Origin of the sequence: Streptomyces sp. CAU 1734 (genome assembly GCF_039888735.1) — a bacterium.
GTDB lineage: Bacteria > Actinomycetota > Actinomycetes > Streptomycetales > Streptomycetaceae > Streptomyces.
Genome location: NZ_JBDQQP010000001.1, coordinates 571,905 through 687,247, shown reverse-complemented (window position 1 = coordinate 687,247; position 115,343 = coordinate 571,905). Strand labels below are relative to the sequence as shown.

At 70.7% G+C, this 115,343-nt stretch carries 97 protein-coding genes, 3 tRNA genes and 1 pseudogene (2 of these 101 cut by a window edge); 59 read left to right on the top strand and 42 right to left on the bottom strand.

Going from position 1 to position 115,343, the window contains the following annotated elements:
• Positions 1 to 2,316: the 5' portion of a transglycosylase domain-containing protein gene (locus AAFN69_RS02850; RefSeq protein ID WP_347726599.1), read on the bottom strand. Its footprint begins 453 nt before the window's first position; 2,316 of the gene's 2,769 nt are visible here — the first part of the coding sequence; the start codon lies at positions 2,314 to 2,316; its stop codon lies beyond the left edge, outside the window.
• 359 nt (positions 2,317 to 2,675) lie between these two features.
• On the opposite strand from AAFN69_RS02850, the gene AAFN69_RS02845 reads away from it, so the two are divergent.
• The 3 genes from AAFN69_RS02845 to AAFN69_RS02835 all read left to right on the top strand — a co-directional run bounded on the left by AAFN69_RS02845 (position 2,676) and on the right by AAFN69_RS02835 (position 5,923).
• Entirely contained in the window at positions 2,676 to 3,392 is a 717-nt protein-coding gene (locus AAFN69_RS02845) for a helix-turn-helix transcriptional regulator (protein ID WP_347726598.1), read from the top strand.
• Positions 3,393 to 3,451: 59 nt separating this feature from the next.
• Positions 3,452 to 4,534 carry an inositol-3-phosphate synthase gene (locus AAFN69_RS02840; protein WP_347726597.1) on the top strand — a complete coding sequence of 361 codons (1,083 nt, stop codon included), beginning with the start codon at positions 3,452 to 3,454 and terminating at the stop codon, positions 4,532 to 4,534.
• A gap of 120 nt (positions 4,535 to 4,654) precedes the next feature.
• Positions 4,655 to 5,923, top strand: coding sequence for an MFS transporter (locus AAFN69_RS02835; protein WP_347726596.1), 1,269 nt, complete (start codon positions 4,655 to 4,657; stop codon positions 5,921 to 5,923).
• Positions 5,924 to 6,075: 152 nt separating this feature from the next.
• Here the strand turns inward: AAFN69_RS02835 and AAFN69_RS02830 are convergent, their stop codons facing one another.
• The gene (locus AAFN69_RS02830) at positions 6,076 to 7,518 is read right to left on the bottom strand and encodes a CCA tRNA nucleotidyltransferase (RefSeq protein WP_347726595.1); all 1,443 of its coding nucleotides are present in this window, start codon (positions 7,516 to 7,518) and stop codon (positions 6,076 to 6,078) included.
• 226 nt (positions 7,519 to 7,744) lie between these two features.
• Here AAFN69_RS02830 and AAFN69_RS02825 point away from each other — a divergent pair, with 226 nt between their 5' ends.
• The 7 genes from AAFN69_RS02825 to trxA all read left to right on the top strand — a co-directional run bounded on the left by AAFN69_RS02825 (position 7,745) and on the right by trxA (position 17,571).
• A complete protein-coding gene (locus tag AAFN69_RS02825; RefSeq protein ID WP_347726594.1) occupies positions 7,745 to 10,153 on the top strand; it encodes a DUF6049 family protein in 2,409 nt (802 codons plus the stop codon).
• 45 nt (positions 10,154 to 10,198) lie between these two features.
• Complete coding sequence (gene murJ / locus AAFN69_RS02820; RefSeq protein ID WP_347726593.1) at positions 10,199 to 12,445, top strand: murein biosynthesis integral membrane protein MurJ; 2,247 nt, start codon at positions 10,199 to 10,201, stop codon at positions 12,443 to 12,445.
• Between the two features lie 268 nt (positions 12,446 to 12,713).
• Positions 12,714 to 14,429, top strand: coding sequence for a protein kinase family protein (locus tag AAFN69_RS02815; RefSeq protein WP_347726592.1), 1,716 nt, complete (start codon positions 12,714 to 12,716; stop codon positions 14,427 to 14,429).
• A 27-nt stretch (positions 14,430 to 14,456) separates the two neighbouring features.
• Positions 14,457 to 15,161 carry an RNA polymerase sigma factor SigM gene (sigM, locus tag AAFN69_RS02810; RefSeq protein ID WP_347726591.1) on the top strand — a complete coding sequence of 235 codons (705 nt, stop codon included), beginning with the start codon at positions 14,457 to 14,459 and terminating at the stop codon, positions 15,159 to 15,161.
• On the top strand, positions 15,158 to 16,069 hold the full coding sequence (locus AAFN69_RS02805; protein ID WP_347726590.1) for a hypothetical protein: 912 nt from the start codon (positions 15,158 to 15,160) through the stop codon (positions 16,067 to 16,069). The genes sigM and AAFN69_RS02805 overlap by 4 nt, the downstream gene beginning before the upstream one ends.
• Positions 16,070 to 16,217: 148 nt before the next feature.
• Positions 16,218 to 17,192, top strand: a complete 975-nt coding sequence (gene trxB, locus AAFN69_RS02800) for a thioredoxin-disulfide reductase (RefSeq protein WP_347726589.1) — start codon at positions 16,218 to 16,220, stop codon at positions 17,190 to 17,192.
• A 46-nt stretch (positions 17,193 to 17,238) separates the two neighbouring features.
• Complete coding sequence (trxA, locus tag AAFN69_RS02795) at positions 17,239 to 17,571, top strand: thioredoxin (protein WP_347726588.1); 333 nt, start codon at positions 17,239 to 17,241, stop codon at positions 17,569 to 17,571.
• 75 nt (positions 17,572 to 17,646) lie between these two features.
• On the opposite strand, the gene AAFN69_RS02790 is transcribed toward trxA, so the two are convergent.
• The 9 genes from AAFN69_RS02790 to rpmH form a co-directional block, all read right to left on the bottom strand.
• Complete coding sequence (locus AAFN69_RS02790; protein ID WP_347726587.1) at positions 17,647 to 18,264, bottom strand: GNAT family N-acetyltransferase; 618 nt, start codon at positions 18,262 to 18,264, stop codon at positions 17,647 to 17,649.
• Between the two features lie 297 nt (positions 18,265 to 18,561).
• The gene (locus AAFN69_RS02785) at positions 18,562 to 19,653 is read right to left on the bottom strand and encodes a ParB/RepB/Spo0J family partition protein (RefSeq protein WP_347726586.1); all 1,092 of its coding nucleotides are present in this window, start codon (positions 19,651 to 19,653) and stop codon (positions 18,562 to 18,564) included.
• On the bottom strand, positions 19,650 to 20,726 hold the full coding sequence (locus AAFN69_RS02780) for an AAA family ATPase (RefSeq protein WP_347726585.1): 1,077 nt from the start codon (positions 20,724 to 20,726) through the stop codon (positions 19,650 to 19,652). Before AAFN69_RS02780 ends, AAFN69_RS02785 begins: the two co-directional genes overlap by 4 nt.
• Before the next feature lie 475 nt (positions 20,727 to 21,201).
• The gene (gene rsmG / locus AAFN69_RS02775; protein WP_347726584.1) at positions 21,202 to 21,918 is read right to left on the bottom strand and encodes a 16S rRNA (guanine(527)-N(7))-methyltransferase RsmG; all 717 of its coding nucleotides are present in this window, start codon (positions 21,916 to 21,918) and stop codon (positions 21,202 to 21,204) included.
• Between the two features lie 115 nt (positions 21,919 to 22,033).
• Positions 22,034 to 22,546, bottom strand: a complete 513-nt coding sequence (locus AAFN69_RS02770) for a R3H domain-containing nucleic acid-binding protein (protein WP_347726583.1) — start codon at positions 22,544 to 22,546, stop codon at positions 22,034 to 22,036.
• An 18-nt stretch (positions 22,547 to 22,564) separates the two neighbouring features.
• Positions 22,565 to 23,812: a membrane protein insertase YidC gene (gene yidC, locus AAFN69_RS02765; RefSeq protein ID WP_347726582.1), complete on the bottom strand. Its 1,248-nt coding sequence runs from the start codon at positions 23,810 to 23,812 to the stop codon at positions 22,565 to 22,567.
• 3 nt (positions 23,813 to 23,815) lie between these two features.
• Positions 23,816 to 24,175 (bottom strand): membrane protein insertion efficiency factor YidD, encoded by a 360-nt coding sequence (gene yidD / locus AAFN69_RS02760; RefSeq protein ID WP_347726581.1) that lies wholly within the window; start codon positions 24,173 to 24,175, stop codon positions 23,816 to 23,818.
• Complete coding sequence (gene rnpA / locus AAFN69_RS02755; RefSeq protein WP_347726580.1) at positions 24,172 to 24,543, bottom strand: ribonuclease P protein component; 372 nt, start codon at positions 24,541 to 24,543, stop codon at positions 24,172 to 24,174. Before rnpA ends, yidD begins: the two co-directional genes overlap by 4 nt.
• 18 nt (positions 24,544 to 24,561) lie before the next feature.
• Positions 24,562 to 24,699, bottom strand: coding sequence for a 50S ribosomal protein L34 (rpmH, locus tag AAFN69_RS02750; protein ID WP_010985740.1), 138 nt, complete (start codon positions 24,697 to 24,699; stop codon positions 24,562 to 24,564).
• A 408-nt stretch (positions 24,700 to 25,107) separates the two neighbouring features.
• Here rpmH and dnaA point away from each other — a divergent pair, with 408 nt between their 5' ends.
• The 10 genes from dnaA (at position 25,108) to AAFN69_RS02700 (ending at position 38,500) form a co-directional block, all read left to right on the top strand.
• Positions 25,108 to 26,910 carry a chromosomal replication initiator protein DnaA gene (gene dnaA, locus AAFN69_RS02745; protein ID WP_347726579.1) on the top strand — a complete coding sequence of 601 codons (1,803 nt, stop codon included), beginning with the start codon at positions 25,108 to 25,110 and terminating at the stop codon, positions 26,908 to 26,910.
• Positions 26,911 to 28,136: 1,226 nt separating this feature from the next.
• Entirely contained in the window at positions 28,137 to 29,267 is a 1,131-nt protein-coding gene (dnaN, locus tag AAFN69_RS02740; RefSeq protein ID WP_347726578.1) for a DNA polymerase III subunit beta, read from the top strand.
• Positions 29,268 to 29,402: 135 nt separating this feature from the next.
• On the top strand, positions 29,403 to 30,281 hold the full coding sequence (gene gnd, locus AAFN69_RS02735) for a phosphogluconate dehydrogenase (NAD(+)-dependent, decarboxylating) (protein WP_347726577.1): 879 nt from the start codon (positions 29,403 to 29,405) through the stop codon (positions 30,279 to 30,281).
• Positions 30,282 to 30,312: 31 nt separating this feature from the next.
• Complete coding sequence (gene recF / locus AAFN69_RS02730; RefSeq protein ID WP_347726576.1) at positions 30,313 to 31,494, top strand: DNA replication/repair protein RecF; 1,182 nt, start codon at positions 30,313 to 30,315, stop codon at positions 31,492 to 31,494.
• Positions 31,491 to 32,036, top strand: coding sequence for a DciA family protein (locus AAFN69_RS02725; protein ID WP_347726575.1), 546 nt, complete (start codon positions 31,491 to 31,493; stop codon positions 32,034 to 32,036). Before recF ends, AAFN69_RS02725 begins: the two co-directional genes overlap by 4 nt.
• 468 nt (positions 32,037 to 32,504) lie before the next feature.
• Complete coding sequence (gene gyrB, locus AAFN69_RS02720) at positions 32,505 to 34,568, top strand: DNA topoisomerase (ATP-hydrolyzing) subunit B (protein WP_347726574.1); 2,064 nt, start codon at positions 32,505 to 32,507, stop codon at positions 34,566 to 34,568.
• Positions 34,569 to 34,663: 95 nt separating this feature from the next.
• Positions 34,664 to 37,291, top strand: a complete 2,628-nt coding sequence (gene gyrA, locus AAFN69_RS02715) for a DNA gyrase subunit A (RefSeq protein ID WP_347726780.1) — start codon at positions 34,664 to 34,666, stop codon at positions 37,289 to 37,291.
• A 99-nt stretch (positions 37,292 to 37,390) separates the two neighbouring features.
• Positions 37,391 to 37,939 (top strand): DUF3566 domain-containing protein, encoded by a 549-nt coding sequence (locus AAFN69_RS02710; protein ID WP_347726573.1) that lies wholly within the window; start codon positions 37,391 to 37,393, stop codon positions 37,937 to 37,939.
• Between the two features lie 82 nt (positions 37,940 to 38,021).
• Positions 38,022 to 38,095: transfer RNA gene (locus AAFN69_RS02705), tRNA-Ile, on the top strand.
• Positions 38,096 to 38,365: 270 nt separating this feature from the next.
• Positions 38,366 to 38,500 carry a DLW-39 family protein gene (locus tag AAFN69_RS02700; protein ID WP_003958712.1) on the top strand — a complete coding sequence of 45 codons (135 nt, stop codon included), beginning with the start codon at positions 38,366 to 38,368 and terminating at the stop codon, positions 38,498 to 38,500.
• 150 nt (positions 38,501 to 38,650) lie between these two features.
• On the opposite strand, the gene AAFN69_RS02695 is transcribed toward AAFN69_RS02700, so the two are convergent.
• Together AAFN69_RS02695 and AAFN69_RS02690 are read right to left on the bottom strand one after the other, a co-directional pair.
• Complete coding sequence (locus AAFN69_RS02695; RefSeq protein WP_347726572.1) at positions 38,651 to 40,147, bottom strand: serine/threonine-protein kinase; 1,497 nt, start codon at positions 40,145 to 40,147, stop codon at positions 38,651 to 38,653.
• Positions 40,148 to 40,276: 129 nt separating this feature from the next.
• On the bottom strand, positions 40,277 to 40,825 hold the full coding sequence (locus AAFN69_RS02690; RefSeq protein WP_347726571.1) for a DNA-binding protein: 549 nt from the start codon (positions 40,823 to 40,825) through the stop codon (positions 40,277 to 40,279).
• Positions 40,826 to 41,006: 181 nt separating this feature from the next.
• Here AAFN69_RS02690 and AAFN69_RS02685 point away from each other — a divergent pair.
• The 6 genes from AAFN69_RS02685 to AAFN69_RS02660 all read left to right on the top strand — a co-directional run bounded on the left by AAFN69_RS02685 (position 41,007) and on the right by AAFN69_RS02660 (position 46,045).
• Positions 41,007 to 41,079 (top strand) — tRNA-Ala (locus tag AAFN69_RS02685).
• 299 nt (positions 41,080 to 41,378) lie between these two features.
• Positions 41,379 to 41,999: a sigma-70 family RNA polymerase sigma factor gene (locus AAFN69_RS02680; RefSeq protein WP_347726570.1), complete on the top strand. Its 621-nt coding sequence runs from the start codon at positions 41,379 to 41,381 to the stop codon at positions 41,997 to 41,999.
• Positions 41,999 to 42,835 (top strand): zf-HC2 domain-containing protein, encoded by an 837-nt coding sequence (locus AAFN69_RS02675; protein WP_347726569.1) that lies wholly within the window; start codon positions 41,999 to 42,001, stop codon positions 42,833 to 42,835. The genes AAFN69_RS02680 and AAFN69_RS02675 overlap by 1 nt, the downstream gene beginning before the upstream one ends.
• Positions 42,832 to 43,734 (top strand): ABC transporter ATP-binding protein, encoded by a 903-nt coding sequence (locus AAFN69_RS02670; protein ID WP_347726568.1) that lies wholly within the window; start codon positions 42,832 to 42,834, stop codon positions 43,732 to 43,734. Before AAFN69_RS02675 ends, AAFN69_RS02670 begins: the two co-directional genes overlap by 4 nt.
• Entirely contained in the window at positions 43,731 to 45,350 is a 1,620-nt protein-coding gene (locus tag AAFN69_RS02665; protein ID WP_347726567.1) for an ABC transporter permease, read from the top strand. Before AAFN69_RS02670 ends, AAFN69_RS02665 begins: the two co-directional genes overlap by 4 nt.
• Positions 45,338 to 46,045: a hypothetical protein gene (locus AAFN69_RS02660; RefSeq protein ID WP_347726566.1), complete on the top strand. Its 708-nt coding sequence runs from the start codon at positions 45,338 to 45,340 to the stop codon at positions 46,043 to 46,045. The genes AAFN69_RS02665 and AAFN69_RS02660 overlap by 13 nt, the downstream gene beginning before the upstream one ends.
• Positions 46,046 to 46,082: 37 nt before the next feature.
• Here the strand turns inward: AAFN69_RS02660 and aztA are convergent, their stop codons facing one another.
• Positions 46,083 to 46,790 (bottom strand): zinc ABC transporter ATP-binding protein AztA, encoded by a 708-nt coding sequence (gene aztA / locus AAFN69_RS02655; RefSeq protein WP_347726565.1) that lies wholly within the window; start codon positions 46,788 to 46,790, stop codon positions 46,083 to 46,085.
• Between the two features lie 50 nt (positions 46,791 to 46,840).
• On the opposite strand from aztA, the gene aztB reads away from it, so the two are divergent.
• Genes aztB through aztD form a run of 4 tightly spaced genes read left to right on the top strand, consistent with a single transcriptional unit; the run spans position 46,841 to position 51,085 of the window.
• Positions 46,841 to 47,707: a zinc ABC transporter permease AztB gene (gene aztB, locus AAFN69_RS02650; RefSeq protein WP_347726564.1), complete on the top strand. Its 867-nt coding sequence runs from the start codon at positions 46,841 to 46,843 to the stop codon at positions 47,705 to 47,707.
• Complete coding sequence (locus tag AAFN69_RS02645) at positions 47,704 to 48,924, top strand: hypothetical protein (protein WP_347726563.1); 1,221 nt, start codon at positions 47,704 to 47,706, stop codon at positions 48,922 to 48,924. Before aztB ends, AAFN69_RS02645 begins: the two co-directional genes overlap by 4 nt.
• Positions 48,921 to 49,853 (top strand): zinc ABC transporter substrate-binding protein AztC, encoded by a 933-nt coding sequence (gene aztC / locus AAFN69_RS02640; RefSeq protein WP_347726562.1) that lies wholly within the window; start codon positions 48,921 to 48,923, stop codon positions 49,851 to 49,853. Before AAFN69_RS02645 ends, aztC begins: the two co-directional genes overlap by 4 nt.
• A 38-nt stretch (positions 49,854 to 49,891) precedes the next feature.
• The gene (gene aztD / locus AAFN69_RS02635) at positions 49,892 to 51,085 is read left to right on the top strand and encodes a zinc metallochaperone AztD (protein WP_347726561.1); all 1,194 of its coding nucleotides are present in this window, start codon (positions 49,892 to 49,894) and stop codon (positions 51,083 to 51,085) included.
• A 257-nt stretch (positions 51,086 to 51,342) separates the two neighbouring features.
• Here the strand turns inward: aztD and AAFN69_RS02630 are convergent, their stop codons facing one another.
• A complete protein-coding gene (locus AAFN69_RS02630; protein WP_347726560.1) occupies positions 51,343 to 51,537 on the bottom strand; it encodes a hypothetical protein in 195 nt (64 codons plus the stop codon).
• 102 nt (positions 51,538 to 51,639) lie between these two features.
• Entirely contained in the window at positions 51,640 to 52,821 is a 1,182-nt protein-coding gene (locus tag AAFN69_RS02625) for a helix-turn-helix transcriptional regulator (protein WP_347726559.1), read from the bottom strand.
• Positions 52,822 to 52,942: 121 nt separating this feature from the next.
• Between AAFN69_RS02625 and AAFN69_RS02620 the strand changes: the two genes are divergently transcribed.
• The gene (locus AAFN69_RS02620) at positions 52,943 to 53,470 is read left to right on the top strand and encodes a flavoprotein (protein ID WP_347726558.1); all 528 of its coding nucleotides are present in this window, start codon (positions 52,943 to 52,945) and stop codon (positions 53,468 to 53,470) included.
• A gap of 257 nt (positions 53,471 to 53,727) precedes the next feature.
• Here the strand turns inward: AAFN69_RS02620 and AAFN69_RS02615 are convergent, their stop codons facing one another.
• Positions 53,728 to 55,674, bottom strand: a complete 1,947-nt coding sequence (locus tag AAFN69_RS02615; RefSeq protein WP_347726557.1) for a protein-arginine deiminase domain-containing protein — start codon at positions 55,672 to 55,674, stop codon at positions 53,728 to 53,730.
• 317 nt (positions 55,675 to 55,991) lie between these two features.
• Here AAFN69_RS02615 and AAFN69_RS02610 point away from each other — a divergent pair, with 317 nt between their 5' ends.
• Positions 55,992 to 57,011: a DUF6344 domain-containing protein gene (locus AAFN69_RS02610; RefSeq protein WP_347726556.1), complete on the top strand. Its 1,020-nt coding sequence runs from the start codon at positions 55,992 to 55,994 to the stop codon at positions 57,009 to 57,011.
• Positions 57,012 to 57,057: 46 nt separating this feature from the next.
• On the opposite strand, the gene AAFN69_RS02605 is transcribed toward AAFN69_RS02610, so the two are convergent.
• A complete protein-coding gene (locus AAFN69_RS02605) occupies positions 57,058 to 57,768 on the bottom strand; it encodes a DUF5324 family protein (RefSeq protein WP_347726555.1) in 711 nt (236 codons plus the stop codon).
• Between the two features lie 356 nt (positions 57,769 to 58,124).
• Here AAFN69_RS02605 and AAFN69_RS02600 point away from each other — a divergent pair, with 356 nt between their 5' ends.
• A complete protein-coding gene (locus tag AAFN69_RS02600) occupies positions 58,125 to 58,658 on the top strand; it encodes a peptidylprolyl isomerase (protein WP_347726554.1) in 534 nt (177 codons plus the stop codon).
• 156 nt (positions 58,659 to 58,814) lie between these two features.
• A complete protein-coding gene (locus AAFN69_RS02595) occupies positions 58,815 to 59,720 on the top strand; it encodes a rhomboid family intramembrane serine protease (protein ID WP_347726553.1) in 906 nt (301 codons plus the stop codon).
• A 377-nt stretch (positions 59,721 to 60,097) separates the two neighbouring features.
• Here the strand turns inward: AAFN69_RS02595 and crgA are convergent, their stop codons facing one another.
• A complete protein-coding gene (gene crgA / locus AAFN69_RS02590; RefSeq protein WP_347726552.1) occupies positions 60,098 to 60,355 on the bottom strand; it encodes a cell division protein CrgA in 258 nt (85 codons plus the stop codon).
• 142 nt (positions 60,356 to 60,497) lie between these two features.
• Between crgA and AAFN69_RS02585 the strand changes: the two genes are divergently transcribed.
• From AAFN69_RS02585 to AAFN69_RS02565, 5 genes are all read left to right on the top strand, one after another.
• Positions 60,498 to 61,265, top strand: a complete 768-nt coding sequence (locus AAFN69_RS02585; RefSeq protein WP_347726551.1) for a DUF881 domain-containing protein — start codon at positions 60,498 to 60,500, stop codon at positions 61,263 to 61,265.
• A gap of 263 nt (positions 61,266 to 61,528) precedes the next feature.
• The gene (locus AAFN69_RS02580; protein WP_347726550.1) at positions 61,529 to 61,741 is read left to right on the top strand and encodes a hypothetical protein; all 213 of its coding nucleotides are present in this window, start codon (positions 61,529 to 61,531) and stop codon (positions 61,739 to 61,741) included.
• Positions 61,738 to 62,388, top strand: coding sequence for an aminodeoxychorismate/anthranilate synthase component II (locus AAFN69_RS02575; protein WP_347726549.1), 651 nt, complete (start codon positions 61,738 to 61,740; stop codon positions 62,386 to 62,388). Before AAFN69_RS02580 ends, AAFN69_RS02575 begins: the two co-directional genes overlap by 4 nt.
• Positions 62,385 to 63,560 carry a class E sortase gene (locus AAFN69_RS02570; RefSeq protein WP_347726548.1) on the top strand — a complete coding sequence of 392 codons (1,176 nt, stop codon included), beginning with the start codon at positions 62,385 to 62,387 and terminating at the stop codon, positions 63,558 to 63,560. The genes AAFN69_RS02575 and AAFN69_RS02570 overlap by 4 nt, the downstream gene beginning before the upstream one ends.
• A gap of 69 nt (positions 63,561 to 63,629) precedes the next feature.
• Positions 63,630 to 64,316 carry a class E sortase gene (locus AAFN69_RS02565; RefSeq protein ID WP_347726547.1) on the top strand — a complete coding sequence of 229 codons (687 nt, stop codon included), beginning with the start codon at positions 63,630 to 63,632 and terminating at the stop codon, positions 64,314 to 64,316.
• A 189-nt stretch (positions 64,317 to 64,505) separates the two neighbouring features.
• On the opposite strand, the gene pknB is transcribed toward AAFN69_RS02565, so the two are convergent.
• The 6 genes from pknB to AAFN69_RS02535 all read right to left on the bottom strand — a co-directional run bounded on the left by pknB (position 64,506) and on the right by AAFN69_RS02535 (position 72,634).
• The gene (gene pknB / locus AAFN69_RS02560) at positions 64,506 to 66,509 is read right to left on the bottom strand and encodes a Stk1 family PASTA domain-containing Ser/Thr kinase (RefSeq protein WP_347726546.1); all 2,004 of its coding nucleotides are present in this window, start codon (positions 66,507 to 66,509) and stop codon (positions 64,506 to 64,508) included.
• Between the two features lie 168 nt (positions 66,510 to 66,677).
• The gene (locus tag AAFN69_RS02555) at positions 66,678 to 68,141 is read right to left on the bottom strand and encodes a penicillin-binding transpeptidase domain-containing protein (protein ID WP_347726545.1); all 1,464 of its coding nucleotides are present in this window, start codon (positions 68,139 to 68,141) and stop codon (positions 66,678 to 66,680) included.
• Entirely contained in the window at positions 68,138 to 69,547 is a 1,410-nt protein-coding gene (locus tag AAFN69_RS02550) for an FtsW/RodA/SpoVE family cell cycle protein (protein WP_347726544.1), read from the bottom strand. The genes AAFN69_RS02555 and AAFN69_RS02550 overlap by 4 nt, the downstream gene beginning before the upstream one ends.
• A gap of 25 nt (positions 69,548 to 69,572) precedes the next feature.
• Positions 69,573 to 71,117 carry a PP2C family serine/threonine-protein phosphatase gene (locus tag AAFN69_RS02545; RefSeq protein WP_347726543.1) on the bottom strand — a complete coding sequence of 515 codons (1,545 nt, stop codon included), beginning with the start codon at positions 71,115 to 71,117 and terminating at the stop codon, positions 69,573 to 69,575.
• A 136-nt stretch (positions 71,118 to 71,253) separates the two neighbouring features.
• A complete protein-coding gene (locus AAFN69_RS02540; RefSeq protein WP_347726542.1) occupies positions 71,254 to 71,769 on the bottom strand; it encodes an FHA domain-containing protein in 516 nt (171 codons plus the stop codon).
• Between the two features lie 10 nt (positions 71,770 to 71,779).
• Entirely contained in the window at positions 71,780 to 72,634 is an 855-nt protein-coding gene (locus AAFN69_RS02535; protein WP_347726541.1) for a DUF3662 and FHA domain-containing protein, read from the bottom strand.
• A gap of 422 nt (positions 72,635 to 73,056) precedes the next feature.
• Between AAFN69_RS02535 and AAFN69_RS02530 the strand changes: the two genes are divergently transcribed.
• The 6 genes from AAFN69_RS02530 (at position 73,057) to AAFN69_RS02505 (ending at position 79,460) form a co-directional block, all read left to right on the top strand.
• Positions 73,057 to 73,140, top strand: a tRNA-Leu gene (locus AAFN69_RS02530).
• Between the two features lie 336 nt (positions 73,141 to 73,476).
• Positions 73,477 to 75,249, top strand: coding sequence for a histidine kinase (locus AAFN69_RS02525; protein WP_347726540.1), 1,773 nt, complete (start codon positions 73,477 to 73,479; stop codon positions 75,247 to 75,249).
• 333 nt (positions 75,250 to 75,582) lie between these two features.
• Entirely contained in the window at positions 75,583 to 76,248 is a 666-nt protein-coding gene (locus tag AAFN69_RS02520) for a response regulator transcription factor (RefSeq protein ID WP_347726779.1), read from the top strand.
• 200 nt (positions 76,249 to 76,448) lie between these two features.
• Positions 76,449 to 77,951 (top strand): DUF2252 domain-containing protein, encoded by a 1,503-nt coding sequence (locus tag AAFN69_RS02515; protein ID WP_347726539.1) that lies wholly within the window; start codon positions 76,449 to 76,451, stop codon positions 77,949 to 77,951.
• Between the two features lie 33 nt (positions 77,952 to 77,984).
• The gene (locus AAFN69_RS02510) at positions 77,985 to 78,923 is read left to right on the top strand and encodes a J domain-containing protein (protein ID WP_347726538.1); all 939 of its coding nucleotides are present in this window, start codon (positions 77,985 to 77,987) and stop codon (positions 78,921 to 78,923) included.
• A gap of 192 nt (positions 78,924 to 79,115) precedes the next feature.
• Positions 79,116 to 79,460: a rhodanese-like domain-containing protein gene (locus tag AAFN69_RS02505; RefSeq protein WP_347726537.1), complete on the top strand. Its 345-nt coding sequence runs from the start codon at positions 79,116 to 79,118 to the stop codon at positions 79,458 to 79,460.
• Positions 79,461 to 79,788: 328 nt separating this feature from the next.
• Here AAFN69_RS02505 and AAFN69_RS02500 read toward each other — a convergent pair whose 3' ends face one another.
• Genes AAFN69_RS02500 through paaA form a run of 5 tightly spaced genes read right to left on the bottom strand, consistent with a single transcriptional unit; the run spans position 79,789 to position 83,550 of the window.
• Positions 79,789 to 80,850, bottom strand: a complete 1,062-nt coding sequence (locus AAFN69_RS02500) for a 2Fe-2S iron-sulfur cluster-binding protein (RefSeq protein WP_347726536.1) — start codon at positions 80,848 to 80,850, stop codon at positions 79,789 to 79,791.
• Positions 80,851 to 81,405, bottom strand: a complete 555-nt coding sequence (gene paaD, locus AAFN69_RS02495; RefSeq protein ID WP_347726535.1) for a 1,2-phenylacetyl-CoA epoxidase subunit PaaD — start codon at positions 81,403 to 81,405, stop codon at positions 80,851 to 80,853.
• Positions 81,399 to 82,118, bottom strand: a complete 720-nt coding sequence (gene paaC / locus AAFN69_RS02490) for a 1,2-phenylacetyl-CoA epoxidase subunit PaaC (protein WP_347726778.1) — start codon at positions 82,116 to 82,118, stop codon at positions 81,399 to 81,401. The genes paaD and paaC overlap by 7 nt, the downstream gene beginning before the upstream one ends.
• 38 nt (positions 82,119 to 82,156) lie before the next feature.
• On the bottom strand, positions 82,157 to 82,456 hold the full coding sequence (gene paaB, locus AAFN69_RS02485) for a 1,2-phenylacetyl-CoA epoxidase subunit PaaB (protein WP_347726534.1): 300 nt from the start codon (positions 82,454 to 82,456) through the stop codon (positions 82,157 to 82,159).
• Positions 82,453 to 83,550 (bottom strand): 1,2-phenylacetyl-CoA epoxidase subunit PaaA, encoded by a 1,098-nt coding sequence (gene paaA / locus AAFN69_RS02480; RefSeq protein WP_347726533.1) that lies wholly within the window; start codon positions 83,548 to 83,550, stop codon positions 82,453 to 82,455. Before paaA ends, paaB begins: the two co-directional genes overlap by 4 nt.
• A 114-nt stretch (positions 83,551 to 83,664) precedes the next feature.
• Here paaA and AAFN69_RS02475 point away from each other — a divergent pair, with 114 nt between their 5' ends.
• The 3 genes from AAFN69_RS02475 (at position 83,665) to AAFN69_RS02465 (ending at position 86,818) form a co-directional block, all read left to right on the top strand.
• Entirely contained in the window at positions 83,665 to 84,723 is a 1,059-nt protein-coding gene (locus AAFN69_RS02475) for a DUF5819 family protein (RefSeq protein WP_347726532.1), read from the top strand.
• Positions 84,720 to 85,967: an HTTM domain-containing protein gene (locus tag AAFN69_RS02470; RefSeq protein WP_347726531.1), complete on the top strand. Its 1,248-nt coding sequence runs from the start codon at positions 84,720 to 84,722 to the stop codon at positions 85,965 to 85,967. The genes AAFN69_RS02475 and AAFN69_RS02470 overlap by 4 nt, the downstream gene beginning before the upstream one ends.
• 77 nt (positions 85,968 to 86,044) lie before the next feature.
• Positions 86,045 to 86,818, top strand: coding sequence for a TrmH family RNA methyltransferase (locus AAFN69_RS02465; RefSeq protein WP_347726530.1), 774 nt, complete (start codon positions 86,045 to 86,047; stop codon positions 86,816 to 86,818).
• A gap of 184 nt (positions 86,819 to 87,002) precedes the next feature.
• On the opposite strand, the gene paaN is transcribed toward AAFN69_RS02465, so the two are convergent.
• Complete coding sequence (gene paaN, locus AAFN69_RS02460) at positions 87,003 to 88,682, bottom strand: phenylacetic acid degradation protein PaaN (protein WP_347726529.1); 1,680 nt, start codon at positions 88,680 to 88,682, stop codon at positions 87,003 to 87,005.
• 123 nt (positions 88,683 to 88,805) lie between these two features.
• Here paaN and AAFN69_RS02455 point away from each other — a divergent pair, with 123 nt between their 5' ends.
• Positions 88,806 to 90,515: a 3-hydroxyacyl-CoA dehydrogenase gene (locus tag AAFN69_RS02455; protein ID WP_347726528.1), complete on the top strand. Its 1,710-nt coding sequence runs from the start codon at positions 88,806 to 88,808 to the stop codon at positions 90,513 to 90,515.
• Complete coding sequence (locus AAFN69_RS02450) at positions 90,512 to 91,123, top strand: TetR/AcrR family transcriptional regulator (protein WP_347726527.1); 612 nt, start codon at positions 90,512 to 90,514, stop codon at positions 91,121 to 91,123. The genes AAFN69_RS02455 and AAFN69_RS02450 overlap by 4 nt, the downstream gene beginning before the upstream one ends.
• Positions 91,124 to 91,162: 39 nt before the next feature.
• Here AAFN69_RS02450 and AAFN69_RS02445 read toward each other — a convergent pair whose 3' ends face one another.
• On the bottom strand, positions 91,163 to 91,753 hold the full coding sequence (locus AAFN69_RS02445; RefSeq protein WP_347726526.1) for an Lrp/AsnC family transcriptional regulator: 591 nt from the start codon (positions 91,751 to 91,753) through the stop codon (positions 91,163 to 91,165).
• A 431-nt stretch (positions 91,754 to 92,184) separates the two neighbouring features.
• Here AAFN69_RS02445 and pdhA (AAFN69_RS02440) point away from each other — a divergent pair, with 431 nt between their 5' ends.
• The 5 genes from pdhA (AAFN69_RS02440) to AAFN69_RS02420 all read left to right on the top strand — a co-directional run bounded on the left by pdhA (AAFN69_RS02440) (position 92,185) and on the right by AAFN69_RS02420 (position 98,571).
• Positions 92,185 to 93,321, top strand: coding sequence for a pyruvate dehydrogenase (acetyl-transferring) E1 component subunit alpha (gene pdhA / locus AAFN69_RS02440; RefSeq protein WP_347726777.1), 1,137 nt, complete (start codon positions 92,185 to 92,187; stop codon positions 93,319 to 93,321).
• Positions 93,318 to 94,346: an alpha-ketoacid dehydrogenase subunit beta gene (locus AAFN69_RS02435; protein ID WP_347726525.1), complete on the top strand. Its 1,029-nt coding sequence runs from the start codon at positions 93,318 to 93,320 to the stop codon at positions 94,344 to 94,346. Before pdhA (AAFN69_RS02440) ends, AAFN69_RS02435 begins: the two co-directional genes overlap by 4 nt.
• Positions 94,346 to 95,914: a dihydrolipoamide acetyltransferase family protein gene (locus tag AAFN69_RS02430; protein ID WP_347726524.1), complete on the top strand. Its 1,569-nt coding sequence runs from the start codon at positions 94,346 to 94,348 to the stop codon at positions 95,912 to 95,914. The genes AAFN69_RS02435 and AAFN69_RS02430 overlap by 1 nt, the downstream gene beginning before the upstream one ends.
• Positions 95,915 to 96,133: 219 nt before the next feature.
• Positions 96,134 to 97,042, top strand: coding sequence for a DUF6457 domain-containing protein (locus tag AAFN69_RS02425; protein ID WP_347726523.1), 909 nt, complete (start codon positions 96,134 to 96,136; stop codon positions 97,040 to 97,042).
• Entirely contained in the window at positions 97,039 to 98,571 is a 1,533-nt protein-coding gene (locus AAFN69_RS02420; protein ID WP_347726522.1) for a molybdopterin molybdotransferase MoeA, read from the top strand. Before AAFN69_RS02425 ends, AAFN69_RS02420 begins: the two co-directional genes overlap by 4 nt.
• Positions 98,572 to 98,705: 134 nt before the next feature.
• On the opposite strand, the gene AAFN69_RS02415 is transcribed toward AAFN69_RS02420, so the two are convergent.
• Positions 98,706 to 99,815: a potassium channel family protein gene (locus tag AAFN69_RS02415; protein WP_347726521.1), complete on the bottom strand. Its 1,110-nt coding sequence runs from the start codon at positions 99,813 to 99,815 to the stop codon at positions 98,706 to 98,708.
• Between the two features lie 140 nt (positions 99,816 to 99,955).
• On the opposite strand from AAFN69_RS02415, the pseudogene AAFN69_RS02410 reads away from it, so the two are divergent.
• Together AAFN69_RS02410 and AAFN69_RS02405 are read left to right on the top strand one after the other, a co-directional pair.
• Positions 99,956 to 100,609 (top strand): annotated as a pseudogene (locus AAFN69_RS02410) (NAD(P)-binding protein); the annotation flags it as partial.
• 118 nt (positions 100,610 to 100,727) lie between these two features.
• The gene (locus tag AAFN69_RS02405) at positions 100,728 to 101,708 is read left to right on the top strand and encodes an NAD(P)H-quinone oxidoreductase (RefSeq protein ID WP_347726520.1); all 981 of its coding nucleotides are present in this window, start codon (positions 100,728 to 100,730) and stop codon (positions 101,706 to 101,708) included.
• Between the two features lie 248 nt (positions 101,709 to 101,956).
• On the opposite strand, the gene AAFN69_RS02400 is transcribed toward AAFN69_RS02405, so the two are convergent.
• The 6 genes from AAFN69_RS02400 to AAFN69_RS02375 all read right to left on the bottom strand — a co-directional run bounded on the left by AAFN69_RS02400 (position 101,957) and on the right by AAFN69_RS02375 (position 110,375).
• Entirely contained in the window at positions 101,957 to 102,499 is a 543-nt protein-coding gene (locus AAFN69_RS02400; protein WP_347726519.1) for a bacterial proteasome activator family protein, read from the bottom strand.
• Between the two features lie 103 nt (positions 102,500 to 102,602).
• The gene (locus tag AAFN69_RS02395; protein ID WP_347726518.1) at positions 102,603 to 105,458 is read right to left on the bottom strand and encodes an ABC transporter permease; all 2,856 of its coding nucleotides are present in this window, start codon (positions 105,456 to 105,458) and stop codon (positions 102,603 to 102,605) included.
• On the bottom strand, positions 105,455 to 106,246 hold the full coding sequence (locus tag AAFN69_RS02390; protein WP_347726517.1) for an ABC transporter ATP-binding protein: 792 nt from the start codon (positions 106,244 to 106,246) through the stop codon (positions 105,455 to 105,457). Before AAFN69_RS02390 ends, AAFN69_RS02395 begins: the two co-directional genes overlap by 4 nt.
• A 628-nt stretch (positions 106,247 to 106,874) precedes the next feature.
• Positions 106,875 to 107,558: a PadR family transcriptional regulator gene (locus AAFN69_RS02385; protein WP_347726516.1), complete on the bottom strand. Its 684-nt coding sequence runs from the start codon at positions 107,556 to 107,558 to the stop codon at positions 106,875 to 106,877.
• 167 nt (positions 107,559 to 107,725) lie between these two features.
• Positions 107,726 to 108,031 (bottom strand): hypothetical protein, encoded by a 306-nt coding sequence (locus tag AAFN69_RS02380; RefSeq protein WP_347726515.1) that lies wholly within the window; start codon positions 108,029 to 108,031, stop codon positions 107,726 to 107,728.
• A 613-nt stretch (positions 108,032 to 108,644) separates the two neighbouring features.
• Complete coding sequence (locus AAFN69_RS02375) at positions 108,645 to 110,375, bottom strand: protein kinase (protein WP_347726514.1); 1,731 nt, start codon at positions 110,373 to 110,375, stop codon at positions 108,645 to 108,647.
• Between the two features lie 405 nt (positions 110,376 to 110,780).
• On the opposite strand from AAFN69_RS02375, the gene AAFN69_RS02370 reads away from it, so the two are divergent.
• Positions 110,781 to 112,370, top strand: coding sequence for a protein kinase (locus AAFN69_RS02370; protein ID WP_347726513.1), 1,590 nt, complete (start codon positions 110,781 to 110,783; stop codon positions 112,368 to 112,370).
• Positions 112,371 to 112,465: 95 nt separating this feature from the next.
• Here AAFN69_RS02370 and AAFN69_RS02365 read toward each other — a convergent pair whose 3' ends face one another.
• The 3 genes from AAFN69_RS02365 to AAFN69_RS02355 form a co-directional block, all read right to left on the bottom strand.
• A complete protein-coding gene (locus AAFN69_RS02365; RefSeq protein ID WP_347726512.1) occupies positions 112,466 to 113,494 on the bottom strand; it encodes a phosphotransferase in 1,029 nt (342 codons plus the stop codon).
• Between the two features lie 15 nt (positions 113,495 to 113,509).
• Entirely contained in the window at positions 113,510 to 113,926 is a 417-nt protein-coding gene (locus AAFN69_RS02360) for a pyridoxamine 5'-phosphate oxidase family protein (RefSeq protein ID WP_347726776.1), read from the bottom strand.
• 211 nt (positions 113,927 to 114,137) lie between these two features.
• Entirely contained in the window at positions 114,138 to 114,803 is a 666-nt protein-coding gene (locus AAFN69_RS02355) for a response regulator transcription factor (protein WP_347726511.1), read from the bottom strand.
• A gap of 354 nt (positions 114,804 to 115,157) precedes the next feature.
• On the opposite strand from AAFN69_RS02355, the gene pdhA (AAFN69_RS02350) reads away from it, so the two are divergent.
• On the top strand, positions 115,158 to 115,343 hold the beginning of the coding sequence (gene pdhA / locus AAFN69_RS02350; protein WP_347726510.1) for a pyruvate dehydrogenase (acetyl-transferring) E1 component subunit alpha. 984 nt of this gene lie beyond the right edge of the window; 186 of the gene's 1,170 nt are visible here — the first part of the coding sequence; the start codon lies at positions 115,158 to 115,160; its stop codon lies off the right edge, out of view.

The window sequence follows — 115,343 nt, the reverse complement described above, 5'->3', positions numbered from 1 at the left end:
CATGTACTTCTGCCAGATCTCGGACGGGAACGACGAACCGTGGATCTTGGCCTTGCCGCCGGTGCCGAACATCTTCAGGAAGGAGCGGTTCTTGTTGCTCTCGTCGTCGTCCAACCGGAACATGTCGATGGCGGTCGACAGCTGCGGGGTGTAGCCGACGAACCAGGCCGACTTGTTTCCGTCGGTGGTGCCGGTCTTGCCGGCGACCTGGCGGTTGGGGATGCGGGCGTTCTTGCCGGTGCCCTGGGGGTCGTCGACGACATCCCGCAGCACATCGGTCACATTGTCGGCGATCTGTGCGGAGAAGGCCCGGGACGAAGTGGCCTCGTGCCGGTAGATCTGCTTGCCGCCCCGCTTCACCTCGCTGACCGAGAACGGCTCGCGCTGCTCACCACTGGACGCGAAGGTGGCGTACGCGCCGGCCATCCGGATGGCACTGGGGTGGGAGATGCCGATGGAGAACGACGGCACATCGGACTTGTCGAGCGAGCCCTCCAGCAGACCGGAGTCGATGGCCGCCTTGCGGACCTCGGGGATGCCGATGTCCATGCCCAGCTGCACGAAGGGGGAGTTCGCGGAGACGATCATGGCCTCCCGCAGGGTCATGTCGTCGTACGAGTTCTTGTTGTCATTGCGCTGCAGCCACTCCTTCCCCTCCTCGTTCCGCCAGATCTCGCCGTTGTACCGCTTGATCTTGAGGTCGTTCTCGCCGTTGTACATGGCTTTGTCGGGGTCGAGGAGGGTGCGCTCTTCCAGCGACTGGACGGGGCCGAGCTTGGGGTCGCGGACCCCGTCCCGCATCGCCGCGGCCAGGACGAAGGGCTTGAAGGTCGACCCGACCTGGGCACCGGTCTCATTGGCGTTGTTGATGAAGTGCTTGGTGGCGTCCTCGCCTCCGTACACCGCGACGATCGCCCCGGTCCCGGGATCCACCGAGGCGCCGCCGAACTGCACGTGCTTGTCGGTTTCCGGGCGCTTCTTCTCGTCGATGTTGCGCTTGTAGACGTCCTGGACAGCGTCCTCGAGCTTGTTGACCTTGTCCCTGTTGAAGGTCGTCTTGATCACATAGCCGCCCTGGGCGAGCTGCTTGGTGTCGATGCCCTCTTTGTTCTTGGCGAGGAAGTTGGCCTTGGCAAGGTCGACCAGATAGCCGATCTGGCCGCCGAGCTGGGCGTTCTTCCTCAGCGGCTGGGGCTCGGGGAAGCCTTTCGCGAGGAAGCCGTCCCGCTTGGCGGCGGGCAGATATCCGTCGTCGACCATCTCGTTGAGGATCCAGCGCCAGCGCTCCTCCGCGTTCGCCCGGTTGGCCTTGGGGGTCGCGGCAGGGTCGGCGTCCGTGCCGCCGGCCGGGTCGAAGTAGGTCGGCCCCTTGAGCAGCGCGGTGAGGAAGGCGGCCTCGCTGGCGTCGAGGTCCTTGGCGTCCTTGTTGTAGTACGTACGGGACGCGGCCTGGAGTCCATAGGAGCTCCGGCCGAAGAAAGAGGAGTTCAGATAGCCGGACAGGATCTCGCGCTTGTCGATGTTTCCATCGATTTTGATGGAGATGAACAGCTCTTTGAACTTACGGCTCACTGTCTGTGACTGATCGTTGATCAGCGCGTTCTTCACATACTGCTGGGTGATGGTGGAACCGCCCTGGGTCTCCTGCCCCTTGGCCATGTTCACGAAGGCCCTGGTGATGCCCCTCGGGTCGATGCCCGAGTCGTCCCAGAAGGTCTTGTTCTCGGCGGAGATCACGGCGTTGCGCATCACAGCCGGGATGTTCGCGTAGTCGATGTTCTGGCGGTTGACCTCGCCACCGGTCGCGGCCATCTGGGTGCCGTCGTCCCAGAGGTAGACATTGTTCTGCGCGGTGGCGAACTTGTCCTCGTCGGGGACCTCCACCCAGGCGTACGCGACGGTCGCCGCCGCCATCAGACTGCCGACGAAGGCCAGGCCGAGCCCGGTCGTGAGCTTCCACGACGGGGTCCACCGGCGAAAGCCGCGCTTGCCCCGGCGCGGATAGTCGATCAGCCGCTTCTTGCCGGGCCCGTCCTCGTGCTCCCCGAAATCCCCGCCGCCACCGCGGCGGCCACCACCGCGGCCGCCATGGCCTCCGCCGCCGCTGTCCATGCGGCGGCGGCCGGCACCGCGCTGCGCGGCTCGGCGGGCTTCGGCACGGCCCCCGTAGGACCGCCCCTCTTCGGGTGCGGCGGCGGATTCGTGCCCGCCCCGCGGCGGGACCGCACGGCGGCCGGATGGCTGCGGTGCGGCGCGCCGGGCGGCCGCACGTCCACCACTCTGGGGCTGTGGCGGTTTGCGACGGTGCTCGCTCATCGAACGACTACTCCTCGGGCAGGCGAGACGCCTGGAAGCGGCAGTTGTGTTCCGGTCCCCCCGAAATGGATACGGACGAGCCCCGCAAAGGTCTCATCCGCTCTGCATCCACGGCGATGACGTATGAAGGCGTCACATGGTTCCCGGCGGTCTGCATCCGCACAGACTACGCACGGTCAAAACTCACCTAGCTCCGAAGTTCATCCCAAAACAGGCAAGTTGCTCACCATGAATTGATGATGTGACGCCGTTCACCTTGACCCCCCTTGTCGCAGGACCCCCACAGCCCTATCGTGCTGATGTATCGACTCGATACATCAGCACGACATAACCGGTCGGGACGGCGGAGGAGGGCAGCGGTGAGCAGGCGCTCCGGCATCCTTGAGTTCGCCGTGCTCGGCCTGCTCCGTGAAGCCCCGATGCATGGGTATGAGCTGCGGAAACGGCTCAATACCTCGCTCGGAATCTTCCGGGCCTTCAGTTACGGGACCCTCTACCCCTGCCTCAAGACGCTGGTCGCCAACGGCTGGTTGATCGAGGAGCCGGGAAGCGCTCCCGAGGACGCCATCGCCGCATCGCTCGCGGGGCGCCGGGCCAAGATCGTCTATCGGTTGACGGCAGAAGGAAAAGAACACTTCGAGGAGTTGCTCTCCCATACCGGTCCGGACAGCTGGGAGGACGAGCACTTCGCCGCCCGGTTCGCCTTCTTCGGACAGACGGAGCGAGAGGTGCGGATGCGGGTGCTCGAAGGCCGGCGCAGCCGGCTGGAGGAGCGCCTGGAGAAGATGCGGGCCTCACTGGCCCGCACCCGCGAGCGCCTCGACGACTACACCCTTGAGCTTCAGCGCCACGGCATGGAGTCCGTGGAGCGCGAGGTGCGCTGGCTGAACGAGCTCATCGAGAGCGAGCGGGCGGGACGGGACCGGCGAAGGCCCTCCACCGACGGCTCCGCTCAGCAGGACAACACATCTGGATCGACGGGCGGCCTGCCCCGGTACGGGAATGGCGAGTCCACCGGGGGCACCTCCCCCGGCACCGCCACCCCGCCGGATCCGTCCGGCGACACCACCAACTGAAGCCCCGCGTTCGGCAGGGTTTCATCCGGAATACTGAGAACACACAGGGAGCAACCGGAATGGGTTCGGTTCGCGTAGCCATTGTCGGCGTGGGCAACTGCGCCGCCTCACTGGTGCAGGGCGTCGAGTACTACAAGGACGCCGACCCGGCCGGCAAGGTGCCGGGTCTCATGCACGTCCAGTTCGGCGAGTACCACGTCAAGGACGTCGAGTTCGTGGCCGCCTTCGATGTGGACGCCAAGAAGGTCGGCCTCGACCTGGCGGACGCCATCGGCGCCAGCGAGAACAACACCATCAAGATCTGCGATGTGCCGAACAGCGGCGTCACCGTGCAGCGCGGCCACACCCTGGACGGTCTGGGCAAGTACTACCGCCAGACCATCGAGGAGTCCGACGCGGCCCCGGTCGACATCGTCCAGGTCCTCAAGGACAAGCAGGTCGACGTTCTGGTCTGCTACCTGCCCGTGGGTTCCGAGGACGCGGCGAAGTTCTACGCCCAGTGCGCCATCGACGCCAAGGTCGGCTTCGTCAACGCGCTCCCGGTCTTCATCGCCGGCACCAAGGAGTGGGCGGACAAGTTCACCGAGGCGGGCGTCCCGATCGTCGGTGACGACATCAAGTCCCAGGTCGGCGCCACCATCACGCACCGGGTCATGGCGAAGCTCTTCGAGGACCGGGGCGTCATCCTGGACCGCACGATGCAGCTGAACGTCGGCGGCAACATGGACTTCAAGAACATGCTGGAGCGGGAGCGTCTGGAGTCGAAGAAGATCTCCAAGACGCAGGCCGTCACCTCGCAGATCCGTGACCGCGAGCTGGGCGAGGACAATGTCCACATCGGCCCGTCGGACTACGTGGCCTGGCTGGACGACCGCAAGTGGGCGTATGTGCGCCTCGAGGGCCGTGCCTTCGGCGATGTCCCGCTGAACCTGGAGTACAAGCTGGAGGTCTGGGACTCCCCGAACTCCGCGGGTGTCATCATCGACGCGGTGCGCGCCGCGAAGATCGCCAAGGACCGCGGCATCGGCGGCCCGATCCTCTCCGCGTCCTCGTACTTCATGAAGTCCCCGCCGGTGCAGTACTTCGACGACGAGGCCCGCGAGAACGTCGAGAAGTTCATCGCCGGCGAGGTCGAGCGCTAGTACTCGGACGACACCTGGGCTCCCGGACACCATTCGGGACCGCGGGTGCGGCCGTCCGACCGTCGGAGGGTCCCCGGGCAATGTGCCCGGGGACCCTCCGCGTATGTGAGGGTTGATCACATGTCCGTCGTACGTGATCTGCGCGTACTCCTGCGCCTGACCGACTTCCGCCGACTGCTGACCGTGCGTCTGCTCTCGCAGGCCGCCGATGGCGTCTATCAGGTCGCGCTCGCCACGTATGTGGTCTTCTCCCCGGAGAAACAAACCTCGCCGGCGGCCATCGCCTCGGCCATGGCCGTACTTCTGCTGCCGTACTCCCTCGTCGGCCCCTTCGCGGGCGTTCTGCTCGACCGCTGGCAGCGGCGCCAGGTGTTTCTCTTCGGCAACCTGCTGCGGGCGGTGCTGGCGGTCGGCACCGCTCTGCTGATTCTCGCCTCCGTGCCCGACTGGCTCTTCTATGTCTCGGCTCTCTCCGTCACCGCGGTCAACCGTTTCGTACTCGCCGGTCTCTCCGCCGCGCTGCCCCGGGTCGTCGACGAGGAACGGCTGGTCCTGGCGAACTCGATCTCCCCGACGGCCGGCACCCTGGCCGCGACCGCGGGCGGAGGGCTGGCCTTCGCCGTACGCCTCGTGTCGGAGGACTCCGACGCCGCGGTCGTCCTGCTCGGTGCGGCGCTCTATCTCTGCTCGGCGCTGGCCTCCCTCCGGATGGGCCGCCGGCTGCTGGGGCCCGACATCGAGGGGGAGCGGCCCCGGCTGGCAGCCGCTGTCGCCTCCACCGCACACGGCCTCGCCGACGGTCTGCGGCATCTTCGGGACCGTCCGTCGGCGGCGCGGGTACTGGCCGCGATGACCCTGATGCGGTTCAACTACGGCGCGCTGACGGTGATGGTCCTGATGCTCTGCCGCTACGCCTGGTACGAGAACGAGCAGGATGGCCTCGCCGTGCTGGGCGTCGCCGTCGCCGTCTCCGGAGCCGGATTCTTCGCGGCGGCTGTGGTGACTCCCTGGGCCATCGGACGGTTCGGCCGGTACGGCTGGCTGGTGGTCTGCGCCGGCGCGGCGGCGGTACTGGAGCCGGCACTCGGGCTGCCGTTCACTCAGGTGCCCATACTCATCGCCGCCTTCGTACTGGGCTTCATCACCCAGGGATCGAAGATCACCACGGACACCGTGGTGCAGACATCGGTGGACGACGCCTATCGGGGGCGGATCTTCTCGCTCTACGACGTGCTCTTCAATGTCGCGTTCGTCGGAGCGGCGGCGGTCGCGGCGCTGATACTGCCGCCCGACGGCCGGTCGGTGCAGCTGGTCGTCCTGGTCGCACTGATCTATGCGGGAATCGCCCTGACGATGGCGCGGTGGAGCCGGATGAGCGCGGTGCGCTGAGCGCGGGACCGGCACTCAGCGCTCTCGTAGTGCGGTCCAACGACGAAGGGGGCGATGTTTCACGTGAAACAGCGCCCCCTTCTCCTCCTACAGGGACCGGGTCAGCGCCCCCGCGCGGTCATGTTTCACGTGAAACATGACCGCTTCCCCGCTCAGTCCTGCGCGGCCCACCAATCCTTGAGCGCGGCGACGGCCGCCTCGCGCTCCATGGGGCCGTTCTCCAGACGCAGCTCCAGCAGGAAGGCGTACGCCCGACCGATCACAGGTCCGGGGCCGACTTCCAGGATCTGCTGGATCTCATTGCCATTGAGGTCGGGCCGGATGGCGTCCAGCTCCTCCTGCTCCTGGAGCTGAGCGATCCGCACCTCCAGACCGTCATAGGCCCGGGAGAGCGCATTCGCCTTCCGCTTGTTCCGGGTGGTGCAGTCCGAGCGGGTGAGCTTGTGGAGCCGGGTCAGCAGCGGTCCGGCGTCCCGCACATAGCGGCGCACCGCCGAGTCGGTCCATTCCCCAGTGCCGTAACCGTGGAACCGCAGGTGGAGCTCCACCAGCCGGGAGACATCCCTGACCAGCTCATTGGAGTACTTGAGGGCGGTCATCCGCTTCTTGGTCATCTTCGCGCCCACCACTTCGTGGTGGTGGAAGGAGACCCCGCCGTCCTTCTCGAACCGCCGCGTCCTCGGCTTGCCGATGTCGTGGAGCAGCGCGGCAAGCCGCAGTACCAGGTCCGGCCCGTCCTCCTCCAGATCGATCGCCTGTTCCAGCACGGTCAGGGAGTGCTCATAGACATCCTTGTGCCGGTGGTGCTCATCGCTCTCCAGGCGCAGAGCGGGCAGCTCCGGCAGCACATGCTCGGCAAGACCGGTGTCGACCAGCAGGGCCAGTCCCGTGCGGGGGCCGGCCGAGAGGATCAGCTTGTTCAGCTCATCGCGCACCCGCTCGGCGGAGACGATCTCGATCCGCCCCGCCATGTCCTTCATGGCGGCGACCACCTCGGGTGCCACCGCGAAGTCCAGCTGTGCCGCGAACCGCGCGGCCCGCATCATCCGCAGAGGGTCGTCGGAGAAGGAGTCCTCCGGGGTGCCGGGGGTCCGCAGCACACGGGCGGCCAGATCCTCCAGGCCGTGGTGCGGATCGATGAACTCCTTCTCGGGGAGCGCGACCGCCATGGCGTTCACCGTGAAGTCGCGGCGGACGAGATCTTCCTCGATCGAGTCGCCGTAGGACACCTCGGGCTTGCGGGAGGTCCGGTCGTAGGCTTCCGAGCGGTAGGTCGTGATCTCGATCTGGTAGCCGTCCTTCTGGGCGCCGACCGTGCCGAAGGCGATGCCCACATCCCAGACCGAGTCCGCCCAGGGGCGGACGATCTTGAGCACCTGTTCCGGGAGGGCGTCCGTGGTGAAGTCCAGATCATTGCCGAGCCGGCCGAGCAGGGCATCGCGGACCGAGCCGCCGACCAGGGCGAGGCTGAACCCGCCCGCCCGGAAGCGGAGGGCGAGATCGTCGGCGACGGGTGCTACACGGAGTAGTTCCGTCACTGCGCGGCGTTGCACCTGGCTCAGTGCGGTGGGGGTGTCTTCATTGGCGTTCGGCACAACAGAAAAGGGTACGTGCACACGGCGGCCCTGATGTCGTTCTTTTTTCCGTCCCGCCCGGGGCGACGGGGCGCGGAATCCTCCCAGGTCCCCTTCCGGACCGAAGCCGCTTCGTGATCTTGCGGGCCGGTCCGCGGCACTTCGGCACAGCGCACCTCGTTACCATGCGTGGACGCAATGAGCGACAGCGACCAGCGGCATCAGACGACGAGGGACGGACGTGCGCGTGGCCAAGGCGGCATTTTTCCAGGGGACGCCTTCCTCTCCCGCACGCCGGTGGCTGCGCCGTACCGCCTCGGCCGCCGTAGGCGTGCCGCTTCTGGCGGGATTGCTGGGTATTCCCGCGGCCTCGGCGGCACCGGGCGCGGAGAAGGAGCGCTCGGGCTCCCGCACGGTGGATGTGGCGCTCGACACGGTCTCCCCCGCCGCGCCCGGTGAGGGCGACACACTCACCGTCTCGGGCACGGTGACCAACCGGGGCAAGCGCGCGATCGGCTCGGCGGAGATCGATCTGTATGTGAGCCCCCGGCTGGTCGGCAGAACCGCCATCGACAGCGCCGGCGAGCGCACCGGGTACAACCCGGCCGCCGACGGATCGCCCATCGGCGACAAGCACACGGAGAAGCTGCCGAAGCTGCTCCCCGGCATCAGCCGGGACTTCTCCTTCACCGTCCCCGTCGATGATCTCGAACTCGGCGAGAACGGCGTTTACCAGCTCGGTGTGGGACTGACCGGACAGCCCTCGGGTTCGCAGTTCGATCAGGTGCTCGGCATGGGGCGGACCTTCCTTCCCTGGCAGCCCGAGGAGCTGGAGAAGAAGACCCGGATCACCTATCTGTGGCCGCTGATCTCCTCGACCCATGTCACCTCGGAGACCGGATCGGACGAGGAGCAGACCCCGGTCCTGGAGGACGAGACCCTGGCCGCGGAGCTGGCCCCCGAGGGCAGACTGGGGCAGCTGGTCTCCCTGGGCCGCGATCTTCCGGTCACCTGGGTCATGGACCCGGACCTGCTGGCGACCGTCGATGCGATGACGGAGAAGTACCAGGTCAAGGACGGTGACAGAACCGTCCCGGGCAGAAACCAGGATGTGGCCAAGGAGTGGCTCAGCGCGCTGGAGACCGCGGTCCGGGGTGACACGGTGGTCGCACTGCCGTTTGCGGATCCGGATCTGGCCTCGCTGGCGCACCGCGGCAAGGATGTCTCCGGCTCGCTCAGCCGTCTTCAGCAGGCCACCGAGGCGGCCGAGTCGACCGTGGAAACGGTCCTCCACGAGAAGCCGTACACCGACTTCGCCTGGCCCGTGGACGGGGCGATCGACTCCTCGATCGTGGATGTCGCCACCTCGGCCGGCGCGGACAAGGTGATCACCCGCGGCGACAGCCTGCGGGACAACCTGGGCTACACGGCGAGCGCGGCCCGGCCGATCGGCGGCGGGACGACCGCGGTGGTCTCCGATTCCCGGCTCTCCAAGGCGTTCCAGGGCAACATGGTCGACAGCAGCTCCTCGACCCGCGCGGTTCAGGAGTTCATCGCCCAGACCCTGGCACTGACACTTCAGGACACGGATCAGCTCCGGAGCATCGTCGTCGCCCCGCAGCGGATGCCGACCGTGTCGCAGGCGCAGTCCATGGCCCGCGCACTGGAGGCGCTGGAGCCGCAGAGCTGGACTCAGCCCATGGATCTGGTCACGGCCGCGGCGGTCAAGCCCGACCCCAACGCGACCACGAAGGTGCCGCCGGCCTCCCGCTACCCCGAGCGGCTGCGCAAGCAGGAGCTGCCGGTCCGGGCCTTCGAGGACAGCCAGAAGACACAGAACGACCTGGACAGGTTCACGGAGATCCTGACGCAGATGGACCGGGTGGAGACACCCTTCGGCCGGGCGATCGACCGGGAGATGTCCACCTCCTGGCGGGGAAACCCGTCCGGTGCCCAGCTGTACCGGGTGGGCGTGCGGAACAACCTCCAGACGCTCACCGAGGAAGTCCAGCTGATCCAGAAGTCGCAGATCACCCTCTCGGGGCGGAGCGCGACGATCCCGGTCACGGTGCAGAACCGGCTGGTCCAGGGAGTCGACCGGCTGGTCCTGCGGCTCAGCTCCGACAACGGGGCCCGGCTCAGCGTCGGCGGCGACGGCGAGGGCACCGCGGAGCAGCCGATCAGCGTCAAGGGCGGACACAGCCAGTCGGTGAAGTTCAACGCCCTGGCCCATGTGAACGGCCAGGTGCAGATGACGGCCCAGCTGTACACCGAGGACAACGAGCCGTACGGCGAGAAGATGCAGTTCACGGTGAAGGTCTCGGAGATCACCCCGACCGTGATGCTCGTCCTGGCGGGCGGTGTCCTGCTGCTGGTTCTCGCGGGTATCCGCATGTACACCCAGCGCAAGCGGGCCGCTGCCCGGGAGGCGGCGGCGCGGGCCGGGGGGCAGGACGGGGCAGTGGCGGACGCCGGGAACCCCGGCGCGGGCCCGGAGGCCGGCGGCGGGGACGGCGAGAACACCTCACCGGACGGCGCCGAGCGGCCCGAGGGTGACATCGAGAGCCCCGATCACGGGCAGCCGAGTGACCCGACACCGGACACCGGACCGGAAAGCGGCAAGCCTTCGGGCCCGGGTGAGAAAGTGGACCGTTGAGCGATGTCGTGGCCGGCCGGCCGGGGACGATGAGGTGGGGTAGCAATGAACGCGCCGTACGACGGTGACCGCGGTCAGGGCGCGGGCGTGGACCCTGAGCAGGTTCCACCGCATCCCGACCCCGCCGCGCCCGACCCGTATGCCCAGCACGCATACGAACAGGACCCTCGCGTTCAGCACCCGTACGGCCAGGACCCCCGGGTTCCCGATCCGTACGCGCACGATCCCTATGTCCAGGACGCCTACGCGCCCGATCCCTACCAGGCTCAGGACCTCTCGGCCCAGGATCCGGTGGGCGAGGCGCTCTACGACCGGGCCGCGCACCCGCCGCCCCCGCCCGGCACCTACCAGGAGCCGCAGGCGCTCTACCAGCAGCCGCCCGCGGCGCAGTACGCCCCGGACCCTCGGGTCTGGGCGCAGACACCGCCCCCCGAGCCTTCGGGTCCCTCGCGCCATCTGCCGTACGGCGACGACGCCCGCACCACGCAGTACACCGGAGTGGACGACCTGGTCACCCGGGCGAGCGAGCCGGAGCAGGAACCGGACGCCTTCGCCCATCTCTTCCGCGACCAGCAGCAGAGCACCGGCCAGACGGTGCCCCCGCCGGCCCCGGCGCCCGAGCCGCTGCCCGCCCCGCCGCCTCCCAAGAGCTCCGGCGGACGGGCCTCCGGCCTGCTGAAGTCCAGCGCCGTGATGGCGGCGGGCACGATCGTCTCGCGGGTGACCGGCTTCCTGCGGACACTGGTGATGGCCTCGGCCATCGGTGTCGCCACCCTCAATGACATCTACCAGGTCGCCAATGTCCTGCCGACGATGATCTACGTACTGGTCGGCGGCGGCGCGCTCAACGCGGTCTTCATTCCCCAGCTCGTCCGGGCGATGAAGAACGACGACGACGGCGGCGAGGCCTACGCCAACCGGCTGCTGACCCTGGTCGTGGTCATGCTCGCGGGCGTCACCACGGTCTGTGTGCTGGCCGCCCCGCTGCTGATCCGGATGCTCTCCGACCCGATCGCGTCCGATCCGCAGAAGCTGGAGGTGGCGGTCACCTTCGCGCGCTACTGCCTGCCCACCCTCTTCTTCATGGGTGTGCATGTGGTGCTCGGGCAGATCCTCAACGCCCGCGGCCACTTCGGCGCGATGATGTGGACCCCCGTCCTCAACAACGTCGTGGTCATCGTGACGTTCGCCGCCTTCATCTGGGCGTTCGGCGGATTCACCGAGACCGGGGTGAACGCCTCCACCATCACCCCCGAGGGCGTCCGGCTGCTCGGCATCGGCACCCTGCTCGGACTCGCGGTCCAGGCGCTGGCCATGCTCCCGTATCTGCGGGAGGCCGGCTTCAAGATGCGGCTGCGCTTCGACTGGAAGGGCCAGGGGCTGGGCAAGGCGCTGGGCCTGGCCAAGTGGACGTTCTTCTTCGTCCTCGCCAACCAGCTCGGCATGATCGTCGTCACCCAGCTGGCCACCTGGGCCGGCTCCCGGGCCGCCGCGGACGGCTACGACGGCACCGGTATCACGGCGTACAACTACGCCCTGCTGCTGTGGCAGATGCCGCAGGCCATCATCACGATCTCCGTCATGACCGCGGTGCTGCCGAGGATCTCGCGCTCGGCCCACGACGGCGACGCCGCCGCGGTCCGCGACGACATCTCCTACGGGCTGCGCACCTCGGCGGTCGCGATCGTGCCGTGCGCCTTCGCCTTCCTCGCCCTCGGCTTCCCCATGGCCACCCTGCTCTACGCGGGATCGGGCGAGGGCGCCAGGGGAATCGGATTCACTCTGATGGCCTTCGGCCTCGGACTCATCCCGTACTCCGTGCAGTACGTCGTCCTGCGCGGCTTCTACGCCTATGAGGACACCCGGACCCCGTTCTACAACACGGTCATCGTCGCCCTGGTCAACGCCGCCGCCGCCACGGTGAGCTTCCTGGTGCTGCCGGCCCGCTGGGCCGTGGTGGGCATGGCGGCCTCCTACGGCCTCGCGTACATGGTCGGAGTGGGTGTCGCCTGGAAGCGGCTGAAGAAGCGCCTGGACGGCAATCTCGACGGCCCGCACGTCATGCGCACCTATGCCCGGCTCTGCATGGCCTCCCTGCCCGCCGCGGCGCTCGGCGGCGCGGCGGCCTACGCCGTCCTCAAGGCGCTCGGCACCGGAGCCCTCGGCTCCCTCGCCGCCCTGGCCGGCGGCGGAATCGTGCTGCTCGCCGTCTTCTTCGTGGCCGCCAAGCGGATGCGCATCGACGAGCTCAACTCGATGGTCGGCATGGTCCGCGGCCGACTGGGCCGCTGAGGCTGCCCCGGACACGGCGCGGATCGGCTGCCGGGTTCCGGGCAGAAGGAAGTTCGGGGGCGTTTTCCCGGTGCCCGGGGAGGCGCCTGCCGGCGGATGAGGCGGGCGGGAACAGCAGCGACGCCGTTCCACGGGCAGGGGGGACCCCGGACGGGCGGTCTCCCGCACAACCATCGTCCACCGCTGTGTGTCGTGCATAGCGGCGGACTGTGGGCACAATTGGCATGGCTGTTGGTTATGCGCAACGGATGGGGAGGCAGGAACGACGGTGGCGGAACGTAGCACGGCCGCCGTCGACGTGGCCGACAACAGCGGAGACGAACCGCTGACCGCGCAGGCGGGCAAGGCCACGGCCGACGGAGCGGCTCAATCAGAGGACAGTGCGGCGAGGACGGCGCCGGAGGCGGATGACGAGCGGAAGAGCGACGAGCCCGCCCCCTCGGCGTCCACACCCGATCTGCACAGCGGCCACAAGCTCGCCAAGCGCTACCGTCTCGAGGAGTGCATCACCCGTCTGGACGGTTTCAGCAGCTGGCGCGCGGTGGACGAGAAGCTGCGCCGTGCCGTGGGAGTGCACATCCTGCCGGCCGACCATCCGCGCGCCCGCTCCGTGCTCGCGGCCGCCCGTTCCTCCGCCCTGCTCGGCGATCCCCGTTTCGTCCAGGTCCTCGACGCCGTCGAGGAGAACGACCTGGTCTATGTCGTTCACGAGTGGCTGCCGGACGCGACCGAGCTGACCACCCTGCTCGCCATGGGCCCGCTGGAGCCGCACGACGCCTACCAGCTCGTCGATCAGCTCTCCCAGGCCATGGCGGCGGCGCACCGGGAGGGGCTGGCCCATCTGCGGCTCACCCCCGGTGCCGTGCTGCGGACCTCCACCGGCCAGTACCGCGTCCGCGGGCTCGCGGTGAACGCCGCCCTCCGCGGCATCACCGCCGACCGTCCCCAGCGCACCGACACCGAGGCGATCGGTGCCCTGCTCTATGCCGCCCTCACTCAGCGGTGGCCGTACGACAGCGATGCCTATGGCCTCTCCGGGCTGCCGAAGGGTGTCGGGCTCCTGCCCCCCGACCAGGTTCGCGCGGGGGTTCACCGCGGGCTCTCCGAGCTCGCCATGCGCGCCCTCGTCAACGACGGCGCCACGGCCTCACGCCAGGAACTGCCCTGCACCACTCCGGACGAACTGGCCAAGGCCGTCGCGACGATGCCGCGCATCCGGCCGCCGGAGCAGTCGTTCACCTCTCCGCCCGAATATCAGCGCACCGGCTACCAGCAGGGCGCCTATGGGCGCCCGCCCCATCTGGCCGGTCCGGCGGTCACCCAGCCGATCCCGCCCGCACCGCTGGAGACCCGTACCGGCCGCGTGCTGAAGTGGGGTGTGGCCGCCCTGCTGATCGCCGCACTGGGCCTGGGCAGCTGGCAGATCGCGGACCGGCTGATCGAGCGCAGGAACAACGGGGGCACCGATCCGGGCGTCTCCCAAACCGAGAAGAACGAGAAGCAGAACGACGACAAGCCCAAGGCCGGTGCCGCGGGCGAGCCGGTCTCCATCGCCGGCGCCGTCGACTTCGATCCCGGTGGCGACACCTCGGAGAAGCCCGACGGGATAAGGAACAGCTACGACGACGATCCGGGCACGGCCTGGATCACCAACTGGTACAAGAGTTCGGACTTCGGACGGCTCAAGGCCGGCGTCGGGATCATTCTGGATCTCGGTGAGGTCAAGCAGGTCGGTACCGTCGATGTCTCCTTCCACGGCGGCACCACGGGCGTCGAGCTGCGGGCGGCACCGGAGAACACCCACAGCCGGCCGACCACCCTCACGGGTTTCACCAAGGTCGCAGAGGGCTCCGGCACCAAAGTGGCGCTCAAGCCCGGAGACACGCTGCGGGCACGGTACCTTCTGGTCTGGCTGACCGATCTTCCTCCGATGGGTGACGGAACCTTCCGGGGCAAGGTCTCGGAAATCAAGATCACCAGCTGACGCGCCGGCCGGGGGAGGGGCTCATCGTTGGACGACGCGACACTCCGCGACACAAGTGACCAGGATCTGCTGGACCGCCATGTCACGGGGGACCCGAACGCCTTCGGCGAGCTCGTGCGCCGCCACCGGGACAGACTCTGGGCAGTCGCCCTGCGAACCCTCGGGGACCGCGAGGAGGCCGCCGACGCGGTCCAGGACGCCCTCGTGTCCGCCTTCCGGGCCGCCCACACCTTCCGCGGGCAGTCGGCGGTCACGACCTGGCTGCACCGCATCACGGTGAACGCCTGTCTCGACCGGGTCCGCAAGGCGGCCTCGCGGAAGACCTCGCCCGTCAATGACACCGAGCGTCTGGAACAGCTCCTCGATCCGCACGAGTCGGCCGAGGCGCCGGCCGAGCGCCAGGATCTGCACCGCGAGCTCTTGGCCGCGCTGGCCAAACTCCCCGCCGATCAGAAAGCCGCGCTTGTGCTGGTGGACATGCAGGGCTATCCGGTGGCGGAAGCCGCCCGGATCCTCGATGTGCCGACCGGAACGGTCAAGAGCCGCTGCGCCCGGGGCCGTGCGCGATTGCTCCCCATGCTCACCCATCTGCGCGGTGACGCCGGGGATAACAGCAGGCTCAGCGGGGGAAGGAACCGGTCGCCGGGGGATTCCGTCCCACCGGAGCCGGAACAAGGGAACGCGGGACCGAACGGTTCCGCAGCCGTGAAGGGCGGAGGTGGACGCACGTGACATCCACGGCCGACACGACTCAGCATCCGGATGTCTCCGAGATCTCCGATCTCACCGAAGGACTGCTCCCGCCCTCACAGAGTGCGGATCTCCGGCAGCACCTGGAACAGTGCGAACTCTGTGCCGATGTCCAGGCGTCCCTGGAGGAGATCCGGGGGCTTCTGGGCACCCTGCCCGGCACTCCGCGGATGCCGGCGGACATCGCCGAGCGCATTGACGCCGCCCTGGCGGCCGAAGCACTGCTGGACGCCACGGCGCCCGTCGAACAAGCTGATGTTTCACGTGAAACATCACCCACCGTTCCGCGCCAGGGGCCGGGACGGGAGCCGGGGCATCCCGCCGGGGCCGACCGGCCCGCCGGACGTTCCCGGGGCACGACCGGGCCGGGACGCACCCGCTCCGCACGCCGCCGCTCGGCCGTCATCACGGGAATCATCGGGGTGGCCGCCGCCGGACTCGGTGTGGTGTTCTTCCAGGGCCTGCCGGGATTCGGGGGCGATGGCGGTGCCACCAAGTCGCTGGACGTCTCGGCGGAGGCCCAGTCGAGCGTCCCGCAGTACGACGCCCCCGATCTCAAGCACCGGGTGAAGGAGTTGCTGGCCGACACGGCATCACCGCGGGCGGCGGAGCTGGAGAAGAAGAGGGTCCTCGGCGGCGACAGCGCCACACCACAGCTGAAGAGCGCCACGGATGTACCGCCGTGTGTCCAGCGGGCCACAGGGCGGACCGACGCCCCTCTCGCCTCCGAGGACGGGCAGTACGAAGGCGAGCACTCCTATCTGGTCGTGCTCCCCCACAGCAGCGACAGGCACCGGGTACAGGCATATGTGGTCGCCGCCGAGTGCGCGAGTGCCGCTCCCTCGTCCACCGGGAAGCTTCTGCTGTCACGGAGCTACGCCCGTCCCTGACGTCTTCCGGCGTGCCTTCTGACGCCTTCCGCTGTGCCAGGTACCCCGCCCGGGAATGCGAGCCCCTTAGGATCCGTTGGGTGGGGTGAGAGCCATTGACCCGGCCCCGCAGGCAGCAGCGCAGTCAGCAGAGACGAGGAAGAAACCCGTGAGCGACGTCCGTAACGTGATCATTATCGGCTCCGGGCCCGCAGGCTACACGGCAGCGCTCTACACCGCGCGCGCATCGTTGCAGCCGCTGGTCTTCGAGGGTGCCGTGACCGCAGGCGGCGCACTGATGAACACAACCGATGTGGAGAACTTCCCCGGATTCCGCGACGGCATCATGGGCCCGGACCTGATGGACAACATGCGCGCCCAGGCGGAGCGCTTCGGTGCCGAGCTGGTTCCCGACGATGTTGTCTCCGTTGACCTCACGGGCACCATCAAGACCGTCACCGACACCTCCGGGACCGTCCACCGGGCGAAGGCCGTGATCGTCACCACCGGGTCCCAGCACCGCAAGCTCGGTCTGCCCAACGAGGACGCGCTCTCCGGCCGGGGAGTCTCCTGGTGCGCCACCTGCGACGGGTTCTTCTTCAAGGACCAGGACATCGCCGTCATCGGCGGCGGCGACACGGCGATGGAGGAGGCGACCTTCCTCTCCCGCTTTGCCAAGTCCGTCACCATCGTTCACCGCCGGGACACCCTGCGCGCCTCCAAGGCCATGCAGGACCGCGCATTCGCCGATCCCAAGATCAGCTTCGCCTGGGACAGCGAGGTCGCGGAGATCCACGGTGAGCAGAAGCTCTCCGGGCTGACTCTCCGCAACACCAAGTCCGGCGAGACCTCCGAGCTCGCGGTCACCGGCCTGTTCATCGCCGTGGGCCACGACCCGCGCACGGAGCTGTTCAAGGGCCAGCTCGACCTGGACGACGAGGGCTATCTGAAGGTCGCGGCTCCCTCGACCCGCACCAATGTGACTGGTGTTTTCGGCGCCGGCGATGTCGTCGACCACACCTACCGTCAGGCGATCACCGCAGCCGGTACCGGCTGCTCCGCCGCTCTCGACGCCGAGCGTTTCCTCGCTGCGCTCGCCGACGCCGAGCAGGTCGCCGAGCCGGAGAAGACCCCCGCGGTCTGACCCACTGCACTCCCACGCCACCCCTCACACCACCAAGGAGGCCGCCGTGTCCGGCGAGCTGAAGAACGTGACCGATGCCAGCTTCGAGGCGGATGTCCTCAAGAGCGACAAGCCCGTCCTGGTGGACTTCTGGGCCGCCTGGTGCGGTCCCTGCCGCCAGATCGCCCCGTCGCTTCAGGCCATCGCGGACGAGTACGGCGACAAGATCGAGGTCGTCAAGCTCAACATCGACGAGAACCCCGCGACGGCGGCCAAGTACGGCGTCATGTCGATCCCGACTCTGAACGTCTACCAGAACGGCGAGGTCGCCAAGACGATCGTCGGCGCCAAGCCCAAGGCCGCGATCGTCCGCGACCTGGAGAGCTTCATCACCGCCTAGCCGAGTGCTGATGTTTCACGTGAAACATGAAGGGGTGCCCTCCCGCGCGGAGGGCACCCCTTCATGCGTCCGCCATCAGAGCGGACGCAGTACCGGCTCTTTCTGAACCACCCCGAGCAGCCGGTCCAGCGCCAGCTCCACATCTTCCTTCCAGGAGAGTGTGGTCCGCAGCTCCAGCCTCAGCCGTGGATGGACGGGGTGCGGACGCACCGTCTTGAACCCCACGGCCAGCAGATGATCGGCCGGCAGCAAACAGGCGGGCTCCTTCCAGCGGGCGTCGCCGAAAGCCTCTATCGCCCGGAAGCCCCGGCTCAGGAGATCCTTCGCCACTGTCTGCACCATGACTCTGCCGAGCCCCTGCGACTGGTACGGCGGGCTGATCCAGGCCGTCAGCAGCTGTACGGCGTCCGCCGACACAGGGCTGGTGGGGAAGGCGAGAGAGCGCGGCACATATGCCGCCGGCGCATAGAGAACGAAGCCGACCGCCAGATCATCCACATAGACGACCCGGCCGCAGGATCCCCACTCCAGCAGAACCGCGGAAATCCATGCTTCCTTCTCCAGCTCCGGCCGGCCGGAGGCTACCGCCGCTTCTCCGCTGACCGGATCGAGCTCCCAGAAGACGCACGACCGGCATCGCCGGGGGAGATCCGAAAGGTTGTCCAGCGTGAGGGGGACAAGCCGACGCCCCATGAAGGCTGCTCCTCGCTTCCTTGCCGGGCCGCGCTGCGAGCAGCCGCCAGCACGCCGCGCTCATGGAGCAGGCCGCTGATGAACCCTCCCACTGCTCCCAGCCCCAAACCCGCTGTCACCAGTCGGCCGCGGCTCACCGGTCGCATGGCTCTGCCTCCTCGGAGGTGGTTCACCGTGGATGTGCCCTACCGGAACGCATCGTATCGACCGGCGCTGGAAGCGGATACGTGAGAACACGCGAAGCGGGCCGTATCCGTCGCCCACCCGGATACGGCCCGCCCATGTCATCGGGAGGAGTCAGTCCTCGCCGTGCTGCTCATCGCCGCTGTCGAGTCCCTGCTCCAGGACCCGCCCCTCTCCCGGGGCGAGCGTGCCGAGAATTCGCTCCAGATCCTCCATCGAGGCGAACTCAACGACGATCTTGCCCTTCTTCTGGCCCAGATCGACCTTCACCCGAGTCTCGAAACGGTCCGAGAGCCGCGTGGCGAGATCGGAGAGCGCGGGGGAGACCCGGGTGCCGGCACGCGGCCCCTTGGGCTTCGACGTGCTGACCGAACCCGAGTTGATCAGTGTCACGATCTCCTCGACCGCACGAACCGACAGCCCCTCGGCCACGATCCGATGCGCCAGACGGTCCTGCTCCTCCGAGTCCTCCACCGAGAGCAGCGCCCGTGCATGGCCCGCCGAGAGCACACCAGCGGCAACCCTGCGCTGAACCGGCGGAGAGAGCCTCAGCAACCGCAGGGTGTTGGAGACCTGCGGACGCGAACGCCCGATCCGGTCGGCCAGCTGGTCATGTGTGCAGTCGAAGTCCTTGAGCAACTGATCGTAGGCATGAGCCTCTTCCAGCGGATTCAGCTGAGCACGGTGGAGATTCTCCAGCAGCGCGTCCAGCAGAAGCTTCTCGTCCTCGGTGTGCCGGACGATCGCGGGAATGCGGTCGAGCCCGGCCTCGCGGCAGGCCCTCCACCGCCGCTCCCCCATGGTCAGCTCATAGCGCTCACTGCTGAGCCGGCGGACGACCACCGGCTGAAGCAGTCCCACCTCCTTGATGGAGGTGACCAGTTCGGCCAGGGCGTCCTCGTCGAAGACCTCACGCGGCTGATAGGGGTTGGGAGTGATCGCATCGATCGGGATCTCGGCGAAGTACGGCCCCTCCGGCTCGGTCTGCACCGATCCGGAGGTCTGGGCCGGCAGCGCCGACTCGGGGACAACCGTCCCGGGCGGCAGCCTGGTCGCCTTGGCGACCGCCACACCGCGTTCCGCGGTGAGCACCGGACCGCTCCCGGGAGAGCTCGCGGCCCCGCCGGAAGAGATCTGCTGCTCCTGGGCAGCAGGGGGAATCAGGGCTTTGAGCCCCCGCCCCAATCCTCTACGTCGCTCGCTCACTGGATCCCCTCCGAGATGTTCCGCTGATTGTTCTGGGTGCCCAGATGGGCGTGCTGCGGGTCGTACTGAACCCCGGCCCCCCGCAGCGCGATCTCCCGCGCCGCCTCAAGATATGAGAGCGATCCGCTGGAACCCGGATCGTAGGTCAGCACCGTCTGTCCATAACTCGGAGCCTCGGAGATCCGGACCGAGCGCGGAATGCTGGTCCGCAGCACCTCCTCGCTGAAGTGGGTGCGCACCTCCTCCGCGACCTGGGAGGCCAGCCGGGTCCGGCCGTCATACATGGTGAGCAGGATGGTCGACACATGGAGCGCGGGGTTGAGATGACCTCGTACCAGCTCCACATTGCGCAGCAGCTGCCCCAGGCCCTCCAGTGCGTAGTACTCGCACTGGATCGGGATGAGCACCTCCGCGCCGGCGACCATCGCATTCACGGTCAGCAGACCGAGCGAGGGCGGGCAGTCGATCAGGATGTAGTCCAGGGGCTGTTCATACGCCTGAATGGCCCTCTGGAGTCTGCTCTCCCGCGCCACCAGCGACACCAGCTCGATCTCCGCACCGGCGAGATCGATGGTGGCGGGGGCGCAGAAGAGTCCTTCGACATCCGGGACCGGCTGGACCACCTCGGAGAGCGGCCTGCTCTCCACCAGGACGTCATAGACGGAGGGAACTTCGGCATGGTGATCGATCCCCAGCGCCGTGGAGGCGTTTCCCTGTGGATCCAGATCGATCACCAGAACACGCGCGCCATGGAGGGCGAGGGAGGCGGCAAGGTTCACCGTCGTGGTGGTCTTGCCCACGCCGCCCTTCTGGTTGGCCACCACCATGATGCGTGTCTGCTCAGGCCGGGGGAGCCCCGCACCGGCACGCCCCAGTGCCTCCACCGCCAGCTGGGCAGCTCGGCCGATGGGGGTGTCATCCATCGGGGGCGGTGTTTCACGTGAAACATCCTCCACCGTGGACTCGGTGCGGGGACCGGGGACCGGATCGGTCATCGGTCCCGCGATGTTGGCGTCGGACCGCAAGGATTCACTCTCCTCGACTTCAGGCTCGCGATGAACAGAGCCTGCCATGCTTTCGGGGTCATGAACCAGCGAGGCCCTGGCTTCTGTGGATGAATCGACCTCTGTGGACAACTCTGTCGCCCGTTCGAGGGGCCTACGGCTTCTGATCGGGGCGGCTGTACGCCCGCGGCTGATGATTCCGTGCAGCAGTGAGCGACGTTTCACGTGAAACACGATGCACGGGCCGCGTGACCGCATCCGTACGACACTCCGAGGTGCGTATGCATGGCAGCTTGTATGGAGCATCGCCCCACGCGAGCAGCCGTACGAGCATGCGTGCGATCAGTCACGCGAGCGTCCGGGCGAGCAGCCGCGTGCGCATTCACCCGAAGAACCGCGAGCATCCGCACCGAGGCGGCGGGGACATCCGCACGGACCCGGCGGGACATCCGCACCGAGGCGGCGGGGACAGCCACGCGGAGCCCATGAGGGCATCCGCGCGAAGCCCTCCGCCGAGGACGGCCACCACCGGGCCGCGCATGCCTCAGCGCCGGCGCCGGGTACGGCTCGTCCGGGCGGCCTTGGCGCGCTTGGCCGCGAAACGGACTCCCCCGGGGCTCTCCCCGACCTCCACACGGACCACGGTCGCCAGCGGATCCACCAGCCCCTCGCCGACCTGGAGCACGGACGTCTCCACCACACCGAGCTTGCTCAGCGCGGCACGAGCCCCCTGAAGCTCCTCATCGGCGGTGTCGCCCTTGAGCGCCAGCATCTCCCCATAGGGACGGAGCAGGGGAACGCCCCAGCCCGCCAGCCGGTCCAGCGGAGCGACGGCGCGCGCGGTGACCACATGCACCGGGGTGAGGGTGCCGAGCACCTCCTCGGCCCGTCCGCGCACCACCGTCACATGATCAAGACCGAGGAGCTCCACGACCTCCTGGAGGAAGTTCGTCCGACGGAGCAGCGGCTCCAGCAGGGTGATCTTCAGATCCGGCCTCACCAGCGCCAGCGGGATGCCCGGGAGCCCGGCTCCGGAGCCCACATCGCAGACTGTGACGCCTTCCGGCACCACCTCCGAGAGCACCGCGCAGTTGAGCAGATGGCGCTCCCACAGCCTCGGCACCTCGCGCGGCCCGATCAGGCCGCGCTTGACTCCGGCATCAGCGAGCAGTTCCGCGTACCGCACAGCCTCCGGAAAGAAATCTCCGAAAACCGTCCGCGCCGCTTCGGGCGCCTGGGGAAGCTCTGCTGCCTCCGTCACGGGGACCGTCCTTCCGTACCGCAGTGTCGCAATGTGGACCGTGGTGGCTGACTATCAGGCTGACAAAGATCGGCCCCGTCTGCGAAACAGACGGGGCCGAGGGAACGATCGAGGGTCAGGCGGGAAGCACGACGACGAAGCGCTGCGGCTCCTCGCCCTCGGACTCACTGCGCAGACCCGCGGCGGCGACCGCGTCGTGCACGACCTTGCGCTCAAAGGGTGTCATGGGGTCGAGCTTGACCGGCGCACCGGTGCTCTTGACCTCATCGGCGGCCTTGGCGCCCAGCTCCGCCAGTTCCGTGCGCTTCTTGGCGCGGAAACCGGCGATGTCGAGCATCAGCCGGCTGCGGTCGCCGGTCTCCCGGTGCACCGCGAGCCGGGTCAGCTCCTGAAGCGCCTCCAGAACCTCCCCGTCCCGGCCCACGAGCTTCTGGAGATCCCGGCCGCCCGAGTCGCTGATGATCGAGACCGCGGCGCGGTCCGCCTCGACGTCCATGTCGATGTCGCCGTCGAGATCGGCGATGTCGAGCAGACCCTCGAGGTAGTCAGCGGCGATCTCCCCTTCCTGCTCAAGGCGGGTCAGGGTGTCGCCTTCCTCGGCGGCGGCGGGGATGGTGCCTTCCGTCACGGATGGACTCCTTCTTGCTTACTTCTTGGACGACGGGTGCTTGGGCCGCTGCTGGCCCTTGCGCTGTCCCGCCTTGGGCTGCTGGCGCGCGGCGGGCTTGCCGGCCGTCTTCGGCTGAGTGTCCTGCGGCGCCTTCTTCTCCAGCGAGGGCTTGGCCGCGGGCTCGTCGGTGTCACCGGGGCGAGCGGTCACAGCGGCCTGCCGCTTCGACTTGGGCTGCCGCTTCGGCTGGTGGCGCCTGGGCGCGGCACCGCTCTCGGCCTCGGCGTCCATCGGCTCGGCCTTGGCCACATTGCCGTCGGGCTGGGCGGTGAAGCCCGCCTTGGCGAGACCGGTGATGAACTTGCGCTCATTGTCATTGCGGTCCGGGCCCTTGGCGACCAGGGTCTCGACAACCTTGCGCTTGCGCTTCGAGCGCACCTCGCCGCGGTTGACGGCGCCCTTCAGCAGACGCTGGAGGTACTGGTCCTGGGCCATGCTGCCGGGCGTCGGATTCTGGTTGATCACATACATCTGCTGGCCCATGGTCCACACGTTGGTGGTCAGCCAGTAGACGAGAACGCCGACGGGGAAGTTGATGCCCATCACGGCGAAGATCACCGGGAAGATGTACATCATCATCTTCTGCTGCTGCATGTACGGCGTCTTGACCGTGAGGTCGACGTTCTTCGCCATCAGCTGGCGCTGTGTGTAGAACTGCGACGCCGACATCAGGATGATCATGATCGCGGTGACGACCCGCACATCGAGGAGGGAGGCGCCGAGGGCCTCGACCTTGCTGCTGGCGTCCGTGAACTTGGAGGCCAGCGGGGCACCGAAGATATGGGCCTTGCGCGCGCTGTCCAGCAGCGACTCATTGATCACGCCGACGGTGTTGCCCGAGGCGATGTTCGAGAGCACGTAGTACAGGGCGAAGAAGAACGGCGACTGCGCGAGGATCGGAAGGCACGAGGAGAGCGGGTTGGTACCCGTCTCCTTGTACAGCTTCATCATCTCTTCGGACTGACGCTGCTTGTCGCTCTTGTAGCGCTCCTGGATCGCCTTCATCTTCGGCTGGAGCGCCTGCATGTTCCGCATCGACTTGATCTGCTTCACGAAAAGCGGGATCAGACAGATACGGATGAGGATCACCAGCGACACGATGGACAGTCCCCAGGCCCAGCCCGTGTCGGGGCCGAAGACCGCCCCGTAGAGCTTGTGGAACTGGACGATGATCCACGAGACAGGCGTGGTGATAAAACTGAAGAGACTGGCAATCGTGTCCACTAATCAGGCTCCTTGAGCATGGGGCGAGGTCTCTGCGGCCGGACTCGGGGGGTCGGTGGCCGCCCCCCGGGTGGGCTCATCGGCGGCGGAGTGCCCGCCCTTGCTGCCGCGCACGGCATCACGCAGCATTTCGTGCCACCGCGGACGCTTACGCGGAGGCACATGGTCGACACCACCGGGCGACCACGGATTGCACCGCAGGATGCGCCAGGCGGTCAGTGCCGTGCCCTTCACCGCGCCATGCCGGTCGATGGCCGTGAACCCGTAGTGGGAACACGATGGGTAGTACCGGCAGACCGGCCCCAGCAGGGGACTGATCGTCCACTGGTACAACTTGATCAGGGCCAGCAGCGGGTACTTCATCGCGCGCCCCCTCCCAGCAGCCGCTGGAGAGCGGCGTCCAGGTCTCGGGCCAGCTGTGCATGATCGGCGTCACCCGCACCGGGCAGCGCCCGTACCACCACAAGGCTACCGGGGGGCAGCTCGGTGAGGCGGTCGCGTATGAGGTGCCGCAGCCTTCGCTTGACCTTGTTGCGCACCACCGCGCCACCCACGGCCTTGCTCACGACGAAACCCGCACACGCCGGGGGAGCGCTCTCCCCAGGCGCGTGCGGGTCCGTTGAACCGCTGCGTAGATGGACGACAAGGAGCGGGCGTCCTGCCCGCCGACCCCGTCGTACCGCGGTCGCGAAGTCCTCGCGCCGCCTCAGCCGATTCTCGGTAGGCAGCACGGCACGACCTGTTCTCGATCAGGCGGAAAGGCTTGCGCGACCCTTGCCACGGCGAGACGCGAGAATCGCGCGGCCGGCACGGGTACGCATGCGCAGGCGGAAACCGTGGGTCTTGGCACGACGACGGTTGTTCGGCTGGAAGGTGCGCTTGCTCACTCGGGGGCTCCAGAAAGAATTGGTAGACGGCGGGACATCGCCTGGCTGTCACCGTGCGCCCACGAGAAGCTCGCGTTCACGCCCGTGTGCACCGCTTCAGGATCACAGATCGTTCAGAATCAGAGAAAGACCGTGATCATTGCCCATCGGAGGCAGGCGGCAGCAGCCATCGACAACTCGACCTGTTTACGGTACGCGCGGCTACGCCATCCGGTCAAACCAGGGTCACCTCGGGCGGCGCTGTGCACAGGCTGTGGACAACAACTTGAACCGCGCGGGTCGCCCTGACTACCGTGGCTGGACTCCGAACTTTTCCTTTCTGTCCTTGCCTGTCCTTCCGCACCACCCCTGAGAACCCAATCGTCCCGAGAACCACACATTCGTGGGACCTGCGAGAGAGCGTGCCTTGTGGCTGACGTACCTGCCGATCTTGCCGCAGTGTGGCCACGAGTGCTGGAACAGCTCCTCGCCGAGGGCCAGGAGGGCATCGAGCCCAAGGACAAGCAGTGGATCGAGCGCTGTCAGCCGCTGGCACTTGTCTCGGACACCGCGCTCCTGGCCGTCCCCAATGAATGGGGCAAGCGGGTGCTGGAGGGGCGGCTCGCCCCGCTGATCAGCCAGACGCTGAGCCGTGAGTGCGGACGGACGATCCGGATCGCGATCACGGTCGACGAGTCCGTGGGCGAGGCCCCGGTCCCGCAGCCGCCCGCCCCCCAGCGCTATCAGGGACCGCAGCGGGACGACTCCGACGGCTACAAGCGGGACGGTTCCTACGGCGGCTACGGGCACCGCCCGGCCGACGACGGGATGCCGGAGATCCGCCCCGCCTACCCGGAGCACCAGCAGCAGCGTCCGGAGGCCGGCGCCTGGCCGCGCACCCAGGAGGACCTGTCCTGGCAGCAGCCCCGGCTCGGCGGCTTCCAGGAGCGGGATTCCTTCCAGGACCGCGACGGATTCCAGGACCGCGACTCCTTCCAGGAGCGTGACCCCTACGCCTCGCCCCGCCCGCACCAGCCGGCCCGCGACTACCGCTCACCCCAGCCTCCGGACCGCCAGGGGTACGAGCCCCGCCAGGAGCGCCGCGAGCACCCCGAGGCCCAGGGCCGGCACCGCCAGGTCTCCGGCGCGCCCGGACCGCTGGGCGCGCAGCCCTCGCCGGCGGCCGGCCCCGGCGAGCCGCATGCCCGGCTGAACCCCAAGTACCTCTTCGACACCTTCGTCATCGGCGCGTCGAACCGGTTCGCCCACGCCGCCGCCGTCGCGGTCGCCGAGGCCCCGGCGAAGGCGTACAACCCGCTCTTCATCTACGGGGAGTCGGGCCTCGGCAAAACGCATCTGCTCCATGCGATCGGCCACTACGCGCGGAGCCTCTACCCGGGGACCCGGGTGCGGTACGTCAGCTCCGAGGAGTTCACCAACGAGTTCATCAACTCGATCCGGGACGGCAAGGGCGACACCTTCCGCAAGCGCTACCGCGATGTCGACATCCTGCTGGTCGACGACATCCAGTTCCTGGCGAGCAAGGAGTCGACGCAGGAGGAGTTCTTCCACACCTTCAATACGCTCCACAACGCCAACAAGCAGATCGTGCTCTCCTCCGACCGGCCGCCGAGGAAGCTGATCACGCTGGAGGACCGGCTCCGCAACCGCTTCGAGTGGGGGCTGACCACCGATGTCCAGCCGCCGGAGCTGGAGACCCGGATCGCGATCCTCCGGAAGAAGGCGGTCCAGGAGCAGCTCAACGCTCCGCCGGAGGTGCTGGAGTTCATCGCGTCCCGGATCTCGCGCAACATCCGTGAGCTGGAGGGCGCGCTGATCCGGGTGACCGCCTTCGCGTCGCTCAACCGGCAGCCGGTCGATCTCGGGCTGACCGAGATCGTCCTGAAGGACCTGATCCCCGGCGGCGAGGACTCCGCGCCGGAGATCACCGCGGGCGCGATCATGGCGGCGACCGCCGACTACTTCGGGCTGACGGTGGAGGACCTGTGCGGCTCCTCGCGCAGCCGGGTGCTGGTCACGGCCCGGCAGATCGCCATGTATCTCTGCCGGGAGCTGACAGATCTGTCGCTGCCGAAGATCGGCGCGCAGTTCGGCGGCCGCGACCACACCACGGTGATGCACGCGGACCGGAAGATCCGCGCGCTGATGGCGGAGCGCCGCTCGATCTACAACCAGGTCACCGAGCTGACCAACCGCATCAAGAACGGCTGAGACCGCCGCACGGCGGCGGGATGCCGCGACGGCGCACACAGGACGGCGACAGCGCCCCGGGAGCAGAGCAGGCCGGCTCCCGGGGCGCTGTCGGCCGTGGGGGCGCGTGTGCGGCGGTACGGGGGATCCGCGGCGGTACGGGGTACGCGGCGCCGGGCGGGCCCGCCACGGGGGGCCGGAGCCTATGCAAGCCCTCACAGCCGGTGCGGGCCCGTACCCGGCCCCGCGCCGCGCCGGGTACGGAATCGCCCCACAGCCCGCTGCAAACGCGCGCCCGCCCGCCACGGGCCCGTCCGGCGAAGAGACGGCGCAGCGATGTCGAAGGACCGGAGAAGGGGGCAGGAGAAGGGGGCCGAATCTTCTCCCCAGAGCCTCCTGAGCGGATCCCGAGCCGGCGAATCCGCCCCGTGAAAGGTCTCCCGAAGGCGCCGGAAGACCCTTGTGGACGCCCGGCGCCACCGCTTTTCCGCTTCCCGCGCCCTCCGCGGTGTTCGAATACGCGCCCGCGGTACCAGGTTCTCCACAGATTCGGGCAAGATCTTCCATCCACAGCCTGGGGACTGTGGAGTTGTCCAGACTGTATCCACAAGCGTCGCGACCGGTATCACATCACACCAGGTCAGGGCCTTGTGGATTTGTGGCAAACCTTCATCCACAGCCTGTGGACAGAAAATTCGTCCACAGGGCGTGGATGATGTTGTCCACCGGCGGCCCACAGGCTGATCGGGGTTGCCCACAGCTTCTCCACACCGCTGTCCACTGTTCGGCAACACGACACCCCCGATCACCCCGTCGAGTGAAAGCCGTCACACCAAGGAGCCGGATTGGGCTGTGGGGAACGTGGGTAAAGCTGGGGACAGGGCTGGGGAGAACTACCCCTGTGCTGTGCATGGCCTGTGCAGAACTTTTCGGTGTCCACAGACACACCTGGTTATCCACTGGCTCCACCCACAGGACCGGTGGACAAAAAACAGGTGCTGACCTGCGAAAACGACGTTATCCACCGTTTCCACAGGCCCTACTACTACTCCCACCTAGAGTTACCGGGGGATCTGCTTCGAAGTCGGTCCTGTGCACAACTCGGCACCGGAGCCCGAAGCAGCGGTGGTCACGACTTGACCCCGAGCCGCACCGACTGTCAGCGCCGTACGTCAGACTGGTCACCGGCAACACAGCCGACGACGAAGGCCAGCAAGGCGAGCCAGCAACAGCAGGAGGCGGTTCCGGTGAAGATCCGGGTTGAGCGCGATGTACTCGCGGAGGCGGTGGCCTGGGTGGCCCGAAGCCTTCCGGCCCGTCCGCCGGCGCCGGTGCTCGCTGGCCTGCTGCTGAAGGCCGAGGAGGGCGCGCTCAGCTTCTCCAGCTTCGACTACGAGGTCTCGGCGAAGGTCTCCGTCGAGGCCGAGGTGGACGAGGACGGCACCGTTCTCGTCTCCGGCCGGCTGCTCGCCGACATCTGCCGCGCTCTTCCCAACCGTCCGGTGGAGATTTCCACAGACGGTGTACGGGCCACCGTGGTCTGCGGCTCCTCCCGCTTCACCCTCCACACCCTTCCGGTGGAGGAGTACCCGGCACTGCCGGAGATGCCCACCGCGACCGGCACCGTGCCCGGCGAGGTCTTCGCCTCCGCCGCCGCCCAGGTCGCCATCGCCGCGGGCCGCGACGACACGCTGCCCGTCCTCACCGGTGTGCGCATCGAGATCGAGGGCGACACCGTCACCCTCGCCTCCACCGACCGCTACCGCTTCGCGGTCCGCGAATTCCTGTGGAAGCCGGAGAACCCCGACGCCTCCGCCGTCGCGCTGGTCCCCGCCAAGACCCTCCTCGACACCGCCAAGGCTCTGACCAGCGGTGACACCGTCACTCTGGCGCTCTCCGGCTCCGGCAAGGGCGAAGGGCTGATCGGTTTCGAGGGTGCCGGCCGGCGGACCACGACCCGGCTGCTCGAAGGCGATCTGCCGAAGTACCGGACGCTCTTCCCCACCGAGTTCAATTCGGTGGCCGTGATCGAGACCGCGCCGTTCGTCGAGGCCGTCAAGCGTGTCGCCCTCGTCGCCGAGCGGAACACTCCGGTCCGGCTGAGCTTCGAGCAGGGTGTACTCATCCTCGAGGCCGGTTCGAGCGACGACGCACAGGCTGTGGAGAGGGTCGACGCCAATCTCGAGGGCGACGACATCTCGATCGCCTTCAACCCGACCTTCCTGCTCGACGGTCTGAGCGCCATCGACTCCCCGGTGGCCCAGCTGTCGTTCACCACCTCGACCAAGCCGGCGCTGCTCAGCGGCAGGCCCGCCGCCGACGCCGAGGCGGACGACGCCTACAAGTACCTGATCATGCCCGTTCGGCTCTCGGGCTGACCCGGCGCTGGGTCACGACGCACCACCCCAGACGGGTCTGCTCCATCCCGGGCAGGCCCGTCGGGCTGTGGCCCGCACTCCGGCGTAGGCTCGGTACGAGTTTCGAATCGGCATACGACGCTTAAGGACACTCAGATGGAGCTCGGCCTCGTCGGCCTCGGCAAAATGGGCGGCAACATGCGCGAGCGCATCCGCCGCGCGGGCCACACCGTCATCGGCTACGACCGCAACGCGGACCTCGCCGATGTCCACAGCCTCAAGGAGCTTGTGGACAGCCTGAAGGGCCCGCGCGTGGTGTGGGTGATGGTTCCGGCCGGTGCCGCGACCCAGTCCACCATCGACGAGCTGGCCGAGCTGCTCTCCCCCGGCGACATCGTCGTGGACGGCGGGAACTCCCGCTGGACCGACGACGAGAAGCACGCCGCCGAGCTGAGCGAGAAGGGCATCGGCTTCGTCGACTGCGGAGTCTCCGGCGGCGTCTGGGGCCTGGAGAACGGCTACGCCCTGATGTACGGCGGCGACACCGGGCACGTCGCCGCGGTTCAGCCGATCTTCGACGCGCTCAAGCCCGAGGGCGAGTTCGGCTCGGTCCACGCCGGCAAGGTCGGCGCCGGACACTTCGCCAAGATGGTCCACAACGGCATCGAGTACGCCATGATGCAGGCGTACGCCGAGGGCTGGGAGCTGCTGGAGAAGGTCGACTCCGTCACCGATGTGCGCGAGGTCTTCCGCTCCTGGCAGGAGGGCACGGTCATCCGTTCCTGGCTGCTCGACCTGGCCGTCAACGCCCTGGACGAGGACGAGCACCTGGACCGGCTGCGCGGCTTCGCGCAGGACAGCGGCGAGGGCCGGTGGACGGTCGAGGCCGCCATCGACAACGCCGTGCCCCTGCCCGCGATCACCGCTTCGCTCTTCGCGCGGTTCGCGTCCCGCCAGGACGACTCGCCGCAGATGAAGATGATCGCCGCGCTGCGCAACCAGTTCGGCGGCCACGCGGTGGAGAACAAGAAGTAAACCCTTCAGCCGGGGGAGGTCGGCCACCTTTATGCATGTCACGCATCTGTCGTTGGCCGACTTCCGCTCGTACGCCCGGGTCGAGGTTCCGCTCGACCCGGGCGTCACGTCCTTCGTCGGGGCGAATGGCCAGGGGAAGACCAATCTGGTCGAGGCGGTCGGCTATCTGGCCACCCTCGCCAGCCACCGGGTCTCCTCGGACGCGCCGCTGGTGCGCGCCGGGGCGGACCGGGCCGTGATCCGGGCCGCCGTCACCCAGGGGGAGCGCTCCCAGCTGATTGAGCTGGAGCTGAATCCTGGGAAGTCCAACCGCGCCCGCATCAATCGATCGTCGCAGGTCAGACCGCGTGACGTACTGGGAATCGTGCGTACGGTGCTCTTCGCGCCGGAGGATCTGGCACTGATCAAGGGCGATCCGGGCGACCGGCGGCGCTTCCTGGACGAGCTGGTCACCGCGCGCTCGCCGCGGATGGCCGGGGTCCGCTCCGACTACGAGCGGGTGCTCAAGCAGCGCAACACCCTGCTGAAGTCCGCGGCGATGGCCCGCCGCCACGGCTCCGCGCGCACCGGCGGAGCCGATCTCTCCACCCTCGATGTCTGGGATCAGCATCTGGCACGCGCCGGCGCCGAGCTTCTCTGGCAGCGGATGGAGCTGATCCGGGCGATTCAGCCGCTCGCCGACAAGGCGTACGAGGCACTGGCGCCCGGCGGCGGCCCGATCGCCCTGGAGTACCGTTCCTCCGCCTCGGCCCCCGAAGCCTCCCCGGACTCGGCCCGGGAGACCGGCGCCGGATCCGTGACGGGAGCGCAGGGCCGCGAGGAGCTGTACGCCCTGCTGCTGAGCGCCCTCGGCGGGGCGCGGAAGCAGGAGATGGAGCGCGGCGTCACCCTGGTCGGACCGCACCGCGACGATCTGGTGCTCGGGCTGGGCCGGCTCCCGGCGAAGGGGTACGCCAGCCACGGCGAGTCCTGGTCGTACGCGCTGGCGCTGCGGCTGGCCTCGTACGATCTGCTGCGCTCCGAGGGCAATGAGCCGGTGCTCGTCCTCGATGACGTCTTCGCGGAGCTGGACGCCCGGCGCCGCGAGCGGCTGGCGGAGCTGGTGGCTCCGGGTGAGCAGGTGCTGGTGACGGCGGCGGTCGACGACGATGTGCCCGGGGTGCTCGCCGGGGCGCGCTACACCGTGGCCGAGGGCGGGGTGGCACGCGTATGAGCGGGATGGACGAGCTCCCGAAGCCGGCCGTGCCCGAGCCCTCCGGGGTGGATCTGGCCCGGGTCGCGCTGCGCGCGGCCAAGGAGCAGGCCCGTGCGCGTGGTGCGGCCGCGCAGGAGAAGCGTCAGGCCCGGCGGGGCGGCGGGCTCCGTTCCGGAGCGCGGGCGGACGGCCGCGACCCGCTTCAGCTGGGTGCGGCGATCAACCGTCTGATCACCGAGCGCGGCTGGGAGACCCCGGCCGCGGTCGGCGGGGTGATGGGCCGCTGGCCGCAGATCGTCGGCGAGGATCTGGCCAACCACTGTGTGCCGCTGCGGTACGACGAGGCTCCGGAGGAGCGCGTACTGACGGTGCAGTGCGACTCCACGGCGTGGGCGACCCAGCTGCGGCTGCTGGCGCCGAGGCTGGTGGCCCGGCTGAACGAGGATCTCGGGCACGGCACCGTCCGGCTGATCAAGGTGCTCGGACCCGGCGCCCCGCGGAAGGGGTACGGCCCGCTCCGGGCGCCCGGAAGTGTGGGCCCCGGCGACACCTACGGATAACCGTCCCGCCGGCACCTGCGGACAGCCGTCCCGTCGGCACCTGCGGATAACCGCCCCCGCGGCACCTGCGGACAGCCGCCTTCGCGGCGCGGGTCCGGGGCGCCGCCCGGTGACCCCGCGCCGCGCCCGGCCCGTCTCGTACACATCCCCCCGAACCTGTCGATTTCCCCCTCGGTCCGAGGGGTCTTCGGCGCACCCTCCCGGACCCCGGCCCATCCCGCTGTGATGCGTCCCTCACCCGCCTCCCGCCATTGACAGGCCAAAGCGCTCAATGCCCGTGTGGGGCTCCTGAAGCCCCTTCCCGTATATGGGGAGTCGGATGGTGAGTGTTCAGGGCGGCACATGCGGACTCAGCCACCGGCAAACCCCCATGAGTGTCAGCGGTACCGGTAGACTGGTGGACAATCCCGCCACCTTGCGGAACATGTCGAACGACGCAGCCGCTCCCGCCTGCCCGGAGAACGGCTTGTGCTGTGCCAGAAAGGGCGCTTCGTGGCCGATTCCGGCAACCCCACCGAGAACATCCCGTCCACCCCCGCCGGCGGAAGCGGCGAGGTCACTGCCGCGTACGACGCCAGTGCGATCACCGTCCTCGAGGGGCTGGACGCGGTCCGCAAGCGCCCCGGCATGTACATCGGGTCCACCGGTGAGCGTGGTCTTCATCACCTGGTGTACGAGGTCGTCGACAACTCGGTCGACGAGGCTCTGGCCGGACACGCGGACAGCATCGACGTGACGATCCTCGCCGACGGCGGCGTCCGGGTCATCGACAACGGCCGCGGTATCCCCGTGGGCATCGTCCCGTCCGAGAACAAGCCCGCCGTCGAGGTCGTCCTCACCGTGCTGCACGCGGGCGGCAAGTTCGGCGGCGGCGGCTACGCCGTCTCCGGCGGTCTGCACGGCGTCGGTGTCTCCGTCGTCAACGCGCTCTCCTCCCGGGTCGCGGTCGAGGTCAAGCGGGACGGCCACCGCTGGACCCAGGACTACAAGCTCGGTGTCCCCACCGCGCCCCTCGCCAAGAACGAGGAGACGGACGCCAGCGGCACCTCGGTGACGTTCTGGGCGGACGGCGACATCTTCGAGACCACCGAGTACAGCTTCGAGACGCTCTCCCGGCGCTTCCAGGAGATGGCCTTCCTCAACAAGGGCCTGACCCTCACCCTCACCGATGAGCGCGAGTCGGCCAAGGCCACCGTCGGCGCCGACACCGCCGAGGAGGCGGAGCAGGAGCGCGTCCGCACGGTCACGTACTTCTACGAGGGCGGCATCGTCGACTTCGTGAAGTACCTGAACTCGCGCAAGGGCGAGCTCATCCACCCCACGGTGATCGACATCGAGGCGGAGGACCGCGAGCGGATGCTCTCGGTTCAGATCGCCATGCAGTGGAACTCCCAGTACACCGAGGGCGTTTACTCCTTCGCGAACACCATCCACACGCATGAGGGGGGTACGCATGAGGAGGGATTCCGCGCCGCGCTCACCGGCCTGGTCAACAGGTACGCGCGCGACAAGAAGCTGCTCCGGGAGAAGGACGACAACCTCTCCGGCGAGGATATCCGCGAGGGTCTGACGGCGATCATCTCCGTCAAGCTGGGCGAGCCGCAGTTCGAGGGCCAGACCAAGACCAAGCTGGGCAACACCGAGGCGAAGACCTTCGTCCAGAAGGTCGTGCACGAGCACCTGACCGACTGGTTCGACCGCAACCCCAATGAGGCCGCGGACATCATCCGCAAGTCGATCCAGGCGCAGACGGCGCGGGTCGCCGCCCGCAAGGCCCGGGATCTGACCCGCCGCAAGGGGCTGCTGGAGTCGGCCTCGCTGCCCGGCAAGCTCAGCGACTGCCAGTCGAACGACCCCGCGCGCTGCGAGATCTTCATCGTCGAGGGAGACTCCGCCGGCGGATCGGCGAAGTCCGGCCGCAATCCGATGTACCAGGCCATCCTGCCCATCCGCGGCAAGATCCTGAACGTCGAGAAGGCCCGGATCGACAAGATCCTCCAGAACACCGAGGTCCAGGCGCTCATCTCGGCCTTCGGCACCGGAGTCCACGAGGACTTCGACATCGAGAAGCTCCGCTATCACAAGATCATTCTGATGGCGGACGCCGATGTCGACGGCCAGCACATCAACACCCTGCTGCTGACCTTCCTCTTCCGCTTCATGCGGCCGCTGGTGGAGGCCGGACACGTCTTCCTCTCCCGCCCGCCGCTGTACAAGATCAAGTGGGGCCGGGACGACTTCGAGTACGCCTACTCCGACCGGGAGCGCGACGCCCTGGTCGCGCTGGGCAAGCAGCAGGGCAAGCGGATCAAGGAGGACTCGATCCAGCGCTTCAAGGGTCTTGGCGAGATGAACGCCGAGGAGCTGCGCATCACCACGATGGACGTCGAGCACCGCGTCCTCGGCCAGGTCACCCTGGACGACGCCGCACAGGCCGACGACCTGTTCTCGGTGCTGATGGGTGAGGACGTCGAAGCCCGGCGCTCCTTCATCCAGCGCAATGCCAAGGACGTCCGCTTCCTCGACATCTGAGTCGGTCTCCGCTGACCGCACGAAAGGATCGAACACCAGCAATGGCCGACGAGACACCCACCCCTGCCCCGAACGAGCCCGTGACCGGCCCGGCGATGACCGACGCCAACGGCGACGACCTCCCCGCGATGCGGATCGAGCCCGTCGGGCTCGAAACCGAGATGCAGCGCTCGTATCTCGACTACGCGATGTCCGTCATCGTGTCGCGTGCCCTCCCGGACGTGCGGGACGGTCTGAAGCCCGTCCACCGCCGGGTGCTCTACGCGATGTACGACGGCGGCTACCGCCCCGAGAAGGGCTTCTACAAGTGCGCCCGTGTCGTCGGCGACGTCATGGGCACGTACCACCCGCACGGCGACTCCTCGATCTACGACGCCCTGGTGCGCCTGGCCCAGCCCTGGTCCATGCGGCTGCCGCTGGTCGACTCCAACGGAAACTTCGGCTCACCGGGCAATGACCCGGCCGCCGCGATGCGGTACACCGAGTGCAAGCTCAAGCCGCTGTCGATGGAGATGCTCCGGGACATCGACGAGGAGACCGTCGACTTCCAGGACAACTACGACGGCCGCAACCAGGAGCCGACGGTCCTCCCGTCGCGCTTCCCGAATCTGCTGGTCAACGGCTCCGCGGGCATCGCGGTCGGTATGGCGACCAATATCCCGCCGCACAATCTGCGCGAGGTCGCGGCCGGCGCGCAGTGGGCGCTGGAGCACCCGGACGCCTCCCACGAGGAGCTGCTGGACGCGCTGATCGAGCGGATCAAGGGCCCCGACTTCCCCACCGGCGCGCTGGTCGTGGGCCGCAAGGGCATCGAGGAGGCGTACCGCACCGGCCGCGGCTCCATCACCATGCGCGCGGTGGTCGACGTCGAGGAGATCCAGAACCGCCAGTGTCTGGTGGTCACCCAGCTTCCGTACCAGGTCAACCCGGACAATCTCGCGCAGAAGATCGCCGACCTGGTGAAGGACGCCAAGATCGGCGGCATCGCCGACGTCCGCGACGAGACCTCATCGCGCACCGGTCAGCGCCTGGTCATCGTGCTCAAGCGCGACGCGGTCGCCAAGGTCGTGCTGAACAACCTCTACAAGCACACCGACCTCCAGACCAACTTCGGCGCCAACATGCTGGCGCTGGTCGACGGGGTGCCGCGCACCCTCTCGCTGGACGCGTTCATCCGTCACTGGGTGGCCCACCAGATCGAGGTCATCGTCCGGCGCACCAGGTTCCGGCTGCGCAAGGCCGAGGAGCGCGCCCACATCCTGCGCGGTCTGCTCAAGGCGCTGGACGCGATCGACGAGGTCATCGCGCTGATCCGGCGCAGTGACACGGTCGATGTCGCCCGGACCGGCCTGATGGAGCTGCTCTCCATCGACGAGATCCAGGCGAACGCGATCCTGGAGATGCAGCTGCGCCGGCTGGCCGCCCTGGAGCGCCAGAAGATCGTCGCCGAGCACGACGAGCTCCAGGCGAAGATCAACGAGTACAACAGCATCCTCGCCTCCCCGGAGAAGCAGCGCCGGATCGTCAGCGAAGAGCTGGCCGTGATCGTCGACAAGTTCGGCGACGACCGCCGCTCCATGCTGGTGCCCTTCGACGGCGACATGTCCATCGAGGACCTGATCGCCGAGGAGGACATCGTCGTCACCATCACCCGTGGCGGCTATGTGAAGCGGACCAAGACGGACGACTACCGCTCCCAGAAGCGCGGCGGCAAGGGGGTGCGGGGCACCAAGCTGAAGGAGGACGACATCGTCGACCACTTCTTCGTCTCCACCACCCACCACTGGCTGCTCTTCTTCACCAACAAGGGGCGGGTCTACCGCGCCAAGGCGTATGAGCTCCCCGATGTCGGACGGGACGCGCGCGGTCAGCATGTGGCCAATCTGCTGGCCTTCCAGCCGGATGAGCAGATCGCCGAGATCCTCGCCATCCGCGACTACGAGGCCGCGCCCTATCTGGTGCTCGCCACCAAGGGCGGCCTGGTCAAGAAGACCCCGCTGAAGGACTACGACTCCCCGCGGTCCGGCGGTGTCATCGCCATCAACCTCCGGGAGACCGAGGCCGGCGGCGACGACGAGCTGATCGGCGCCGAGCTGGTGTCGGCCGCGGACGATCTGCTGCTCATCAGCAAGAAGGCCCAGTCCATCCGGTTCACCGCCACCGACGACGCGCTGCGTCCGATGGGCCGGGCGACCTCGGGCGTGAAGGGGATGAGTTTCCGCGAAGGAGACGAACTCCTGTCGATGAATGTGGTGCGGCCCGGTACGTTCGTGTTCACTGCTACCGACGGCGGTTACGCGAAGCGGACCGCTGTCGACGAGTACCGCGTCCAGGGCCGCGGCGGCCTCGGTATCAAGGCCGCCAAGATCGTGGAGGACCGCGGCTCGCTCGTGGGCGCGCTGGTGGTCGAGGAGACGGACGAAATCCTCGCCATCACCCTCGGCGGCGGTGTGATTCGTACGCGAGTCAATGAAGTCAGGGAGACCGGCCGTGACACCATGGGCGTTCAACTGATCAACCTGGGCAAGCGGGATGCCGTGGTGGGCATCGCGCGCAATGCCGAGGCGGGTCGCGAGGCCGAAGAGGTCGACGGGACCGAAGAGGCAGCCGGATCCGAGGAGACCATTGGATCCGGAGAGATCGTTGGAACCGGCGAGGCCGACGGTGCGGCCGAGACGGTAGCCGGGGGTACGGAGCCCCCGGCCGGGGAGCACGAGGAGTAGAGCGTGAGTGGAACCACGGGCGCCGGTTCGGCCGCTGGCGGAACTGCTGGAGCGAGCGGTGCCCGTGGCCCTGCCACGGACTCCCAGGGGGTTACTGCGGTGACGGAGACCCGGGGGCCCAAGAAGCCCTCGTACGACACGCTCGGCGGCGACCAGCCGGGCAGGCAGCAGGCCGGGCAGCCCTACCGGCCGCCGCAGGCGTACCCCTCGCCGCACGGCGAGGACGGTACGCAGGCGGGGACGCGCTTTCCGCGCACGGGCGCGCGCACCACACCGCGCACCCGCAAGGCGCGGCTGCGGGTGGCCAAGGCCGACCCGTGGTCGGTGATGAAGGTCAGCTTCCTGCTCTCCATCGCCCTGGGCATCTGCACCGTGGTCGCGGCCGCGGTGCTGTGGATGGTCATGGACGCGATGGGCGTCTTCTCCACGGTCGGCGGGACGATCAGCCAGGCCACCGGCTCCACGGACAGCAATGGATTCGACCTCCAGTCGTTTCTGTCGCTCCCCCGGGTGCTGATCTTCACCTCGGTCGTCGCGGTGATCGATGTGGTCCTGGCCACAGCGCTGGCGACCCTCGGAGCCTTCATCTACAACCTCTCCGCCGGTTTCGTGGGCGGAGTGGAGCTGACGCTGGCGGAGGACGAGTAACCGGTCCCGGGGGTTCGGCCCCCGGGATTTGGGAGCTGCGCCCCACGTGCGCTAATCTTCAGAGGTCAGCGCGAAGCGCGGCGGGGCTATAGCTCAGTTGGTTAGAGCGCATCCCTGATAAGGATGAGGCCACAGGTTCAAATCCTGTTAGCCCCACAACTGGGAGAACCCCGGACCGAATCGGTCCGGGGTTCTTTCGTATACACATGGGATCCCGATGAGGAGTCCCATCGGGATCCGGATGGGAATCGGCATACGGATTCGCATACGGGCCGGTGAATGGGCCGGTCCGGCGAACCGAACGAATTGTTCAGGGCGCCCGCCGGCCCGGGGGCAAGAGGTGCACAGGTCACTGATCGGTATCGGTCGGTGTGTATAGTCGGGCGGCAGAAGTCCTCATACGTCAAGGAAAGACGAGGTCGCGCGGTGAAGAAGCTCCTCCTGGTCGCACTGGCCGCCATCGGCGGGCTCCTCGTGTACCGCCAGATCCAGGCGGATCGCGCCGAGCAGGATCTGTGGACGGAGGCGACCGACTCCGTGCCCGCAGGTTCGGGTGTGTGAGACGCAACAGTCGTCGCGGTTGAAGCCCCGGTCGCCACAGAGGCGGCCGGGGCTTCCTGCTGTCCGGATCCGCTCCGGCGGCGTTCCCGTGTGCGAAGCATTCCTTCGCGGAAGTGAAGCCGCTGGCGGGGTGCGGGCCCGGGCCGGTTCTCAGCCCTGGGAGAGGGCCCAGAAGCCCACGGCGTAACAGATCAGCGCCAGCAGCAGTACGGGGACGACGACCTTGCGCGGCGGCCCCTGGCGGCGGCGCGCGGGGCGCGGGCGCGGGACGGGGGCCGGTGCGATGCGGACGTCCGGCAGCGGGGCCGGCTGATACGGCACCGGGAGCAGCGGCCCGGTGTCCGGGGTCCGGGGATGCCGCTCGGGCACGTACCCCAGGGGATAGCCGGTGACTCCGTACGCCGGTGCGGCGGCGGAGGCGGGTGCCGGTGCCGGTGCCGGTGTCGGTTCCGCGGCCACGGGCGGCGGGGCGGACGGAAGGACCGGGTGCGGCGGCGGGGTGGGCGGCTGTGCCGGGGGCGGCGGGACGCCGAAGGAGCCGGCCGATATCGCCGGGGACACGGGCTGCCGCCCGGTGCCGGGCGGATGGGGCGGCGGGGTCGCGCCGGAGGGCGGCCCGGGTATGGGAGGCGGGGAGGGCGTGCCGTCCGGTGGACTCCCACCGTCCGCGCCGGTCCCGGTCCCGGTGCCCGTGCCCGTGCTCGTGCCGGTACCCGTGCCCGTGCGGTCCGGGCCGTCGCCGGCGCGGGAGCCGTTCAGCGGGTCCCGCTCGGGCCCCTCCGGCCCGAAGCCCGGCGGCAGCGGACCCAGTTGATCGAAGATCTCCACCGGTTCGTCGTCGGGCCCGGTCTCCGGCAGCAGTTCGACGGCCCCCGCCAGCGCCTTCCGGGCTCCCGTCGCCGTACGGAATCTGGCCCCCGGATCCGGCTGGAGCAGCCCGGCCAGTACCTGCCACAGCGGCTCCGGTATGCCCTGGGGCGCGCCCGGGGTGCCATGGGCCGCGAAGTACTCGGTCAGCGCCGGTGAATCCGGTTTCCGGCCCTCCAGGAGATAGAGCGCCACCAGGCCGACCGCGAAGAGATCGGCCGGGAAATCCGGCTCGGCTCCCGACATCTGTTCGGGGGCGAAGTAACCCGGCGTGCCCACGACATAGTTGGTCTCGGTCAGCCGGGGCTCGCCCTTGCGCATCGAGATCCCGAAATCCGAGAGCCGCAGATGCGGGCGGCCGGTGCCGGTCGCCTCCAGCAGGACATTCGCCGGTTTGATGTCCCGGTGGACGACTCCCTCGGCATGGACCGCCGCGAGCCCGGCCAGCAGCTGATCGAGCAGCGCGCACACATAGCGGGGCGGCAGCGGGCCGTAGTCGCCGATCACATGTGCCAGTGAGCCACCGCCCACCAGATCCATGGTGAACAGCACCTTGTCGTCGTCCGCGGCCCAGCTCGCCGGGGCGAGAACATGCGGGTGGTCGATCCGGACGGCCTGCTCGCGGACGAAGCGCAGCAGGGTGTACGCGTCGCTCTGCTGGAGCACCTTGGCCGCCACATAGCGCCGGCGCCGGCGGTCCCAGGCCCGCCACACGGCGCCGACACCACCGCGACCGATCGGGTCGACCAGCTCGTACCGGCCGGCGAAGACCTCACCCATGGCGCTGCGCCCGCTCCCCGTTCCCTCGTGCGGCCCCGGCCCCCGCGCCGGACCTGTGCCGCCCCCGTGTCGGATCCGGTGCCGGATCCCGTACTGGCCCCGCTGCGCCGAACCCGGCGTCCGGGCTGATCAGTTCTGGTGCGACTCGTAGTGCGCGACGGCGTCCGCGGTGCGCCCGGCCCCGTACACCCGGAGAAACTCTGCCAGTTCCGGATGGCTGGGGGCGAGGGAGTCCGCCGCGTCGATGATGTCCCCGGCCGCCGCCACGGACCGCAGCAGGGACTGGATCTCCCGCACCACCCGGCGCACCGTGGGCGCCCCCGAGCTGTTGGTGGTCTGGCTGTTGGCGGTGAGCACGGATCCCCCCTGCGACTTCTTGATCTCCTCCATCCGGTCGGTGGCCTCGGCGGCGCTGACACTGCCGTCCGAGACGAGGCTCGCCAGCTCCTGGAGGGCCTGGACCCGCTGGACCACGGCGGGGTTGCCGATCTTCGCGCGCTGGCCGCTCATCAGCTGGGAGAGCATCGGGGCGGAGAGACCGAGGACGGCGGCGAGGCGGGCCTGGTTGAGCCCGAGATCGTCTATCAGCCGGCGGAAGAGCGCGCCCAGAGGTTCCCCGTACCAGCTGCGCTGCAGCTCCCTGGCTCTTGCGGTCGTCTCCTGCTGAGCGGCGTCCATGCGCGTCTCCCCATCGCTTCCCCAAGCGGGCTTCGCTGCTGCGAACCACGACGAGCATCTTACGGAGAGTGGTCGTTCACCGGGAGTCCCCATCCTTTTGCGGGAATCCGGGGGACACCCGGTATTCTGGTCCACGGCGGTCGCCGGAACTGATGGTCCGGGTGGTTGCCGTCACCCGTTCGGGGCCTTAGCTCAGTTGGTAGAGCGCTGTCTTTGCATGGCAGATGTCAGGGGTTCGACTCCCCTAGGCTCCACTTGTTGAATGCCCCCTGATCTGCGGAAACGCAGTTTCAGGGGGCATTTTCGCGTGGGCCGGGAGGCCCGGTCCGCGGGCGTGCGGGGGCGTCGGCGCGCGCCGTGCCGGGGCCCTGCGGCGCCCGCCCCCGCCGCTCCCTCCCCTCCGCCGCGGCCCCGGGCCGGAAGCGCGCCTTCCCGGTGACTCGTCATACCGGCGGGTGAAGGCGGGCCGGGGCCGGCCCTTCGGAAAGTCGTACGTGATCCAGGTCACATGGGAATCGTGAACCGGGGACCCTCTCCGCTCCGACGAGGGGGTGTGAGTCCGACAGCGGTGGAAGAACCCGACGACGGCGCCCTGCTGGCCGCGGTGTGCGAGCGCGACCGCGCGGCGTTCGAGGCGCTGTACCGCCGTTACGCGCCCTGGCTGATGGCCCGGCTGCGCTACCGGTGTGCCGATCCCGCGCAACTCGACGACATCGTCCAGGAGGCCTTTCTGTCGGTGTGGCGGGCGTGTGCCGAGGGGAGGCAGCCGCAGGTGCGGGACTTCGCCGGCTGGCTCTGGCGGATCGCCGACCGCCGGCTGTCCGACGCCGCCCGGGCGGGGGCCGGCCGGGGCCGTCTCCAGCGGGCGCTCGCCGCGGTGCGCCGGGCCGTCACCCCGTCCGCGGAGGAACAGGCCCTGGATTCCGGTCATTTCGGGCCGCTGTACTCGGCGCTGGGGCGGCTGCCGCCCGAACTGCGGGTCGTGATGCAGGCGACCGTACTGGACGGACTCACCACCCGGCAGACCGCCGAGCGGCTCCGGCTGCCGGTCGGCACGGTCAAGACCCGGGCGATGCGGGCGCGCGGGCGGCTCCGCGACGAGCTCGCCAAGGACCGCGACCGGTCCCGGGACGGGGAGCGCCCCGGTCCCGCCGGCGAGGAGAGGAAGCAGTGATGACCGACTGTCCGCCCCCACCGCACCCCGCGGGCGAACTGCTGGGCCGCTACGCGCTCGGCGGTGCCGCCCCCGGGGAGCGCGAAGGGGTCGAAACCCATCTGGACGGCTGCGCCCTCTGCCGTGCCCGGCTCGCCGCGCGCACCGACCCCCTGCCGGTCGAGCGGGTCTGGCGGCGGCTCGACCGGGCCGCCGATCTTCCCGTACCGGGCCCCTGGGAGCGGCTGCTGCTCCGGATCGGGGTGCCCGATCACGCGGCGCGGCTGCTGGCGGCCACTCCGGCGCTGCGCGCGGGCTGGCTCTGCGGCACCGTCATGACCCTGCTCCTGTCCGTACTGCTCGTCCGGCTCTCCGGGCCGGGCGCGGCGCCGACCGTCTATCTCTCGGTCGCCCCGCTGCTGCCCGCCGCCGGGGTGGCCGTCTCCCTGGGCCTGCACTGGGATCCCGGGTACGAGCTGGGGCGGATCGCCGCGCCCAGCGCCTTCCGGCTGGTGCTGCTGCGCACGGCGATGGTGCTGGCCACCACCGTGCCGCCGGCCGCCGCCGCCGCCTTCGCCCTGCCGGGGCCGGGGCCGGGGCTCGCCGCCTTCGGCTGGCTGCTGCCCTCGCTGCTGCTGACCGTGGTGAGCCTGGTGCTCGTGCCGAGGATCGGTTCACTGCCCGCCGCCGCGACCGCCGCCGCCGGCTGGACGGCCGCGGTGGCCCTGACCCGCGGCTCCGATGTGCTCTTCTCGCCCGCCGGCCAGTCCGTGCTGGCCCTGCTGCTGGCCGCCGGGCTGGCCGTGCTGCTGCTGCTCCGCGCCGACTTCGATCTCGACAAGGGAATCCGTGCATGAATGCCGATCGACCCGGTGACGACCACACTGCCGCCTCCGTCAGCGGTCTGACGGTGCGTTACCGCAAGAAATACGCCCTCGACCGGGTCTCGCTGACCCTGGGCGCCGGGGTGACGGGGCTGCTGGGCCCCAACGGGGCCGGGAAGACCACGCTGTTGCGGGTACTCGCCACGGCGCTGGTCCCCGGCGAGGGTGAGGTACGGGTGCTCGGGCGGGATCCCCGCGTACCCGGGCAGCGGCGGGAGATCCGCCGCCGGCTGGGGTATCTGCCGCAGAATCCCGGCTTCCACCGGCACTTCACCGCCTTCGAGTTCGTGGACTATGTCGCCATCCTCAAGGAGCACACGGTGCGCGCCGCCCGTCACGACGAGGTGCGGCGGGTGCTCGGCGCCGTGGGGCTGGCCGATGAGCGCGGACGGAGGCTCAAGGCGCTCTCCGGCGGGATGCGGCAGCGGGTGGCCCTGGCCGCCGCGCTGATCGGGGATCCGGAGCTGCTGATCCTGGACGAGCCGACCGTGGGGCTCGATCCCGGGCAGCGGCTGCGGTTCCGGGAGGTGATCGCGGAGCTGGGCGAGGGCCGGCCGGTGCTGCTCTCCACCCATCAGACCGAGGACGTCGCCGCGCTCTGCAACCGGGTGGTGGTGCTCGGCGGGGGACTGGTCCGCCACGACGCCACCCCGGGGGAGCTCGGTGAGCTGGCCCGGGGGAAGGTCTGGTTCAGCCGGGACCGCGATCCGCGCGCCGTCGCGGGCTGGCGCACCGGCACCGGGGTCCACCGCAATATCGGTGTCCCGCCGGCCGGCGCGGAGCTCGCCGAACCCACCCTGGAGGACGCCTGTCTGCTGCTGAACTCGGCTCCGTCCGGCGCACCGGAGAGCCCGAAGGGGGCGGCGGCATGAGCGCCGGGACCACGGGCACGGCCTCCGGCACCCGCACCCGCGAGGACTCCCACCGCGCCTGGCCCGCCGTGCGCGCGCTGGCCGCCGCGGAGGCGTACCGGCTGCTGCGCCATCCGCTGATCCTGGGCACCCTCGTGGTCTGCTCCGGTCTGTGGATCCATGAGACGGCGCTCTCGCCGGTCGTCCACTACCCGGTGCTCCAGTACGAGGACCGGGCCCTCCAGCTCCAGCTGCTGCTGCCGGCCGCCGGGGTCTTCCTCGCCGCGCACCGGGCCGTTCTGCGGCCCGTCCGGGACGGCACCGGCGCCTGGTTCGACACCCTGGCCGTCGAGCCGTGGCAGCGGGCGGCGGCCCTGCTCCTGGCGCTGCTCCCGGTGACCGGGCTGGTCACCCTGACCGCCGGGGCCCGGACGCTCTGGCTGGTGCTCCTGCCCGAGAGCGTCGGCAGCCCCTCCCCGGCCGAGCTCGCCACCGGGCCGGCGGCCGTACTGCTCGCGGGGGTGCTCGCGGTGCTGACCGGCACGCTCTCCCGCTCCCCGGCCATGGGTCCGCTGGTCCTCGGCGCGGCCGGGATCGTCACCGTGGCGGCACAGATCAACCCCTCGCCCTCCGCCTCGCTGCGATGGCTGATGGTGGTGGTGATCGACGAGGGTCATCAGGGCCTGCCCGCCCGGCTGCTGGGCCGGCCGGCCGCTCTCCATCTGCTCTATCTCGTCCTGCTGGCCGCGGTTCTCGGCACCGCCGTCCTGCTGCTGTCCGGAGCGCGGGGACCGGGTGTACGGATCGCCGCGGCCCTGGCGCTGGCCGGGACGGTGGCGGCGGGCGCCGCCCAGCTGCGGCCCCTGAGCCCGTCGGTCGCCGAGGCGCGTACGCGGGTGGAGCACTTCCCCTCACCCGGTCAGCGCTGTGTGCGCGAGGGCCGGGTCACCTACTGCGCCTTTCCGGAGTTCCTGGACCGGCACCGGCAGTGGTCCGGGGTGGCGGAGCGGATACTGAGCCGGGTGCCGGAGCGGGTGCTGCGGGAGGGTTACACGGTGCGCCAGCGCATCGCACCGCTCACCGGCCCCGGCGTGGTGCTGGATGTTCCGCCGCTGCTGGAGGCGTGGGCCGCGGACGACCGCCGGGCGGGAACGCCGGGGGCGGCCGTGGTGGGTACGGAGTGGGGTGTCGGCTCCGACGGCGCGAGCGACGCCGTGGGCGGGTTCGCCTCCGAATTCGCCCACCGGGTGATCACGGCCGGCCCGTCCGGGGGCTCCGCCGAGGCCGGTGCGATGCCGCTGATCTGCGGGGGGCGCGGGGTGGTCGCCGTATGGCTGGCCGCGCAGGCGACACCGGAGACCCGGACCGCCCTGCGCTCGACGCTCGGCAGGAGCTCGGGCGACGGGGTCGGCTTCGGCGGCGTCCTCGCCACCGTGGACTTCGGGCGCGAGGAGGCGGAGGCGGCCATGAGGCTGCTCGATCTCCCCGGCGACGGCGTGGCGGAAAGGGTCGCCCGGCACTGGGACGAGCTCACCGCCGCCGGGACCACTCTGCCGAGGGCCGCCGGACTCCTGGGCGGCAGCGCCCGGGAACCCGCCGCACGGCACGCGGACAGCGAGGCCCGATGCGCACGCTGACCGGCCGGGGCCGGGCGGGGCGCCGCCCGTCCGCCGGGACGCACCGGATCGCGCGGACGGCCGCCGCGCTGCTGCCGCACGAGTGGCGGGCCGCGCGTGTGCTCCCGCTGTTCGCCGGCGCGGGCGCGGGCACGGCGGTCTGCGCCGTGCCCGTCGTCCTCGCGACGCCGCTCGAACTCGCCCCCGCGGTGCTGCTGACGCACTTCGCGGCGGTTCTCGGCGCCCTGGGCACGGCCTTCGTCATCGACGACCCGGCCGCCGCGACCACCTCCTGCTGCCCCTCCCCGCAGTGGCTGCGCCGACTGCTCCGGGTGACGGGCGCGCTGGTGGTGCTGGCCGCCGCCCGGGCGCTCCAGATCCTCCTCGTGCGCGGGGCGCTCCCGCCCGGTCCGGGTCCGGCCCTCCCGTACGGCGATCTGGCGGTGGAGTCGGCGGCCCTCGCCCTGCTGGTGATCGTCTTCGCCCTGCTGGGGCTGCGGTCCGCCGGGGGCCCTGGCGGCGGCACCCTGGCGGCGGCCGGCCCGGCCGCAGCCGTCATGGTGCTGCTTCTGCTGCCCCCTGAGGCGGAGTTCTTCGGCCCTCCGGAGGACGCCGTCCGCTGGGAGGCGGCCTCGGCGCGGTGGCTCGGGCTCCTGCTGGTGCTGCTGCCCGCGGCCGTGCTGCTGCTCTTCCGGCGTCCGTCGGGGCGGCGGTAGCGGTGGCTCCCACCCGGGCCGGCGCCGGTCCCCGGGCTCAGTGCGGCTGCCACGCCTGCTGGAACAGCTCATCGGTGAGGACGTCCCCGGGCGGGCCCTCCCGCAGCAGCCGTCCCTCCCACAGCAGCAGGCAGTGATCCGCCCGCCGGGCCGCCCGCAGATCGTGGGTGGCCTGGACCACGGTGATCCCCTGGGCGGTCACCTCCTCCAGCACCTCGGCGATCCGCTCCCGGGCGGCCGGGTCCAGGGCGGTCGCCGGTTCGTCCAGCAGCAGCAGATCGGCCTCCTGGGCCAGTCCCTGGGCGACCAGGGCGCGCTGCCGCTGTCCGCCGGAGAGTTCGCCGAGCCGGCGGCCGGCGAGCCCGCCGATGCCGAGCCGTTCCATCGAGGCGTCCACCACCTCCCGGTCGTGGGCGGAGAGCCGGCCGAGCAGCCCGAGATGTCCCCACCGTCCCATCGCCACGGTCTCCCGGACCGTGAGGGGCAGGGTGTCCGCGACCGCGCTCCGCTGGGTGACGAAGGCGGGCCGCCGGCCCGGCCCGGTGCCGACCCTGCCCGCTGTCAGCGGGATCACACCGGCCACCACTCCCAGCAGCGTGGACTTGCCCGAGCCGTTCGCCCCCACGATCGCGGTGGACGCCAAGGCCGGTATCCGGGCGGTGAGTTGACGCAGCACCCGCCGTCCCGGGTATCCGGCCGAGACCTCTTCCAGTGTCACGCGTGCCCCGCCGTCGGCGCCCGTCATGCGAAACCTCCTTTGAAACGATAATCATTTTCATTGTAGGGTCCCGGCTCATGGAGTGGTTGACCGGTCCTTTCGAAGTGACCTTTGTGCAGCGGGCGCTGTGGAGCGGCGTGCTCGTCTCGGCGATCTGCGCCCTGGCTGGCACGTGGGTGGTGCTGCGCGGCATGGCGTTCCTCGGCGACGCCATGGCCCACGGAATGCTGCCGGGCATCGCCGCCGCCTCGATGCTCGGCGTGAGCCTGACCATCGGCGCCGCGCTGAGCGCGGCGGCGATGGCCCTCGGAGTCTCCGCGCTCGGCCGCTCGCGCGGGCTCTCCCAGGACACCGGGATCGGACTGCTCTTCGTCGGGATGCTCTCCGCCGGAGTCATCGTGGTCTCGCGGTCGCAGTCCTTCGCCGTCGATCTGACCGGGTTCCTCTTCGGGGACGTGCTCGCGGTGCGCGGCGACGATCTGGTCCATCTCGGGATCGCGCTCGGCGTCGCCCTCGCCGCGTCCGTCCTCGGCTACCGGCCCTTCGTGGCCCTCGCCTTCGACGAGCGCAAGGCCCACACCCTCGGGCTGCGCCCCCGCCCGGCCCACGCGGCCCTGCTCGGGCTGCTCACCCTGGCCATCGTCGCCTCCTTCCACATCGTGGGCACCCTGCTGGTCTTCGGCCTGCTCATCGCCCCGCCGGCCACGATGCTCCGCTGGGCCCGCTCCATTCCGGTGGTGATGGCCGGAGCCGCCGTACTGGGCGCGAGCGCCACCTTCACCGGGCTGCTGGCCTCCTGGCATCTGGGCACCGCCGCGGGGGCGACGATCGCCGCCGCCGCGGTGGGCCAGTTCTTCCTCTCCTCACTCGCCGCCGCGCTCTGGAACCGCAGGGCCCCGCGGCTCTCCTCCGCACCGTCCAGGGAATCGGAGCCCGCCCGATGAGAATCAGCAGATCCGTGACCGTCTCCGCCGCGGCCGCGGCGGGAGTCACCGCCGCCCTGCTGGCCGGCTGCGGGAACGGCGACCCCGTCCGGCCGGCCCCGGCGGCCTCCGCCGCCCCGCCGCACGGATATGTCGAAGGCGCCGAGGAACGCGCCGAACCGCAGTCCCGGCTGGTCCTCGCCGACGCGGCGACCGGAGCGGTCCGGGTCCTCGACCCGGCCACCGGGAAGGTCACACCGGCGGCCACGGTGCCCGGCCCGCGCGGTGTCACCACGGACGGCAGATTCGCCCATGTCGCCGGAGCCGGCGGCACCCGGGTCATCGACAGCGGCGCCTGGACCACCGACCACGGCGACCATGTCCACTACTACCGGGCCGCGATCCGCGACCTCGGCGAGATCCCCGGCAGGCGCGCGGTCCGGGCCCACGGCGACCCCGCCCGTACCGCCCTCACCCACGACGACGGCACCACCGGCCTGCTCGACCGCACCGCCCTGGAGCGGGGCCGCCTCACCGCGCCCGTACCGGCGCCCGGCGGCGGGAGCGGCCCGGTGGTCCCCTACCGCGAACGGCTGCTGGTCTCCGGCACGGGACCGGCACGCGACACCGTGGAGATACGGGAGCGGGGCGGCGCCCGGCGCGCCGTGCTCCCCCAGCGGTGCGCCGAACCGCGCGGCGCGGCCGTCACCCGGCGCGGAGCGGTGCTCGGCTGCGCCGACGGCGCCCTGCTCGTCAGCGAACGGAACGGCACCTTCACCGCGCTGCGGATCCCCTACCCGGGCCCCGCCCCCGCCGCCCGCGACCGCGCCGCCGACTTCCGCCACCGGCCCGGCGCCACCACCCTGGCCGCCCCCGCCGGCCCGGACTCCGTCTGGCTGCTCGACGCCGCCGAACGCCGCTGGACCCGGGTGCGGACCGGCCCGGTCCTGGCCGCCAACACGGCCGGGGAGGGCACCCCCCTGCTCGTCCTGACCAGGGACGGAGTGCTGCGGGCGTACGACCCCGCGACCGGCCGCGAGACCGCCCGCGAACAGCTGATCGCCCCCGTCCCGGAAGGCGGGACCGGCACGGTGATCGAGATCGACACGAGCCGGGCGTACGTCAACGACGAGCGCGCCGCCAAGGTGTACGAGATCGACTACCGCGACGATCTGCGCACGGCCCGGACCTTCTCGCCCGGCCTCGCCCCCTCCTTCATGACGGAGACGGGCCGATGAGGCGCCTCGTCCGCACCGCCGTACTGCCGGCGGCCCTCGCGGTGATCGCGGTGGCGGTCTCCCTCACCGGGTGCTCGGCGGGCGGCGACGACGGCCGCCGGTCCATCGTGGTCACCACCAACATCCTGGGCGACATCACGCGTTCCGTCGTCGGGGCCGAGGCCGAGGTCACCGTACTGATGCCGGCCAACGCCGATCCGCACTCCTTCGGCATCTCCGCCCCGCAGGCCGCCGCCATCGAGCGGGCCGATCTGATCGTCCACAACGGCCTCGGCCTGGAGGAGAACGTCCTGCGGCATGTCGACGCCGCCGCGGAGGCGGGGGTGCCCGTCTTCGCGGCGGGTGCGGCGGTCGATCCGATCGACTACGGCACGGATGAGACGGCGGGCAGCCCCGATCCGCACTTCTGGACCGATCCGGAACGAGTGCACAGAGCGGTTGGCCTGATCGCCAATCAGATAACCAAGCATGTCGACGGGGTCGACGCCACAGCCGTGCGAGCCGGAGCGGACCGGTACCGGAAGGAGATCGCCGAGCTCACCCAGTGGATGCGGAAGAGCTTCGGCGAGATTCCCGTGGCCCGCCGCAATCTGGTGACCAACCACCATGTCTTCGGCTATCTCGCCCAGCGCTTCGGCTTCCGCGTCATCGGCGCCGTCATCCCCAGCGGCACCACCCTGGCCTCGCCCAGCGCCTCCGACCTGAAGTCGCTGGTGACCGCGGTCGACCGGGCCGGCGTACGGGCCGTCTTCGCCGACTCCTCCCAGCCCGACCGGCTCGCCCAGGTCCTCAAACGCGAGAGCGAACGGGACATCCGGGTGATCCCGCTCTTCTCCGAATCGCTCACGGAGAAGGGCGGGGGCGCCGGCACCTACCTGGACATGATGCGCGCCAATACGCGATCGATCGTCGCGGGTCTCGCCCCCTGACCCGCCCCCCCCGCTTCCCCCCTTTCAAGGAGAAACCCATGAGCACATCCATACGGCCCCGGATGGCGGCGGGCGTCGCCGCCCTGGTGACCGCGTCCCTCGCGCTGACCGCCTGCGGCACCGGGAAGGCGGACTCCACGGCCCCCGCCGGCGCCAAGTCCCCCGCCCCGGCGAAGCCCCCGGTCCCCAACCCGATCGTCGTCACCCACGACGGCGGCCTCCAGATCCTCAACGGTTCGACGCTCGCCCTCGCCGGAACCATCCCGCTGCCCGGCTTCAACCGGGTCAACCCGGCCGGTGACGACCGTCATGTGATGGTCTCCACGGACGCCGGATTCCGGGTGCTGGACGCGACCGGGCAGAAGTTCACCGATGTCGAGTTCAAGGGCCCCGAGCCGGGCCATGTCGTCCGCCACGCGGGCAGGACGGTGCTGTTCACCGACGGCACCGGCGAGGTCACCGCCTTCGACCCGAAGGACCTCAAGGGCCCCGGCAGGCCCGCGACCGACCGCTACACCGCACCCGCGCCCCACCACGGGGTGGCCGTCGAACTGGCGGACGGCACGCTGGTGAGCACCCTCGGCACCGAGGAGAAGCGGGTCGGCATCGAGGTGCTCGACGCGAACCGCGAGCGGATCGCGAAGAACGAGCAGTGCCCCGGCGTGCACGGCGAGGCGACCGCGGAGAACGAGGCCGTCGTCGTCGGCTGCCAGGACGGTGTCCTGATCTACCGGGACGGCGTCATCAAGAAGGTGAAGAGCCCGACCGCGTACGGCAGGATCGGCAACCAGTCCGGCAGCGAGCACTCCCCGGTCGTGCTCGGCGACTACAAGAAGGACGAGGACGCCGAACTCGAACGCCCCGAGCAGATCTCCCTGATCGACACGGAGACCGGCAAGCTGCGCCTGGTCGACCTGGGCACCAGCTACACCTTCCGCTCCCTGGCCCGGGGCCCGCACGGCGAGGCGCTGGTCCTGGGCACCGACGGCAGGATCCATGTCATCGACCCGGAGGCCGGGAAGGTGACCCGCACGATCCCCGTCATCGGCGAATGGAGCGAACCCCTGGACTGGCAGCAGGCCCGCCCGGCCCTCTTCGTCCGCGACCACACGGCGTACGTCTCCGACCCGGCGACGCGCGAGCTCCACGCGATCGACATCGAAACCGGGAAGCGCACCGCCTCGGTGACGCTCCCGAAGGCACCGAACGAGGTGAGCGGCGTCAAGCACTGACCCCGCTCCCGATCTCTCCGCCCCGCTCCGGGCCGGCCGCGCCGACATGGCGTGACCGGCCCGCGCGGCGTGTGCGCCGGGGAGGCGGAGCGGGAGGGGAGGTCGGGCGGCCTGCTCGTGGCAGGGGTGCGCGCACCGGATGTCGAGGATCGGTTTGCCGGCCGGGTTCCGGTCCTGGAGGCGGATGACGGTGGGTCCGTCGCACAGGCCGCATTCGCCGAGGTGGCACTCCGGCGATATCCGGCCGGCGCCGGTGGTCACCCGTTCCACGGTGTCAGCTCCCGGCCGCCCCGGTCGGGGCAGTTCTCGCGGGGGCAGGCGCACGGCGGGTAATCGCTGGACACTATCGGCGCCAGCGGCATCGGCGGCGCCTCCGGATCGCCGACCACAATCGTCGGCGAGACGGGGAGACGCTGCCCTTCAGGGCTCACCCGGTACACCCGCATCGTCATCACGACGAAGCCCTCCTCCTGGTAGCTGATCAGGTACGTCCAGCCTGTCGCCCGAAGGAGGGCAGAACGCTCACGGATTCGTGAGCGTGGTGAGCACCGGGATCAGAGGCCGATCCACTTCGCCATGCGCGCGAGCGTCTCCGGGCTGCGGCGGCTCAGGTGCACCAGCCCGGTGACCGTCTCCCGGGTTCCCGGGTGGTAGCGGGTCTGCTCGGGCGCGGCCCGGCGCGCCTCGGAGAGATGCTTCAGTGAGGCGTCCGGGTGCCCGGTCTCCATTTCGACCCGTGCCCGGTCGACCAGGAACCGTGCCCGGCGTGAGGTCAGTGTCGACGCGGGTGGCTTCAGCTTCCGGGCCTTGGCGAAGGCGTCGTCGTACTGCCGCATCGTGACGTGCGCCCCGAATTCGTGCATATCGGCATTCCGGCGCCCGAATGACAGCCAGTGGACCTCGGGGGCTTCCCCACCGACTCGGTCCGCCAGCTCCCGGGCCGCGGAGATGTGTCTGTCCACCGAGCCCCCGTCCTCCGCTCGTGCCGCGAGCGCGCTCGCGCCGAGATGCAGCTGCCCGGCGACGACGAGAGCCTCGCGCGAGGTCTCCCCCGCGAGCAGCCGGTGTCCGTCGGCGATGAGCAGGAGTCCGATCCCGTGGGACCCGCCCTTGTGGAGCAGGCCGCGCTTGTACTGCCGGAGGGCTGCGAGGCAGGGATCCGAGGCGCGTTCGGCGGCCCAGTGCATCCGGTCCAGGGCGAGCCGGGACAGATCCGGGAAGCCCAGCTTGAGAGCGATGTCGGCGGCAGTGCGGTAGGCGGAGGCGAGCGCCTGCCACACCGGTGTGGACGGGGCGGTCCAGACAGTGTGTGTCAGCTCCATGACGAGCCCGGGGAGGGCTTCGCCGGCCTTGCGGAGGTGAGTCGCCCGGACCTGCCGGCAGACCCGGTCCGCCTCGGCGACGAGGACCGCGACCGGCCGGGTGGTGAAATCCGGCACAGGGCCCAGGTCGTACTGGTCGAGCGCCTCACGGATCGGGCTCACCAGCGAGCCGAGACGATGGTGTGTGCCGGCCACGTCGGGCAGGAGCCCCGTCAGTGCGGTGGCGTCGATCCTGAGGCCGCGGGCCACCGCGGACACGAAGTCCGCGGTCGCGGGCTTGGACCCGCACTCGACCTGATTCAGCAGGCTGTACGAGTACGGAAGCCGGGCCGCCAGCTCCCGCTGTGAGAGGCCGGCCAGCCGCCGCTGGGCTCTGATGCGCGCGCCGATGTCATCGCCGTCCGGAAAGGACATGCCGGCCTCCGTTCCTGGCTCCTCATCCGGAAAGGTACCCGCGCGGAAGGGAGTTGGACCCACGACCGCTCCAGCCCACTCCCGGTGCGGGAGCGCTCGCATGTGTGGTCGGATGGCCGGCATGACGACGATCTATCTGTTCGGGAGCGCGGCGCCGCCGGTCTTCGAAGTCGACACGGTGATCCGGGATCTCCAGTCGCGCGGATGGGACGTGTGTCTCGGACTCACACCGGCTGCGGCGGACTGGCTCCGCGATGACCTGGGCACGCTGGAGGAGCTGACCGGGCACCCGGTGCGCAGCCAGTACAAGCGCCCCGGCGAGCCGGACACATGGCCCCGCGCTGACGGGATCCTCTTCGCTCCGGTGACGGCGAACAGCCTCAATTCCTGGGCGCTGTGCCTCACGTCCGCCTTCGTCGTGGGGGTGGTGGCAGAAAGCATCGGGAAGGGCATCCCGACCGTGGCCATGCCATGCGTGAACAGCGCGTACGCCGCTCACCCGCAGGTGGACAGGAGTGTCTCCGAGCTGCGCCGGATGGGTGTCACCGTGCTCTACGGTCCCGGCGGCTTCGAGCCGAACCAGCCCGGCGAACGGCGTCCCTACCCCTGGCAGGCCGCAATCGACACGGTGACCCGGCTCGTCTCATAGGATCCCTGCGCGTCTCCGGACAGGGATTCACATGATCGAGGCCGATCCGCGCCGATTCTCCAGGAGCACGGATTCGTGGATGCGTCCGCACCCGGCGCACGGGCAGGCTCTTCGGCAGACGCGTCAAGGGCGACAAGCAGCGGGTGACTCCGGCCCGGGGCCGCCCGCCCCGCCTCGCCCCCGTGACGGCGCCCCCGCACGGAACCGAGGTCCGCACGGGGGCACCGTCATGAAATACCGTCAGGAGGCCGGGACCGCTACCACCACTGCTGGGAGGCGTCCCGCAGGGTGTTCGTCCCGCAGTGCACCTCTCCCCAGCCCAGGTGGTACGTGTACCAGTCGTCGATGTACGCGGTCTTGAAGCCCGCCTTGGCGTACACCGCGCTCACCGCCGCGCCGAAGACGTCCTTGCCGCCGATGACCGGGCCCCACTGCTTCGCCGAGAGATAGCGCGAATCGCTGAGCACCACACCATTGACCGCGCCGGGCACATACGCGCCGGTCTGCACGACCGGAGCCTTGCCGCTGCCGGAGAAGGCCCGGTCGCCGCGCTTGTCCTTCGGGCCCGTCTTGAACTGACCGAAGAAGTCGCCGTTCAGCCGGCCCAGCTTCGGGCTGATGGAGCTCTCCTGCTTCCGGGCCTCGCCCGCGCGCCCCATGGCATGGCCCGCGAAGAGGCTCGGCACCCGCATGATCTCCGCGTCGGTGATCCCGGTCTCCGCCTTCAGCAGCCGGATGTTCGCGTCGATCCGCGTCTGCGCGGTCTTGTTGTCGGCGAGGAACTTCTTGTTCGCCAGCACCTGGGCGATGGTCTCCTTCGGGGCCGGCTCACCGGCGTACGAGGGGACGGAGAACATCTTCTTCTTGCCGTGACCCGCGGCCTTGGCCTTGTTCAGCACCGCCAGGCCCGCCTTGGTGTCGGAGACGGCGATCCGCCAGCCGCGCGGGGTGTCGGCGGGCAGGAACTGCACGAACTCGTCCACATGGCCGACGGCCAGCCACGCGGTGTCGAGCAGCAGCGGCGACTGCATGCCCTGCGAGGCGAGGAAGGTCCGCATCGACTTCGCCGGCTTGGACTTGCTGTCCGGCCGGTGGCCCATGATGATCCGGCCCGCCGGGTACGACTTGCCGTTGTGGGCGTAGGGCGGAATCGTCTCCAGGTTGCCCATGGAGTTGAGCGTCCACTCCTCGTTCGGCAGCGCGTCGACCGGCTGGATCACTCCGATGTCCCGGCCGCGCAGCTTCTCGAAGAGCTCCCGCCCGGCCTCCCGGTCCAGCTGGGCCGAACGGATCATCAGCCGTATCGCGTGGGTCTTCCCGCCGGGGCCGGTCATGCTCACATAGCCGGGCTCGAAGAAGTCCTGCGTCCAGGGGTCCTGGGAGCGGTTGAACTTCTTCACCGGCCGGGTGATGCCCGCGGCCTTGACCTCGCGCTCCAGGTCGGCGACGAACTTGTGCTGCGCCTTGGTGAGGGATCCCGGCCAGTTCGGGTCGGCCGGGATCTTCGTCACCAGGACTTCCTGGGCCCGCTGCTTGTGGTGGTGGGTGAGCACCGGGGCCGTCTTCAGCAGTACGTCGTCGGAGGCGGTGGCACCGTCCTGGGTGACGGTCAGCCGGACGGTGACCTTGCCGTCCCAGACCTTGGAGTCCCGCACCACATCGGTGGCCTCGACCCCGAACTCCACCCCGGCGCGCAGCTCGGCCGCGGTCAGCCGGTCGGCGGCGGTGAAGTGCTTCCACTTGCCGCCGCGCTGGATGAACAGCCGGGCCTTCTCCGTGCCCGCCAGCGTGACCGTGCCGGTGGCCGTGTCGGAGACCGACGGGGCCGGGACGGTCTTCACCCGGGCCAGGTCGGCCGCGTCGCTCGCGCCGTTCAGCACATTGTCCGAGGCGTCGTGACAGCGGGCCAGCAGCGCCTCGCTCAGCGGCTTGCCCAGATGGTTCTTGACCGGACAGCGCTTGTTGTCGTCGTCCATGTTCGGCAGCATCACCGCACCGCGCGCGCGGCTCCAGGCGTCCTCGCCCGGAGTGTCGGTCGTGCCGGAGATGTCGACACTTCCGTCGCGGTTCACATCCGCCCGCAGATCGGCCACCGGTGCGGCGGGCGCCGCCGGGGCCGCCATCGCCTGCACGCCCACCGTACCGACGAGCACTCCGGCCATGCCGGTGGCCACGGCGGCGCTTCTCCAACCCTGGAGTCCCAAGGTTTCCTCCTCGTTCGTGGTTCGTCACGAGGAAAGAGCCCGGGAGGGGGTCCAGGGTTGTGCGATTTCCGGTGTGACCGGCGGAGATTCGCGAAGTGGCCGGTTTCTTGACGCAAAGACGATCAGGCGGAGGGCGGCCGGGGGAGTCCCCGGAACATGTCGATCCGCTTCTGGCCACCCGGAGTGAGCCGTACGGGTGGTGTTCATCAGAAGAACTGTCCAGCACCTGCGTCGGTCCTTCGCAAGTCGAGATGCGTACACATCATTACAAAGGTATGCAGATCGCCCAACCCGAACGTCATGGAAAGCGAGGGGTCATGGCCGCCACCGCCGCCATCAAGGTCAGAGACTTGTGGACCGCCTTCATCACCGCTCTTGTCACCCTCTTCGCCGCGCTGGGACTGACCGGCACGGCCTCCGCCACGCGGCGGACCGCCGGCGCCCCCGCCGCCGCTCCGGACTCCCCGGCCGTGCCGGTGGCGGCCCGGACGGAGTCGGGAGGCTCCGGGGATCCCGGCGCCGGAGCCGGAACGGGCTCCGCGGCGGGGGACTCCGCCGGAAGGACCGGCTCCCGGGGAATCACCGGGCCGCGGCGGGAACGAACCGTACGCGCCTCGGTACCCGCGCAGAAGACCAGGAACACCCGGTGGAACCCGCGCACCCGGGACAGGTCGCTGCCGCCCACCATCAAGCAGCGCATCGGCGCCGAGGCCCACGGCACCTCGCCCTCGGTCCGCAAACTGCCCGCCCTGGACACGGACACGATCCTCGGCACGGGATTCACCGCGGCCTTCGGACCGGGGCAGGGCTTCAGCCCGGGCACGGGACCGGCCGGTGCGCGGGACACCGCCGCGGGACCGGGCTCATCGGATACCGGAGCGGACGCATCGGGCACGAGGGCCGGTTCGGCGGGTACGCGTTCGTCGGGTGCGAGTTCAGCGGGTACGCGTTCAGCGGGTACGAGCTCATCGGGCACACGAGCGGGCGCATCCGCCGCCGCCGCGGGCGCGCGCTCCGAGGAGTACGCCGCCGACCCGGGCGCGCCGTCCGCCGCCGAGTCATACGCGTTGCGCCCCGCCGTCTCCCCGTCCGCCGCCACCGCGACCCCGCCCGTGACGGATCTTCCGGCCCGTCCGGCACTCACCGCTCTCGCGCCCTCCCAGGAGCGCTCACGGCAGTCGGCCCGGAACCGCTTCTCCGCCCACGACCGGCGCGGTGTCCCGGCCCGGCCGTCCGCCGTGGACCGCAGATTCACCGTGGTCGCCGCGGACGGGCCACACCGCGTGGACCACTCCACCGGTGACAGCGACGACAACGCGCTCGCCCCGGCGGCATGAAGCGCCGGGAGAAATACTCCGCTCCCGGCGCTCCGTGTGACTGCCGTCATGACGAATGGCGACGGCCGTCCGGCCTCTCCCCGTTGTCCGCGGCATCCGCTTCCTCTTGCTTCGCCCGTACCTCCGGGTCCAGTGCCTCCGGACTGCCGTCCACCGACGACAGCCGGTCGCGGTCCGGAACCTCGGTCGCGGCGGGCGGTTCCACCAGCCAGTCGGGATTGGCCTGCCGGTCCCACCACTTCCACAGAGCGAAAGCCCCGCCGGCCACCACACCGGCGATCAGCACCCCCCTGCCGACGCGCCCGGCCCTCGCCCGGCGTTCGTGCTTGGCCACCAGCTTCCTGATCTCCTTCGCCGTCACCTGACCGCGCAGCGCGGCCAGCGCGGCAGCGGAACGAGCCGCGGCCTCCGCCCCCACGGGCTGAGCGACCGCAACCGCGTGTTCCACCCGCGGTTTGGTGTAATCCGCCGCCTGGCGTGCGGCTTTCCGGGCCTGTGAGGCGGCTCGGTGTGCTGCGACGTCCACCTTCGGCGGCACATGCGGCGCCACATGGGTGCCGTACTGAACACGGGCCTGGGTACGGGCCTGCTGAGCGGCCCGGGAGACCTTGGGCGCGAGCAGCACACGCGTTTCATGCGCGTAGTGCGCCGCCTGGTCCCTGGCTGTACCGGCGTATGGCGCCACCACTTCCGCGGCGTGCAGCACGCTTTCTTTCGCCGAATCGGTCGCGGCGCGCACGCTGTCCATGCGGGTCACGGGGATCCTCCTCCTCGGTGGCGTTTCGTGGTCTGGGCGCAATTCCCAGGTCGGCACATGTCGCCTTTCCCTCTGCTGGGAAATCATGCCTGCCGGGCGCTGCCGCGGCATGTGGGGCGGGCATCCGGGTCACGCCCGCTCCGCCATTGGTGCGACCCCCCTCCCCGGCCCCGCTCCCCGCCCTGTTCTCCGTGCGGCACCCCGCCCCGCTCCCCACCCGCTCTCCGGCGCTTCCTCCGGCTCCGATTGATCCGCCGTTCCCCGGCCCCGCCTCCCGCGATTCCGGCTGCACGGCGGCTCCGGTCCGCCGTGCGAGGATCGTCGCGTTCAGCGGAAGACTTACGGAAGGCGGGACCGTGGCCGAGCAGCTTTACGCCACCCTCAAGACCAATCGGGGCGACATCGAGATCCGGCTGCTGCCGAACCACGCACCGAAAACGGTCAGGAACTTTGTCGAACTGGCCAAGGGCGAGCGTGAATGGACCAACCCGGACACCGGCGAGGTCTCCAAGGCGCCGCTCTACGACGGCACCGTCTTCCACCGGGTGATCAAGGGCTTCATGATCCAGGGCGGTGACCCGCTGGGCAACGGCACCGGTGGCCCCGGCTACAAGTTCCCGGACGAGTTCCACCCGGAGCTGGCCTTCACCAAGCCGTATCTGCTGGCCATGGCCAATTCCGGGCCGGGCACCAATGGCTCCCAGTTCTTCATCACCGTCTCCCCCACCGGGTGGCTGACCGGGAAGCACACCATCTTCGGCGAGGTCACCGGCAAGGCGGGCACCGCCGTGGTGGACGGGATCGCGAACACGGAGACCAACCAGCGCACCGACCGCCCGGTCGACGACGTGGTGATCGAGTCCGTGGTCGTCGAGACGCGCCGGAGCTGACCCGCTCGCCGCTTCCGGGGCCCCCGCCGGGCCCCGTTTCCGCCGATTCCCCGCCGATTCGCGGTTCGGGCCGCAGCGCCGGGGGAACAAACACGCCCCGTTCATCCGTCTGGATGGACGGGGCGGTGTGTTGATTCGGGAGGATTGAGGATTTTCATGGACCAGGCGCCAGGCAGTCCGCAGGAGCCACAGGGGCCGCAGGGCGCGGCGGGCCTGACCCACTGCTACCGGCACCCCGATCGCGAGACCGGGATCAGCTGCACCCGCTGCGAGCGCCCGATCTGCCCGGAGTGCATGATCAGCGCGTCGGTCGGCTTCCAGTGCCCGGAGTGCGTCCGCACCGGCTCCGGCACCGGCCACAGCCCCACCGCCAATCAGCCGCGCACCATCGCCGGGGGCACCCACACCGGTGACGGCTTCCCGGTGACCAAGGTCCTCATCGGGATCAATCTCGCGGTCTTCGTCCTGGTGCTCACGCTCGGCGAGCGGTTCCTCGCCGAGACCGAGCTGATCGGGTACGCGTACAGCCCTCAGCTGGGCGAGGTCGTCGGGGTCGCCCACGGCCAGTGGTACCGGCTGATCACCGCGGCCTTCCTGCACCAGGAAGTGCCGCACATCCTCTTCAACCTGCTGGGGCTGTGGTTCCTCGGCCGGATGGTGGAACCGGCGCTCGGCCGCAGCCGGTATATCGCGCTCTATCTGCTCTCGGGGCTCGGCGGCAGTGTGCTGGCCTATGTCCTCGCCGCGCCGAATCAGCCCTCGCTGGGCGCCTCGGGTGCGATCTTCGGACTGATGGGCGCCTTCATCGTGCTGGCGCGGCGGTCCCATCTCGACATGCGGTTCGTGCTCGTCCTGCTGGCGGTGAATCTGGTGCTCACCTTCACCCGGCCGGACATCTCCTGGGAGGGGCACATCGGCGGTCTGGTGACGGGCGTCCTGGTCACTCTCGGACTGGTGTACGCGCCCCGGGACCGCCGCACCCTGGTCCAGGCGGGCACTCTCGCCGGCGTGCTGCTGCTCATCGTGGCCGCCGTCATCGTCCGGACCGCCGCCCTGACGTGAGCCGGTGCCGGGCCCGCGGGCGGCGGTGGAAACCGCTGCCCCGGCGGCCCTGCGGCGCCCCTGCGGAAACGATATGAGCAGGGCTTTCCCCAGCTCCGGACGGTCGCTGTCCACTGGTTGTCCACAGCGGGTGGCGAATCCTGTGCGGGGGGTGGGGAACATGTGCTCGGCCGGTCACCGGGCCGGCTTTCCCCAGCGAGGGCAAGGGGCGGCTCAGGTCACCGAGATGGCCGAGGCAGTCACACCGGCGTCAACCCGCTGAGGGTTATCCACAGATCGTCTGACCTTTTCCCCACTGTGGACAACGCTGTGGATAACTCGGGCCAGAGTTTGACACCGGGCCGCCGGCCGGTTCTGCCGGCGGCGGCCCGATGGCACTACTTCCACTGAGTGGAGACACCGAATCCCGCGGCGATGAAGGCGAAGCCCACCACGATGTTCCAGTCGCCGATGCTGTCGAGCGGCAGTGAGCCGTCGGTCACATAGAAGAGGACGATCCAGGCCAGCCCGAGCAGGAAGAGCGCGAGCATCACCGGCGCGACCCAGCTCCGGTTGGTCAGCTTGATGGCCGTCGCCTGCTTCGTCGCGGGCGGCGGCGTGAAATCGGCCTTCTTGCGGATACGTGACTTCGGCACGAGGGACTCTCCTGTCGATGCGCTGCGTGACCGCGCAGGGAAACTGTGGCTGACGCCGGGGTGTGGAGCGACGGGGCCGCTCCCTCCTTCCGGGCGTCCGTTAGCGTAGTGCTTCCGCGGCGCCTGAGGAGATAAGGGTACGTTGAGTAATTCCGCCAACTCCAGGCCAGGGCCGGTTCGCTTCTTCCGGAAGCGGGTGGGCCGGCTGCTGACGGCTGCCGTCTTCGCGCTCGCCGGCCTCATCTTCGTCACCAGTTTCAACACCGCCAAGGGCACCAATCTCCGCACCGACGACTCCCTGCTGAAGCTCTCCGACCTGATCGAACAGCGCAGCTCCAAGAACGCCCGGCTCGACGAGTCCACCGCCGGTCTGCGGGACGAGGTCGACGCCCTCGCCGACCGGGACGACGGATCCACCCGGGCCGAGGACGAGCGGCTCGGGGCCCTGGAGGGCGCCGCGGGCACCCGCGAGGTCAGCGGCGGGGCCCTGACCGTGACCCTGGACGACGCTCCGCCGAACGCCCGGGCGGCCCCCGGCTACCCCGAGCCCCAGGCCAATGACCTGGTCATTCACCAGCAGGATCTCCAGGCCGTGGTCAATGCGCTGTGGCAGGGCGGTGCGAAGGGCATCCAGGTCATGGACCAGCGGCTGATCTCCACCAGCGCCGTGCGCTGTGTGGGCAACACCCTGATCCTCCAGGGGCGGGTCTACTCACCCCCGTACAAGATCACCGCGGTCGGCGACCGGGGCCGGCTGGAGAAGGCGCTCGACGCCTCGCCGGCGGTCCGGAACTACCAGCTCTATGTGAAGGCGTACGGACTCGGCTGGAAAGTGGACGAGCGTGACGCGGTGACTCTGCCCGGTTACTCGGGCACCGTGGATCTTCATTACGCGGAGCCCGCGCGGTAACACCCCGGGCGTGGCGGGGGAGGCGGTCCGTTCGCCGGTGCGGCTGATCGCCGGGACCCGGCGGACGGGGCGCCCCGGTGCACGTACCGGATCGGGCGCCGGCCGCCGCGCGCGGTTCCGGCCGATACCGGGGTGATCGATCGCGGGCCCGGCCGGAGGGCGCCCGGCCTGTGACGGACGGCAGACCACCGGCTTCGCGCAGCCGACCCGCCGGGCGGCACCGACCTTTAGTCTGGACCGGTACCGAACGGAGAGGGACGGCGATGTACGGCTGGATCTGGCGCCATCTGCCGGGCAACACATGGATGCGGGCGGTCATCTCGCTCGTCCTGGTGCTCGCGGTGGTCTATGTGCTGTTCCAGTACGTCTTCCCGTGGGCGGAACCGCTGCTCCCGTTCAATGACGTGACCGTGGACGGCGCCGGGGCCGGTGGCGCGGCCGGGGCGTCCGGAGCGGAAGAGGGGGTTGCCCGATGAGCGCACGCATCCTGGTCGTCGACAACTACGACAGCTTTGTCTTCAACCTGGTCCAGTACCTGTATCAGCTCGGCGCCGAGTGCGAGGTGGTGCGGAACGACGAGGTGGAGCTCGCCCACGCACAGGACGGCTTCGACGGCGTACTGCTCTCCCCCGGGCCCGGCACCCCCGAGGAGGCCGGGGTCTGTGTCGACATGGTGCGCCACTGCGCGGCCACCGGGGTGCCCGTCTTCGGGGTCTGTCTGGGCATGCAGTCGATGGCGGTGGCGTACGGCGGAGTCGTGGACCGCGCCCCCGAGCTGCTGCACGGGAAGACCTCGCCGGTCACCCATGGCGGCAAGGGCGTCTTCGCGCATCTGCCGTCCCCCTTCACCGCGACCCGCTACCACTCGCTGGCGGCGGAGCCCTCCCGGCTGCCCCCGGAGCTGGAGGTCACGGCGCGGACGGCGGACGGGATCATCATGGGGCTGCGGCACCGGGAATTCGCCGTCGAGGGAGTGCAGTTCCACCCCGAGTCGGTGCTCACCGAACACGGTCATCTGATGCTCGCCAACTGGCTGGAGCAGTGCGGCGACGCCGGTGCCGTCGAGCGGTCGGCGGGGCTCACGCCGGTCGTGGGCAAGGCTGTGGGCAAGGCTCTGGCGTGACCGCCCGGAGTCCGGGGGACACGGGGGAGGAGTACGACCCCTTGCCGGACCGGTGGGGCGGCCCCGGGCATCCGGAGCCGCTGCCCGGTCCCGGGCGGGCCGAGCGCCGCAGAGCCGCGAAGGGCCGGGGACGCGGACGCAAGAGCCCCCCGCCGCCGCAGTCCGCCGCCGTCCCCGCCCCCGCTCCGCCGGACCCGCCCCGGTATCGGGCATCCGGATGGGACCAGGGCCACGACGGGCCGCGGCAGGGGCACGGCGGGTACGAGGCGCACGGCGAGTACCAGGGGCACGGCGGGTACGAGGCGCACGGCGAGTACCAGGGGCACGGCGGGTACGAGGCGCACGGCGAGTACCAGGGGCATCAGGAGTACCAGGGTCACCGGGATCACTGGAGTCACCAGGATCACCAGCCGTATCAGCGGCACCAGGGACCCGGCGGCGGTGAGCCGCCCGCGCGGCGGCTCACCCGGGTCGAGGCCCGCCGCGCCGCCCGCGCGGCCAAGGACAGCCCCGCCGTCGTCGCCAGCCGCGCCCTGGGCGAACTCTTCATCACCTTCGGTCTGCTGATGCTGCTCTTCGTCACCTATCAGCTCTGGTGGACCAATGTCCGCGCGGGCCAGGAGGTCGACAAGGAGACCAACAAGATCCAGGACGCCTGGGCGAAGGGCCGCGAACCCGGTGCCTTCAAGCCGGGCGAGGGGTTCGCGATCATGTACATCCCCAAGCTGGACGTGGTCGTCCCGGTCGCCGCGAGCATCGACAAGGAGAAGGTGCTCGACCGGGGCATGGTGGGCCACTACAGCGAGGGCCGGCTCAAGACCGCGATGCCCTCGGAGAAGACGGGCAACTTCGCCGTCGCCGGCCACCGCAACACCCATGGCGAGCCGTTCCGCTACATCAACCGGCTGAAGCCCGGCGACCCCATCGTCGTGGAGACCCGCGACACGTACTACACCTACGAGATGGCGAGCATCCTCCCGCAGACCCCGCCGTCCAATGTCGCGGTGATCGGGCCGGTCCCGCCCGGCTCGGGCTTCACCGCGCCGGGGCGCTACATCACCCTCACCACCTGCACACCGGAGTTCACCAGCACATACCGGATGATCGTATGGGGCGAGCTGACCGAGGAACGGCCTCGCAGCAAGGGCAAACCCGACGCGCTCGTAGGCTAGGACACCACCGGGGGCGGGGGGTTCCGCGCGCCCCGGTGGATTCTTCGGATCGGACGGGAAGAGACAGCAGTGTCACGTGCGCGCGGCCGGATCGCCGGTGTCATCAGTGTTCTCGGCGAGCTGCTGATCACCGCGGGTGTGGTGCTGGGGCTCTTCGTCGCGTACTCGCTCTGGTGGACCAATGTGGTGGCCGACCGGGAGGCGTCCCGCCAGAGCGACCGGATGCGCGAGAAGTGGGCGGACGGCGGGCCCGGCGGCCCGGGGGCGCTCAACACCAGGGGCGGTGTCGGCTTCCTCCATGTTCCCGCGATGAGGAACGGCGAAGTGCTGGTCAAGAAGGGCACCGACCTCAAGGACCTCAACAAGGGCACCGCCGGGTACTACACCGAGCCGGTCAAGTCGGGGCTTCCCTGGGACGCGAAGGGCAACTTCACGCTGGCCGCGCACCGCGACGGCCACGGCGCGAAGTTCCACAACATCCACAAGCTGCGGAAGGGTGATCCGATCGTCTTCGAGACGAAGGACACCTGGTACGTCTACAAGGTCTACAAGGTCCTGCCGAAGACCTCGAAGTACAACGTGAAGGTGCTCGACCCGGTCCCGGGGGAATCGGGCCGGACCAAGGCCGGGCGCTACATCACGCTCACCACCTGTACGCCGATCCTGACCTCGGACTACCGGTACATCGTGTGGGGCGAGCTGGTCCGCGAGGTGAAGGTCGGCAAGGACCGCGCCAAACCCGCCGAACTGCGCTGAGGCGCGCTCCGGGCCCCCGTACGCGGAAGCCCCGGCCACCTTCCGAGGTGGCCGGGGCTTCCGGCGTACTGTCCGCTCGCGGGCGGGGCCTCCGGCCGCCTCACAGCGGCCCTGCGGGCCCTTCAGGAGCCCCGGGGAGCCGTGGGTGCTCCCGGGGGGCCATCCACGGCTCCCCGGCCCGTTCCGGGCCTAGTCCCGGCGGCCGATTCCTCCGATGAATCCGCCGTCCCCGTCCCCGTCTCCCCCGCCGTCGCCGCCGTTGTTCCCGTTGCCGATGCCGAGGGTGGTCACATTGATCTTCTGATCGGGTGAGACCTGGGTGCCCGGCTGCGGGTCCTGGCCGCTGATCAGCGCATTGTCGTCGTCCGGGCCGTTGGTGACACTGCCGAGCTCCAGACCGGACTGCTCCAGCAGGGCCTTCGCCTGGCCGAGCGTCGATCCCTGGAGCTGGGGCACCGGCACGGTCTCCGCCGGGCCCTTGGAGACCTTCAGCTTCACCGTGCTGTTCTTCGGGGCCTTCTGGTCCCGTCCCGGCGTCTGGTCGACGACCTCGTTCTTGGGCTTCTCGGAGTCCACGAACTCCGTGGACACCTGGAAACCGAGGACCGAGAGCTGCGACTGCGCGTTCGCGAGCTGGGTTCCGACGACCGGCGGCACCGTCTCCATGGCCTGCTTGGCCACCGTGATGGTCACCGTGGTGTTCTTCTCGGCCATGCTGTTGGCCTTGGGGTCCTGCTCGATCACCGACCCGGCGGGGGCGTTCGACGACTCGGACTCCTTGACGTCGACCTTGAAGCCCTTGCGCTCCAGCGCCTCCACCGCGTTGTCCCGCGACTTCTCGGTGACATCGGGGACCTCGACCTGCGGGGCGCCCTCGGAGAGGATGTAGTCGATGGTGTCGCCCGGCTTGATCGAGCCGTCGGCCGGGGTCTGGCTGCAGATCGTCTTCTCCGGCTGATCGCAGCGGTCGGTGCCGGCCTCGTTCAGCTTGACCCCGGCGTGGCTCGCGAGTTTCGACGCCTCCTGGACCGTCAGGCCCACCAGGGCCGGTACGGGCACGTCCCCGGGGTCGGGCTCGTTCCAGAAGACGGAACGGCCGATCAGCACCGCGCCGATCAGCACCAGGATTCCCGCGACCACCAGCAGAATCGTGGAGGTGTTCGACTTCTTGGTCCGCCGGCGGCCCCGGCCGTCGTCATAGCCGCCGTAGCCGCCGTCGTCCGGATTCACCGGCGGCATCATCGCCGTCTGGCCCGCCGCGTGATCGGCCGGCCGCAGGGCGGCGGTCTGCTGGTCCTCCGGCGGGTATCCGCCGTAGCCGCCGGCGCCCATCGCCGCGGTCGCGGCCACCGGCTGGCCGTCCAGACACGCCTCGATGTCGGCACGCATCTCATCGGCCGACTGATAGCGGTAGTCGGGGTCCTTGACCAGTGCCTTGAGGACGATGGCGTCCATCTCGGGCGTGATCTCGGCGTCGAAGTTGGAGGGCGGCTGCGGCTCCTCCCGGACATGCTGATAGGCCACCGCGACCGGCGAGTCGCCGATGAACGGAGGGCGCACGGTCAGCAGCTCGTAGAGCAGACAGCCGGTGGAGTACAGGTCGGAGCGGGCGTCGACCTGCTCGCCCTTGGCCTGCTCGGGGGAGAGGTACTGGGCGGTGCCGATGACGGCCGCGGTCTGGGTCATCGTCATACCCGCGTCGCCCATGGCGCGCGCGATGCCGAAGTCCATCACCTTGACCTGGCCGGTGCGCGTCAGCATGACGTTGGCCGGCTTGATGTCCCGGTGGACGATGCCGTTGCGGTGCGAGTACTCCAGGGCCTGGAGGATGCCGATGGTCATCTCCAGCGTGCGCTCGGGGAGCAGCCGGCGACCGGAGTGCAGCAGCTCTCTGAGCGTGGAGCCGTCGACGTACTCCATCACGATGTACGGGATGGAGACCTGGTCGACGTAGTCCTCGCCGGTGTCGTAGACAGCGACGATCGCCGGGTGGTTGAGCGAGGCGGCCGACTGGGCCTCACGGCGGAACCGGGCCTGGAAGGACGGGTCACGGGCGAGATCGGCCCGCAGCGTCTTCACGGCGACGGTGCGGCCGAGCCTGGTGTCGTGGGCGAGGTAGACCTCCGCCATGCCACCGCGGCCGAGCACCGAGCCCAGTTCGTACCGCCCGCCGAGGCGACGCGGCTCTTCCATAACTGTTCCAGCCCTCTCCGTCAGTCGCCGCCGCACCCGGAGGCGGTCCGGCGGTGTGCTGTTGGCGCATACGCTACCGGGCGCTCCGTGCCCGTCCGGGCCACGACCGTCACCTGATACCCGACCGGTACCCCAATGTGCGGGTATCGCGATGGGACGTGACACCCGTCACTTCTTGCTCTCCAGCACCGCCTTCATCACGTCCTTGGCGATCGGTGCGGCCAGTCCGCCACCGGAGATGTCGTCACGGGCGACACCGCCCGCGTCCTCGACGATCACCGCGACCGCGACCGGGGAGCCCTCGTCGGTTTTGGCGTAGGAGATGAACCAGGCGTACGGGCGCTTGCTGTTCCCCACACCGTGCTGGGCGGTACCGGTCTTGCCGCCGACCTTGACGCCGTTGATCTTCGCGTTCCTGCCGCTGCCGCTGTCGACGACGTTCTCCATCATCTGCTGGACCAGCTGCGCGGTCTTGCCGGAGATCGGGCGGCTGAGCTCCTCCGGCTCGGTCTCCTCGATCACATCGAGGTCGGGGGACTCCAGCTGGTCGATCATGTACGGCTTCATCAGCTTGCCGTCATTGGCGATCGCCGCGGTGACCATGGCCATCTGGAGCGGCGTGGTCGCGGTGTCGAACTGGCCGATGCCGGACTGCGCGTTCTCCGAGCGCTCCATGTCGGTGTTGTACCGGGACGCCTCCACCCGGACCGGGGTGAAGAGCTCCTTCTCGTTGAAGCCGAACTTCTCCGCGGTCTCGACCATCTTCTCCAGGCCCACCTTGTTGGCGAGCTCGGCGAAGACGGAGTTGCAGGAGATCTCCAGCGCCTTCTTCACGGAGAGGTTCTTGCAGCCCTGGACCTGGTTGATCAGCTCGGTCCTGGTGCCCGGAAGGACATACGGGTCGGGCGTGTCGGTCTTGGCGTCGATGTCGTCGACCACCCCGTGCTCCAGCGCGGCGGCGGCGGTCAGCACCTTGAAGGTGGATCCCGGCGGGTAGACCTCGCGCAATGCCCGGTTGAGCATCGGCTTGTCCTTGTCCTTGTTCAGGGCAACCCACTGCTTGGTGTCGGCGTTGGAGTTCCCGGCGAAGGCGGAGGGGTCGTAGGACGGGGTCGACACCAGGGCGAGGATCTTGCCGGTCTTCGGGTCGATCGCGGCGACGGCGCCCTTCTTCTTGCCCAGCCCCTTGAAGGCGGCCTTCTGGGCGGCGCCGTTCAGCGTGGTGACGACATTGCCGCCCTTCTTCTTGTCGCCGGTGAACATCGCCATCGTGCGGTCGAAGAAGAGCCGGTCGGAGTTGCCGGTCAGGATCGGGTCCTGGAGCTTCTCCAGCTGGTTTGCGTCGAACGCCTGGGAGTTGTACCCGGTCACCGGGGCCCACATGGGGCCGTTGGCGTAGGTGCGCTTGAAGAGGTAGTCGCTGCCGCTGGTCTTGATGGAGCCGGTGATCGGCTTGCCGTCGACGATGATGTTGCCGCGCTCGCTGGCGTACCGCTCGATCGTCACCCGGCGGTTCCGGTCGTGCGTGTTCAGCTCCTCCGCCTCGACGTACTGGAGCCAGTTGGTGCGCACCAGCAGGGCGAGGACCAGCAGTCCGCAGAAGATCGCGATCCGGCGCAGGGGCTTGTTCACGGTCGGACCACCTGGGTCATCTCGGCGTCGGGGGAGGGAGCGGGCGCGGGTGCCGGGCGCCGGGCGGTGTCGCTGATACGGATCAGAATGGCGATCAGCGCCCAGTTGGCGATCACCGACGAGCCGCCGGCCGCGACGAACGGCATGGTCATACCGGTCAGCGGGATCAGGCCCATCACACCGCCCGCGACCACGAAGACCTGGATGGCGAAGGCGCCGGAGAGGCCGATGGCGAGCAGCTTGCCGAAGGGGTCGCGGGCGGCGAGCGCGGTCCGCACTCCGCGTTCCACGATCAGGCCGTAGATCAACAGGAAGGCCATCATTCCGGCCAGTCCGAGCTCCTCGCCCACGGTCGAGAGGATGAAGTCGGAGTTGGCGGCGAAGCCGATCAGATCGGAATTGCCCTGGCCGAGGCCGGTGCCGAGGGTGCCGCCGGCACCGAAGGACATCAGCGCCTGGCCGATCTGCTCACTCTGGTTCCAGGTGGCCTGGGCGAAGGGATTGAGCCAGAACTCCACTCGCTGCTGGACGTGAGGTTCGAAGGTGGCCACACCGACCGCTCCGGCCGCGGACATCAGCAGACCGAAGACGATCCAGCTGGTCCGCTCGGTGGCGACGTACAGCATGATCACGAAGAGGCCGAAGAAGAGCAGCGAGGTGCCGAGGTCGGTCTCGAAGACCAGGATCAGGATCGACATCGCCCAGACCACCAGGATCGGGCCGAGGTCGCGTCCGCGCGGCAGATACAGGCCCATCACCCGGCGGCTGGCGAGCGCCAGGGCGTCCCGCTTCACCATCAGGTAGCCGGAGAAGAAGATCGCGATGATGATCTTCGCGAACTCGCCGGGCTGGACGTTGATCGGGCCGAGGCTGATCCAGATCTTGGCGCCGTTGCGGGCGGGGAAGAACATCGGAAGGATCAGCAGGACCAGCGACACCGCCATCGAGATGTAGGTGTAGCGCTGGAGGATGCGGTGGTCCTTCAGGGCCAGCAGTACGGCCACGAAGAGCGCGATGCCGATCGCCGAGTACATCATCTGCTTGGGCGCGTCGGGGCTGAACGAACCCCAGGCGCTCTCGGCGCGCTGGATCAGTCTGGCCGACTGGTCCAGCCGCCAGATCATCACCAGCCCGAGGCCGTTGAGGAGTACCGCCAGCGGCAGCAGCAGCGGATCGGCGTACTTGGCGAATTTCCGCACCACCAGATGGGCCACCGCGGCGAGCAGGGCCATTCCGAGTCCGTAGCCGAGGACTCCGGCGGGGAACTCGCCGTCGATGGCGAGCCCCACATTGATGTACGCGAAGACCGGCACGACGACCGCGAACCCGAGCATCATCAGCTCGGTGTTGCGGCGGCTCGGTGCCTCGATCGCGCCGATTGTGGTGGTGTTGGTGACAACGCTCATATGTGGAGAGGCCCCCTACGGCCGATTACTGCTTGCCGCAGTTCGAGGCCAGCTTCTGCTCGTCCTCCGTGAGGGTGGGGCCCGGGGAGGGAGAGGGAGAGGCTGCGGTCGGTTTCTTCGGGTTCTTCGAGCCGGACTGGCCGGCGGGCACACCGGTGGTCCCCCCCGCCTCGCCTTCGCCGGCCGGGAAGGTCGGGCTCGCCTTGTCCGGTGAGGGAGTGTTGATCACATTCTTGGCGGCTTCGCGGCGCTGCTCCTCCTTCTTGCAGGCGGACGCCTGCGCGGAGAGCTCATTGATCTTGCTGCGTGCCTTGCCGAGGCTCTTCTGCGTGATCGTGGCCTCGACCTGCTTCTGCTGATACGGCGGCAGGTACTTGAGTTCGATCTCGGGGTGGTCCTTCTCCACCTTCGAGAGCGAGATCCACGCCAGATCCTGGCTGATGCCCTGGTAGAGGGCGACATGGCCGCCCTTGCTGCCGACGTAGTACTGCGTCTGCGTCCAGCGGTACCCGGCGTACAGACCGCCGCCGGCCACCGCGAGGGCGAGAGCGATGTAGAACGACCGCTTCAGCCACTTGCGCCCGCCGCCGGACTTGCCGAAATCGCCGTCGTCGTCGTATCCGTCGTGCCCGCCGTAGCCGTCACCGGAGCGGTCCCCGTCGTATCCGCCGGCGCCTCCGGCCGGGCCGAAGCCGCCGTTCTGCGGGGGTACGGGGCGGCCCAGGCCGGCCGCGCGCCCGGCCGGGGTCTGCATGGCCCCGCCGTCATTGAGCTGGAGCTGGTTCTCGGCCACCGCGCCGACGACCACCGGGGTGTCGCTGAGCTGCACGGCCAGGGTGTCGTTGGAGTCGGTGTCGAAGACATCGGCGACGATGCAGGTGATGTTGTCCGGGCCGCCGCCGCGCAGGGCGAGCTGGATCAGATTCTGGATCGTCTCCTGCGGGCCCTGATAGCTGGCGAGGGTCTCCTCCATCGTCTGATGGGAGACGACCCCGGAGAGCCCGTCGGAGCAGATCAGATAGCGGTCGCCGGCCCGGACCTCGCGGATGGAGAGATCCGGCTCGACATGGTCGCCACTGCCCAGCGCGCGCATCAGCAGGGAGCGCTGCGGGTGGGTGGTGGCCTCCTCCTCGGTGATCCGGCCCTCGTCGACCAGCCGCTGCACCCAGGTGTGGTCCTGGGTGATCTGCGTCAGCAGACCGTCCCGCAGCAGATAGGCGCGGGAGTCACCGACATGGACCAGGCCCAGCCGCTGACCGGTCCAGAGCAGCGCGGTGAGGGTGGTGCCCATGCCCTCGAGCTGGGGATCCTCCTCGACCATCATCCGCAGCTGGTCATTGGCGCGCTGGACCGCCATGCCCAGCGAGGTGAGGATGTCCGAGCCCGGCACGTCGTCGTCGAGCTGGACGAGGGTGGAGATGACCTCCGACGAGGCGACCTCGCCGGCGGCCTGACCGCCCATGCCGTCGGCGATGGCCAGCAGGCGGGGACCGGCGTAGCCGGAGTCCTCGTTGCCCTCCCGGATCATGCCCTTGTGCGATCCTGCGGCGAAGCGCAGCGACAGACTCATGCGCACCTCACCCGTCGGCTCGGGATACAGCCGGTCTCGCGCCACCCTGCCCACCCTCCGGTCGGGAGCCCGTCCCGGTCCGCTGTAGGGACCGCTGCGGCTCGCTCGCTCCGCTCGCGCGCTGTCATATGTCCTACTACTTCCGCAGCTCGATGACGGTTTTGCCGATGCGGATCGGCGCGCCCAGCGGAATCGGTGTCGGGGTGGTGAGCCGGGTCCGGTCGAGATAAGTGCCGTTGGTGGACCCGAGATCCTCGACGATCCACTGGCCGTCACGGTCCGGGTAGATCCTGGCATGGCGGCTGGACGCGTAGTCGTCGTCCAGCACGATCGTGGAGTCGTGCGCGCGGCCCAGCGTGATGGTCTGGCCCTGGAGCGTCACCGTGGTGCCGGTGAGAGTGCCCTCGGACACCACCAGCTTGGTGGGCGCTCCGCGCCGCTGGCGGCTGTTGGACTGCTGTCGCTGTGGTGGCGGCGCGGCCGCGGCCTGGCGCGCCTGTTGCGGCCGTGTGTCGGCAGTGCGGCGTGAGCCGCGCTGTGTGACACGCGTGCCGAACAGATCGCTCCGAATGACCTGTACGGCCACGATCACGAACAGCCACAGAACGGCCAGGAAACCCAGCCGCATGACCGTCAGGGTCAGCTCTGACATTGCCCCCGCTTCACCCTTCGGCTTGCCGGTAAACGATGGTGGTGCTGCCCACGACGATCCGCGAGCCGTCGCGGAGCGTAGCGCGGGTGGTGTGCTGCCCGTCCACCACGATGCCGTTGGTGGACCCGAGATCCTGGATCGTCGAGGGCGTTCCGGTCCGGATCTCACAGTGCCGGCGGGAGACGCCGGGGTCGTCGATCCGCACATCGGCGTCGGTGCTGCGGCCCAGCACCAGCGTCGGGCGGGAGATCTGATGGCGGGTGCCGTTGATCTCGATCCAGCGCCTCGGCTGGGAGCCCGGCTGCGAGCCGGACCCGCCCGCCGGACCGCGGTCCGGTACGGCGGAGAGGCCGGGACGTCCGCCGGGAGGGGCGGACGGCATCGGGGGAGCGGCGGCCGGCGGATAGCCGTAGCCGCCGCCGCGCCCCGGCGGATTCGGGGCCCCGGAGCCCGCGGTGGGCTCCTGGGAGGTGCCGGGGGACTGCGATGTGCTGGACGCGAGGGTTCGGCTGCGGACCCGGTAGAGGCCGGTGTCGAGATCCTCGGCCTTCTCCAGATGGACCTTGATCGGGCCCATGAAGGTGTACCGCTGCTGCTTGGCGTAGTCCCGCACCAGGCCGGCGAGCTCGTCGCCGAGCTGCCCGGAGTAGGGGCTGAGGCGCTCGTAGTCGGGCGCGCTCAGCTCGACGATGAAGTCGTTCGGGACCACGGTCCGGTCACGGTTCCAGATCGTGGCGTTGTTGTCGCACTCGCGCTGGAGGGCGCCGGCGATCTCCACGGGCTGGACCTCGGACTTGAACACCTTGGCGAAGGTGCCGTTGACCAGACCTTCGAGGCGCTGCTCGAATCGCTTCAGGACTCCCATCGGGCACCTCCTCCGTTGCTGTCGTCCTGATACTGCTTACTGATCGTATCCACGCGTCGGGAAATCGGCTGGTTCCCCTTGTCTGCCCCGTCGATGAGTGTCACCCCTCACATGGATCGTAGAGGCGGCCTCATAACAGTGTCCCGCACTCGGGGAGCCCCGAGGGGGAGCGGGGGGCGGACGGGCGGCGGGCCCGGCGTCCGCCGGGGCCGGGCCGCCGCCCGTCCGCTGTTTCCGCCGCTGCTCCGGCCGTTCCTCCCGTGCTGTTCGTGCCGCTGATTCCCGCCTCGTTCCCTCGTCTGATCCCCGGGGCGGGAGACCAAACAAACAGATGTGATTCCACCCTGGGCAGCGTGCTAATCTTCTGCATGTCGCCAGGGGGACACACCGAGCAGGTGTGAAACCGGGCGGCGGCACCCAATGCGCGGGTGGCGGAATAGGCAGACGCGCTGGATTCAGGTTCCAGTGCCCGAAAGGGCGTGGGGGTTCAACTCCCCCCTCGCGCACAGATCGCGAAGCGGGCTCCGGCCGGGATGAAAATCCCGGCGGGGTCCGCTTCTCGGCTTTTCCGGGCACATCATCTTTCCGGGTTCTCGCGGTTCCGCCGGGTTCTCTCCGGTTTCTTGCCGTCCTCGCGGGCGTCGCGGTTCTTGCGGTTCTTGTGGTCCTTTCCGTTCTCCTCCGTGCCCCTCCGGTCCTTGCGGGTCCTTGCGGTCCTCCGCCGGGCCCTCCCTCCGGTCTCTCCGGCGGTCGGCGCGGGGGTGCGGGGAGCGACGTTCGTCGCGCCGGGTCGGTACGAAAGTCGGCGGTGGGGGTTCTGCCCGCCCGCCTAGGGTTCCGGTGTGAATGTCACATCGAAGATGCCGGCCGGGCTGCGGGCGGGCTGGCGCTGGCTCGCCGTCCCCGAGCCGTGGTCGCGGCGCCCGCAGCCGCCGGCCGGCCGGCCGCGGGGGATGGGGATCGAGCTCGCGCTCGCCCTGGTGCTCGGGCTGACGGCCGGGCTGCTGGAGCTCCTGGTCGGCGGCGGTCTCCGGGTGTACGTCATGGTTCTCGCCGCCGGGGTGCTCTCGCTGCTGCGGCGCCGGCTGCCCGTACCCGCTCTGGTCGCGGCCTGTGCGCTCGCCGGGTACTCCGGCGCGCTCATGCCGGTGCTGCTGCTGGTGGGCTGGTCGGCGGGGCGCCGTATCACCGGACCCGTGCGGGCGCTGGCCGCGTTCGGCGCCGGCTGCGCCGTCTACTGCGCCGTCATGGTCCTCACGACCTGGCCCGGCGGCGGGCTGACCATCGCCAAGGGCATGTGGGTCGCCCTCTCCTTCCTCGCGCTCGCCGTCGTCCCCGGGCTGATCAGCCGTTACTGGAGCCAGCGCCGGACCCTGCTCCACGCGCTCCAGGAGCGCAACGCCCAGCTGCTGTGGGAACGCAGGATGATCGCCGGCCGTACGCGGCTCATGGAGCGGCAGCGGATCGCCCAGGACATGCACGACAGCCTCGGCCACCAGCTGGCGCTGATCGCCGTGCACACCGGTGCCCTGGAGGTCGACCCCGAACTGACCGTCCGCCAGCGGGAGGCGGTGTCCGTGCTGCGCAATGCCTCGGTCTCCGCGATGCACGAGCTGCGCGAGGTCGTCGGCATCCTCCGGGACGGTGTGGAGGCCGATCCCGCACCGGTCGACGAGTCCGGACGGGCCGCACGGGGCACCGCGGGGATCCCGGGCCTCGTGGCGGCGGCACGGGCCGCCGGGAACACCGTGGGGCTGCGGCACACCGGCGAGGAGCGGCCGCTGGCCGCGGCGGCGGACCACGCCGCGTACCGCATCGTCCAGGAGGCCCTGACCAATGCGTACAAGCACGCTCCCGGCGCCCCGATCGGGGTCGAGCTGCGGTACGAGCCCGACTCCCTGGTGGTGGAGATCGTCAGCGGTCCGGCGGTCTCCGGCACCGACGCGGTCAGCGGCGGGCAGGGGCTGACCGGGCTGCGGGAGCGCGCCAGGCTGGTCGGCGGCATGGTGCACGCCGGCGCGGCCGACGGAGGCGGCTTCCGGGTCGCCGGTGTCCTGCCCTATGGCGTGGTCGAGGCAGCGCCTTTCGTCGCGGGAGAGGACGACTTTCCCCGGCAGACCGGCCCCGCCGTCTACGACGATGGTGTTCCCGTCATGGACTGGAGCGTTGCGGGGCGGGAGAAGACGATGGAAGAGCTGGGCGGGCTGATGGCACTGGCCGGGGGCGACGGGAACCCGGCGGGCCGGAAGCGGCGCAATGGCTTCCGGCTCGGGTGCGGGATAGCCGTCGGAGCGTTCCTGCTGTTGGTCGCGGGGGTGGTGGTCGGGCTCTTCCTCCTCTTCGAATCCTTCACCGAGGGCATGATCGACCGGTCCGACTACGACGCGGTCACGGTGGGAGAGGCCGAGTCCGAGGTGCGCGACCGGCTGCCGAGCGGCGACACGATCGCGACCAGCGGGCTGCGGGACAAGGGTCCGAAACCGCCGGCCGGCTCGAACTGCCTGGTGCTGATGTCCTCGGAGTTCGGCGAGGGCCAGGACAGCGAACCGGTCTTCCGGTTCTGCTTCGCCGACGGAAAGCTCGTGGAGAAGAAGGCGTACGAGGTCGTGCGGTGACGGCCGGCGGGGGGTCGGTTCGCGGTGGGTCCTGCTGCGGTTCTCGCGGCGGGTTCCGCGGGGGGTCTTGCGGCGGGTGGCCCGGTGCTCGGCCCGGTGCTCCGCTCGGCGGCGGGCTTTGCGGTCGGGTCTGAGGCCGGCTTCGCGGCCGGCGCCGGCCGGGGTGAGCGTCGGCGGGGGCGGCGGACTCGCCGAGCCGGGGGCGGCCGGAAGGGTGCCCGGTGCGGCCGGGCAGACTTGCGCCGGGCGATGAGTCCGCCGGAGCCGCGAGGCGGCCGGGCAGGGCGGGCCGAGCCGTCGGACGCCGACTACGCATGAGTTGTGAGGGTGGATATGGCGGGGGCGCAGATCCGGGTGGTCATCGCTGATGACGAGCCGCTCATCAGAGCCGGGATCCGGATGATTCTCACCTCGGACCGGGAGATCGAGGTGGTCGCCGAGGCGTCGAACGGGCGCGAGGCGATCGAGCTGGTACGTGCCCATGGCGCCGATGTGGTGCTGCTGGACATCCAGATGCCGGTCATGGACGGGCTGACCGCGATGGCGGAGCTGCGCCGGGCGGTCCCCTCGGCGCGGGTCATCATCCTCACCACCTTCGGTGAGCGGGAGAATGTGCTGCGGGCGCTGGAGTCCGGCGGGGCGGGTTTCCTGCTGAAGGACACCGCCCCCGCGGAGCTGATCGGCGCGGTGCGCGCGGCGGTGGCGGGCGATGCCTATCTCTCGCCCGGCGCCACCCGGCATGTGGTGGACCAGCTCGCCTCGGGGCGCGCGGTCGCCCGCAACGAGGCGGCACGGGCCCTGGTGGCGCAGCTCAGCACCCGGGAGCGCGATGTTCTCTCGCTGCTGGGGGAAGGGCTCTCCAACGCGGACGCGGGCAGAAGGCTCCATATGAGCGAGGCGACCGTGAAGACCTATGTCAGCCGGATCCTGGCGAAGCTGGAGTGCGACAACCGCGTTCAGGCGGCGCTGCTGGCACGGGACGCGGGGCTGGGTGCCTGAACCGTCCGGTGCGATGTCCGGCCGGGCGGTGTTTCACGTGAAACACCGATGGGTCAGTGACGGGGCGGCGGTGTGGTGGACGGCCGCTCCGGTTCGGCCGCCCGGCGGCGGGTGACGGTTCCCGGGACCCGGCTGTACGGTCGGGACAGCCGGTGTCGAACCCGAACCGGCGGTGTACGGGAACGGGGAGGGCGTACGTCATGAGCGGGGCAGACGCGGGCGGCGGAGTGCCGGAGCAGCGCACGGGGGCCAAGGGCGCGGCGGGCGGATCCGGGGCGGGTGCGCGGGGCGCGGCGGGTTCCGGGCGCATACCGGTGGTGCCGGGGTTCGCCCCGCGCCGGGCGGCCGAGGACACGCGTTCGCCGAAGCAGGAGGGGAAGGATCTGCGCGACCGGATACCCCGTTCGTCGCATGACTCCCTGGTCCTGGCGGTGGACCGGCCCGGCGCCGTGGCGGCGGTGAAGGAGTCCAGCCGGGGCCGGGTGCCCGAACTGACACCCCTGCGGGTGGGGCGGATGGCCGCCTCGCCCTTCGCCTTTCTGCGCGGCGCCGCCGGCCTGATGGCCCACGATCTCGTCGGCACCCCGGTCACGGGGGTGACCGCCCAGCTCTGCGGCGACGCCCATGCGGCCAACTTCGGTCTCTACGGCGATGCCCGGGGCCGGCTGGTGATGGACCTCAATGACTTCGACGAGACGGTGGTCGGTCCCTGGGAGTGGGACCTGAAGCGGCTCGCCGCCTCCCTGGTGCTGGCCGGCCGGGTGTCGGGCACGGCCGAGGGCGTCTGCCGGGCCGCCGCCTTCGACGCGGTGGGGGCGTACCGGCGGACCATGCGGCTGCTGTCCCGGCTGCCCGCACTCGACGCGTGGAACGCGATCGCCGATGAGGAGCTGGTCTCCCACACCGACGCCCGCGATCTGCTCGGCACCCTGGAGAAGGTCTCCGAGAAGGCCCGCCACAACACCGGCGCCAAGTTCGCGGCCAAGGCCACGGAAGCGGTCTCGGACAGTGTGGGTGACATCCGGCGCTTCGTGGACGCGCCGCCGGTGCTGCGCCGGGTCTCCGACGCGGAGGCGGCGGCCGTCGCCGGAGCGCTGGAGGAGTATCTGGGCACCGTCTCGGAGGACCGGCTGCCGCTGCTCGCGCGGTACGAGATCCAGGACGTGGCCTTCCGGGTGGTGGGCACCGGCAGTGTCGGCACCCGCTCCTATGTGGTGCTGCTGCTCGACCACCGGGGCGACGCGCTCGTCCTTCAGGTGAAGGAGGCGCGGGCCTCGGTGCTGCTGCCGCATCTCGCCGCCGCCGGCTTCCCGGTGCCGAAGACGGAGCACGAGGGCAGCCGGGTGGTGTTCGGCCAGAAGCGGATGCAGGTGGTGAGCGACATCCTGCTCGGCTGGACCACGGTCGACGGGCGGCCCTATCAGGTGCGGCAGTTCCGCAACCGCAAGGGCAGTGTGGATCCCGCCGCGCTCACCCCGGACCAGCTGGACGACTACGGCCGGATGACGGGTGCCCTGCTGGCCCGGGCCCATGCGCACAGCGCCGACCCGAGGCTGATCGCCGGTTACTGCGGCAAGAACGAGGAACTGGACGAGGCGGTTTCCCGGTTCGCGGTGCTCTACGCGGACCGGACGGAGGCGGATCACGCCGATCTGCTGAAGTCGATCAAGAGGGGGCGGACGGCGGCCGAGCTGGGTGTGTGACGTCCGGCTCCGCGGCGCCCGTACTCTGGGCGGGTGACCCAGGATCTGCCCGGCGGGCCCGCGGCCCGGAACGACGAAGAGCAGGACGCGCCGCCCCGGCCGGAGGCCCGGCTGGAGCAGGCGGTCCGCACGGCTGAGCAAGCGCTGATCGAGTTCGAGATCGCGCTGGAGACCTTCCGGGTGGAGGTGGAGAACTTTTCCCGGCTGCACCACCAGACGCTCGGGCCGATGTACGCGCGGCTCGATGAGCTGGACGCGCGGATCGCGGAGGCGGTCGCGGCGCGCACCGGGGACCCGGAGGATCTGCGCAAGGCCCGGGAGGCGCGGGCGATGGTCATGCCGATGCCCGGGGTGGAGGAGCTCTTCCACGGCTGGATGGACTCCGAGGGGCTCTCCCCCGAGGCCGCTGCGATGCTCAACGATCAGCCCGTCCAGGCGCCCAAGCGGGTGCGGCCGAGCGAGGAGGCCCGCAAGCTCTACCGCGAGCTGGCCCGCCGGGTGCACCCGGATCTCGCACCGGACGAGTCGGAGCGGGTCCGGCGCGAGGAGTTCATCACGCGGGTGAACGCCGCGTACGGGCTCGGGGACACCGGGGCGCTGCGGGCGCTGGCCGAGGAGTGGGACGCCGGTCCCGTACCCGCCGAGTGGCGGCTCAGCGAGAGCGAGGAGCTGTACGCGAGGCTGGAGTGGCTGTCTCAGCGCAAGGAGCTGCTGACCGTCGTGGCCAGGGAGCTGGAGGAGAGTGCGATCGGGGCGATGCTCCGGATGGCGCCGGACGATCCGGACCGGCTGCTGGCGGAGATCGCCGAGCAGCTGCTCGGCCAGGTCGCCGAGCGAGAGCGGGAGCTCTCCCGGCTCATGGAGTCATCGGGGCCCGGATCCCCTGCGCCGGGATCCCCGGAGCCGGAGTCCTCGGGGCCGGGATCCCCGGATCCCGATGCGCCGGCGCCGCCCGGGTCCCCGTCTGTCTAGCAGTTCCGGTTCAGCCGTCCCGGTCGTCGTGCCCTGTTCCCGCCGCATCCTCGGGTGGCGGGGATTCTCCGGACGGCGGGCCGGCGTGCCGCACAATGACAGTCCGGGACCGGCCGTGCGCCGGAGAGTGTCCGGCTGCGAGAGTGCCGTACCGACGCGTGCGGACACCCACACACGAGAGAAGGCATGACCATGAACTTCGCCCCACTGCCCTCGGTGGACGCCGCGGCGGTGCCGTCCGACGGCTTCGTGCTCGATGTCCGGGAGGCCGACGAGTGGGAGGCCGGGCATGTCGAGGGCGCGCTGCACATCCCGATGAGTGAGTTCGGCGCCCGGTTCGGTGAGGTGACCGAGGCGGTCGAGGACGGCCGCCGGGCCCATGTCATGTGCCGGGTCGGCGGCAGGTCCGCGCAGGTCACGCAGTATCTGGTGGCGCAGGGCATCGACGCGGTGAACATCGACGGCGGCATGCTCGCCTGGGAGCACGCAGGCCGCCCCATGGTCACCGACAACGCCGGCCCGGCCGTCGTCATCTGAATCCGGGGTCGAACGGCCGGGTGACCACCGCACCACTGGGTGACCGTGTGCCCCGCCCGGCCCCGGCCCGTTCAGCTCGGCGGGTGGCGGCCGGCGGATCGCCCGCCGCCTCCACGGCCGCTTCCCGCTCCTCGGTTCGGTGAAGGTGAAGTCCGCCGCCGGCCTTCCCGGCGTCCATGGCGGGAGAACCACAGACCGGGTAGCCGTGAGTCCGTGTCGCCGGACGGATCGCCCCACCGGTATCCGATATGCCGTCAAGACGGCCGGGGTTCCCGCGGACGAACACCGTGCGGCGGGGGCTGCCGGCCCGTCGCCGGCGGTACGCGCGTCAGCGGTCGAAGTCGAGCTCCACCTCCGGCGTCGCCGGGTGGGACTGGCAGGCCAGGACATAGCCCGCCTCGGTCTCCTCCGGCTCCAGTGCGAAATTGCGGTCCATCCGGACCTCGCCCGAGACCAGGAACGCCCGGCAGGTGCCGCAGACACCGCCCTTGCAGGCGTACGGCGCGTCCGAACGGCTGCGCAGCACGGTCTCCAGCAGCGACTCCCCCTTCTCCACCGGCCAGGTACCCGATCGGCCGTCGAGGGTGGCGGTCAGGGCGGCATGGGCCGGAGCCGCGACACGGGAGGCGGCTGATCCGGCCGCCGGGCCGTCGGCCACATGGAAGATCTCCTGATGGATCCGGCTCCGGTCCGCCCCGAGCCCCCGCAGGGCCTCCTCGGCCGCTGTGACCAGCCCGAGCGGGCCGCACAGGAACCAGCCGTCGATCTCCGCCACCGGCAGCAGGGCCGGGAGCAGAGCGGTCAGCCGGTCACGGTCGAGCCGGCCGGACGGCAGACCCGACTGCTGTTCCTCCCGGGAGAGGGCGGTCACCAGCTGGAAACGGTCCGGGAAGCGGTCCTTGAGGTCGGCGACCTCGTCCAGGAACATCGTGGAGGCCACGGTGCGGTCGCTGCGGATCAGACAGAACCGGGCCGCCGGCTCCCGCTCCAGCAGGGTCGTGGCCATGGAGAGCACGGGGGTGATCCCGCTGCCGCCGACGACGGCCGCGAAGTACCCGGGCCGGGGGGCGAGCCGGAACCGGCCCATCGGGGGCATCACCTCCACGGTGTCGCCCGCCGCCAGCTCCTTGACGGCATAGGTGGAGAACTCCCCGCCGTCGACCGCGCGGATCCCCACCCGGAGCACCGGTGCCGCGCCCGCCGGGACGGCCGGGGCGCAGATCGAGTACGTACGGCGGATCTCCTCGCCCGCCACCATCCGGCGCAGGGCGAGATGCTGGCCCGGGGTGTGCCGGAAGGTGTCGTACAGCTCGGGGGGCACCGTGAGGGTGACGGCGACCGAGTCGTCCGTGAGCCGTTCGACCTCGCGGACAAGAAGCGGATGGAACATCTACAACTCCTTGAAGTGGTCGAAGGGTTCACGGCAGGAGACACAGCGGCGCAGCGCCTTGCAGGCGGTGGAGGAGAACCGGCTCAGCAGCTCGGTCTCGGTGGAGCCGCAGTGCGGGCAGCGCACCGAGAGGGTGAGCGGCACCGGACCGTCCGGGGTGTGCGGCCGGGGCGGGGCCACTCCGTACTCGGCCAGCTTGCGGCGCCCCTCGTCGCTGATGTCATCCGTCGACCAGGCGGGCGAGAGCACGGTGACCACCGAGACCTCCGGTATCCCGTGGTCGTGCAGAAGCGACTCGATGTCGGCGCTCATGGTGTCCAGCGCCGGGCAGCCGGTGTAGGTGGGGGTCAGGGTCACCTCGACCGAGCCGGGCCCGAGGACCCGCACTCCGCGCATCACACCCAGCTCCTCCAGGGTCAGCACCGGGAGCTCCGGGTCGGGCACGGAGCCCGCGAGAGCGCGCAGCCGGGCCTCGGCGGCGGTCTCCTCCCCGCCGGGGCGGATTCCGCCCGGCGGCCGGACCTCTTCCCGGGCCGGCCGGGTGCCGGTCACCATGACGCCCCCGGGTGGCTGCGGTGGAGATGCTGCATCTCGGCGATCATCCGGCCGAAGGGCTCGGTGTGCACCCCCTGGCGCCCCGCCCCCGCCGACCAGGCTCCGGACCGGGGCCCCTCGGGCACGGGCAGTGTCGCGCGCTCCAGGACATCGGTGACGATGTCCAGCCACTGCGCGGCCAGGTCGTCCCAGTCGATCTCCAGGCCGTCGAGCGGCTCGGACATCTCGCCGGTGAACCGCCACAGCGCCGCACAGGCCCGCACCATCCGGCGGCGGCTCTCGTCGGTGCCGTCGCCGAGCCGGAGAGTCCACTGCTCCGCGTGGTCCCGGTGGTAGGCGACCTCCTTGACCGCTTTGGCCGCGAGCCCGGCCAGCAGGCCGTCCCCGGCGGCCAGCCGGCCGAAGAGCAGATGCTGGTGCACGGAGAAGTAGAGCTGCCGGACGATGGTGTGGGCGAAGTCGCCGTTCGGCTGCTCGACGAGCTGGAGGTTGCGGAAGGCGCGCTCCTCGCGGAGATAGGCCAGCTCGTCCTCGTCGCCGACGAGGGAGAGCAGCACCCGGGCCTGGCCGAGGAGGTCCAGCGCGATATTGGCGAGGGCGACATCCTCCTCCAGGACCGGGGCATGACCCGCCCACTCCCCCAGCCGGTGCGAGAGCACCAGCGCGTCGTCGCCGAGCGCGAGCGCCGCCGCGAGGGCCGGCGAGAGCTCCAGAACCGGGGCGGGCGAGCCGGTCGCGGTGGATGCGGCGGTCACAGGTGCTTCACCCCTTCCGGGATCTCGTAGAAGGTCGGATGGCGGTACGGCTTGTCGGCGGAGGAGGCGAAGAACGGGTCCTTCTCGTCCGGTGAGGAGGCCGTGACCGCCGAGGAGGGCACCACCCAGATCGAGACGCCCTCGCTCCGCCGGGTGTAGAGGTCGCGCGCATTGCGCAGCGCCATCTCGGCATCGGGGGCGTGGAGGCTGCCCGCATGGGTGTGGGAGAGCCCGCGGCGGGAGCGGACGAAGACCTCCCACAGCGGCCAGTCGGCCGGGCCGGAACCACTGCTCATGCTGTCGCCTCCATGGATTCCGGAGCGGGCGGGGAGGGAGGGGTGGCCGCGGAAGCAGCAGAGGGGGAGGGAACCGCGGTGGAAGCAGGGGGCGCGGTGGAAGCAGGGGAAGAAGCAGGGGAAGGGGAGGAGAGGGCGGAAGGGCCGGCGGCCGGGCGGTGCTTCGCGGCGTGGGCCGCGGCGGCCTCCCGTACCCAGGCGCCCTCCTCATGGGCCCGGCGCCGCTGCCCTATCCGCTCCTCATTGCACGGGCCGTTGCCCTTGAGGACCTCCTGGAACTCGGCCCAGTCGATCGCGCCGAAGTCGTGGTGGCCCTTTTCCTCGTTCCACCGCAGATCGGGGTCGGGGAGGGTGAGCCCGAGGGCCTCGGCCTGCGGGACACAGATGTCCACGAAGCGCCGGCGCAGCTCGTCATTGGAATGGCGCTTGATCTTCCAGGCCATGGACTGCGCCGAGTGGGGTGATTCGTCGTCCGGCGGGCCGAACATCATCAGCGAGGGCCACCACCAGCGGTCCACCGCGTCCTGGGCCATCTCGTGCTGGGCGGGGGTGCCCCGGGAGAGCGCCAGCAGCAACTCGTACCCCTGGCGCTGGTGGAAGGACTCCTCCTTGCAGATACGGACCATCGCGCGGGCGTAGGGGCCGTAGGAGCAGCGGCAGAGCGGTACCTGGTTGGTGATCGCGGCGCCGTCGACCAGCCAGCCGATGGCGCCGACATCGGCCCAGGTCAGCGTGGGGTAGTTGAAGATCGATGAATACCGCTGGCGGCCCGCGTGCAGCTTGTCCAGCAGCTCCTCGCGGCCGACGCCGAGGGTCTCGGCGGCGCTGTAGAGATAGAGGCCGTGCCCCGCCTCGTCCTGCACCTTGGCCATCAGGATCGCCTTGCGGCGCAGCGAGGGGGCCCTGGTGATCCAGTTCGCCTCGGGCTGCATGCCGATGATCTCGGAATGGGCATGCTGTGCCATCTGGCGGATCAGGGTCGCCCGGTAGGCCTCCGGCATCCAGTCGCGCGGCTCGATCCGCTCGTCGGCCGCGACGGCCGCGTCGAAGACCGCCTCGTATGTCTCCGCCGTGTCCGCGGTCACTGCCGTCATCGGAACTCCCTACCGACCGATCGTTCGGTTCGTTGACTTCAATGGTGAGTCGCCGCCCCTTAAGGTGTCAACCCTGTGGATAACCGAGCTGGGGCGGACGGGGATCGGGGCGGGATGGGCTCACAAGAACAAGGGCGCGCCGAGGATGTCGGGAGCGCCGGGGGCACCGGCGGCGTCCCCGTCCCGGAGCGCACCGGCGAAGCCGGCGAGCAGGGCCCGGACACCGCGGCCGGCGCCCCCGCCGACAGCGGACTCCACCTCCCTGAGCAGCGGAAACCCGAGTCGGACAGTCGAAGTGGACCCTCCGCCGGGGCCCCGGCCGACTCATCCGGCTCCGAGCCGCGCCCGGACCCGGTCCCCTGGCCGCTGATCACCCCGGGCCCGGGCCCCGGACCGGAATCGGGCCCCGGCGCCGGTCCGGAACACGCCGCCGGCGGGCCCGGCGGCCCCGGTGCCGAGCCCGCCCCGCAGGGCTCCGGATACCCCGCCCCCGTACCCGTGAGCGGCATCATGGCGCTCTCCGGCCCCTGGCGGGTCACCGCCGCCGTCGCCCTCGCCGTCATCGCGCTGGCCGCCACCGTCCATCTGGGCATGGTCTTTCTCCATGTGGCGCCCTCCAACACGGCGAGCAAGCAGTACGGCAAGGCGGTCGACGCCTGGATCTACCCCGAGTTCGAGCAGAACTGGAAGCTCTTCGCCCCCAATCCGCTCCAGCAGAACATCGCCGTGCACGTCAAAGCCGAGATACGGACGGACTGCGGAGACCGGAAGACCACCGGCTGGATCGATCTGACCGCCGAGGACGGCGCGGCGATACGCGGAAACCCCCTCCCCAGCCACACCCATCAGAACGAGCTGCGCCGGGCCTGGGACTTCTTCACGGGCTCCCATGACAACGACAACCGGGCCACCGGCCCGCGCGGCAGGCTCTCCGAGTCCTACATGCGGCGGATCGTGATGCTGCGTCTCGGCGAACGCGACCTCGGCGGCGCGGTGGAACGCATCCAGCTCAGGTCGTCCACCACCTCGATCGCGCCCCCGCCGTGGAGCAAGGAGAAGGTCGACACCCGGCCCGTGCTGCGGGTCCTGCCCTGGTGGAATGTCGCCGCCGCCGACTTGCCCGAGGGGTCGGCCGCCCGCGAGCGCATGGAGCGTACGGAGGCCGCCGAATGAGCCGGACATCAGGCCAGGGCATCGCCGGTGCGGTGCAGCGGATCACCGCCACCGCCCTCGGGCCCCATCAGGCGGCCGTCGTCCGGGTGGGGTTCGCCGCCACCTGGCTCCTCTTCCTTCTGTGGGAGGCGCCCAACCGCCATGAGCTGTACGGTCCCGACGGCCCCTGGAGCTGGGAGCTGGGCAACCGGCTCATCGGCACCAATGACGCCTTCACCGTGCTCATGTGGACGGACGGCAGGCTCTGGTTCGAGCTGGTGTACGTCATGGCGGTGCTCTCCAGCGCGCTGCTGATGGTCGGCTGGCGGACCCGCACCATGTCCGTCCTCTTCATGGTCGGCGTGCTCTCGCTCCAGAACCGCTCCATCTTCATGGGCGACGGCGGGGACAACGTCATCCATCTGATGGCGATATACCTGGTGGTCACCCGCTGTGGCCGGGTCTGGTCCCTGGACGCCCGGCGGGCCGCCCGGCAGTCGCGGCCGGCGGACGGGCACCCGGCCAGGGACGAATCCGCCGGCACCCGCCCGGCGCCCGACACGGCGGGTCCGGTGCTCTGGTGCGTACTCGGTTTCGTGCTGCTCACGGGGACGTTCCTGAACGGCTCCGGGATCGCGGTCCTGCTGCTGCTCTGGGCGGTCTGGGCGGGGCAGGCCCTGTGGTGGCTGGTGAGCCGGTACCTCCCGAGGAGCCAGCCACATCTTCTGCTGGACTGTCTGGCCAATCTGCTGCACAACGCCGGACTTCTGGTGATCATGGCCGAGGTCTGTCTGATCTACGCCACGGCCGGCTGGTACAAGGTCCAGGGCTCGCGCTGGCAGGACGGCACCGCGCTCTACTACCCGCTCAAGCTGGACTACTTCACCCCGTGGCCCGCCCTCTCCGACCTGCTGGCCGCCGGCGGCATCATGGTCATGATCCTGACGTACGGCACCGTCATCGTGCAGGTCGCCTTCCCCTTCACGCTCTTCAACCGGAAGGTGAAGAACGTCCTGCTCGCGATCATGATCGTGGAGCACGCGGGCATCGCCGTCATCCTCGGACTGCCGTTCTTCTCGCTGGCCATGATTGCCGCGGACGCGGTCTTCCTGCCCACGGTCTTCCTGGTCTGGCTCGGCGCCCGGACGGCTCGCGGACGGGACCGCGTGCTCCGGCGGTTCCGCCGGGGCTCCCGGTCCGCCGGCGGCCCGGCGGAACCGGATCCGGAGGACGCACCCGAACAGGCCCGCACGCTGGTCGCCTGATCCTCCGGTGCCCCGGCCCCCGCCGGGGCACCGGAGGGCCCGGGCGGGCATCCCCGGCGGGCCCGTAGCCTGGGCGGATGAGCGACGACAACGCCACCGAGGCGGTACGGCAGTGGCGCGCGGCGGCACCCGGCTCGGTGCTTCTGGACGGCCTCCACGCACTGAAGCATGCGATCCGCTTCGACGCCGAGGTGCGTCAGGTGATCACCAGCGACAAGGCGGGCGTACTGGAACTCGCCGCCGGGCTCGCCGGTGATGTGACCGGCCGGATCGGGGAACTCCTGGTCGAGGTCCCCGACCACACCCTGCGGGAACTGGTGCCCAGGGGCCACACCACACGGATCGCCGCCCTCGCCGCCCGGCGGGACCGGACGGTGAACACCGCCGCGCTGGAGGCTCCGGACCGCCGGGCGCCGGTGGTCGTCCTGGACAATCCGCGCAACCTCGGAAATGTCGGGGCGGTGGTCCGGCTCGCCGCCGGTTTCGGCGCCGCCGGAGTCGTCACCACGGGCGACATCGACCCCTGGCACCCCAACGCCGTCCGCGCGGGCGCCGGGCTCCACTACGCCACGGCGGTGGAACAGCTCCCGCTCGACGGCTTTCCGCCCGGCCCGCTGTATGTCCTCGACCCGGAGGGCGACGACATCCGCTCCGTCACCGTGCCCGATGACGCGCTTCTCGTCTTCGGCTCGGAACGCCACGGTGTCTCCCCGGAGCTCCGCGCCCGGGCGAGCAGGCTGCTGGCGCTCCCCATGCGGCCCCAGGTCTCCAGCTACAACCTCGCGACGAGCGTGGCGATGGGCCTCTTCCACTGGGCCGGCCCCGAACAGCTCCCCGCGAGCCGCCGATAGCCGTGCGCCCGTCGCGAGGGCTCCATCCGGCAGGGGCTCCGGGCGGCGCCCGGGCGGGCGTCGGCGCCCGGAGCCCTGTCCGGCCCCGGTGACGGCGTGTCCGGGGCCGGGGCACCGGCAGGGGGATCCCGGCGAGGCCCGAGAGGGCCCCGGTGGGGGGAGGGCCGGGGATCCCCGCCGGTGGTCATGCCTGGCGGCGGACCTCCACCACCCGGAACCGATGGGCGACGAACGCTCCGTCGCACAGCGCGGCATTCGCCGCCGGATTGCCGCCCGAGCCGTGGAAGTCGGAGAAGGCCGCCGTCTGGTTGACGTACACCCCGCCCGTGAGATTCAGCGAGAGCTGCGCCGACTCCTCCAGACAGACCTCCTCGATCGCGCGCTCCACCTCCGGTGACGTGGTGTACGCGCCGACCGTCATCGCGCCCCGGTCGCGGATCGTGCGCCGCAGCAGCTCCACGCCGTCGGCCGTGGAGTCCACCGAGACCGCGAACGACACCGGTCCGAAGCACTCGGAGAGAAAGGCCGCCTCCGCGTCCGGCTTGGAGCCGTCCAGCTTCACGATGACCGGCGTGCGGACGACCGCGTCCGGGAAGTCGGGGTTGGTGATCTCCCGGGAGGGCAGCGCGACCTCGCCGAGCCCGGCGGCATCCGCCAGCCGGCGCTTCACATCGGGATTGACCAGGGCACCCAGCAGGGCATTGGCCCGGGCGTCGTCGCCGAGCAGACCGCTCACCGCGGCGGCGAGATCGGTCACCACCTCGTCGTACGACTTGGGTCCCGCGTCCGTGGTGATGCCGCCCCGGGAGATCAGCAGATTCTGCGGGGTGGTGCACATCTGGCCGCTGTAGAGCGAGAGCGAGAAGGCCAGATTGGAGAGCATGCCCCGGTAGTCGTCCGTGGAGTCGATGACGACGGTGTTCACCCCCGCCTTCTCGGTGTACACCTGCGCCTGGCGGGCATGGGTCTCCAGCCAGTCGCCGAAGGCGGTGGAGCCCGTGTAGTCGATGATCCGGATCTCGGGGCGCACGGCGAGCGTTTTGGCGATGCCCTCGCCGGGGTGCTCGGCGGCCAGGGCGACCAGATTGGGATCGAAGCCCGCCTCCGCCAGCACCTCACGGGCCACCCGGACCGTGAGCGCCAGCGGCAGCACCGCGCGCGGATGCGGTTTGACCAGCACCGGATTGCCGGTCGCGAGCGAGGCGAAGAGCCCCGGATAGCCATTCCACGTCGGGAAGGTGTTGCAGCCGATCAGCAGCGAGATGCCGCGCCCCGCCGCGGTGAAGGTCTTCCGCAGCTCCAGCGGATCGCGCTTGCCCTGCGGCTTGGACCAGTCGACGGCGCCGCTCGGGGTGCGGGTCTGCTCGGCGAGGGCGTACGCCACCGCCTCCAGGCCCCGGTCCTGGGCGTGCGGACCGCCCGCCTGGAACGCCATCATGAACGCCTGACCGCTGGTGTGCATCACGGCATGGGCGAACTCATGGGTACGCGCTCCGATCCGGGCCAGGATCTCCGCACAGACCAGGGCCCGCAGCTCCGGACCCGCCTCCCGCCAGGCGCCCGTACCCGCGCGCATCGCGGGGAGCAGCACATCGGGGTCGGCATGCGGATACTCGATGCCCAGCTCCGGCCCGTACGGCGAGATCTCGCCGCCCGCCCAGCCGTCGGTGCCCGGCTGGCCGAGCTCGAAGCGGGACCCGCGCAGCGCCTCGAAGGCGGCGAGCCCGTCGGCGGGCGCACTCTCCCCGTACGCCTTGGGATGTTCGGGATGCGGGGACCAGTGGGCGCGGGTGCGGATCGCTTCGAGGGCCTGGTCGAGTGTGGACCGGTGGCGCTCGCTCAACCGGGTCTCGGACAGCTGCATGACGGACCAACTCCTCGTCGCGCTGGGCAGGGACGGAAGGACAGGGTTAGAGTAACCGAACGATCGGTCGGTACAAGGGGGCCTGTCAAACCTGTGGAAAACTCATCCGGGAGGATCACTCCCATGAGCGCCAGCGATCAGACCGCCGTCCGGCCGGGTGCCGGGGGGACTCCGCACCGCGCCGCGCCCGGGGGAGCCGCGGAGGCCGGCGCCCCGCTGCGCCCCTCCCGTACCGTCGCCGTCGTCGGCACCGGCACCATGGGGCAGGGAATCGCCCAGGTCGCCCTGGTCGCGGGCCATCCCGTACGTCTCCACGACACCGCGCCCGGCCGAGCCGCGGAGGCCGTGGCCGCCATCGGGGCCCGGCTCGACCGCCTGGTCGACAAGGGGCGGCTGGACGCCGCCGCCCGGGACGCCGCCCGCGCCCGGCTGCACCCGGCCGATGCCCTCGCCGAGCTGGCCGATTCGGCGCTGGTCGTCGAGGCCATCGCCGAACGGCTCGATGCCAAGCGCGAGCTCTTCCGCGCGCTGGAGGAGATCGTCTCCGGCGAGTGTCTGCTCGCCACCAACACCTCCTCCCTCTCCGTCACGGCCATCGCCGGCGGGCTCCGCCGCCCCGGCCGGGTGGTCGGGCTCCACTTCTTCAACCCCGCGCCACTGCTCCCGCTGGTCGAGGTGGTCAGTGGTTTCGCCACCGACCCGGCCGTCGCCGAGTGCGCGCGGGCCACCGTCGCCGCCTGGGGCAAAACCCCGGTGAGCTGCGCCGACACCCCTGGATTCATCGTCAATCGGATCGCCAGGCCGTTCTACGCCGAAGCTTTCGCGATCCATGAGGACCGGGCCGCCGACCCCGCCACCACCGACGCCGTGCTGCGCGAGTCGGGCGGGTTCCGGATGGGCCCCTTCGAGCTGACCGATCTGATCGGCCAGGATGTCAATGAGGCGGTCACCCACTCGGTGTGGGAGTCCTTCTTCCGCAGCCCGAAGTTCACCCCCTCGCTGCTTCAGCGGCGGCTGGTGGAGGCCGGGCTGCTGGGCCGCAAATCCGGCCGCGGCTGGTACGACCACACCGCCGGCGCGGTCCGCCCCGAACCGCACACCGCCGCCCCGGCCGGGGCCCCCGCGTATGTGATCGCCGAGGGCGGCCTGGGTGTCGCGGCGGAGCTGCTCGAACTGATCGCGGAGTCCGGCGTCGCTCTCCGCCGGGAGGCCGAGGACGACGGCAGCAAGCTGGTGCTGCCGGGCGGGGGACAGCTGGTGCCCGCGGACGGACAGACATCCGGTGAATTCCGCGATGTCGTCTACTTCGATCTCGCCCTGGACTACCGGACGGCCGGCCGGATCGCCCTCTCCGCCGCCCCGCACACCACCGCACGCACGCTGAGCGAGGCGACCGGGCTCTTCCAGGCCCTGGGCAAGAAGGTCAGCGTCATCGCGGACGTACCGGGCATGATCGTGGCCCGTACGGTCGCGATGCTGATCGACCTCGCCGCGGACGCCGTGGCCAAGGGGGTGGCGAGCGAGGAGGACATCGACACCGCGATGCGGCTCGGGGTCAGCTACCCGCTGGGGCCGCTGGAGTGGAACCGCCGATTGCCCTCCCACTGGGCGCATGACCTGCTGGAAGCGGTTCACGAGCGGGTACCGGCGGGCGGGCGGTACGCGCCCTCGCTGGCGCTCTTCCAGCTCAGCTGCGCCCGCGACGAGGACGGCTCCGGTGACGGGGACGGCCCTCATGACGGCGGCGGCACCGGCGACGGCTCCCGCGACGGCGACGGAAGGCCCCCCGGAGACGGGGAGCGGCACACCGATGGAGGGGAGGCGGGTTCATGACCACCGCCAGGCGCGACACGTACACCCCGGAGACCCTGCTCTCGGTCGCCGTGCGGATCTTCAACGAGCGCGGCTACGACGGCACCTCCATGGAGCATCTGTCCCAGGCGGCCGGAATCTCCAAATCGTCGATCTACCACCATGTGTCGGGCAAGGAGGAGCTGCTGCGCCGGGCCGTGAGCCGGGCGCTGGACGCGCTCTACGCGATCCTGGAGGAGCCGGGGGGCCGGCGCGGCCGGGCCATCGCGCGGGTCGAGTACGTGACCCGGCGCACCGTGGAGGTGCTGATGGCGGAGCTGCCCTATGTGACGCTGCTGCTCCGGGTGCGGGGCAACACCAAGACCGAGCGCTGGGCGCTGGAGCGCCGCAGGGAGTTCGACCAGCGGGTGTCCGATCTGCTCAAGGCCGCGGCGGAGGACGGTGACCTGCGGGCGGATGTGGACATCCGGCTGGCGACCCGGCTGCTCTTCGGCATGGTGAACTCACTGGTGGAGTGGTACCGGCCGCAGCCCGGCGGCGGGCCGGAGGAGGATCAGCTCGCCGAGACGGTGGTACGGCTCGCCTTCGACGGTCTGCGCACCGGCGCGGGCGGTCCGCACGGGGCCTGATCCCCCGCCGGGCGCCCGCCCCGGTGGCCGACGGAGCCGTCAGAGCTGCTCGGGGGCGGGGTGAGCCGCCGGACCGGGATGGAGATCCGTTTCCTCGAAGACCAGCAGGGTCCGGGTGGAGAGCACCTCGGGGATGGCCTGGAGCCTGGTCAGCACCAGTTCACGCAGCGTGCGGTTGTCCGGTGCGTGCACCAGGAGGAGTACGTCGAAATCTCCGCTGACCAGTGCGATGTGCGCGGCGCCCGGCAGCGCCCGGAGCTGTTCGCGGACCGTCCGCCAGGAATTCTGGACGATCTTGAGCGTGATATAGGCGGATGCGCCCTGACCTGCGCGTTCATGGTCGACCCTGGCGCTGAAGCCACGGATCACCCCATCGTCGATCAGCCGGTTGATACGGGCGTACGCATTGGCGCGCGACACATGCACCCGTTCGGCGACGGATCGTATCGAGGCCCGGCCGTCCGTCTGGAGAATGTGCAGAATGTCCCGGTCGATGGCGTCGAGCGGCCGGGGCGGAAAGATTGGTTCCGGACGGCTCGCGGGCGGCTCCGCCCTGCTCATGGCGGGTTCCGCCCGGTCCTCTCCCGGCTCGGCCCGGTCCTGTCCCGCGGCCATTTGTTCAGCTGTCATATCCCCCCGCCTCCCGGGCATGGACGACCTGACTCCATCACAGGCTGTGGAGAACCGTTTGTCCACAGGCTGAGGGTGCCTGTAGCCAAAATGCGTCCACGACCGAACAATCGGTAGGTGAGGCGGGCCACACCCGGCTCGCCCCGACGGAGCGCCCGCCGGCGCTCGCTCCAACGTGCCGCACAGCTGTTTTCCGCCTCTGTCACCGATTCTCGCCCCATCGTTCACAGCGTCTGTTCAGTTCCCCGGCTCACTCCGCTTTACCGGGCTTCTCAGATCTTTCAGGCTCTCGGGTCCCGCGTTCTCCGATCCATCGCCGTGAAGAGTCACCAACAGCCATTCACGGCGGGCTCATCCCGATTCAGTCCGATCCATATCGCGTTCTCAGTCGTCGCTCCCACGAGGAGGTGCTCGCCTTGCGAAAGAGCAGCATGACGGTCCAGGAGCCGCCCGGGGCCACGGCCTACCGGCTCACCCCGCCCCCGGCCTGGCAGCCCCGCACCGATCCCGTGCCCCTGCTTCCGGACGCCGAGCCGTACCGGGTGCTCGGCACGGACGCCGTCTCCGGCGCCGACCCCGAGCTGCTGCGGACGCTCTACGCACAGCTGGTGCGCGGCCGCAGATTCAACACCCAGGCCACCGCCCTGACCAAGCAGGGCCGGCTCGCCGTCTATCCGTCGAGCACCGGGCAGGAGGCATGCGAGGTCGCCGCCGCCCTGGCCCTGGAGGAGCGCGACTGGCTCTTCCCGAGCTACCGGGACACTCTCGCCGCCGTGGCCCGGGGCATGGACCCGGTGCAGGTGCTGACGCTGCTGCGCGGGGACTGGCACACCGGGTACGACCCCCGCGAGCACCGCACGGCCCCGCTGAGCACCCCGCTCGCCACCCAGCTGCCCCACGCGGTGGGGCTGGCCCACGCGGCCCGGCTCAAGGGCGATGACGTGGTCGCGCTCGCCATGGTCGGCGACGGCGGCACCAGCGAGGGAGATTTCCACGAGGCGCTGAACTTCGCCGCGGTCTGGCGGGCCCCGGTCGTCTTCCTGGTGCAGAACAACGGCTTCGCCATCTCCGTACCGCTCGCCAAGCAGACCGCCGCGCCGTCCCTCGCCCACAAGGCCGTGGGGTACGGAATGCCGGGCCGGCTGGTCGACGGGAATGACGCGCCCGCGGTGCACCAGGTCCTCTCCGCGGCCGTGGCCCGGGCCCGGAGCGGCGGCGGCCCGACCCTGATCGAGGCCGTCACCTACCGCATCGAGGCGCACACCAACGCCGATGACGCGACCCGCTACCGCGTCGACAGCGAGGTCGAGACCTGGCGCGAGCACGACCCGATCCGGCTGCTCGAACGGGAGCTGACCGAGCGGGGTCTGCTGGACGAGGACGGCATACGGGCCGCCGCCGAGGCCGCGGAGGCGATGGCCGCCGATCTGCGCGCGCGGATGAACGCGGAGGCGGAGCTCGATCCGATGGATCTCTTCGCCCATGTGTTCGCCGAGCGGACGGATCAGCTGCGGGAGCAGTCCGAACAGCTGCGGTCGGAGCTCGATGCCGAGGGGGAGACCCGATGAGCACGGCGACGGCCGCGGCCCGCACCGGGGCCCCGGCGAAACCCGCGACCATGGCACAGGCCCTGCGGTGCGCGATGCGCGACGCGATGGCCGAGGATCCCTCCGTCCATGTGCTGGGCGAGGACGTCGGCACGCTGGGCGGGGTCTTCCGGATCACCGACGGCCTCGCCGGGGAATTCGGCGACGACCGCTGTACGGACACCCCGCTGGCGGAGGCGGGCATCCTCGGCGCCGCCGTGGGCATGGCGATGTACGGGCTGCGGCCGGTGGTGGAGATGCAGTTCGACGCCTTCGCCTACCCGGCGCTGGAGCAGCTGATCAGCCATGTCTCCAAGATGCGCAACCGCACCCGGGGCGGGCTCACCCTGCCGATCACGGTCCGGATCCCCTACGGCGGCGGGATCGGGGGAGTCGAGCACCACAGCGACTCCTCCGAGGCGTACTACATGGCCACCCCCGGGCTCCAGGTGGTCACCCCGGCCACGGTGGAGGATGCGTACGGCCTGCTCAGGGCCGCGATCGCCAGTGATGACCCGGTGGTCTTCCTGGAGCCGAAGCGGCTCTACTGGGCGAAGTCCGCATGGTCGCCCGACGCCCCGGACGAGGTCCCGCCGATCGGGCGGGCCGTCGTACGGCGCCCGGGCCGCAGCGCCACCCTGCTGACCTACGGCCCCTCGCTGCCGGTCTGCATGGAGGCGGCCGAGGCGGCCGTCGCCGAGGGCTGGGATCTGGAGGTGGTGGATCTGCGCTCGCTGGTGCCGTTCGACGACGAGACGGTGACCGCGTCCGTGCGGCGCACGGGCCGGGCCGTCGTGGTCCACGAGTCCACCGGCTTCGGCGGACCCGGCGGGGAGATCGCCGCCCGGGTGACGGAGCGCTGCTTCCACCACCTGGAGGCACCGGTGCTGCGGGTCGCCGGTTTTGACATTCCCTATCCGCCACCGATGCTGGAGCGGCACCATCTGCCCGGAGTGGACCGGGTACTGGACGCGGTGGCGCGGTTGCAGTGGGAGGCGGGGCGCTGATGGCACAGGTGCTGGAGTTCAGACTGCCGGACCTCGGTGAGGGGCTCACCGAGGCGGAGATAGTCAACTGGCTGGTCTCCGTCGGCGATGTGGTCGCGATCGACCAGCCCGTGGTCGAGGTGGAGACGGCCAAGGCGATGGTCGAGGTGCCCTGCCCGTACGGGGGTGTGGTGACCGCCCGCTTCGGCGAGGAGGGCACGGCGCTCCCGGTCGGGGCGCCGCTGCTGACGGTCGCGGTGGGGGCCGATGCGGGCTCCCCGGGCTCCGGCGCCGGCGGCACATCCGGCGGCACATCAGGCGGGACCCCCGATGGGGTGGCCGGCGGGACCGGGCCGGCCGATGGCGGTGCGGCGGGTGCCGCGCCCGGGACGGCCCCCGGAAAGCCGGGCCCGTCCGCCACCGGCTCGGACGCCTCGGGGAATGTACTGGTCGGCTATGGGACGGGAGCGCCCGCCGCCAGGCGCCGCCGGATCAGGCCGGTGGTCCCGGCGGCCGCCGCGCCGGCGGCCCCGGTGCCCCGGGAGGCCCCCGCGGCCACGCCGGCCGGCCGGCCGGCCGCCGGTTCCGTGCCGGTGACCGCGGTCGCGGTGGCCGAGCGGATCGGTCAGGCGGTCGGCAGCGGATCTCTCGGCGGATCCCGGCGCGGCGAGCGGGGCGGCGGGCCCGTGCCCGTCATCTCGCCCCTCGTCCGGCGGCTGGCCCGCGAGCACGGCCTGGATCTGCGCGAGGTGACCGGATCGGGACCCGAGGGGCTGATCCTCCGGGCGGATGTCGAGCGCGCGGTACTGGCCGCCGGGACCCCGGCGCCGGACGCCACCGGGCCGGCCGAGACGGCGCCCGCCGCCGCTTCCGCACCCGTCCGTGCCTCCGGGGCCGCTCGCGGCGAGCGGATACCGCTGCGCGGGGTGCGCGGGGCGGTGGCCGACAAGCTCTCCCGCAGCCGTACCGAGATCCCGGACGCCACCTGCTGGGTCGACGCGGACGCCACCGAGCTGATGGCGGCGCGCGCCGCGATGAACGCCTCGGGCGGACCGAAGATCGCGCTCATCGCGCTGCTCGCCCGGATATGCACCGCCGCGCTCGCCAGGCACCCGGAGCTCAACTCCACGGTGGACATGGCGGCCCGGGAGATCGTGCGGCTCCCCGAGGTGCATCTCGGCTTCGCCGCCCAGACCGGGCGCGGGCTGGTCGTGCCCGTGATCCGGGACGCGCACGGCCGCTCGGCCGAGTCGCTGACCGCCGAATTCGGGAGACTGACCGAGGCGGCCCGGCAGGGCCGGCTCACCCCCGGTGATCTGACCGGCGGGACCTTCACCCTCAACAACTACGGGGTGTTCGGGGTGGACGGCTCCACTCCGATCATCAACCACCCCGAGGCGGCGATGCTCGGGGTCGGCCGGATCATCCCCAAGCCCTGGGTGCACCAGGGCGAATTGGCGGTGCGTCAGGTGGTGCAGCTCTCGCTCACCTTCGACCACCGGGTCTGCGACGGCGGCACGGCGGGCGGCTTCCTGCGCTATGTCGCCGACTGCGTGGAATCCCCGGCGGTGCTGCTGCGCACCCTCTGAGCGCGGCGGGTCCCGCCCGCCGGGACGCCTCCGGTCCGGGGGACGCCTCCGGTCCGCCGGCCGGAGGCGCGGCTCATACTTCCGCTATGACCGCGCCCCGCAGAGATGATTATTGCCCCGGAGCCCGCCGCGCCCCGGTCACACCTCCCGGGTACGGCGCCTGCCGGCCGCGCCCGCTCACCGTGTCCGGACCCGTGCCGGCGGGCCGGCGCGCCGGGGGTGCCCGTGTATGACGCCGTGGTGCTCGCCGGAGGTGCCGCGCGACGGCTGGGCGGGGCGGACAAGCCGGGGGTGAGCGTCGGCGGGCGGTCCCTGCTCGACCGTGTGCTCGGCGCCTGCCGGGGCGCGGGACGCACCGTGGTGGTGGGAGAGCGCAGACCCACCGCCCGCCCTGTGGTGTGGGCCCTGGAGCATCCTCCCGGCGGCGGTCCGCTGCCCGCGCTCGACGCGGGGCTGCGCGCACTCGCCCCGGAGTCGGAGACGGTCGCGGTCCTCTCGGCCGACCTGCCCTTCCTGAACGAGACGACCGTACGGGGGCTCCACGGCGCGCTGCTGGCGAGCGGGCGCGAGGCGGCACTGCTCCTCGACGCCGACGGCCGGGAGCAGCCCCTGGTGGCCGTCTACCGGACCGAACCGCTGCGCCGGGAGATCGCCCTGCTCGCCACCGAGTACGACCGCCTCGCCGGACTGCCGCTGCGGCTGCTCACCGCCGAGCTCGACATCATCCGCACCGGCGCGGAGCCATCGGCCGTATTCGACTGCGACACCTGGGAGGACATCTCCGCCGCACGTGCCCGGATCAGGGAGCATGGGCATGTGCTGGATGAATGGATCGCCGCGGTCAAGGACGAACTCGGCCTCGAACTCGACGTCGACACCGCGATACTGCTCGACCTCGCCAGGGACGCGGCGCATGGGGTCACCCGCCCCGCCGCGCCGCTCACCACCTTCCTCGTCGGATACGCGGCGGGCCGCGCGGGCGGCGACCCGGAGGCGGTCGCGGACGCCTGCCGCAGGGCCGCCGCGCTCGCCCGGCGCTGGTCGGAGGAGACGTCGCCGGCCTCGCAGCCCCCGTCGCCTCCGTCGCGGGAGCCCGGACCGGCCGCGAGCCCGGACGGCTCCGGGTGAGCGGCCGCAACCCGGGGGCACCCGCCCGGGAGAGCCTGCCGCCGGACGGTGCCGCCCCGGAGAGCGACCCGGACGGCCTGGAGGAAGCCCTCGCCCTGGTCCGCCCGCGGTCCGTGCGGCAGCCCGCGCCCCCGGCCGGGGCATTCGGGCCGCCCGGCGGATCCGGACCGGCCCCCGAGCGGCCCGCCCCGGAGCGGTCCGCCGACCGAGGCGCGCCAGCGGACCGGCCCCCGGCGGAGGCGGCGGAACGAGCGGCGGCGGACGAACCCGTGACGGAAGAGACGGAGACGCCGGAGCGGGGCGAGACCGGCTGGGCCGCGGCCCGTGAACTGGCCGCCCTGGCCGGACGGCGGGCGCGGGGCGGCGTCCGCCGCGTACCGCTGGAGCGGGCGCTGGGACAGGTGCTCGCCGAACCCCTGACCGCGCTCTGCGATCTTCCCTCGTTCGACACCTCCGCCATGGACGGCTGGGCCGTCGCGGGGCCCGGTCCCTGGACCCTGCGCGCGGCGGACACGATTCTCGCCGGACAGGACGGGCTGCCCGCGCTGGAGGACGGCACGGCGGTACGGATCGCCACCGGTGCCCGTACCCCGCCCGGCGCGACGGCTGTCATCCGCAGCGAGTACGCCCGGACCGACTCCGGTGAACGGCTGCTCCAGGCCCGGCGGCCGGTTGCCCAGGGCCAGGACATCCGGCTGCGCGGCCAGGAGTGCCGCTCGGGCGATTTGCTGCTCGCCACCGGAGCCCCGGTGACCCCGGCGGTACTGGGACTCGCGGCGGCAGCGGGCTATGACGAGCTCGCCGTGGTCCCCCGGCCCCGGGTGAGGGTGCTGATCCTCGGCGATGAGCTCCTCACCGAAGGGCTGCCGCACGACGGTCTGATCCGGGACGCCCTGGGCCCGCTGACCGGCCCCTGGCTCAGCGCCCTCGGTGCCGAGGTGGTCTCCACCCGGCGGCTCGGCGACGACGCCCGCGCGCTGCACCGGGCCGTGACCACCTCCGCCGCCGAGCTCATCCTCACCACGGGCGGCACCGCGTCGGGACCGGTCGACCATGTGCGTCCGGTGCTCCGGAAGGCCGGGGCGGAACTGCTGATCGACGGTGTCGCCGTACGGCCCGGGCACCCGATGCTGCTGGCCCGGCTCCCCGCCCGCGCCGACGCCGGCGGGACGGAATCCCCGGCACGCTTCCTGGTGGGGCTGCCGGGCAATCCGCTCGCCGCCGTGGCCGGACTGCTCACCCTCGCCCAGCCACTGCTGCGGGGCCTCGCGGGACTCCCGGTGTCGGATCCGTACCGCACCGAGGTCCGGGACGAGATCAGGGGCCATCCGCATGACACCCGGCTGGTGCCGGTCGCCCACCGTCACGGCCGGCTGGTGCCGCTGCACTACGACGGGCCCGCCATGCTGCGCGGAATCGCCGCAGCCGACGGGCTGGCCGTCGTGCCCCCGGGCGGGGTACGGGCCGGGGCCGAGCTGGAGGTGCTGGCCCTGCCCTGGGCGTCCCCGGTCCCCGGCGGCGGCCTGTGACGATGTTTCACGTGAAACACCCATCGCCGAAACGCCGCCGGCCGGGTGACATCCCGGCCGGGTGACGCCGCCGTTGGGCCTGCCGCCGACGGGGTCCGCCGCTGACCGGTCCGCCGCCGCTCCGGGAGACCTGGTCAGTCGTCCGGGTCCTCCCGGCTGATGGTGATCAGCTGGTCGCCGAACTGGAGCCGGCCGCACTCGGGATCGTCGTAGTCCAGCATCTTCTTCCTCCGGACCACGGCCACCACCAGATCGGAGCACTCCCGGGGCGAGCGTCCCACCTCGTTCTTCCCCACGGACCGCTCCGCGAGGTTCAGCCCGCTGCCCCGGGTCATCAGATCCTCCAGGGTGTCCGCCACATGCGGACTGGCCATCGAGACTCCGAGCAGCCGCCCCGCCGAACTGGAGCTGGTCACCACGGTGTCGGCGCCGCTCTGCTTCAGCAGCGGTACGTTCTCGTCCTCCCGGACGGCGACGACGATGGTGGCACGGCGGTTCAGCTGCCGGGCGGTGAGCGTCACCAGGGTGGCGGTGTCGTCCCGCTGCGGGGCGACGATCACCCGGGCGGCGCTCTGGAGTTCGGCCTTCAGCAGGGTCTTGGAGCGGGTGGCGTCACCGAGTACGGCCACCAGTCCATCGGCGCTGGCCGCGTCCACGACCTTCTGCTGGGGATCGACCACGACGATCTTGTCCTTGGGTACGCCCTGTCCGCGCAGCATCTCGATCGCGTGGCGGCCCTTGGTGCCATAGCCGACCACGATCACATGGTCACGCATCCGCGAACGCCAGCGGTGCACCCGGACCTGCTGGCGGGTGCGCTCGGTGAGGACTTCGAGGGTGGTGCCGACCAGGATGATCAGGAAGAGCACCCGCAGCGGCGTGATGATCAGGATGTTGGTCAGCCGGGCGCCGTCACTGACCGGGGCGATGTCGCCGTAGCCGGTGGTGGAGAGGGTCACCGTGGTGTAGTACGCCGCGTCCAGGAAGTCGACCTTCCCGTCGGCGTTGTCGCTGTATCCCGAGCGGTCGAACCAGACGAGCAGGGTGGTGACGACCAGAACCAGCATGGCCATGGTCACCCGCCGCAGCACCTGCTGGAGCGGCGGTACGGCCGCCTGGGCGGGCATGGTGATGGCCCGTCCCGCCTCGACATCCTCCCTGGCCTGGTTCTTCGAACGGGACCACAGGGATCGCAGGATGGAGATTCTCCTCGGTCCGGACGACTGTTGTCGCTCGTCCTTCATTGCATGTCCCCTCTGGCGCTCGTCCACATGGTCGGCTGTGGATGACCATGGTCCCCGATCCCGGCGGGCGTGCGTGGGCTTGTGCCCATGTTCCCGGTAGCGTCGTCCCTCCGAGGCCATGACGCGGGCCGATTTCACGGAAATGCTGGAGGCTTGGCGTGCGTGAGCACACTGTCATCGTCGGGTTCGGCACCAAGGGGCGTTCCGCCATCCAGACGCTGACCGCCACCGGTCTGAGCAAGGACCGGATCGTGGTCGTCGATCCCAGCAGTAAGGTGATCGCCGCCGCCGAGGCGGAGGGGTTCGCCGGGATCGTGGGGGACGCCACCCGCAGCGATGTGCTGATAAAGGCGGAGGTCCAGCGGGCCGGGAAGATCATCATCGCCACCCAGCGCGATGACACGGCCGTACTGGTCACCCTCACGGCACGGCAGCTGAACCGGGAGGCGAAGATCGTCGCCTCGGTCCGCGAGGAGGAGAACGCCCCGCTGCTCCGGCAGTCCGGCGCGGACGCCGTCATCACCAGCGCCAGCGCCGCCGGACGGCTGCTCGGACTCTCCGTCCTCAGCCCCAGCGCGGGCGCGGTGATGGAGGACCTGATCCAGCAGGGCAGCGGACTCGATCTGGTCGAACGGCCGGTGATAAAGGCCGAGGTGGGGCTGAGTGTCCGGGAGACCGACGATCTGGTGGTCAGCGTTCTGCGCGGACACCGCCTCCTGGGGTTCGACGATCCGGCGGCCGGCCCTCTCCAGCTCACGGACCGCGTGATCACCATCGTCCGCGCCGGCGGCTGACCCGCCCCGTCATCGGGCGGGCACCCGGCCGGTCCGCCCCGCCCCCGCTGTACGGCACGGGATCCGGCGCCGGTGGGCCACCGGGTGCGCGGATCCTCCCGGGAGTAGCCTCGCCGCCATGTATGCGATCACGATTCCGGAACCCGGCGGACCCGAAGCCCTGGTCTGGGCGGCGGCGCCCGACCCCGTGCCCGGGGAGGGGGAAGTACTCGTCGAGGTGGTGGCGAGTGCGGTCAACCGGGCCGATCTGCTCCAGCGGCAGGGACACTACGATCCGCCGCCCGGCGCCTCCCCTTGTCCCGGGCTCGAATGCTCGGGGCGGATCTCGGCGCTCGGGCCGGGGGTCGCCGGGTGGGCCGTCGGGGACGAGGTGTGCGCGCTGCTCGCGGGCGGCGGGTACGCGGAGCGGGTTGTCGTACCGGCCGGGCAGCTGCTGCCCGTGCCCCGGGGGGTCGATCTCGTCACGGCGGCGGCGCTGCCGGAGGTGACCGCCACGGTCTGGTCGAATGTGTTCATGATCGCTCACCTCCGGCCGGGGGAGACGGTGCTGATCCACGGCGGGGCGAGCGGGATCGGGACGATGGCGGTCCAGCTCGCCAGGGCCGTGGGCGCCCGGGTGGCGGTCACTGCGGGCGGGCCCGGGAAACTGGCTCGCTGCGCGGAGCTGGGGGCTCAGATCCTCATCGACTACCGGGAGCAGGACTTCGTGGAGGAGGTGCGCAAGGCCACCGCGGGGGCCGGCGCGGATGTCATCCTCGACATCGTCGGTGCGAAGTATCTGGACCGCAATGTCCGGGCACTGGCGGTCAACGGCCGGCTGGCCGTGATCGGGCTCCAGGGCGGGGTGAAGGGCGAGCTGAATCTCGCGACCCTGCTCGGGAAGCGCGCGGCGGTCACCGGCACCTCGCTGCGGGGGCGCCCGCTCGGGGAGAAGGCGTCCATCGTGGCGGCTGTCCGGGAGCATGTCTGGCCGCTGATCGAGGAGGGTGTGGTGCGGCCGGTGGTGGACCGCCGCTTCCCTCTCGACCGGGCCGCCGACGCGCACCGGTTCATGGAGTCCGGTGAGCATGTCGGGAAGGTCCTGCTGGTCGCCGGGTGACCCGCCCCGGCCCGAGCCGGGTGACCCGCCCCGATCTGAACGTGATGACACGCCCCGCCTCCAGCGGAGTGACCCGCCCCGGCCCGAGCGGGGTGACAGGCCCCCACCGGTGCCGGACGGCGTGCCCTTGCCGTCTCCCGCCCCCGGACGCGCCGAGGCCGGCGGGGCGATGCCCCGCCGGCCTCCGGCCGTCGTCGCCGGACCGGGCGCTCGGGCCGAGGGGGTCTCCCCCGGCCGGAAGCCGCCGTCTACAGATACGGGCCCGAGCGGAGCGCCCCGTGGTGCGGGCCGTCCTCGTCCTCGTGGGAGGCGCCCGGCGGGAGAGCCCGGCGCATCTGCTCCAGCTGGGCGCGGGCCGCCATCTGCTGGGCGAACAGTGCCGTCTGGATCCCGTGGAACAGCCCCTCCAGCCAGCCCACCAGCTGCGCCTGCGCGATCCGCAGCTCCGCCTCGGACGGAATCGCCTCATCCGTGAACGGCAGCGAGAGCCTTTCCAGCTCCTCCACCAGCTCCGGGGCCAGACCGTCCTCCAGCTCCTTCACCGAGCTGGCGTGAATCTCCTTGAGGCGCACCCGGCTCGCCTCGTCGAGGGGAGCCGCCCTGACCTCCTCCAGAAGCTGTTTGATCATGCTGCCGATGCGCATGACCTTCGCGGGTTGTTCCACCATTTCCGTCACCGGGACCTCGCGCGACTCGTCGTCACCGTCACCGCCGCCGAGTGCCATTCCGTCCTGGCCCACGACCAGCACATGCGGGCTCTCCTGCGACCGTTCATTCCTCGGCATCTCCATGCCGCCATTGTCTCGCACAAGTGCGTCACCTCAGGGGTGTGCCCCCGGACGGGAGTGATCATCCTCGTCCGGGGGCACCTGTGGGTCCGCGATCAGCCGCCGGTCAGTTGACCGCCCGCCGGGACAGTGCGCCGCGCGACCGGGTCACCAGCGCCGCGAGCAGCGCCGCGCCGATGGGCACCCCGATCAGCAGGACCGCGAAGGTCGGCCACGGCAGAACGATCGGGATCTCCTCCAGGGTGCCTCCCCAGCCGTTGGCGAGATCCCGGTCGTAGATGTCCTGCGCCTCCTTGCGCTCGGTGAACCGGAGCCCGACGGCCGGCAGCAGACCCGCCGCCGAGCCGAGCACCACACCCATCGCGGCCACCACCCCGCACTGGAAGCCGCTGAGCGTCCGGCGCACCCTGGGCGGGGCACCGATCGCGCCCAGCGTCTTCAGATCGGCCTCGGCATCGGCCTGGGCGAGACCCGTGGCGATACCGGCGGCGCCGATGGTGATCAGTCCGGCGAAGACCGTCAGGGCCAGCAGAATGACGCTGTTCTCGTCGATGAAGCCCCTCTCCACATAGAGGCGGACCTCGGCACCGGTCTTGTCCAGCTCCCCCTCCAGCCGCTGGCGCTGCTCGGAGGAGGGCATCGCGTCGGTGGAGTAGTACGCCCCGTACGGGACGGCGATCAGCCCGGCCTTCTTCGCCGTCGCCGGCGACATGATCACCGAGAGGCCGTACGCCTTCTCCGCGGGCAGCCGGAACGCGGGCAGTGCGGTGACGCGGCCCGGGGGCTCCTCGTTCTTCGCGTACGCGGCCTCGGCCGCCTTGCGGTCGGTGACCACCTTGATCCCGACATTCCCCTCGCTGTCGAGCAGGCGCCGCTCGAAGGAGACCGCCTTCCCGTCCGCCAGGGCGCGCTCGGCCTCGGCACTGTTCACCCCGAGCACCTTGAGCAGTTTCGCGTCGGCGATGGCCAGCCCGCTCTGGAGAGAGATGCTCGCGCCGCCCCCGCCCCCCTCGCAGCGCCAGTCCTTGTTCAGCTCGCGGATCTCGGCAGGGGTGAACCGGTCCTTGGGCTCCGCGTCGGGGCGGGCCGGGTCGGACACATGGAGCGGGCACTCGTTCGCTGCGGGGATCACCACGTGGTACTCGCCGCATTTGGCGTTGGAGTCGTAGACCGCGCAGCTCGCGTCCCCGACCACGGCCCGGTCGACATCGGCCCGCACATCGACGGGCAGCATCCGCTCCACGGTCGACCGCACACCGGGGACGTCCCGGCCCTTCTCCTCCTCCACCGAGACGGCGACCGAGCCGTGCGGCATCATCGCCTCGTACTGCGCCCTCGACTGCGCGGTGTCGCTGGCGGCATAGGTGGCCACCGCGATCGTGCCCGCGACGGCCGCCAGCACCGCCGCCACCGCCGGGGCCGTACGGCCCCGGTTGCGGACCGCGTCCCGCAGCGCGAGCCGGGGGGAGAGCGGGAGGAAGCGGCTGAACCGGCCGAAGAGACCGACCAGGACCGGGGTGAGTGCCACGACACCGAGCTCCGCGATGGCACTGCCGGCGGCGACCAGCAGGGTCTGGCCGGTCTGGACCGCCCCCCAGAGGGCGATGGCCACACCCACCGCCACGGCGATGAGGCCGATCGTGGGCAGTACCCGGTTGCTCCTGCGGACGCCGCGGCGGCCGGTGAGCGAGGCCAGGACCGACTGGCGGGAGGCGGTGACGGCGGGCACCAGCGCCGCCGCCAGCCCGGTGAGGACGGCGAGCAGCGCGATGCCGAGCAGTTCCAGCGGACGGACGTCGAAGGCGCCGAAGCGGGCTCCCGCGTACTCCTCCATCAAGGGCTGGACCACCAGGCTCAGCACCAGCCCCAGGGAGGTGCCGACCACGGCCGCCGCCGTGCCGATCACCAGACCGCCGGCGAGGACGATGGACCGGATATGGCTGCGGTCACCGCCATTGGCCCCGACCAGGCCGAGCTGACGGCGCGAGCGCCGGGCGCCGACGGCGAAGGCGGGACCCGCCAGCAGACAGATCTCCAGCAGCGCGAGGCCGACGATGGTGCCGGCGAAGGCCATCTCCTCGCCGCCCGAGGAGTAGTTGTTCTCGTAGTCCGGGTATTTCTGGAAGAGCGGGATGTCCGACGTGGCGGGTGGGTTCAGAACGACCTCACGGGAAAGGGCCGTGACGCCCTTGGAGTTGGCCTCCTTGACCATGTTCCACGTGAAACCACCCGGGACACTCACCAGATGAGTGGTGAGCGGTTCGGTGCCGGCCAGCCCCTGCTCGGCCAGCGCCTTGTCGAGCGGGGCGAGGAAGGAGCCGGGCAGGGCGTTGATCTGCTCCAGCTCCAGCTCGCCGGGCAGTTCGTAGGAGCCCACGATGGTGTACGTGCGGTCGAAGCCGCGCGCACTGATGTCCGAACCCACCTTCAGACCGCTCGACGTGAGGAAGGCGGAGGTCGCCGCGACCTCCTCGGGCTTCTCCGGCAGACGCCCGTCGAGCACGGTGAGCAGGCCCTTGGCCATCGGGTCGGTGGACTTCAGCTCCCGGATCTCCGCGCTCAGCAGACCGTGCGCGGTCCGGAGCTTCGCCCGGCCGGTGCTGTCGGTGAGCGAAGTGGCCCCGGCGGGCAGCGCCTTGGCGAGATCGGTCCTGCCCGAGGGGTAGGGCTCGTCCTCGAAGTCCTTGACGGTCCTCCAGACATCCTCCGAGGTGGGGTCCTGGAGCAGCGGTTCCCCGGACACTCCGGGATCGGTCAGCCGGGCGTCGGCCGAGCCCATGGTCCTGGTCAGCGTCTCCTCGGTGGAGAGCTGGAAGGTGCGCAGGGTGACGTCCGCCGCGCTGACACCGATGACGGGTACGGCAAGCATCGCCATGACCAGCAGGCTGCGCCCCTTGAAGCGCCAGGCGTCGCGGCGGGCTATGCGGATGGCGGCGAGCCAGGAGTGGTACCAGGATTTCACAGCTCGGCCACTCCCCGGCCGGTGTCCCCGGGGGCACCGGCGACACCGGAGAGCAGCGAGTCCGCCTGGCTGCGCAGGGTCTGGTCGACCACGGCCCCGTCCCGGAGGAAGACCACCCGGTCCGCCCAGGCGGCGAAGCGCGGTTCATGGGTGACCAGGACCCCGGCCGCGCCCTTGTCGCAGCGGGAGCGCAGCAGGGCGAGCACGGCCTCGCCGGTCTCGGAGTCGAGCGCGCCGGTCGGTTCGTCGGCGAGGACCAGCCGCCGGTCCCCGACCAGGGCACGGGCGATGGCGATGCGCTGCTGCTGACCGCCGGACATCTCGTCGGGGAAGCGGTCGGCGAGATGTCCCAGGTCCATCTCGGCCAGGGCGGCGAGGGCCTCGACCCGCGCCTTGCGGGCGGAGACACCGTCGAGTTCGCGCGGCAGGGAGACATTCTCGGCGGCGGTGAGCGCCGGGATGAGGTTGTAGTCCTGGAAGACATAGCCGATGCTGCGGCGGCGCAGGGCGGCGAGCTGCTTGCGGTTGACCGCGGTGATGTCGGTTCCCTCGACGATCACCCGCCCGGAGGTGGGCAGGTCGAGACCGCCCGCGATGGTGAGGAGCGTCGACTTCCCGGAGCCGGACGGGCCCATGATGGCGACGAGTTCACCGGGGTGGACATCCAGGGTGATGCCGCGCAGGGCGTGCACCTCGGTGGCACCGCTGCCATGGATCCGGACCAGTTGCTGAAGTTGCAGAACGGGCTGGTGTTGCTGCTGTGACTGCGGGGACGGAGACATGGACATGGGAAGGGTTCCCCCCTTGGGCTGCTGGGTGGTCGAGCGGAGGGCGCCGGAGAGCCGGGCCCTGGAAGGTTCGGGTGGGTGGCGCACATTCGGTGCGTCCCCGGGTGCCGCTGCCGGTTCGCCGGAGTACGGGCGCGGGCGGCGACGGCGGAGGCCGCGGTACGGCCCGCGGCCCCGCTCCCCGTGCCGCCGCCGGACCGCCGGTGGTCTCACCCGGGCGGTCCGGAGCCGACGCGGAGCCGGCCCGCGGATGGTTCGCGGATGGTGCGAATTCGCGGATGGTTCGCGGATGGTGCGCGGATGGTGCGAAGGAGAAGCCCGGAGCCGGACCGGGACAGGTGACCCGGCCCCGCGAGGAATCCGAGCCCCGGCCCGGAGAGGAATCCTGTGCGGAGAGGAATCCGGCCCGGAGAGGATCCGGCGCGGCGGCGAATCCGGTGTGGCGACGGAGCGGTACCGCCGGGTGGTTCGCCGTCGGCCGGTGGTTCGTGCCCGGCCCGCCCCGGAGAGCGGCCGGGCCGGGCCGGGCGGTCGGCGGGCGACGTCCGCCGGGCGGCCGAAGCGGCCGTCCTCCGCCCGCCCCCGCCCCTCGTTCCCGGAGAGGCGAGGAGGGGCCGTCGCCCTGGTCCTACGCGGTGGAGCGGCGTCCGGCCGGTCCCGTCCGCACCGGCTCCGCCGTGCCGTCCGGCGGGCCGGAGCCCCCCGTCCGTCCGTCCGGCGGCGGCCCGCCGGCCGCCGAGGGGGCCTCGGCTCCCCGCTCGGCGGCCGCCGCGGAGAGCCTGATGAGCCGGACCTCGCAGTGGTCGAGCCAGCGCGCCTCGGCCTCGGTCTGGAAGATCAGCTGCTCCAGGACGAGCAGCCAGGCCACATCGTCCCGCTCCTGGGAGCCGCCGCTCTCGATGGAGGCCAGTGCCTGTGTCTTGAGCCGGGTGTAGTCCTGCATCGCCCGTACGGTGTGGTGCCGCTGCGACTGGATGACCGCGCGGATGTCCACCCCCGGGGCCCGGACCGCCATCGCGAGCTTGATGGCGAGTTCGTCACGGGGCGGGCTGCTGCGGTCCACCGGTGTCCGGAACCAGTTCCGCAGCTCGGTCCGGCCCGCCTCGGTACTCGCGTAGAGCGCGTGGCCGGCCTCGTCCTCGCCGCTCTGCACGACCATGCCGTCGCGCTCCAGGCGGTTGAGGGTCGTATAGACCTGCCCCACGTTCAGCGGCCAGGTGGCGCCGGTGCGCGACTCGAATTCGGAGCGGAGCTGCGACCCATAGCGAGGGCCTTGCTCCAGAAGGGCGAGTAGCCCGTGACGGATGGACATACTCGGTATGTATACCCGGTATGCCGAAGCCCGCCAACCCTCGCCCGGCTGACTCCGGGAGTCCGTCTCAAGGGGGACCGCGCGGTGCGCGGAGCCGGGGAGCGGGGCGGACGGAGCGGGTGAAACGGAACATCCGGTACGGCGGCCGAGTCCGGCCCGCGCGGGGCTCAGCGCCCTCTCAGCCGTACGCCCAGAAAACCGATCCCCAGCCCCATCAGGGCGAGTCCGATCCCGAGCGAGAGCGGTGCCACCTGGTGTGCCGCCGGTGCCGCAGCGGTCCGCGCGGGGTACTGGACGGCCGCGGCGGGAGCGTCGGGGCTCAGGGCGGGGCCCGGTGGTTCGGCCGGCTCGCCGAGTCCGTCCGTCCCCGGTACCCCGTCCTCCTCGGGAGGGAGTACGGGACCGGCGGTCCGGACACCGGAGGAGTCCGCCGGGGCCGGTTCGCGCGGTGCGTCGGGACGAGACTGTGACACTCCGCCCCCGCTGGATGTGCCCGAGGGTTCGGCCGGTGGGGCGGTCGTGGCCGCCGAGGACCACCCCGTACCGTCCGATTCCCGGACGGATCCGGACGAGGATCCGTCCCCGGCCGGGGCGGAGGCGGATTCCCCGGGCAGCCGGGGGCCGTTGCCGGGCGCGGACCGCCCGGGACGCGGCCGTCCCTCACCGGCCGGGTGCCCGGCGAAGGAGCCGGAGGCGCTGGGTGCCGCCGCCGGGACGGCGGGCCGCGGTTCCTCCGCGTACGCCGCCGGGGCGGCCCACGCCCACACCCAAGCGCACACGGGCGCGAGAACGAGGACGACGACGAGGACGAGGGGAACGGCGGTGCGCCACCCCGGCCGGGCGCGCGGCCCTGGAGTCACTGGGTGACCCCCTCCCGTACCGAACCTGCCGAACGGACCGAAAGTACCGAACATTCCCTCAACGTGTGGAAAGTCCGGAAAGCTCTGTGCGGCGCCGAATCTGCCGGATGGGCGGATCGGGCGATGAGCTCAGCGTCACATGACGTAACAGGTCCGGCATCTCAGGAGATACGGGAGAGGGAATCACGGCCCCGCCGGCGGGCTCCCGGCCCGGCCGTGCGGCGGGTCAGCCCGCCTTGCCCGTGGAGACCTGGAGCTCGAACCGCTGGTTCCGCGGCTCGACGGCCGCCCGCGGCCCGGGGAACTGCCCGATCACGGTGTCCTTGGCCCACTGGGGGTCGTCCACCCGCTCCTCCGTCCAGGTCCACCCGGCCGCCCGCAGGCACTCCTTGACCGAGAGCACGTCCTTGTACCGCAGGTCGGGCCCCTGGACCTTCTTCGGGTCGCTGCTGTCCTCCATCGGGTCCGAGCACTTCTCCGGGTCGATCGTCCGGGTGCGGTCCGGCGCCATCACCCCGCCCGGCTTCTCGGAATCCCGGTCCTTCGGCACCTCGGGAGCCGCCGACTCCAGCTCGGTGCCGCGCAGGGTCTCGGCGCTCGTGTCGCTCAGCTGCTTGAGCAGACCGCCGAGCACCAGCAGGCCGGCGATCACCCCGGCCACGATGATCGCGGTGCGCCGGCCGCGCCCCTTGCGCCCGCCCGGCGGTCCGCCGGAGTGCGAGGGCACGGGCACGGCGGTGTACGGGGGAGGCGTACCGGCTCCCCGCCCGTACGCCGGGGCCGGTGTGTGCGGGCCGGGGGCCTGCGGATAGCCGTACTGCGGCGCCGGCCGCCGGCCGTACCCCTGCTGCCCCTGTCCGGGCACCGGATTCGGATACGGCGGCGGCGAGGCGGTCCCATAGGGCCCCTGGCCGTGCGGGTAGGGCTGCTGCGGATGCGGGTACCGCTGCTGGGGCGGCGCGGCCGACTGGTCCACCGGCGGGAAGACCGCCGAGGCCACCCCGGCACCGCTCGCCGCCGGAGGGCCGCCGATGATCACCGGCGGCGCGGGACGGCCCGCGGCGGCGGCCCGCGCACACGCGTCCCGCATCGCGGCGGCGCTCGGGAAGCGCTCATTCGGGTTCTTCTTCAGCGCCCGCGCGACCAGCGCGTCCATCGCCGGGGTGACCGATCGGTTGATGGACGACGGCGCGACCGGCGTCTCCTGCACATGCGCGTAGACGATCGCCAGCGGTACGTCCGAGGTGAACGGCAGCCGGCCGGTGAGGAGCTGGAAGAGCATGATGCCGACCGAGTACAGATCGGCCCGCGCGTCCACGTCCCGGCCCAGCGCCTGCTCCGGCGACAGATACTGCGGGGTGCCGACCACCATGCCGGTCTGGGTCATCGACGTGACCCCCGACTGCATGGCCCTGGCGATGCCGAAGTCCATCACCTTGACCACATCGCGCCTGGTCATCATCACATTGCCGGGCTTGATGTCCCGGTGCACCAGACCCACCTCATGGCTGGTGTCCAGCGCGGCCAGCACATCGCCCGCCACCTTCAGCGCCTTCTCGGCGGGCATCGCGCCGTGCCGGTGGACGTCCGCCTGGAGCACCGAGCCGAGCGGCAGGCCCTCCACGTACTCCATGACGATGTACGGCATCGGCGCCCCGGCACCCATCGGGGCGCCGTTCAGCAGAACGGTGTCCTCGCCGGTGTCGAAGACCGAGACGATGTTGGGATGCGACAGTTTGGCGACGGCCTGCGCCTCGCGCCGGAACCGCTCCCGGAAGGACTGTTCGCGCCCCAGCTCGGTGTGGAGCGTCTTGATGGCGACCTGGCGGTCCAGCGCGGCGTCATAGGCGAGATGGACCGAGGCCATGCCGCCCTCGCCGAGCAGATCGCGCAGCTGATACCGGCCGCCCGCCAGGGAACCGCCCGTATAACGGTCTCGCGCGCCGTCCTGGCTCATGACTGTGCATCCCCCTCGGCGGCGAACAACTGGTGCGGAACGGTGGTGTCACCGGCGGTGCGGGCGCCCCGCCGCGAGCCCCCGGGCCCCTGTGCGACCCGACGCGGGATCTCCGATGATCCGCGCGCGTGATCCTCATTGTCAGAGGGCCAGTCTGCCCGAGGGGTCCGGCACGTCAAGCCGGGTGCCCGTTCCGTGACCGTACGCACAGCAACCCACCCGTAAGCGTCACAGGTGTGGCACGAAATGTGCGTGGCCGTGCTCACAGCCGGTTTGCCGACCGGTCCATCGCCGCCGGGCCCGTCCTATGAAGGCTGTAGCGTGTGGCCAACACGGCACCGGCGACACGAACCGGCTACACAGACCGGACACGGACCGGACACACGGATACGACGGCGAGGACTGATGGCACCCGAACCCGAAGCCGGCAGCAACGGCGGCCTGCCGGACGCGGTGGACTCCTGGGGCGTCGGCGGACTGGTCGGGGACGGCCGCTACCGCCTCACCTACCGCCTCGGCCGAGGCGGCATGGCCGAGGTCTTCGCGGCGGAGGACGTACGGCTCGGCCGCACCGTCGCCGTGAAGCTGCTCCGCGGCGATCTCGCGGAGGACCCCGTCTCCAAGGCCCGCTTCACCCGCGAGGCACAGTCCGTCGCCGGCCTCAACCACCACGCGATCGTCGCCGTCTACGACTCCGGTGAGGACGTGGTGAACGGCCAGTCCGTTCCCTACATCGTGATGGAGCTGGTCGAGGGCCGCACCATCCGCGATCTCCTGATCAACGCCGACGCCCCGCCGCCGGAGCAGGCGCTGATCATCGTCTCCGGTGTGCTGGAGGCGCTCGCCTACTCCCACCAGCACGGCATCGTGCACCGGGACATCAAGCCGGCCAATGTCATCATCACCAACTCCGGTGCCGTGAAGGTGATGGACTTCGGCATCGCGCGCGCCCTGCACGGCGCGTCCACCACGATGACCCAGACCGGCATGGTCATGGGCACGCCGCAGTACCTCTCCCCCGAGCAGGCGCTGGGCAAGGCCGTCGACCACCGCTCCGATCTGTACGCCACCGGCTGCCTGCTCTACGAACTCCTCGCACTGCGCCCGCCGTTCACCGGCGAGACCCCGCTCTCCGTGGTCTACCAGCACGTCCAGGACATTCCGCTGCCGCCGTCGCGGGCCTCCGACGTGGTGCCGCCGGAGCTGGACGGCATGGTGATGCGCTCGCTCGCCAAGGATCCGGACGACCGGTTCCAGAGCGCGGAGGAGATGCGCGGGCTGGTCCAGTACGCGCTCCAGATGCTTCAGCAGCAGGGCAGCCACAACGGCAGCTGGAACACCGGTCCGGTGCACACCCAGGAGGCCGCCCCCTCGGCGGGGCTGGGCATGGGCCTGGGGATGACCGGCGCCACCGCCGTGCACCACCCGGTGCACGGGGACACCTCGCAGAGCCCGATCCTGCCGCCGATGAACCCGGACGACGGGGGATACGACGGCGGGCACCGGCCCGGCGGCCGGGGGCGCGGCAAGGTCTGGCTGCTGGTCGCGCTGGCCGTGGTGGCGGTCGTGGGCGGTGTCGCCTTCGCCATACACGCGGCGAAGACCACGGGTGACACCCCGGCGGACAAGACCAAGGTCTCCACCGAGCCGTCCAAGCCGAGCTCGCCGCCGAGCCCGTCGGAGTCCGAGTCGGCCTCCGAGGAGCCGGAGGAGGAGCCCTCGCAGGGGAACCAGCAGCCCTGGAAGCCCTCGCAGAGCAAGTCCTGGGATCCGCCGGCCTCCGAGCAGCCCTCCGAGGACCCGGATCCCACCCAGACCGCCACCGTGCCCACCGCTCCGCCCACCGACCCGCCGACCACGGCGCCGTCCACCGACCCGGGCAGTCCGGGCGGCGGGGACAGCGGCAACCCCGGCGGCGGGGACAACGGCAATCCGGGCGGCTCCGGGGAGAACGCCGGATCCGAGGGCGGCTCCCTGGAGGGCGTCACCGGCTGACCGGCGGCACAGACGGCCCACCGGGGCCGGGGTTCGTGAGACGAACCCCGGCCCCGGTGGCGTACCCGGGAGGCGCCGGCCGGGCCCGGCCGGCCTCACCCCGTGAAGGCGTCCCGGACCGCCTCGTACCGCCGGGTCCACCACACCGCCAGCGCGGAGACGGCGGCGAACTGCGCGTCCGCCCGGCGGTCGTGCAGCTGATAGCGCCAGCGCAGTATCCAGAAGTCGTTGAGCCGCTCCCACCACACCCGGTGCACCGCCGCGGCCAGCTCCGCCGCGTCCGCGCCGGCGGCACGCCGGTAGGCCCTGGCATAGGCCCGCACCTTGGGCAGCTCCAGCTCGCCGGCCGGCTGGACGAAGAAGATCGCCGCCGCGCGCACCGCCTCCTCGGCGCGCGGCTGCACCCCCAGCCGGTCCCAGTCGACGATGGCGGCGGGCTCGGCGCCCCGGTAGAGCAGATTCAGCGGATGGAAGTCGCCGTGCACCCAGCCGCCCGCCGAGGCGGCCGGCGGGCGCCGGTCGGCATGGAGCTCCAGCAGCGCGCGGCGCTCCAGGAGGCGGTGCTCGGCGAGGGTGTCGAAGGCGTCGCGGGGGCTAGCGGTCCGGGCCAGGGCGAGGAGTTCGTCGATGACCCGGAAGGTGTCCCGGGGGTCGGCGCTCTCGTACGCCCCCGGCCGCCCGCCCGGTGGCGCGGGCGGCCGGCCGGGACGGCGCATGACCTGCTCCAGACAGATGTGCACCATGCCGAGGAGCGATCCCAGCCGGCGCGACTCGGCCGTCGACAGATGGGCCCCGTCGCGGTGGCGGCCGTCGACCCAGGGGTGCAGGGCGTAGCAGTCGCCGTCGATCACCGCCACGGTGTCGCCGTGCGCGTCGGCCACGGGCGGGGCCACGGGGACCCCCAGCGCCTGGAGGCGCAGGGTGGCCCGGTGCTGTCGGGTGATGGCCTCGTGGTCACCGTCGAGATGGTGCTTGAGGAAGTACGAGCCACGGGTGGTGGCGAGACGATAGCCGCGGTTGAGGAGTCCTTCGGTGACCCGCTCGCAGAGGAGTGGTTCGCCCGGGATCTCATAGCGGTGCAGCAGGGCACCGACCGGCGGCGCGATTACAGATGAGCGCGGCACTCACCAAATGATAGATCACGCAGCGTGTTGGTCGGACTGCTCTTTGCAATAGTCCAAGGTGTGCACGGTGACGAACTGAGGTTCGATGCACATGAAGACCGGATCGAAGCTCTCGCCGTCCGCCAGCCGGGGCTCGTCGCCGAAGCGCCGGAGATCGTCCTCGGCCGGTTCGACGATCCGCGCCATGCCGGTGAACTGAACGGACCACATGGCCTTTCCGCCGGAGTGGAAATTGTCCGCCTCATAGGCCACGACGCTGCCGTTGCAGGCACGGTGGTAGCCGAAACCGCGGTGGATGCGGACGACCACCCCGTCGGCGCGCACCACATGCCGGGCGGGCGCCACGAAGGGCATCGCGCGCATGCTGGTGGCCAGCCGGCCGTACGAGACACGGGCGAGCAGGCCGAGGGCGCCGAGCCGCTCGGCGTCCATGATGGTGCGCTCGCCCGGGCCTGCGGCGCGGACTTCCTCGGTGGACATGGTTCCACTCTGGGTGACCTGGGGCCCGGTGGGAAGGGGCCGCAGCCCCCCGTCGGCGGGGACGTAAGTCCCGTACCGGCGGAAACGTCCGCGGGGGAGCCGGCTCCGGGGCTGTCCTCCCGTACGCCCGGCGCCCCGCGGCCCCAGCCCCGCCCCGCGCCGCTCAGTGGTGCCGGCGCTCCGCCTGCATCCGTGCCACATACGCCGCCGCCTGCGAGCGCCGCTCCATCCCCAGCTTCGAGAGCAGACTGGAGACGTAGTTCTTGATGGTCTTCTCCGCGAGATGCAGCCGCTCGCCGATGACCCGGTTGGTCAGCCCCTCGCCGATCAGATCCAGGATCCGGCGCTCCTGATCCGTCAGGCTCGCCAGCTTGTCGTCCCCGCGCGGGCTGTTCCCGTGCCGCAGCCGCTCCAGCACCCGGGCCGTCGCCACCGGGTCCAGCAGGGACTTCCCGGCGGCCACATCGCGCACCGCCGACAGCAGCTCATTGCCCCGGATCGCCTTGAGCACATAGCCGGAGGCACCCGCCATGATCGCGTCGAAGAGCGCCTCGTCATCGGCGAACGAGGTCAGCATCAGGCAGTTGATGCTCTCGTCCCGGGAACGGATCTCCCGGCAGACCTCCACACCGCTGCCGTCCGGCAGCCGTACATCGAGTACGGCGACATCCGGCCTGGTGGCGGGAATGCGAATCATCGCGTCCTCGGCCGTGCCCGCTTCCCCCACCACCTCGATATCGTCCTCGACGGAGAGCAGCTCATGAACTCCCCGGCGGACGACTTCATGGTCATCCAGCAGGAATACGGTGATTTTTCGTTCTTCGCGCACGAATGCAGTCTCACACACCGGCTCTTCCCGTGCCCCGGGTGCCCGGTATACCGTGCCGGTGTCCTCGGCGGCCCCGCAAGGCTGTGACCTGTGCTGTTCCCGTATTTCTCGATTTACTTGGAAATCCAAGCAAAAACCCAGGTCAAAAGGGGTTTCGCAGGAATACGGCGCACTGGGTAACGTGCTTTTCGACAGGGTCTCGTCGGGGCACCTGTCACGCCCGGGCCCGCCCGGCCGCACCCCACCCCTGTGCGGACCGGATACGAGAACGGGCGAGCCTCCCCCTGTCCACGACAGGGGCGACCCCAGGCTCCCGGCGACCCCGGGAGACCGGACAGACGGAGGAGCACGCACGTGACCGTGGAAGGCACAGCCGCCGCGCGCAAGCCGCGACGCAGCACCAAGCGGGTGAGCGCCGCCAAGAAGGCGCAGCCGCAGCCGCAGAGTTCCGGGCCCCAGCTCGTACAGCTGCTGTCGCCCGGGGGCGAGCGCGTCGAGCACCCCGACTTCAGCATCGACCTGACCCCCGACGAGCTGCGC

Coding starts and splice junctions, on each gene's coding strand:
- AAFN69_RS02840 (WP_347726597.1), top strand. CDS start 3,452: ATGGGTTCGGTTCGCGTAGCCATTGTCGGCGTGGGCAACTGCGCCGCC.
- AAFN69_RS02835 (WP_347726596.1), top strand. CDS start 4,655: ATGTCCGTCGTACGTGATCTGCGCGTACTCCTGCGCCTGACCGACTTC.
- murJ (WP_347726593.1), top strand. CDS start 10,199: ATGAACGCGCCGTACGACGGTGACCGCGGTCAGGGCGCGGGCGTGGAC.
- AAFN69_RS02790 (WP_347726587.1), bottom strand. CDS start 18,264: ATGGGGCGTCGGCTTGTCCCCCTCACGCTGGACAACCTTTCGGATCTC.
- AAFN69_RS02780 (WP_347726585.1), bottom strand. CDS start 20,726: ATGGCAGGCTCTGTTCATCGCGAGCCTGAAGTCGAGGAGAGTGAATCC.
- yidD (WP_347726581.1), bottom strand. CDS start 24,175: ATGAAGTACCCGCTGCTGGCCCTGATCAAGTTGTACCAGTGGACGATC.
- gnd (WP_347726577.1), top strand. CDS start 29,403: ATGGAGCTCGGCCTCGTCGGCCTCGGCAAAATGGGCGGCAACATGCGC.
- recF (WP_347726576.1), top strand. CDS start 30,313: ATGCATGTCACGCATCTGTCGTTGGCCGACTTCCGCTCGTACGCCCGG.
- AAFN69_RS02725 (WP_347726575.1), top strand. CDS start 31,491: ATGAGCGGGATGGACGAGCTCCCGAAGCCGGCCGTGCCCGAGCCCTCC.
- gyrA (WP_347726780.1), top strand. CDS start 34,664: ATGACCGACGCCAACGGCGACGACCTCCCCGCGATGCGGATCGAGCCC.
- AAFN69_RS02695 (WP_347726572.1), bottom strand. CDS start 40,147: ATGGGTGAGGTCTTCGCCGGCCGGTACGAGCTGGTCGACCCGATCGGT.
- AAFN69_RS02690 (WP_347726571.1), bottom strand. CDS start 40,825: ATGGACGCCGCTCAGCAGGAGACGACCGCAAGAGCCAGGGAGCTGCAG.
- AAFN69_RS02675 (WP_347726569.1), top strand. CDS start 41,999: ATGACCGACTGTCCGCCCCCACCGCACCCCGCGGGCGAACTGCTGGGC.
- AAFN69_RS02670 (WP_347726568.1), top strand. CDS start 42,832: ATGAATGCCGATCGACCCGGTGACGACCACACTGCCGCCTCCGTCAGC.
- AAFN69_RS02665 (WP_347726567.1), top strand. CDS start 43,731: ATGAGCGCCGGGACCACGGGCACGGCCTCCGGCACCCGCACCCGCGAG.
- AAFN69_RS02660 (WP_347726566.1), top strand. CDS start 45,338: ATGCGCACGCTGACCGGCCGGGGCCGGGCGGGGCGCCGCCCGTCCGCC.
- aztA (WP_347726565.1), bottom strand. CDS start 46,790: ATGACGGGCGCCGACGGCGGGGCACGCGTGACACTGGAAGAGGTCTCG.
- aztB (WP_347726564.1), top strand. CDS start 46,841: ATGGAGTGGTTGACCGGTCCTTTCGAAGTGACCTTTGTGCAGCGGGCG.
- AAFN69_RS02645 (WP_347726563.1), top strand. CDS start 47,704: ATGAGAATCAGCAGATCCGTGACCGTCTCCGCCGCGGCCGCGGCGGGA.
- aztC (WP_347726562.1), top strand. CDS start 48,921: ATGAGGCGCCTCGTCCGCACCGCCGTACTGCCGGCGGCCCTCGCGGTG.
- aztD (WP_347726561.1), top strand. CDS start 49,892: ATGAGCACATCCATACGGCCCCGGATGGCGGCGGGCGTCGCCGCCCTG.
- AAFN69_RS02630 (WP_347726560.1), bottom strand. CDS start 51,537: ATGACGATGCGGGTGTACCGGGTGAGCCCTGAAGGGCAGCGTCTCCCC.
- AAFN69_RS02625 (WP_347726559.1), bottom strand. CDS start 52,821: ATGTCCTTTCCGGACGGCGATGACATCGGCGCGCGCATCAGAGCCCAG.
- AAFN69_RS02620 (WP_347726558.1), top strand. CDS start 52,943: ATGACGACGATCTATCTGTTCGGGAGCGCGGCGCCGCCGGTCTTCGAA.
- AAFN69_RS02610 (WP_347726556.1), top strand. CDS start 55,992: ATGGCCGCCACCGCCGCCATCAAGGTCAGAGACTTGTGGACCGCCTTC.
- AAFN69_RS02595 (WP_347726553.1), top strand. CDS start 58,815: ATGGACCAGGCGCCAGGCAGTCCGCAGGAGCCACAGGGGCCGCAGGGC.
- AAFN69_RS02580 (WP_347726550.1), top strand. CDS start 61,529: ATGTACGGCTGGATCTGGCGCCATCTGCCGGGCAACACATGGATGCGG.
- AAFN69_RS02575 (WP_347726549.1), top strand. CDS start 61,738: ATGAGCGCACGCATCCTGGTCGTCGACAACTACGACAGCTTTGTCTTC.
- pknB (WP_347726546.1), bottom strand. CDS start 66,509: ATGGAAGAGCCGCGTCGCCTCGGCGGGCGGTACGAACTGGGCTCGGTG.
- AAFN69_RS02550 (WP_347726544.1), bottom strand. CDS start 69,547: ATGAGCGTTGTCACCAACACCACCACAATCGGCGCGATCGAGGCACCG.
- AAFN69_RS02545 (WP_347726543.1), bottom strand. CDS start 71,117: ATGAGTCTGTCGCTGCGCTTCGCCGCAGGATCGCACAAGGGCATGATC.
- AAFN69_RS02540 (WP_347726542.1), bottom strand. CDS start 71,769: ATGTCAGAGCTGACCCTGACGGTCATGCGGCTGGGTTTCCTGGCCGTT.
- AAFN69_RS02535 (WP_347726541.1), bottom strand. CDS start 72,634: ATGGGAGTCCTGAAGCGATTCGAGCAGCGCCTCGAAGGTCTGGTCAAC.
- AAFN69_RS02520 (WP_347726779.1), top strand. CDS start 75,583: ATGGCGGGGGCGCAGATCCGGGTGGTCATCGCTGATGACGAGCCGCTC.
- AAFN69_RS02515 (WP_347726539.1), top strand. CDS start 76,449: ATGAGCGGGGCAGACGCGGGCGGCGGAGTGCCGGAGCAGCGCACGGGG.
- AAFN69_RS02505 (WP_347726537.1), top strand. CDS start 79,116: ATGAACTTCGCCCCACTGCCCTCGGTGGACGCCGCGGCGGTGCCGTCC.
- AAFN69_RS02500 (WP_347726536.1), bottom strand. CDS start 80,850: ATGTTCCATCCGCTTCTTGTCCGCGAGGTCGAACGGCTCACGGACGAC.
- paaD (WP_347726535.1), bottom strand. CDS start 81,405: ATGGTGACCGGCACCCGGCCGGCCCGGGAAGAGGTCCGGCCGCCGGGC.
- paaB (WP_347726534.1), bottom strand. CDS start 82,456: ATGAGCAGTGGTTCCGGCCCGGCCGACTGGCCGCTGTGGGAGGTCTTC.
- paaA (WP_347726533.1), bottom strand. CDS start 83,550: ATGACGGCAGTGACCGCGGACACGGCGGAGACATACGAGGCGGTCTTC.
- AAFN69_RS02475 (WP_347726532.1), top strand. CDS start 83,665: ATGGGCTCACAAGAACAAGGGCGCGCCGAGGATGTCGGGAGCGCCGGG.
- AAFN69_RS02470 (WP_347726531.1), top strand. CDS start 84,720: ATGAGCCGGACATCAGGCCAGGGCATCGCCGGTGCGGTGCAGCGGATC.
- AAFN69_RS02465 (WP_347726530.1), top strand. CDS start 86,045: ATGAGCGACGACAACGCCACCGAGGCGGTACGGCAGTGGCGCGCGGCG.
- paaN (WP_347726529.1), bottom strand. CDS start 88,682: ATGCAGCTGTCCGAGACCCGGTTGAGCGAGCGCCACCGGTCCACACTC.
- AAFN69_RS02455 (WP_347726528.1), top strand. CDS start 88,806: ATGAGCGCCAGCGATCAGACCGCCGTCCGGCCGGGTGCCGGGGGGACT.
- AAFN69_RS02450 (WP_347726527.1), top strand. CDS start 90,512: ATGACCACCGCCAGGCGCGACACGTACACCCCGGAGACCCTGCTCTCG.
- AAFN69_RS02445 (WP_347726526.1), bottom strand. CDS start 91,753: ATGACAGCTGAACAAATGGCCGCGGGACAGGACCGGGCCGAGCCGGGA.
- pdhA (WP_347726777.1), top strand. CDS start 92,185: ATGACGGTCCAGGAGCCGCCCGGGGCCACGGCCTACCGGCTCACCCCG.
- AAFN69_RS02435 (WP_347726525.1), top strand. CDS start 93,318: ATGAGCACGGCGACGGCCGCGGCCCGCACCGGGGCCCCGGCGAAACCC.
- AAFN69_RS02430 (WP_347726524.1), top strand. CDS start 94,346: ATGGCACAGGTGCTGGAGTTCAGACTGCCGGACCTCGGTGAGGGGCTC.
- AAFN69_RS02415 (WP_347726521.1), bottom strand. CDS start 99,815: ATGAAGGACGAGCGACAACAGTCGTCCGGACCGAGGAGAATCTCCATC.
- AAFN69_RS02405 (WP_347726520.1), top strand. CDS start 100,728: ATGTATGCGATCACGATTCCGGAACCCGGCGGACCCGAAGCCCTGGTC.
- AAFN69_RS02400 (WP_347726519.1), bottom strand. CDS start 102,499: ATGGAGATGCCGAGGAATGAACGGTCGCAGGAGAGCCCGCATGTGCTG.
- AAFN69_RS02390 (WP_347726517.1), bottom strand. CDS start 106,246: ATGTCCATGTCTCCGTCCCCGCAGTCACAGCAGCAACACCAGCCCGTT.
- AAFN69_RS02385 (WP_347726516.1), bottom strand. CDS start 107,558: ATGTCCATCCGTCACGGGCTACTCGCCCTTCTGGAGCAAGGCCCTCGC.
- AAFN69_RS02375 (WP_347726514.1), bottom strand. CDS start 110,375: ATGAGCCAGGACGGCGCGCGAGACCGTTATACGGGCGGTTCCCTGGCG.
- AAFN69_RS02370 (WP_347726513.1), top strand. CDS start 110,781: ATGGCACCCGAACCCGAAGCCGGCAGCAACGGCGGCCTGCCGGACGCG.
- AAFN69_RS02360 (WP_347726776.1), bottom strand. CDS start 113,926: ATGGACGCCGAGCGGCTCGGCGCCCTCGGCCTGCTCGCCCGTGTCTCG.